The organism is Agromyces hippuratus, assembly GCF_013410355.1.
Lineage (GTDB): Bacteria > Actinomycetota > Actinomycetes > Actinomycetales > Microbacteriaceae > Agromyces > Agromyces hippuratus.
This window is the reverse complement of the sequence record NZ_JACCFI010000001.1, coordinates 3,181,029-3,293,840: the sequence shown is the minus strand read 5'-3', so window position 1 is coordinate 3,293,840 and position 112,812 is coordinate 3,181,029. Positions and strand designations below refer to the sequence as shown.

Genomic DNA, 112,812 nt, shown 5'->3' with positions numbered 1-112,812 from the left:
GCGCCGCCGACGACGTCGGAGTGGCCGCCGAGGTACTTCGTCGTCGAGTGCACGACGACGTCGGCGCCGAGGGCGAGCGGCTGCTGCAGCGCGGGCGAGGCGAAGGTGTTGTCGACGACCACGAGCACGCCCGCGGCGCGGCCGAGTTCGGCGAGCGCCGCGACATCCGAGATCTTCATGAGGGGGTTCGACGGCGTCTCGATCCAGAGCACCTTCGTCGACGGCTCGATCGCCGCGCGCACCGCGTCGAGGTCGCTCGTGTCGACGGTCGTGTGACGCACGCCCCAGGCGCCGTGCACGCGGCGGATGAGCCGATGCGTGCCGCCGTAGACGTCGTTGCCGATGACGACGTGATCGCCCGGCGCGAGCACGGTGCGCAGCAGCGCGTCTTCGGCGGCGAGGCCCGAGGCGAACGACAGGCCGAGCTCGCCGCCCTCGAGCGCGGCGAGCTGCGTCTCGAGCGCCGTGCGCGTGGGGTTGCCGCCGCGCGAGTACTCGTAGCCGCCGCGGAGCCCGCCGATGCCGTCCTGCACGTAGGTCGAGGTCTGGTAGATCGGCGGGATGACGGCGCCGGTGGTGGGGTCGAACTCCTGCCCGGCGTGGATGGCGAGGGTGTCGAAGCGTGCGTGGTCGTGCATGGTCGGAACTCCTGAAGTGCGTGGTGGATGTGCGCGGGGCCGGTCAGGCCGAGAGGTAGGCGAGCAGGTCGGTGCGGGTGATCACGCCGAGCGCCTTGCCGCCGTCGGTGACGAGCACCGCGGGGGTCGTCGAGAAGGTCGAGCGAGCGGATGCCACGGGCTCGTTGACCCCGATGAGCGGCAGCGACTCCCCCACGACGCCCGAGACCTTGTCGGTGAGCTTGACCTGCCCCGAGAAGACCTGTTCGAGCAGGGCCTCTTCATGGAGCGCCCCGAGCACCTCGCCGAGCACGACGGGCGGCTCCGCGGTCAGCACGAGCAGCTGCGAGACGCCGGTCTCGGTCATGCGGTCGATCGCCTCGCGTACCGTGTCGTTCGGGTGCACGTAGACGATCGGCGCGGTGCGGTCGGCCTTCGCCGCGAGCAGCTCGGCGATCGTGTGACCGGCCGGGGCGTTCGAGAAGCCGTAGGCGCGCATCCACTTGTCGTTGAAGATCTTGCCGAGGTAGCCGCGTCCGCCGTCGGGCAGCAGCACCACGAACACGTCGTCGGGGCCTGCGGATGCCGCGGCCTTCAGCGCCGCCACCACGGCCATGCCGCTCGAGCCGCCGACCAGGATGCCCTCTTCACGGGCGAGCCGGCGGGTCATGTCGAACGACTCGGCGTCGGAGACGGCGATGATCTCGTGCGGCACGGCGGGGTCGTACGCCGTCGGCCAGAAGTCCTCGCCGACGCCTTCGACGAGGTAGGGGCGACCGGTGCCGCCCGAGTAGACCGAGCCCTCGGGGTCGGCGCCGATGATGCGCACGCGATCTTCGGACACCTCGCGCAGATACCGACCGGTGCCGGTGATCGTGCCGCCGGTGCCGACGCCCGCGACGAAGTGGGTGACCCCGCCCTCGGTGTCGCGCCAGATCTCGGGGCCCGTCGTCTCGTAGTGCGAGCGCGGCCCGTTGGGGTTGGAGTACTGGTCGGGCTTGAACGCGCCGGGGATCTCGCGGGCGAGCCGGTCGGAGACCCCGTAGTACGACTCGGGGCTGTCGGGCGCGACGGCGGTCGGCGTCACGACGACCTCGGCGCCGTAGGCGGTCAGCACATTGCGCTTGTCTTCGCCGACCTTGTCGGGGCAGACGAAGATGCACTTGTAGCCGCGCTGCTGCGCGATGAGCGCGAGGCCCACACCGGTGTTGCCCGAGGTCGGCTCCACGATCGTGCCGCCCGGCTTCAGCTTGCCCTCGCGCTCGGCGGCGTCGATGATGCGGCCGGCGATGCGGTCCTTCGAGGAGCCGCCCGGGTTCAGGTACTCGAGCTTCACGAGCACCGTCGCCGACGTCACGCCTTCGGTGACGTGGTGCAGCTTCACGAGCGGGGTGTCGCCGACGAGATCGACGATGGTGTCTGCGTACTTCATGGTGAGGTCCTTGCTGTCGGCTCGTTCAGCCCGGTCGGCGAACGGGAGCGGCGAACGATCGTGCGTGCGTGGGGTCGGTCGACGTCGGCGTCAGCGACAACACAGCGAGAGGATCACGAGGCCACTCTATCCGTTCGAGCGACGGTGACGAAGGGGCGAGCGGATGCCTCGACCCGGCGTTCTCCCAGCCTGATCGCTCGCGCCGTCAATATGATTGATGCGACAACCATGCGAGAGAGGCCTACGTGTGAGCGCGACCCCGCCCGTTCCCCCCAAGGTGAAGCAGCAGAACACCGTCAAGCAGCAGCGCGCGGCTGAACGCGAACGCAAGCTCGCCGAGTTCAAGAAGCGCGAGGCCAAGGCCAAGCGCAACCGGCGCATCGGCATCTGGTCTGCGGTCGTGGGCGGTGTCGCGGTGGTGGGCGTCATCGTCGCGGCGATCGTGCTGACCCCGCAGCCCGCCTCGTACGGCGCCGGCGGCGACGGCGCGAAGATCGACGGCGTCGAGACCTTCGACAACGGCGCCGGTCACGTCGAGGGCGTCGTCGAGTACGCGCAGACGCCGCCCGCCGGCGGCGAGCACAACCAGATGTGGCTGAACTGCGGCGTCTACGAGCAGCCGGTGCCGAACGAGAACGCCGTGCACTCGCTCGAGCACGGCGCGATCTGGGTCACCTACGACCCCGAGCTGCCCGCGGCCGAGCTCGAGGCGCTGAAGTCGCACCTGCCCTCGACCTACGTCGTGCTCTCGCCCTTCGAAGGGCTCGACTCCCCGATCGTGCTGAGCGGCTGGAACTCGCAGCTCGCCCTCGACAGCGCCGACGACGAGCGCATCCCCGCCTTCTTCGAGGAGTACTGGCAGAGCCAGAACGTGCCCGAGCCCGGCGCCCTCTGCACGGGCGCCTACGACGCCCCGGGCAAGGTGTCGTGACCCGAGCCCCCGAGCGTTCGACCGCCGACGTCGTGATCGACGCCGGCGACCCGACCGAGCCGATCGGGCCGCCCTCCCCCGGGCCCCGGCAGCGCCGGGGCGGCCGGGCGGCCGTCATCGCCGTGGCATCCGTCGCCCTCATCGTCGTCGCGGCCGTGGCGTTCTCGATCGGTCGCCTCTCGACGCTCGCCGAGCCGACACCCACGACGACGAGCGCCGAGGCCGGGTTCGCCCGCGACATGCAGGTGCACCACCTGCAGGGCGTCGAGCTCGCGATGATCGTGCGCGATGCGACCGACGACGACGAGGTGCGGCTGCTCGGCTACGACATCGCGACGACGCAGGCGCAGCAGGCCGGCCAGATGTACGGTTGGCTCGCCGAATGGGGCCTGTCGCAGGCCGGCTCCGAGCCGTCGATGACGTGGATGACGCGCCCCGCACTCGACGGCGCGGCAGGTCATGGCGACCATGCGACCTCCGACCCCGGTGCCCACGTGCCCGGCGCGCCGATGCCCGGCCTCGCGACACCGGCTCAGGTGGAAGAGCTGCGCGGCCTCACCGGCGTCGAGGCCGAACGCCGCTTCCTCGAGCTCATGATCGCCCACCACCAGGGCGCGGTCGAGATGGCCGATGCGGTGCTCGCCCGCTCGACGAACGACGTCGTCGTCGCGCTCGCGCAGTCGATCGTCGACAGCCAGACCTCCGAGATCGAGCTCATGACCGGAATGCTCGCCGAGCGCAGTTAGCGGATCGTCCGGGCTCTCGCCCTCACTCGGCCGAGTCGGCGGCGGATGCCTCGGGCGGCGCCCCTCGTTCGGTCGTCGACACGTCGCCCCTCTCGACCCCCCGGCAAGATGCTCCACACTCTAGCGGCGCAGGGTGCACCGATCGCAAGGGGTTCGAGCGAAGTCGTGTCCCCCGAAAACGCCGGATGAGGTGCTCAGGCCTCGAGCACCGGACGCTCCTCCTGCTGACGGTAGAGCGAGGCGTAGACCCCTTCGGCGCCCACGAGCTCGGCGTGCGTTCCCTGCTCGACGATGCGGCCGGCGACGACCACGAAGATCACGTCGGCGGACACGACGGTCGAGAGCCGGTGGGCGATCGCGATGGTCGTGCGGCCACGGGCGGCGTCGTCGAGCGCCTCCTGCACGACCCGCTCGGAGATCGTGTCGAGCGCGCTCGTCGCCTCGTCGAGCACGAGCACGGCCGGGTCCTTCAACAGCACCCGCGCGATCGCGATGCGCTGCTTCTCGCCCCCCGAAAGCCGGTAGCCGCGTTCGCCGACCACGGTGTCGTACCCCTCGGGGAACGACGCGATCGTCTCGTGGATGTTCGCGGCTCGCGCCGCCGCCTCGAGTTCGGCGTCGGTCGCGTCCGGCCGCGCGTAGCGGAGGTTCTCGCCGATCGAGGCGTGGAAGAGATAGGTCTCCTGGCTGACGATGCCGATGTGCGAGACGAGCGACTCCTGGTCGAGCTCCCGCACGTCGACCCCCGCGAAGCGCACCGCACCGCCCGAGGCCTCGTAGAGGCGCGGCACGAGGTACGACACCGTCGTCTTGCCCGCGCCCGACGGCCCGACGAACGCGGCGAACTGCCCCGGCTCGATCGTGAAGCTCACCGCGTCGAGCGTCGGCCGCGAGTCGCCGTCGGCATCGGGGTAACGGAAGGACACCTCGTCGAATTCCACCCTGCCGAGCGCCGGCCCGAGCGGCACCTCGCGGGCGTCGGGCCGGTCGACGATCGCCGGCTTCAGGTCGAGGTACTCGAAGATGCGGGCGAAGAGGGCGCTCGACGTCTGCAGGTCGAGCGCGACCCGCATGAGGCCCATCAGCGGGAACAGCAGGCGTGCCTGCACGGTCGTGAATGCGACGATCGTGCCCGCCGTGACATCCGCAGTGCCGCCGGCGATGAGCCAGCCGGCGACCAGGTAGACGATCGCGGGGATCGACGACATGAAGATGTTGACCATCGCGAAGAACCACTGGCCCGTCATCTGCTGCCTGACCTGCAGCTCGATCTGGTTCTTGTTCTCGTCGGCGTACCGCTCGATCTCGCTCTTCTGCCGGGTGAAGCTCTTCGAGAGCAGGATGCCGGAGACCGACAGCGTCTCCTGCGTGATCGCCGTCATCTCCGAGAGCGACTCCTGGGTCTTCCCGGCGATGCGCGCCCGCACCTGGCCGACGCGGCGCTGTGCGATGACCATGAACGGCATGAGCACGAGCGCGATGATCGTGAGCTGCCAGTTGAGGATGAGCATCGCGATGAACGCCGAGATCACCGTCACCGTGTTGCCGAGCACGCTCGACACCGTGTTCGTCAGCACCCCGGCGACGCCGCCCACGTCGTTCTGCAGGCGCGACTGGATGACGCCGGTCTTCGTGCGCGTGAAGAAGCTCAACTCCATGGCCTGCAGGTGCGTGAAGAGCCGCACGCGGAGGGTGCCCATGACGCTGTTGCCGATCGTCGCGGTGAGCCAGGTCTGCCAGACGCCGAGCAGGGCCGAGACGACGAACACGGCGATCATCGCGATCACGATCCACACGAGCACCGGCAGGTTCGGGCCGGACACCTCTCCGCTCGCGTCGACCGGGAAGAGCCCGTCGTCGAACGCGCGCTGGGTCAGCAGCGGCGGGATGATGGCGAGCGCCGCACCGATGAGCACGAGCACCACCGTGGTGATGAGGGCGGCCTTGTGCCCGGCGAAGAGTTCGGCGATGCGCCCGAGCAGGTTCGGGATCTTCGGCGCCTCGGCGTTCGCCGCCCGCTGCGCGTCCTCGTCGACGGCGAACCCTCGGCGGGGGCCGCCACCGCCGCCGGCTCCTCCGCCGCCGCGGCCGCCACCGCCGCCCCCGCCGCGTGGTGCTCCCCCGTGCATGCTCATGGCATCACCCTATTCCGGGCCCCGTTCACGTCACCCGCCGTTCGCCGGAAGCGGAGCAGGGCAGAGCGGATGCCGCGGGCCGAGGCCGAGCGGCATCCGGCCGTGCCCGCTGGCCTACCCCTTGGTGGAGCCTGCCAGCAGCCCGCGCACGAAGTAGCGCTGCAGCCCGAAGAAGACGCCGAGCGGAATCACGATCGAGATGAACGCGGCAGCGGTCAGTCGCTGCCAGTCCTGCCCTCTCGTGCCGACCATCTCGGCCAGCCGCTGGGTGAGCGGAGCGACGTCTTGCGTGCCGCCGGAGAAGATCAGGGCGACGAGCAGGTCGTTCCACACCCAGATGAACTGGAAGATCGCGAACGAGGCGAGCGCCGGCGTCGCGAGCGGCAGCACGATGCGGAAGAAGATCTGACCGTGCGTCGCGCCGTCGACCCGCGCCGCCTCGATGACGTCGGACGGGATCTCGGCGATGAAGTTGTGCAGCAGGAAGATCGCGAGCGGAAGCGCGAACATCGAGTGCGCGAGCCACAGCGGCAGGTAGTTCTGCTCGGGGATGATCGGCACCATGTCGTGCAACCAGGCCTGCATCGGGCGCAGCCACGTCGAGAAGATCTGCAGCAGCGGCACGAGCGCCATCTGCAGCGGGATGATCTGCAGCGCGAACACGAAGATGAAGAGCCAGTTGACCCACTTGAACCGGATCCACGCGAACGCGTATGCGGCCATCGATGCGAAGACGAGCGGGATCAGCGTGGCGATCAGCGCGATGGCGATCGAGTTGACGATGTACGAGCCGAGCTGCGGTGACGACGACGAGGTCGAGAACAGCACCTCTCGGTAGTTGTCGAGCGTGAAGCCCGGGTTCTGGAAGATCGTCCACCAGCCCGTGGTGCGGATCAGCTCGGCCGGCCGGAACGACGAGACGAGCAGGCCGAAGGTCGGGATGGTCCAGAGCACCGCGATGATGAGCGCGATGACCGTCGCGGTGCGCGAGGTCAGTCGTTTCTTCACCCGGGCCGTCTTGGTGCCGTACTCGGTGCGCTCGGCGGCCTCGATCGAGCCGAGGTTCTCACCGACCGGGAGGTCGGCTGGTGCGACGCTGCTCATCGGATCTCCCTCTGCTTGCGGAGCACATTGACGTTGTAGACGACGATCGGCAGCACGAGCACGAAGAGGATCAGGGCGAGGGCCGAGCCGCGCCCCACTTCGCTCGCTCGGAATGCCTGGGTGTACATCTCATTGGCGATGACGCTCGTGTTGAAGTTTCCGGCGGTCATCGTGCGGACGATGTCGAAGACCTTCAGCGTCGCGATCGAGATCGTCGTGAGCACCACGACGAGTGCGCCGCGGATGCCCGGCACCGTGACGTTCATGAAGCGCTGCCAGCCGTTCGTGCCGTCGAGCTGCGCGGCCTCGATCTGCTCGGTCGGCACGCCCTTGATCGCCGCGCTCAGGAGCACCATGGCGAATCCGGTCTGGATCCAGATCATGACGACGATCAGCAGGAAGGTGTTGATCGGGTCGGTCTGCAGCCACTGCACCGGTTCGCCGCCCGCTGCGACGACCAGTGCGTTCAACAGGCCGATCTGCTCGCCGACCCCGTTGTAGTCGTAGACGAAGCTCCAGATGACGCCCGCGCCGACGAATGAGATGGCGATCGGCATGAACAGGATCACCTTGTAGTACTTCTCGCCGCGCGACTTGTCGATGAACACGGCATAGGCGAGGCCGACGGCCGTCGAGATGGTCGGAACGAGCAGTACCCAGATGACCGTGTTGATCAGCGTGCGAATGGCGGCCGGCTGGGTGAAGGTCCAGACGAAGTTGTCGAGCGTCCAGTCACCGCTCGAGTCCTGGAACGCGAGGAGGCTCGTGCGGATCGCCGGGTACACGAGGCCGATGGCGATGAAGAGCATCGCCGGCAGGAGGAAGAGGCCCAGCTGCCAGTAATCGCGACCCTTCTTCGGAGCCTTGTCGATGAAGAAGATGAGGAGGCCGACCACGGCGGCGAACACCGCGAGCCCCATCACCACCTGCAGCAGCTTGCCGAGCAGATCGGCGGTGGTCATCGTGCCTCCCAATGTTCGTCATTGAAATCGGAGTGGTCGTCGAAGGCGGGTGACGGAGGGCGGGGATTTCGCATCCCCGCCCTCCGATCATGCCCTTCGGGCGTGAGTCGCGCCAGCTAGCCCTGCGGCCAGCTCGACTCGATGGTGTCGAGCACCTGAGCGGTGTCCTCACCCGTGACCCAGGCGACCATGCCCTTCCAGAAGGAATCGGCGCCGACGGCGCCCGGCATCAGGTCGGAACCGTCGAACCGGAACGTGGTCTCGGGGTCCTGGAGGATCTCGATCGACTGGGTCAGCAGTTCGCTCGAGGCCACCTGCGGGTCGAGTCCCTTGTTCGCGCTGATGACGCCGCCGAGGCTCACCCGGTTGTTGGCCCAGAGGTCGCTCGAGAGGTAGGTGCGGAACGCCTCGACCTCTTCGGCGTCGCGGAACGCGACCGGGAACTCGCCGCCGCCCGTGACGGACAGCGGGTCGTCGGCGTTGACCGGCGGGAGGAGGAACGCGAACACGCTGCCGTCGGACGCGACGGTGTTCTCGTCGCCGCCCTCGGGGTTCCAGAAGGTCTCGTAGAACGAGGCCTGGTGGTGCAGCGAGCACGCTCCGTCGAGGATCGGCAGGCCGGCGGTCTGGAACGCCTCGGTGACCTGCGTCGACACGTCACCGATGCCCCCGTTGACCATGTCGTCGTTCTTCAGGTAGCCGCCGACCGCGTCGAAGGCCTCTGCGACCTGCGGGTCGTTGAACGGGATGCCGTGCGTGACCCACTGGTCGTACACGTCGGCGCCGTGCAGGCGCAGCATGTAGTCCTCGACCCAGTCGGTGCCCGGCCAGCCCGTGGCGTCGCCCGACTCGAGGCCGACGCACCAGGGCTTGTGGTCGCCCTCGGCCGCGATCGTCTCGGAGAGTTCAGTCAGCTCGTCGAGGGTCTTGGGGATCTCGTACCCCTTCTCTTCGAACTCGGCCGGCGAGTACCAGACGTAGCCCTTGATGCTCGCCATGAGCGGAGCGGCGTAGAAGGTGTCCTCGTAGGTGCCGTACTTCTTCCAGTCCTCCGACCACCACTCGTCGACGTTGGCCTCGACGTCGGCGGAGGCGGGGATCAGCCAGCCGCCCGCGGCGAGTCGGCCGAGGAGACCGGGCTGCGGCACGATGCCGACATCGGGGGCGTTGCCACCCTCGGCGAGCACGGCGATCTGCGCCTCGAACTCACTCGAGCCCTGGTAGTCGACCGCGATGCCGGTGCAGGCCTCGAAGTCCGACCACGACTCGATGAGGCGGTCGGCCTCGAGGTCGAGGATGGTGCCGGCCACCGTGACCTCGGCGCCGTCGAAGGTGCCGTACTGCTCGTAGTCGGTGCAATCGACGTCGGCAGCGTCCTCTGGCGCGACGTCTCCGGTGCAGCCCGTGAGGGCGAGTCCAACCGCCGCGGCCGCCACCACGGGGGCCATCCAACGGCGATGCCGTCTGATTCTCATGTCATCTCCTCGTCGAGTGAATGTGGTGCAGGCGAAGCCGGGAACCGGTTCCAGCCTCAACGCTAGAACACCCGCCGCCCTCCTCACAAGGGATGGGAGGTCACGGTTCGGCCACTCCCTCGTTCCGCCGCATGAACTGGCGGAGAGCGCTCCCACCAGAACCGCGCCGAGGCGCACCTCACGCGCGCGCCAAGCAGGAAACGGTTCCATATTCGTCGACGCGAGCAGTACACTCTGGCTCGAGGCAGCCCGACGAGGGGAGGCGCGCATGGCCGCGATCGGCGATGTCGCACGCCTCGCCGGGGTCTCGAAGGCCACGGCCTCCCGGGCGCTCTCCGGCAACGGCTACGTCGCCGAGGAGACCCGCCGCCGCGTCGAGTCGGCCGCAGCCGAGATCGGCTACATCGCGTCCCCCGATGCGGCGAGCCTCGTCACCGGGCGCACCAAGAACGTCGGGGTGATCATCCCGTTCGTCAACCGCTGGTTCTTCGGCGAGGTACTCGAGGGCATCGAGCGCTCACTCCTCGCCGCCGGCTACGACCTGACGCTCTACAACCTCTCCGACAGCGGCCCCGATCGGGCGCGCGTGTTCGAGTTCTTCCTCGCTCGCAAGCGCGTCGACGCGGTCATCGCCGTGGGCGTCGACCTCGTCGAGCACGAGGTCGCTGCGCTCGACCGCCGAGAGAAGCCGCTCGTGTGCCTCGGCGGAACCGGCGGCACCGCGGCGCGGCTCTCGATCGACGATCGGGCGGTCGGCCAGCTCGCGACCGAGCACCTGCTGCACCTCGGTCACACTCGCATCGCGCACCTCGCCGGCATCGGAGCGAGCGGGCAGCCCGACACCGTGCAGGGACTCCGCCGACAGGGCTTCCTCGATGCGATGGACGCGGCGGGCCTCGCCCCGTCGCCGGCCGACGTCGTCGAGACCGAGATGACCATGCCCGGCGGCTACCGCGCTGCCTTGCAGTTGCTCGGGCACCCCGGCCCGCGGCCGACCTCGGTGTTCGCGGCATCCGACGAAGTCGCCTTCGGCGCCCTCCGCGCCGCCGAGCGGCTCGGCATCGCGGTGCCCAGCGAGCTCTCGGTCGTCGGCGTCGACGGACACGAGTACGCCGAGATGTTCGACCTCACGACCGTCGAGCAGTACCCGGGCGAGCAGGGACGCTCGGCTGTCGGCGTCGTGCTGCGCCTCCTCGGCGAGGGCGCCGTCGCCGACCCGCTCCCCGATTCCGGCGCGCCGATGCCGACCCGGCTGGTCGTGCGCGCGAGCTCGACCGCCGCCCCGCGCTGAGCGCGACGCGCCCGCCGATCAGGCGGCGTCGCCCATGCCGATCGCCTCGGCCTCGCCTGCCGCCGTCTCGGCCACCCCGTCGGCGGCCGCGAGCTTCGAGCGACCGAGCACGACGATCGCCGCGGCGATGAGCACCGCGATCGCCCCGGCGATGAACGGACTCGACGGCGACACCGTTGCGGCCAGCACCGCCGCTGCGGGCGGGGCGATCGCGCCCCCGAGGAAGCGCACGCCGGAGTAGGCGCTCGACGCGACGGAGCGGGGCAGGTCGGTCGCGTCCATCACGCACTCGGTGAGCACGGTGTTCAGGATGCCGAGCAGGAGTCCGCCGACGACGACGCCGACGATCACGGCGACCGCCGAGTCGATGAGCGCCGCGAGCGCGAGCAGGTCGAGGGCGAGCAGCGGCAGCACGAACCAGAGCACCCGGGTGCGGCGCATGCGTGCGGTCAGCAGCGGCGCGACCCAGACCGACGTGACGGCGACCGCGACCCCCCACCCGAAGAACACGAAGCCGAGCGCGATCGCGCTGTGGATGCCGAGCGGCACGAGCGCGAACGGCGTGTACGCGAGCAGCACGAAGAAGCCCATGTTGTAGAAGAGCGCGGCCGCGGCGAGGATGCCGAGGGCGGGCCGGGCGAGCGCCCGGAACGGCGCCGAGAGCTTCGTCGGCACGGGCCGCTCGACGCCGTCGGTGCGCAGCAGGGCGACGATCGCGACGAATCCGATCGCCATGAGCGCCGCGGTGCCGAAGAACGGGCCGCGCCAGCTCCACGAACCGAGCAGCCCGCCGACGAGCGGGCCGATCGCGAGGCCGAGACCGAGGGCCGCCTCGTAGAGGATGATCGCCGCGCTGCTGCCGCCTGCCGCCGCACCCACGATCGTCGCGAGCGCCGTCGAGATGAAGAGCGCGTTGCCGAGCCCCCAGCCCGCACGGAAGCCGATGATCGACTCGACGTCGCCCGAGAGCCCGGCGAGCGTGGCGAACACGACGATCACGCCGAGCCCGATGAGCAGGGTCCGCTTGGCGCCGATGCGGCTCGAGATCCAGCTCGTGAAGAACATCGCGATGCCGGTGATGACGAGGTAGCTCGTGAAGAGCAGCTCGGTCTCGGTCGGCGTCGCCTCGAGGTCGGCGGCGATCGCGGGAAGGATCGGATCGACGAGGCCGATGCCCATGAACGCGACGACGCACGAGAACGCGACCGCCCAGACGGCCTTGGGCTGCTTCAGTATCGAGGCACCGGATGCCGCGTGGCCGGCCTGCACCGGAACGGCCCGGGTGTCGACGCTCATGCGATCTCTCCGGTGCTCGCGTCGGTGCCGAGCAGCGCGGCGCGGGACCGCTCGAGCCGAGAGCGCACGATCTCGACGGCCGAGGCGAGGGTCTCGAGCTCGTCGTCGCCGAGGTCGGCGAACGTCGGGGCGAGGGCACGCACCAGCTCGCCCCGCCATGCGTCGAGCGCGGCGAGCCCGTGCGGGTCGACCGAGATGAGCATCGCCCGGGCGTCGCCGCTGTCGACGATGCGGCGGATCCATCCCCGTTCGTCGAGCGCGTGCACGAGCTTCGTCATGGTCGGCTGGGTGACGCGGCTGACCTTCGCGAGTTCGCCGAGGCGCATGGGTCCGAGGTCGCGCAGCACGCTGAGGGTGCGCCAGACGGCGGGCGATTCGGTGCTTCCCGTCACGGTCGCGGCGAGCCTGGTGAGGCGGTGGTTCACGGAGACGAGGTCTCCGATCACCGTGGGGAGGTCGAGCTGGGTCATGCCCCGATTATACATAGCTTGGCTATGAATGTTGCGGAGGGACCCCCGGCACCGGCGCGCCGGCGCGCCGCCTCGTCGGCCGACGCCATCGCGGCCATGATGTCATCGCACGGCACGGCACGGCACGCTGCCGCGCGCCAATCCTGCGCACCATCACGGCATCGCTCGACCGAAGGAGTCATCATGACCGACAGCACCGCAGCCGTTCCGCTCTCCGCCCCGCTGTACGGAGCGTCGTTCGGGCAGGCGATCAGCAGGTTCTTCAAGAAGTACGCCACATTCTCGGGCCGCGCGAGCCGCAGCGAGTTCTGGTGGTGGTTCCTCTTCAACCTCATCGTCGGGGGCGTGCTCTACGGCATCGCGGCGATCGGCGGCGCCCCGGGCGCCACGGTCTCCGAGAACGGGATGATGGTGCCCGGCCCCGGCTTCGCGGTCGCCGTGATCCCCTACGCCATCTGGGGGCTCGCGACGCTCATCCCCTGGTTCGCCCTCGCATGGCGCCGTCTGCACGACACGAACCGCTCGGGCGGCTGGTACTTCATCGGCCTCATCCCCCTCGTCGGCGGCATCATCCTGCTGGTGTTCTTCCTCTTGGACTCGGACCCGGCAGGCGCACGCTTCGACCGCTGATCGCGGCCCGCACCACCGACGACGGATGCCCCGTGGCTCATGTGAGCCACGGGGCATCCGTTTCGTTCAGGTGACGCGAGTCACCTCAAGGTGCGACCCTCTCGCGAGGGCGGCGACTACTTGAGGGTGACGGTTGCGCCGGCTTCCTCGAGGGCAGCCTTCGCCTTGTCGGCGGTCTCCTTGTTCGCGCCCTCGAGCACGGCCTTGGGAGCGCCGTCGACGACGGCCTTGGCCTCGCCGAGGCCGAGCGAGGTGAGCTCGCGGACGGTCTTGATGACCTGGATCTTCTTGTCGCCGGCAGCCTCGAGGATGACGTCGAAGGAGTCCTTCTCCTCAACCTCTTCAGCAGCGGCGCCAGCGCCACCGGCAGCAGCGACGGGAGCGGCCGCGGTGACCTCGAACTTCTCCTCGAACGCCTTCACGAACTCGCTGAGCTCGACAAGCGTCAGACCGGCAAACTGCTCGAGCAGCTCTTCAGTGGTGAGCTTCGCCATGATGTATCTCCTAGATTTCTTGGTGTTGTAGAACGAGAACGTCGGGCGCTTACGCGGCCGCGGTCTCCAGCTTTTCGCGAAGCGCGTCGATGGTGGCGGCAGCCTTGCCCATCGTCGCCTTCATCATTCCCGCTGCCTTCGCAAGCAGAACCTCACGGCTCTCGAGCGAGGCGTACTTGTTGACCTCGTCGGCGTTGAGGGCCTTGCCCTCGAAGACGCCGCCCTTGATCACAAGATTCGGGTTTGCCTTGGCGAAGTCACGAACGGCCTTGGCGGTGGCGACGAAGTCGCCGTGCACGAAGGCGACGGCGGACGGACCGACGAGGTCGGCGTCCAGCGTCGAGATACCCGCGTTGTTCGCGGCGATCTTGGTCAGCGTGTTCTTCACCACGGCGTAGTTCGCGTCCTGACGGATGTTGTTGCGCAGCTGCTTGAGCTGGGCAACCGTCAGGCCGCGGTATTCGGTCAGCAGAACGGCGGTCGAGCTCTCGAACAGGTTCGTGAGTTCGGCAACCGAGGCTTCCTTGTTCGCCATGGCCACTCCTTGTGTACTCAACGTGCATCGCGATGGCGGTGCACGGCTTCGGATCGCGGCTCAAGTGGCGAGGTCGTGCGGGCAACAAAAAAGCTCCGGCGCAGTTGCGCGGAGCTCGGCCGGATCACCCGGAAGTCTTCGTCACACCTGCGCGGGCCCTTGCTTTCGCAAGACTTCGGTCGCGTCCCACCGTGATGAACACATGTGGGCGCACGACAACCAGCGGTCTTCGGCTCCGTACAGGCTAACGGATGCCCCGGCCGCTCGCAAATCGCGGCCCGATCCGCTCGAACCCCTCGCCGATGTCGGCAGGCGGGGGCAGACTCGCGACCATGGAGATCACACACCTGAACCCAGAGACGCTGCACGCGAACCCGGCCTTCAGCCAGGGTGTGCTCGTGAGCGGTGCCCACCGCACCGTGCACGTCGGCGGCCAGAACGGCACCGACCCCTCGGGCGCGATCGTGCCCGGCGGCCTCGGCCCGCAGACCGAGCAGGCGATCAAGAACGTGCTGGCCGTGCTCGCCGAGGTCGGCGCCGATCAGACGAACGTGGTGCGGCTGGCCGTCTACCTCGTCGCCGGCCAGTCCGTCGACGACGGCTACGCGGCATCCGCTCGCGTGTGGGGCGCGCAGCCGACGGCCCTCACGGTGCTCATGGTCGCGGGCCTCGGCCGCCCCGACGCCCTCGTCGAGCTGGAGGCGACCGCCGTCATCGAGTGACGATCGTCGCCCGCGGCATCCGCTCGGCCGTTTCGCCACATCGGGAATAGTTGACCGAAGTCCAAAGTTGACTCAATGCAACCATTTATATATAGTTGTCGAATATCAACTTGTAGAGACTAAGGAACCACGTGACTTCTGTGGCAGACAAGCCCGCGACCGGCTCAGTTCCGGCCGCGCCGGCGCAACGCACCCCCCGCGAGGTGATCATCGCCATCTCCGGCCTCGTCGTGGCGATGTTCGTCGCCGTCATCTCCGGCACGGTCGTCTCGACCTCGATGCCGCTCATCATCGCCGACCTCGGCGGCGACCAGACCGCCTACACCTGGGTCATCACCGCGAGCCTGCTCGCCATGGCCGTCTCGACCCCGATCTGGGGCAAGCTCGCCGACCTCGTGAACCGCAAGGCGCTGCTCATGGCGGCCATCGGACTGTTCGTCGTCGGCACGGCGATCGCGGGCTTCGCTCAAGACACCACGACCCTCATCGCCGTGCGCGTGATCCAGGGCCTCGGCGCGGGCGGCCTCATGTCGCTCGTCATGATCCTCATCGCCGTCATCATCTCGCCGCGCGAACGCGGCAAGTACATGGGGTTCGTCGGCGGCATCATGGCCGTCGCGACCATCGGCGGCCCGCTGCTCGGCGGCGTCATCACCGACGCCTGGGGCTGGCGCGCCAACTTCTTCCTGCCGGTCCCGCTCGCGATCATCGCGCTCATCGTCATCTCGCGCACGCTGCACCTGCCGCCCATGCCGAAGCGCGCCGTCAAGATCGACTACCTCGGCATCGCGCTGCTCTCGATCGGCGTCTCGCTGCTGCTCATCTGGGTCTCGCTCGGCGGCAGCCAGTTCGAGTGGGACTCGATGACGAGCTTCGTCACGATCGGCATCTCGGCCGCGGCCATCGTCGGCTTCATCATCACCGAGTTCTTCGTGCCCGAGCCCATCGTGCCGATGACGCTCTTCAAGAACCGCACCTTCACGCTCTCGGTCGTCGCCTCGGTCTCGATCGGCGTCGCGATGTTCGCGACGAGCGTCTTCCTCGCGCAGTACTTCCAGCTCGCACGTGGCGCGACCCCGACCGAGTCGGGTCTCATGACGATCCCCATGATCGTCGGCCAGATGGGCGCCTCGATCCTCATCGGCGCACTCATCAGCAAGTTCGGCAAGTGGAAGCGCTTCATGCTCGTCGGCTCGCTGCTCGTCGTCGCCGGCAGCTACCTCATGACGACGCTCAGCTACGACACCGACTACTTCTGGGTCAGCGTCTACATGGTCGTGCTCGGCGCCGGCCTCGGCATGGTCATGCAGAACCTCACGCTCGTCGTGCAGAACGACACTCCCGCTTCGCAGCTGGGCGCCGCGAGCTCGAACGTGAACTTCTTCCGCACGATCGCGGGCACGATCGGCGTGACCATCATGGGGTCGCTGCTGGCCACGCAGGTCACCACGCACATCACGTCGGGCCTGAAGGGCTACACGCCCACCTCGCCCGAAGACGTCGAGGCGCTGAAGGGCCTCGCCGGCGGCGGCATCCCCCACGTCTCCGAGCTGCCCGACGGCATCCGCGTCATCATCGAGAACGCCTACGGCAACGGCATCGCCGACGTCTTCTGGATCGCCGTGCCCCTCGCGGTGCTGAGCGTGATCGCCATCGCCTTCCTGCCGAACAAGGCGCTCTCGACGAAGACCTCGGCCGAGCAGCTGAAAGAGGAGCTCGAGCAGGTCGCGATCGACCTGGCCGAAGCCGAGATCGGTGCACCCGTCACCTCGTCGATCCAGCTCGTCGAGGCGGATGCCGCGGCCGAGCGCTCCACCACGACGACCGCTCGTCCGCGCGACGCAGCGACCGACGGTCCCTCCGCAGGCGGCGGCCGCTAACATGACCAGCGTGACCGAGGCTCCCACCCCCCTCGACGAGGCCATCGCCGACGTCGAAGTACAGATGAGCGTGCTGTTCAGCAAGGCGCGTCTCGTCTGGAAGGAAGCGGCGCAGCAGGTGCACCCCGACCTGCAGCCCGCGGCGTACAAGCTGCTCTCGACCATCGTGCGACTCGGCTCCGCGAACGCGCACGTGCTCGCCGAGATGTTCGAGATGGACAAGTCGGTGGTCAGCCGCCAGGTGCGCCTGCTCGAAGAGCTCGGTCTCGTCGAGACCCGTGCCGACGAGCGCGACGGGCGAGTGCGGGTGCTCGTCGCGACCCCCGTCGCCGAGGAGCGGATCCGCGAGGTGCGCGCGCGCAACCAGCAGCGCCTGCACGCCGTGCTGCTCGACCACCCCGAAGCCGAACTGCGCGGCTTCGCCCAGTTGCTCCGGCGCATCGCCGAGGCCTGATTCGGTCACCGAACGCAAGGGAAGGCCCGCACCCCTCGGGGTGCGGGCCTTCGTTCGTGCGGGGCGCGAATGCTAGCCCGCCGCGCGGAGCGACGCCTGCAGCGCCTCCATCCCGCCGACGAGCGGCAGGTGCACCGTCGATGCCGACGGCTGGAGCGTGAGCTCGGTTCCCGGTGCCGGACGCACGGTGTACTCGAAGTCCGACGACATGATCACGACGCCGATCCGCGATCCGGCCGAGAACACGTAGTCCTTCGGTTCGAAGTCGAACTCGTAGCCGTACGCGGTGCCCGGCGTGATCGGCTCGGTCACGGCCGACGAGCTGCGGTTCTCGACGTCGGCCCAGCCGCGGGTGATGATCTTCGGGGCGCCGGTCGCCGGGTACTCCACGAGCAGCGCCGTGAGGTTGGCCTTGGTGCGGTCGACCGACAGCTTCAACGACACCGACGGCGTGCCCGAGAGGCGCAGGGGTTCACCGAGCGCTCCGGTGCGGTACGCGAGTCGGTTCGGCGACGTCTCCGCCGCAGCGAGGGCGGTCGCGCGGATGCTCGCGTCGTCGATCAGGTTCTCGGTCGCGCGGGAGCCGTCGCGCGAGACCGCGAGACCGCCGACCCCGTCGGCAGCGGCGGCGGGGCTGAACTTCAGCTTGACCTGCTCCATGGCAGGGTCGGGCCACTCCGGGTACTCGGTGAGCGTGCGGTCCTCGCGGACGATGTAGGCCTTCGGCAGTTGCTCGACACCGTTCTCGACGTCGTAGAGGTAGCGCGTGAACCAGCGGTTCAGCAGGGTGTCGTTCGGGTTGCCGCCGTGACCGCCCTGGTGCAGGTAGATCTGGTGCGGCACACCGTTCGCCTTCAGCGCCTCGTAGAGGTCGGAGGCGTTCTTCGTCATGACGTTCCAGTCGTTCAGCCCGTGCGCGACGAGCGTGGCGGCCGAGATCTTCTCGGCGTCGGCGAGGTAGTCGCGCTCGTCCCAGAACGGACTGGAGTCACCGGTCGCGCGGTCCTGGTTCGCACGGAGGTCGTCGATGACCGGCTGGCAGATCTCCTGGTCGAATCGCGTGTACACGTAGTCGGCCAGCACGTCGAGGTCTTCGCCCTGGTAGCCGCCGGGTGCCCGAACGGCGCCGTTCGAGCGGTAGTAGTTGTACCAGCTCGAGATCGCCGAGACCGGCACGATCGCCTCGAGGCCCTCGACTCCCGTGCTCGCCACGCCGATCGGCAACGTGCCGTTGTACGAGGTGCCGATCATGCCGACCCGACCCGTCGTCCAATCGGCGGTGACCTCGGTCGCGCGATCGACGCCCGTATACGCGGTGGCGCGTCCGTTGAGCCAGTCGACCACGGCCTTGCCCGCCAGCGACTCGTTCAGGCCGCCGGAGGTCGGGCAGCCCTCCGACCATCCACTGCCGAGGCCTTCAGCATGCACGACGGCGTATCCGCGCGGAACCCACGTGTTCTCGAGCGAGCCCGAGATGCGCGGGCTCGTGCGGTTCGTCGGCGTGTACGCGGGCCAGGCGTCCTTCTCGGTCGGCGGAACGCCGATCTCGTGGTCGACCCCCCAGTTCGTGACCTCGGTGCCGCCCGCGTAGTACGGACTCATCTCCATGAGCACCGGAACCTTCAGGCCGTCGGCGGTCTGCGGAACGCGGCTCACGTCGATGTGCACGAGGTCGGGCCGGCCGTCGCGGTCGGAGTCGACCTCGCTCTCGACCCATGCCTCCTCGTTGATCCACTCGGAGGCCACCTTCGTGAAGACGGCTTGCGAGAGGCCGTCCTGGAAGGTCGGTTCGATCTCGGGCGTCGAGGCCGCGTAGGCGGGCGTCGCCGCGACGACGAGGCCACCGGCGAGCACCGACGTCAGTGCCACCGCGATGGCGCGACTGCGCCGTCGCCGGTCTGGGTGGAGGGCAGCTGCGGTCATGTGGAGCTCCTTCGATCGTGATCGGGGGCCCATCGGCTCGCCGCTCCGTGCGGACGGAGCGAGCCCCCGCTGGCTCACAGGCTAGGCAGAGCCGCCGCTCGGGTCACGCGTCAGATGATGCGACGGAGCGGTGAGCCGATCGACAGATGTCGATGTCGGCCGCGAACGTTCACCCGGCGCGCCGGGTGCCGTCGCCGGCCGTCATCTCTCCCGCACGCAGCAGGAGGGAGATGTGCACCCCCAGGCGATCGAGGCCGTCGTCGAGGTCGATGCCGAGGATCCGCTGCGCCCGATTCAGCCGGTTGTAGAGGGACGTGCGGTGCACGCCGAGCCGCGCCGCAGCCGTCTGCACATGGCCGGCCGCCGCGAGATACGACTCGAGCGTCTCGATGAGCACGTCGCCGTCGCGTTCCGCCGCGAGTCGCTCGAGACCGGGCTCGAAGTCGCCGGAGCGCAGGCCCGCGGCCGATGCCGAGTCCAACCCCCGGTACACCCCGAGACGGTCCCAGTGCAGCACGCGCTCGTCGAGCCGGTACGTGGCGGCGATGCCGAGTGCCCGGCGCGCCTGCCGGTAGCCGTCCCTGGCCGCGGCGACGGATGCCTCTCCGCCGACGGCGACCCGCAGGGTGCCCGCGATCGCTTCGCCCGCCGACTCGGCGACCACCCGCGCGATGCGGTCGGTGTCGCCGAACCGCCCGGTCGACGACGGAACGATGACCGCCGCGTGGTCGCTCTTGGCGAACGCCAGCACACCGCGGCCGCCGAGCGCGCGACGCGCCTTGCGCGCCCCGCGTTCGAGCGACACGTCGGCCGGGCCGTCTCGCGGCCTCGGCGGTTCGGCGGCCGTCAGCACGTAGACGCGAAGCAGCCCGCTCTCGAACCGTCCGGACTCGACGAGCTCCTCCGCCGCACGGCGCCGCACGTCGGCGCGGCCGAACACGAGCTCCCGGGCGAGTTCGTCCTCACGCGCGGACTCCCCCTCCTCCGAGATCCTGACGCGCGCCCATTCGTCGGCGACCAGTTCGGCCGAGGCTCCGGCCCGCCGGAGGTCGAGCGGTTTCGCCCGCTCGTCGGGCTCGATGAACCAGAGGTGTCCGAACACGATGCCCGCTCGACCGATCGGCACGCAGACGCGCGGCAGCATGCCGAACTCGGGATTGCCCGGGACCCGCACCGCGGACGTCGCGGCGTAGACGCCGAGCCGGCTGATCCAGGTGTGGACGGCCGGATCGGCGCGATGCTCGAGGATCGAGCGGCGACGGACCTCGTCGATCCCGTCGGGATGCGGACTGTAGGCGACGACGGAGCGCCGATGGTCCTCGACGAGGGCCGGGCGCCCGAGCTCGGCGGCGATGCGGGTGATCGTCTGCTGCAGGCTCATGGGCGTCTCGGGGTCACGGCTCGTGCGGTGCGGGTGGGTCGCTCCCAGCCTATGCCGACGGGGCGAGCGGCAGTGCGACGACGAACGCCGTTCGCCCGGGCTCGCTCGACACCGACACGTCGCCGTGGTGCGCCTCGACCACGGCCTTCACGATGGCGAGCCCGAGCCCCGTGCTGCCCGCGATGCGCGAACGCGACGAGTCGCCCCTGGCGAAGCGCTCGAAGAGCGAGTCGGCGAGCGCGGGCGGAATGCCGGGGCCGTCGTCCTCCACCGTCAGCACCACCTGATCGCCGTCGCGTTCGAGCGAGGCCACGACCGCGGTGCCGTCGGGCGTGTGCACCCGGGCGTTCGCCAGCAGGTTCGTCACGACCTGGCGCAGGCGCGGCTCGTCGCCGACGACGATGGCCGGGGCATCCGGAAGCCGCACCTCCCAGTCGTGGCCGGGGCCGGCCGCCTGCGCGTCGCCGATCGCCTCGACGACGACGCGACCGAGGTCGACCGGCAGCGCCCCGAGTTCGCGCCCCTCGTCGAGCCGTGCGAGCAGCAGCAGGTCTTCGACGAGCTCGGTCATGCGCACCGACTCGGACTCGATGCGCCCGATCGCGTGCACGACGTCGGGCGGCAGTTCGCCGCCGTGCAGCCGGGTGAGTTCGGCGTAGCCGCGGATCGAGGCGAGCGGGGTGCGCAGCTCGTGCGACGCGTCGGCGACGAAGCGGCGCACCTTCTGCTCGCTCTCCTCGCGTGCGGAGAGCGCGGATGCCACGTGGCCGAGCATGCGGTTGAAGGCGCCGCCGAGGCGGCCGACCTCGGTGCGTTCGTCGTCGACGGGCACGCGTTCGGCGAGCGCGACGTCGCCGCGGTCGAGGGGCAGTTCGGAGACGTGCTGGGCCGTCTCGGTCATGCGCGAGAGGGGTGCCAGGGCGCGCCGGACGATGAGCGAGCCGAATCCGAGCGCCAGCACGAGACCAGCGAGCGCGACGACCGCGATCGTCACCCCGAGCTCCCGCGCGGAGGCGTTCACCTCGGCGAGCGGCAGGGCGATCACGACTCGGGTCTCGGGGGCGATGTCCTTGCGTTCCGACAGCGCACGGAACTCCCCGAGGGGGCGACCCATGTCGATCGTGTGCGGCTGCCCGTCATCGGGAACCGCGGCGAGTGTCTCCGTCGCGCGGGGTGGCAGCTTCAGGATGCCCTGGGTGTCCTCGGGGATGTAGGCCGCATCGGCCTGACCCGAATCGGGAACGACCGCGGCGAGCGTGCCCGCGGACTGGCCGGCCACATCGAGCAGCGGGGTGGCGGCCTCACCGCTGCCGGGGAACGGCATGGGCCCCTGGAGGTTCAGCTCCGCCCGGTCCATCGCCGAGCGCAGGTCCGCGTCGACCGCGGCCATCGATGACGTGTGGAAGACGCTCACGCTGACGACGCCGACCACCAGGCTGACCGCGGCGAGGAGCCCGGCGAGCACGAGGAGCAGGCGTCGCTGCAGGGTCCACTCGCGTCGGCGCGGCACCTCGGTCGCCGCGGGCAGTTCGGGAGCGTCGTGCTGGGACGGCGTCGCCGCAGTGGCGGTCGCCCGAGCCGACGCCGCGTAGCCGGGATCGCCCGGCCGCGTCATCCGGCGGCCTTCAGCATGTAACCGGCGCCCCGCACCGTGTGGATCATCGGCTCGCGGCCCGCATCGATCTTCTTGCGCAGGTACGAGATGTAGAGCTCGACGACCGACTCCTTGCCGCCGAAGTCGTAGCTCCAGACGCGGTCGAGGATCTGCGCCTTCGAGAGCACGCGGCGAGGGTTGCGCATGAGGAAGCGCAGCAGCTCGAACTCGGTGGCGGTCAGCTCGATCGGCGTGCCGTCGCGGAAGACCTCGTACGAGTCCTCGTCGAGGGTCAGGTCGCCGACGACGAGCACCGGGTCCTTCGCCTGGGCGAGGGTGAGGGTCGAGCGCCGGATGAGTCCGCGCAGGCGTGCGACGACCTCTTCGAGGCTGAACGGCTTCGTGACGTAGTCGTCGCCGCCGGCGGTGAGGCCCGCGATGCGGTCGTCGAGCGAGTCCTTCGCGGTGAGGAAGAGCACGGGCGTCTCGGTGCCGTCGGCCCGCACGCGCTGCAGCACCTCGAGGCCGTCGATGTCGGGCAGCATGATGTCGAGCACGATCGCGTCGGGCCGGAACTCCCGGGCGACCTTCACGGCGGTCTGCCCGTCGCCCGCGGTGCGCACGTCCCATCCCTCGTACTTCAGCGCCATCTTGAGCAACTCGGTGAGCGAGTGCTCGTCGTCGACCACGAGCACGCGCACCATCGAGCCGTCGGGCTTGGTGATGGCGGGGGCGCGGTGCGGGGTCGATGCGGCGTTCGTGCTCATGACTCCAGTATCCGCGCCGAGCTATGCGTTTCCTATGACCTGCGTGAGCGGATGCTGCGTGGCCGACGACGACGGACGCATCGGCCACGCACAGGCCGGCCATCGGCCTCCCACAGACCCCGCCCCTACCGTCTCGATCGGCGCTCGCTCCGAACGCCTCCCCTACCCCGAAGGATCGACATGTTCTTCACCTACCTCCGGCGCGAACTCGCCGGGCGCCGCAGGCAGACCGCGATCATCGCGATCGGCATGGCGCTCGCGATCGCGCTCGTCATGATCGTGAACTCGGTCTCCACCGGCGTGCGCGACGCCCAGGCCTCCGTGCTCGAATCCGTCTACGGCGTCGGCACCGACCTCACGGTGTCGCAGACGCCGACCCCGCCCGCGGAGGGCGAGGCCGGCGGCCCGCGGTTCGAGTTCGATGCCGACGCGGGCACCACGGCAGACGGCTCGACCGAGATCAGCCAGTCGCGGCTCTCGGCCGGGTTCGGCTCGAGCACCTTCGACGAGGCCGCTCTGGCGTCGGTCGAGGCGCTCGACGGCGTCGCCACGGCATCCGCCACCCTCTCGCTCACGAACACGACGTTCGACGGCGAGCTGCCCGATTTCGCGCAGACGGCGGAGGGCACCGAGCAGATGCCCGCCGACGGCGAGCAGCCCGCGGCACCGCCGCAGGGCGGCTTCGACGGCGCCGGCGGCAGCGCCTTCGACGTCGACAGCTTCACGGTGCTCGGCCTCGACCCGGCTTCGGCCGCCGTCGGGCCCCTCTCGGCGGTCGAGCTGGCCGACGGGCGCGGGCTCGAGGCATCCGACACCGGCGAGCCGGTCGCCGTGCTCGACGCCAGCTACGCCACGAGCGCAGAGCTCGCCGTGGGCGACACGATCGACGTCGGGGGTACGGAGTTCGAGGTCGTCGGCACCGTCTCGTCGACCTCCGCCGACGCCGCGACCGCCGCGAACGTCTACATCCCGCTCGACCTCGCCCAGTCGATCTCGGGCGAGGAGGGCATGATCTCGAGCATCTCGGTGCAGGCGGAGTCCGCCGACGGCATCGACGCCCTGCAGGCCGAGATCGAGGAGGCGCTGCCGGATGCCACGGTGTCGACGCAGTCCGACCTCGCCGCCTCCGTCTCCGGCTCGCTCGCGAGCGCGTCGAGCCTCATCTCGAACCTCGGGCTCTGGGTCTCGCTCGCGGTGCTCGTCGCCGCCTTCCTCATCGCCATCCTCTTCACGATCCAGGGCGTGACCCGGCGTACCCGCGAGTTCGGAACGCTGAAGGCGATCGGCTGGTCGAACGGCCGCATCGTCGGCCAGGTCACGGGCGAGTCGCTCGTGCAGGGCCTCATCGGCGGCGGCGCCGGGCTCATGCTCGGCCTCGCGGGCATCTGGGCAGTGAACCTCATCGCCCCGACGATCGGCGGCGGCTCCGGCTCCGAGGTGGTCGCCGGCGGCCCGGGCGGCCGAGAGATGGTCATGCAGGCCGGCGGCCCGGGCGGCGGGTTCGGCGGAGCGATGCCGTCGGCCGCGTCATCCGCCGAGGTCGTGCTGCAGGCCCCCGTGACCGTCGGCGTCATCGCGATCGCCATCGGACTCTCGATCGCCGGCGGCCTCGTCGCCGGCGCCTTCGGCGGATGGCGGGCCGCGAAGCTCCGCCCCGCCGAGGCCCTCCGCAGCGTCGCGTGACGCTCGCCATCCCCACGAAAGGAACCAGCATGTACACGCTCGAACACGTGTCGAAGACCTACGCGCAGTCGAAGCGCCGCATCACCGCGCTGCGGGACGTCTCCCTGACGATCCCGAGGGGCCAGCTCGTCGCGATCCAGGGGCCGACCGGAGGTGGCAAGTCGACGCTCCTGCAGATGCTCGGCGCACTCGACCGGCCCAGCACCGGCCGTGTCGCGCTCGGCGAGGCAGAGCTCTCGCACCTGCCGGATCGGAAGCTCGCCGGCATCCGCGCGAATGAGATCGGGTTCGTCTTCCAGGGCTTCAACCTGATCCCCACGCTCACCGCGCTCGAGAACGTCGAGACCGCCCTCGAACCGCTCGGGGTGCCGGCAGACGAGCGGCGGCGCCGGGCGACCGAGGCGCTCGCGTCGGTGGGGCTCGGCGACCGCGGCGGCCATGTTCCGAGCGAGCTGTCGGGCGGTCAGCAGCAGCGCGTGGCGATCGCACGGGCGCTCGTGAAGGAGCCCGATGTGCTGCTCGCCGACGAACCGACCGGCAACCTCGACGAGCAGACCCGCGACGACATCATGGACCTGCTCGAGGGGCTCTGGCGCGACCGCGGCCTCACGCTCATCGTCGTGACGCACGACTCCGCCGTGGCGAAGCGGGCCGAACGCCGCCTGCACATCAGGGACGGCGCCGTCACCGAGCGCTGACCGGATCGGCTGAGACGCAGAGCGGATGCCGCGACCGCTCCGGTCGCGGCATCCGCTCGCCTGTCGTGGTGCCGCCGGCGAACCCGGGTCAGCGCACCTCCGCCACGCCGTAGGGGCGGATCACGACCGGGCCGAGCAGCCCGTAGTCGGCCCGCTTCACGACGCCGTACACCGTCGGGTTCACGACCCGCAGTCGGTTGATGAGCGTCGAGGCCACCTCGACCTCGATCGTGTTGTTGCCGGGATGGGCGAACTCGCTGATGTCGACGGTCGAGTCGGTGAGGTCGCGGTCCTCGACGAGCTTGCCGTTGACCCGCACCCGGAAGGTGTCGACCACCCGGCCGAGCTCGAGGCGGATGCCGGCGCCCGACGTCTTCCAGTCGCTGCCGAGCTTGACGCGCGTCGTGTACCGCCCGATGCCCGAGGTGTCGGCGAGCCCGGGGATCGCGCTCCACGGCACGAGGCCCGACAGCGGCACCTCGACCACCGGCTTCGCCGTCTCGGTCGGGGAGGCTCCGGGCTGCCAGTCCTCGACGCTGAGCGTCCACGAGGTGAGTTCGATCGGCGCCGGCAGCGCCTTCACCGTCGCGGTCGCCGTGCGACCGTCGGCGAAGCGCACCGAGAAGCGGCCCGGGGCATCCGTCACGAGCTCGACGCCCCGTTTCGCGGCACGCACCGCCACGGCGTCGGTCTCGACGACCTGCTCGGACGGCGCCTGCCTGCCCGCCCAGTCGCGGGGCGCCAGCACGATCACCGTCGACTGCGCCGGCTGCAGGCGCACCCGCACGGTGACGCGCGCGCCGTCGCGGCGGTAGGCGACGAGCGGGCGCACCTCGCCCGACCAGGCGTCGAGCTCGTAGGGCACGCTGTCGGCGTGCTCCGCCGTGAGCACGACGTCGTGGTCGATGGGCACGAGCTTGTCCTTGGCTGGATTGTGCTTCGCGTTCACGAGGTAGTAGTAGTCGACTCCGCCGTCGACCCGTCGGATGTGCTTGAGGTTCGACGTCTCGTGGTCGACGTCGGGCGCGACGCCGAGGCTCGCGAGCGCGATCGGGATGTCGGCGTTCGCCGGGGCGAGCGCGACCGAGGGCGAGTTGCGCAGTGCCGCCACGACCTCGGCGACCCGGGCGTTCTGCTCGGCCGAGCGGAAGCCGATGGCTGCCGGCTTCGACCAGTCGCCGAAGAGCACGATCGGCAGGCCGGCGTCGGCGAAGTCCAGCAGGCGCTCCGCGGTCGCGACCGTGAGGGTCGCCTCGTTGCCGCGGAACCGGTCGATGTCGACGATCACCGCCTTGTACGCGCCGCCCTCGGGAGCGAGCCGGCCGCCCGCGAGCACCGCGCCCTCGCGCTCGAGGCTCGAGCCGGTGAGGAACCCGTGCGTCCAGCCGACGGGGATGCCGGAGGCGGTCGCCCACGGTGCGCCGATGCCGGTCTGCGCCCAGCCCTTCTGCCGCAGGAACACGAGGTCGTAGCGGGGGCGCCCGGCGCGGAGCACCCACTGCGTGCGGGCGAGGTACGCGGCCACGTCGGGCAGGTGCGCCCAGACCGGCATCCGCGGGCCCCAGGCCTCGGAGTAGCCCACCGAGTTGTTGTAGTACGGGCTGAAGGCCGCGAAGCCCGGCCAGCCGGCACCCGGTGCGCTCGCGTACGGGAACCCGTGCAGCACCGACTGGTTGACCCCGCCGGCGAACATCTCGCCGTGCGTCGTCAGCACCTCGGTGATCGTCGCCGAGTACGACTTGCCGAGGTACGCCGCCGACTCGCACGAGAGGATCGTGTGCCCCGCGATGTCGCGGCCGCTCGCGAGCACCCGGTAGTCGTCGACGTTCTTCGCGCCGAGCGATTCGGTCTCGGGGATGTCGACGATGCCGGCCTGGTCGATCGAGTCCTGCTCGAGGCCGTAGGCCTGCACCCGGTATTCGAGCCCGTGCGAGTGCGCCCAGTCGCGGAAGGGCACGAGGTGGTGCTCGGAGTAGAGGTCGCTCAGCACCTGATTGAAGTCGTCGCGCACCCGCGTCGTCACGATGTCGTCGAAGTCGTAGAGGTACTTCTCCTTCAGCTCGATGACGACCGGCAGGAACGGCGTGAGTTCGTAGCCCTGACGCGCCCTGAACTCCTCGGGAAGGCGCCGGGTCCAGATCGTCGCCTCGGTCTCGATCTCGAGCGAGTCCTCGAAGAAGGCTCCCCCGGCCTCGGAAAGCAGCTTCGACATGCGGGCCGAGATGATCTCCGACTCCCAGAAGTCGATGACGGCCTGCGCGCCCGCCGAACTGAAGTGGTCGACCACGTACGACGTCGGGTTCGTGTGCGCGCCGCCCTCGGCGAGCTGGCCCGAGCCGCGGCGCCAGAACGCGAGGAGCACCCAGCTCGCGGTGCCGGCCGGGGCGGTCCAGTCGACCGCGCCGTCGACGACGGCATCGGTGAGGTCGACCCCGCTCGCACGCTTCAGCACGATGTTGCCCTTCGCCGGCTTCGTGACGATCTCGAAGGCCTGCACCGAGAGCAGCAGCGTTTCGGTGACCCCGTGCTCTGCGCCGATGGCCGGCGCGGGCACCGCGCCGCGGTGCGCCTGGCCGGGCGCGAGTTCGACGACGCCGTGCACGAGTTCGGTGAGTGCCGCCTCGTGCTGCGGGGTGATGGTCGGCACGGCGGCCGGCCACGACGGGCCGAGCGTGATGTCAAGACGGATGTCGCGGCGCTTCGCCTGCGCGAGGGCGGCCTCGACCGCCTCGCACCATCGGTCGCCGCCCCAGGGGAAGCCGTCGACGTCGAGGTCGCCGGATGCCACGCTGTGGTGCACATCGGCGATCTCGAGACCGCCGAAGCCGGCATCGGCGACCTGGTCGACCTCGCGCACGATCTCGTCGACCTCGACCTGGCCGTTCGGCCACCACCAGCGGAACTTGGGCGCGACCGAGGTGCCCGGGTCGGCGAACTCGGAGATGCCGAAGGCGTTGCCCGTTCCTGCGGGGAGCACCGAGCCGACGGCGGCGCCGGCCGACTGCGGCGCAGCGTTCGCGACGAGCACTCCTGCCGCGGCCGCTGCCGAGTATCCGAGGAGCTGCCGTCTCGAGAGCGAGAGATCGTTGAACGTTGCCATGCCTGCCCTTTCGAGCACGGCGGGCGTCGATGCACAGCGCCGTGCGGGATGAATTGAATCGATTCAGAACGATCGACGATCCTCACCCTATGCGGGCGGGCGAATCGCGGTCAACTCCATGACGCGAGGCTCGGAGCGAGCCGTCGGGCGGTCGGCGCCAGCGCGTGGCGATCGCGTTCGCACGGGCGTCGACGCTTACGGTGGATGAAATGAGCACGCCACCCGAACGCCCCGCCCGCGCGACCTACGTGCGACGGCGCCTCGTCGTCGGCGGCGCGGCGGTCGTCGCCGTCGCGCTCATCGCCTGGCTCGTCATCGCGATCGTCACGGCGATCGTCGCCGCCTCGGCTCCCACCGGCCCCGGCACGCAGGGCGGCGGCGGCAGCCACCCGAACGAGGCCGCGCTCGAACTCGATCCCGAGCTGCCGGCACCCGTGCTGCGCCAGCTCGAGTACGTGCGCGACCACTGGGACGCGGACTCGAGCGAGCGCTACGGCGTGCTCGGCGTCGACGACTGCGTGAACTTCACCTCCCAGACGCTCATCGAGCGCGGCTGGCAGGTCGACGAGGAGTGGTGGTACTCGGAGGACGGCGACGCCTACGCCCACTCCCCCGCATGGCGCTCGTCGACGCTCTTCAACGACTACCTCGCCTCGCATCCTGAACGGGCGACCCCGCTGTCCGACGCCCAGCGCGCGAAGGTGGAACCCGGTGACATCGTGCAGTTCGACTGGGACGCCTCGGGCGACCGCGACCACACCGCCATCGTCACCGCGGTGCGCGAGGGCGACGACGGCGAGATCGACGTCTACTACGGCGGGCACACGGATGCCACGTGGGATCGCTCGGTCGACGACCATCCGAAGCATCCCGAGACGAAGGTGTACTACTGGAGCGTCGCGGACTGATTCGGCTGATCCTCAGGCGATGCTCCTACGCTGACGCCGATGCCGAGCACCGCCAAGACCCCTGAATCCCGCCGCCGCGGCCTCGTTCTCGTCGGCATCCTCGCCGTCGCGCTCGTCGCGGGCGGGGCGACCCTCGCGTGGTCGGCGCAGCAGGGAGCCGGCGAGGCCGCGGCGAACGGTTCCGCCGACACGATGGCCGGTGCAGCCGGAGCGGCAGGCGCAGCAGGAGCGCCCGGCGCGGGTCGCAAGGCTTCCGACGCCGATACCGAGGTCGCCGACTTCTCGGCCTACTCCGACGGCGTCGCCGCCCAGCTCTCGTACGCGTTCGAGCACTGGACCGACACCGAGAGCGAGACCTACGGCTACCTCGACGAGAACGACTGCGTGAACTTCACGAGCCAGACCCTGCTCGCGCGCGGCTGGATCGAAGACGACGAGTGGTGGTTCGACGAGTCGGGCGACGCCTTCAGCCATGCCGATGCCTGGATCAGCTCGACGGCCATGCGCGACTACCTCGAGGCGCACCCCGAGCGGGCCACGGCACTCACCGACGACGAGCGCGACGCGGTCGAGGTCGGCGACGTCGTGCAGTTCGACTGGGACGACTCGGGCGACCGCGACCACACCGGAATCGTGACCTCGGTCGAGACGGAGCTCGACGGGTCGATCACGATCCTCTACGCGGGGCACACCGACCCGACGTGGGATCGCTCGGTCGACTGGGCGATCACCGTGCTGCACCCGGGCGGCGTCGCGTACTACTGGAGCATTCCCGAGTAGTCGAGCTCGGGCATGCTCAGGCCCGACTGCAGCAGGCCGATGAACACGGCCAGCACGAGCGCGTTGACGACGACGGTGAGCCAGAAGGCCCGCCGGAAGCTGCGCTTGCGCGTCTTGTGACGGAAGAGCTGCTGGGCGACGACCGCGCCCGGCCAGCCGCCGACGAACCCCATCATGAGCAGCGCCGACTCCGAGGTGCGCGGCCCGCCGCGTTTCGCCGCGCGCTTGTCGAGTCCGTAGGCGACGAAGGCGACGAGGCTCACCGCGCCGTACCACGCCGGAACCCACCAGGGCAGCCACGCGGCCACGACGGCGACGGCGATCGCCGCGGCGAACACCACCAGCACCATCCAGCTGAGCGACGACGGCAGCGGCCGCGAGAGATCACGGTCGGGGCGGGTCGGCCGAGCGGCCGGCCGGGCCGCCGATCGAGGGCGCGGCGGCGGGTTCGGGTCGAGACGCATACGCCGATGCTACGGCGGGCGCACGACGCCCCGCCCGCCCCCGAGCGGGCTACTGGTTCGAGAAGGCCGCGTCGAACGAGGCCGTCGGCTTCGGCCAGAGCAGCGAGCGGATGAATCCGACCGCCTCCGCAGCACCGTGCAGCCGGTCCATGCCCGCGTCCTCCCACTCGACCGAGATCGGTCCGGCGTAGCCGATCGCGTCGAGCGCGCGGAACGAGTCCTCCCACGGCACGTCGCCGTGGCCGGTCGAGACGAAGTCCCAGCCACGCCGCGGATCGCCCCACGGCAGGTGCGAGCCGAGCACGCCGGCCCGCCCGTTCTGCGGGCGCATCCGCGTGTCCTTGCAGTCGACGTGGTAGATGCGGTCCTTGAAGTCCCAGATGAAGCCGACCGGGTCGATGTTCTGCCACATCATGTGCGACGGATCCCAGTTGAAGCCGAACGCCTCACGGTGCCCGATCGCCTCGAGCGTGCGCACCGAGCTCCAGTAGTCGTACGCGATCTCCGACGGGTGCACCTCGTGAGCGAACCGCACACCCTCGGCGTCGAAGACGTCGAGGATGGGGTTCCAGCGCGCCGCGAAGTCCTCGAACCCGGCATCGATCACCGAGGCGGGCACGGGCGGGAACATCGCGACGTAGGGCCAGATCGACGACCCGGTGAACCCGACGACGGTGTCGACCCCGAGCGCACGGGCGACGCGGGCCGAGCGCTTCATGTCCTCGGCGGCGCGCTGCCTGACGCCCTCGGCGTCGCCGTCGCCCCAGGTGTAGGGCCGCACGATCGCCTCATGGCGGAAGTCGATGGGGGCGTCGCACACGGCCTGGCCCGTGAGGTGGTTCGAGATCGCGAAGACCCGCAGCCCATGGCGGTCGAGGATCGCGCGGCGCTCGTCGAGGTAGCCCGGCTCCTCCTCGGCGCGCTTCAGGTCGAGGTGGTCGCCCGAGCACGCGATCTCGAGTCCGTCGTAGCCCCACTCCGCCGCGAGGCGCGCGACCTCGGCGAAGGGCAGGTCCGCCCACTGCCCCGTGAAGAGGGTGACGGGGCGGGCCGCGGGCGCCGCGGCATCCGCTGCTGAATGCTGGTCGGTCATCGTTGCTCCCGTTCGTCTTGGAGGGCGGTCAGGTAGCGGATGCTCCGTGCCGCGAGTTCGTCCTGCGATGCTGCGAGGGGCCGCCACACCGAAGCGGCGACCGCGATCGTGTCGTTGTCGCCCGTGAAGCTCTCGAGGCCGAGCGGGCCCGAGTAGCCGACATCGTCGAGGGCGTCGAGGAAGGCCGGCCAGTCGATGTGGTCGTCGCCCACCGCGCCGCGGTCGTTGCCGCAGACCTGCACGTAGGCGAGGTGCTCGCCGGCGAGGCGGATCGCGTCGCCGACGCGCTGCTCCTCGATGTTCAGGTGGTAGCTGTCGAGCGCGAGGCCGAGGCCCGGCCCGAGCAGCGGCCCGAGCGCCTCGAGTGCCTGCTCGACGGTGTTGACGAGGCTCGTCTCGTAGCGGTTCAGCGGCTCGATCGCGAGACGGATGCCGCTGCGCTCCGCCGCCCGGACGACCGGGCCGAGACTGCCCTGCAGCTCGCGGTACCGGGCAGCGCGCTCCTCGGCGTCCATGCGCCAGGTGCGGCCGGTGGCGGCCGTGAACGGGCCGGCGACCACGCGGGAGCCGAGCCGCTCGGCGACGCCGAGGCAGTGCACGAGGTAGTTCTGGGTGGCGACGATCTCGGAGCCGGGCGCCGCGATCAGGTTGCGCCCCGGGCCCATCGCCCCGATCACCACGGGGGCGAGGCGGTGCTCGCGCAGCACGTCGGCCGCGGCATCCGGCGACCAGTCGCCCGGTGTCTCGATCGGCAGTTCGATCGCGCCGAAGCCCATGCCGGCGGCCTTGGCCGCGAGCTCGGCGAGCGAGTCGTCGTCGAGCGGCGAGGTCCAGACCCAGGTGTTGACGCCGATGATGCGGCGCATGCTGCCTCCTTGCGAGCGTGCGGTCGAAACGTGCGATCGGGCGGCGGCGGGGTGACCCACCGCCGCCCGACCAGATTAGGCGGTCATGCGCTCACCCTTACGGAATCACCCGCTCCTGCCAGATCTGCGGGTAGCCCGGCAGGTCTTCGCCGCCGAACTTCGCGTAGTGGCCGTCGGGCATGCCGTCGTTCGCCTCGAGGTACTGATCGACCTCTTCAGCGGTGATCGGCGACTGCGGGAGCACCCACTCCTTCGGGATCTCCTCACCGGCGAAGATCTTCTGCGCGGCGAGCAGCGGCGTGCGCCACTGGAAGTTGGAGTACACCGGTGCAAGACCCGTGAGCCCCGTCTCCTTCCACTTGCGCAGGAAGCTCATCTCGTCTTCGCCCGTCATGACGGGGTAGTCGGCGCCGGCGTCCTCGAATGCCTCGATGGCGGCGACCGCGCCGTCACCGGCGTCCATCCAGATGCCGTCGACATCGCCCTTGGCGAGCTCATCGGAGATGATCTTCTTGATCTCGGCGGGGTCGGCGCCCGTGAAGTAGTCGACCGCCTCGATGTCGTTCTCGCCGAAGAGCTTCTCGGCCGCGGCCCAGCGCTGTTCGAGCACGTCGACGCCCGGGAGGATCCGGAGCGCGACGACCTTCGAGCCCGGTTCCAGCTCCTCGATGAGGAACTCGGCCGTGTCGATGCCCCACGCGAATCCGCCGATGGGGTGGATGAACGTGACGGGGCAGTCGGTCTGCACGCCGCGGTCGAAGACCACGACGGGCTTGCCGGTGTCGCACGCACGCTCGACGGCCGGGGTCATGGCCGCCGTGGAGTTCGGCGAGATGAGGAAGACGTCGCAGTTGCCCTCGTTGATGAAGTAGTCGATGTCGGCGATCTGCGTGTCATCCGAGTCCTTCGCGTCGCGGGTCTCCATCTCGGAGATGGCGCCCGACTCCTGCAGCACCTTCAGCTGCTCGTTCATCGTGATCCAGCCGGTCTGCCGCCAGGGGTTCGAGATCGAGGCGTTCGCGAAGCACGCCTTCTTCGCTCCGGTGGCCGCATAGGCCGACGTGTCGGTCATCTCGGCGTTGATGTACTGCAGCCACGGCTGCCCCTCAGGCCCTTCGGGCACGACGGATCGTTCGGCGTACTGCTTGTCGTAGAGCTCCTGGTCGAACCACTCGACCGCCTCCTCCGTGGCTCCGGCGTCATCCGACGGCGCGGCCACGTTGGGGTCGGTGGTACATCCGGCCAGTGCGAACAGCGCGAGAGCGCCGACCATGGCCGATGCCACTGAATACCTGCGTCGCATCACGAACCTCCCTTGGTTTCGTTGTCAGCCCTCTGCGTCGAGGGAATGGGTGCAGGGCGAGCGGATGCCGCGGCATCCTGCTCCTCCGCCGGTGCCGGCGAAGTCTCGGTCGCGGGCTCCGATGACGGAGTCGGCGAGATCTGGTGTGACGGCGCCTCGAGGGCGCGGCCCTTGCGTCGGGCGCGAACCGTGGTCGCGGCGTAGGCCACGGCGATGATGATGATCGCGCCCTGCACCGCGTCGCGGTAGGTCGAGGGCACGCCGGCGAAGTTCAGCAGTGTGAAGAGCGCCTCGAGTGCGAAGGCGCCTGCTGCCGCCGCGACGACCCAGCCGCGGCCGCCGCCGAGCACGACACCGCCGAGCACGACCGCGGTGATCGCGGTGAACTCGTAGCCCCGGCCCACGCTCGGGTGCACGCCGGCGTAGCCGACGAGCAGCACCCCCGCGACGGTCGCCGAGAGCGAGGAGATCATGAAGGTCGACGTCTTCACCCACCAGTTGCGCGCACCCGAGTACCGCGCGGTCGTGGGGTTGTCGCCGAGGGCGATGATCGTGCGGCCGAACGGTCGGCGGGCGAACCAGACGGCGAGGAGGAGCACGACGACGAGCACGACGACCGACCACGGCAGGATCTCGATGACGGGCAGGTCCCTGATGCCGCCGCGCCCGATCTCGCGGAAGCCGTCGGCGGGGTTGCCGGTCGCTGCGCCGCCGGTCCAGTAGAGCGTCGCGCCGAGCAGGGCGAGCATCATGCCGAGCGTGGCGATGAAGCTCGGCACCTTCAGCAGCGTGACGATGAGGCCGTTGACGAGCCCGATGAACGCGCCGAACGCGAGCATGAACAGCAGCACGGGGATCGACTTCGACTCGTCCTGACCGATGAGGTTGCCGGCGATCACGACCTGGGCCGTCACGACCGATCCCATGGAGAGGTCGAACTCGCCGCCGACGATCACGAAGTACTGGCCGATCGCCGCGATCGCGACGGGAGCGACGCGCTGCACGAAGCGGATGAACTGCGACGGCTCGGCGAACGCGGGGTTCAGCACCGTGATCGCGACGAGCAGCACGATGAGCAGCAGGAAGACGGCGCCGCGGGGGCTGATGAGCGTGCGCCCGAGGTCGGCGAGACGCTGGCCGACGGTGGGCTGCTGGGTGGTCGCGGCGCTCATGCCGAACCCTCCTTCTCGTGATCCTCGACCGGCGAGGCGGTATGGGCGTCTCGCGTGTTGTCGAGCGGATCGGGGCCGACGCGAGCGGAAGCGCCGCCCGCGGGATCCGCAGTCGCCGACCCTGCGGTGAATCGCGGACGGCGCCGGTCGAGCGAGCGGCTCGTGTAGACGGCGACGGCCGCGACGATGACGACGCCGCGCACGACGTCCTTCAGGAAGGGGTTGACCTGCATGACGCTCATCACGTTGTCGACCACGGCGAAGATCGCGACGCCGGCGATGGTGCCCCAGATCGAGCCGCGGCCGCCCATGAGCAGGGTGCCGCCGAGCACGACCGCGGCGATCGAGAGCAGGTCGTAGCCGCCCTGCGTGCCGACGGTGGGGCTGCCGACGCCGAGCCTGCTCGCGAGCAGGAGCCCGGCGAGCGCCGCCGTGATCGAGCACAGCATGTGCGCGACGATGACCGGTCGCGCGGTGCGGATGCCCGAGAGGCGCGCGACCTGTTCGTTGCCGCCGACGGCGAACATGTGATTGCCGGTGCGGGTGCGGGCGAGGAAGAACGCGCCGGCCACGGCGACCGCGAGCATGATGATCGTCGACACCGGCACGGGCCCGACGCCGGTCGCGCCGATCAGCTGGAACTCCCACGGCACCTCGCCGCTCGTGCCCTTGAAGTTCGTGTCGAGGTAGCCCTTGATGATGAGCCCCGTGCCGAGGGTCGCGATGAAGCCGTTGACCTTGAGCTTCGTGACGATGAGGCCGTTCGCGAGTCCGATGAGCGCCGCGACGACGAGCACCGCGAGCACGGCGATCGGGATGTTCGCCGGGTTGCCGGCCATCATGTCGGCGGCGATGAGGCTCGACAGGCTGATGACGTAGGGCACCGACAGGTCGAGCGACGCGCACAGGATCACGAGCGTCTGACCGATCGCGACGAAGCCGAGCACGCTCATGCCGGTGAGGATGTCGCGGATGTTGCCGGCGCTGAAGAAGTTGCGCCCGACGCTCGCGACGAGGATCGCGCCGATGATGATGACGCCGACGAGCGCGATGCCCACGATGAGGCTCGCGTCGAGGCGACGGCGACGGCCGCGGCGAACGGAGGTCGCGGTGGCGGCGCTCATCGGCCGACCCCCTCGTTCGTGTCATCCGATCCGGAGGCCTCGGCCGTGCCGACGACCTTCGCGCCGCCGACCCTGAGCGTTCCGGTGGCGGCCGAGAGGATCGTGGCCTCGTCGCTCCGAGCCGGGAGCTCGGCGGAGGCGCGGCCGTCGTGCATGACCACGATGCGGTCGGACATGCCGATGACCTCAGGCAGTTCCGAGGAGATCATGAGGATGGCGACCCCTTCCTTCGCAAGCCGTCGCATGAGCGTGTAGACGGCGACCTTCGCGCCGACGTCGATGCCGCGGGTCGGCTCGTCGAGCAGCACGACCTTCGGCTTCGTGGCGAGCCACTTCGCGAGCACGACCTTCTGCTGGTTGCCGCCCGAGAGGTACTGCACCTCTTGGTCGACGCCGCGTGAGGAGACCTCGAGCGAGGAGAGCACGCCGGGCAGTTCGCGGCGGGCCTCGCCGGTGCGGCGCGCGAACACCGAGCGGATGACGAGCAGGGCGTTGTCGCCGACCGACTGGTTCAGGGCGAGGCCCTGCGCCTTGCGGTCCTCGGTGATGAGCGCGATGCCCGCCTTCACGGCCTGCCGCGCCGAGGTCATGCGCAGCGGCCGACCGTCGAGCAGCAACTCGCCGCGGGTGAACGGGTCGATGCCGAAGAGCGCCTCGACGAGTTCGGTGCGCCCCGAACCCTGCAGGCCCGCGACACCGACGATCTCGCCGGCCCGCAGCTCGAGGTCGACGCCGTCGACGTAGGCGTTGCCGGCGCCCCGGAGCTGCAGCCGCGGCTCCCCGACGACCGTGCCCGCTTCGGCGGCAGGGAAGTAGGCGGAGATCGGCCGGCCGACCATGCGGCGCACGAGCTCGTCGGTGTCGAGTTCGGCGGCCGGGCCGCTCGAGACGAGCGCGCCGTCCTTCAGCACGGTGATCGTGTCGCAGAGGTCGAAGATCTCCTTCAGGCGGTGCGAGACGTAGACGATCGCGACCCCGCGCTCGGAGAGCCTGCGCACGATCGTGTAGAGCAGTTCGACCTCGTGGTCGGCGAGTGCCGCCGTCGGCTCGTCCATCTGGATGACCCGGGCGTCGACCGAGAGGGCCTTCACGATCTCCACGATCTGCTGCTCGGCGACGGTGAGCGTGCGCACCGGGGCATCCGCATCGATCGTGTCGATGCCGAGGTCGGCGAGGAGCGTGCGGGTCTCGGCGAGCATCCCCTTCCGGTCGACGAGACCGTGGCGCTTCGGCTCGCGGCCGAGGAAGACGTTCTGCGCGACGGTGCGCTCGGGCAGGAGGTTGAACTCCTGGAAGACCGTGGCGAGCCCGGCGTGCGCGGCCTGGACGGGATGCGTGAACGCCACCTCGCTGCCGCCGAGCGTGATGCTGCCGGCGTCGCGCTCGTAGACGCCCGCGAGGATCTTCATGAAGGTCGACTTGCCGGCGCCGTTCTCGCCGACGAGGCCGTGCACCTCGCCGGGGTGGAGCGTGAGCCCGACCCCGCGCAGCACCGTGACGCCGAAGAACGACTTCTCGAGGCCCGTGGCGACGAGCACGGGCTCGCCGTCGAGCACTGCGCTGCGACCGGCCCCCGCCTGCGGCTGTTCGGCGTTCATGCGGCCACCTCCACCCAACTGCCGCTCGCCGCGGAGGCGAGCACTGCTTCCGTCACGCGCACCGCGCGAAGTCCATCGTCAAACTGCGGCAGGCCTTCGGGCGTCTGCCCGCCGATCGCCGCGTAGGCATCGGCGACGAAGGCGTTGAAGGCGTCTTGATAGCCCATCGGATGCCCCGCGGGCACGAGCGACAGTCGGGCGGCATCGGGGGCGAGCCGCGCCGGGTCGCGTTCGATGATGCTCGAGGCGTCGGTGCGGCCGAGCCAGAGGGAGTCGGGGCGCTCCTGCTCGAAGCGCACGCTCGCCTCGGTGCCCGAGAGCTCGATCGAGAGGGCGTTCTTGCGGCCGGGTGCGACCTGCGAGACGAGGAGAGTGCCGACGGCGCCCGACGCCAGCTCGACGACGACGGCGACGAGGTCTTCGGTGGCGATGTCGTCGTGCGTCGCGCGGGCCTCGTAGACGGTGCGGGTCGAGGCGCTCAGGCGCCTGATGCGCTCGCCCGAGACGAACTCGAGCAGGTCGACGAGGTGCGAGCCGATGTCGGCGAACGCCCGTGATGGGCCGCCGAGCGCGGCGTCGACGCGCCAGTCGTCGTCGTGCGGCGCCGCGAGCCAGTCCTGCAGGTAGCTGCCCTGCACGCTGAGGAGGCGACCGGTCTCGCCGCGGGCGATGCGGGCCCTGGCCTCGCGTGCCATCGGGTGGAAGCGGTAGACGAACGGCACGGCGGCCACGAGGCCGCGTTCTGCGGCCAGTGCCGCGAGCGCCGCGGCATCCGTCGCGGTGGTCGCGAGCGGCTTCTCGCAGATCACGTGCTTGCCGGCCTCGAGTGCCGCCCGTGCGATCGCGGCATGCGTCGCGTTCGGCGTGCACACGTGCACCACGTCGATGTCGGGATCGGCGAGCAGTTCGTCGAGCGAGGCGTGGGCCGTGGCGAATCCGAGGCGCTGCGCCGCGTCGCGAGCGCGATCGGCGGAGGAGGATGCACCGCCGACCAGCTCGGCCCGGGCGGCGCGAGCGGCCCGGGAGTGCACGGTGGCCATGAACCCGCCACCGACGAAGCCGGCACGCATCGTGCGGGCTGGGGCGGTGACGTCCGTTGTCATGGTCGACATGCTGGCACACCTCGCCCACCTTTTGCTAGTCATTCGTCAAAAGTTGCCGGAGTCGTTACAGCTTCGAGATACACCAACAAGACAAGGTGGTGTGCTTTACTCAGTGCATGGTCGACATCAGCCGAGGCTCGGCACTCGGTTCTTCAGGAGCGAGCGAGCTCTTCCAGCTGCTCCGCGACGGGGCGCCGCGTACTCGCGCCTCGCTCGCCGCGAGCACCGGCCTCGCCCGTTCGACCATCGCGGCGCGCGTCGACGAGCTCATGGAACTCGGGCTGGTCTCCCCCGTGGCCGACGCCGCCTCCACCGGCGGCAGGCCGCCGTCGCAGTTCGCCCTGAACCCCGGCGCGAGGATCGTGCTCGCCGCCGACCTCGGCGCCTCGCACGCGAACGTCGCGGTGACCGACCTCGCCGGCACCGTGCTCGCCGAGCACGGCGAACCCCTCGACATCGCGAAGGGCCCCGAGGCCGTGCTCGGCTGGATGGTCGACGCGGGCCTCGCCCTCATCGACGGGCTCGGCCGCGACCGGCACGAACTCGCCGCCATCGGCGTCGGCGTGCCCGGTCCGGTCGAGCACTCCACGGGTCGACCGGTCAACCCGCCGATCATGCCCGGCTGGGACCGCTTCGACGTGCCGGGCTGGGTGCAGCAGCACCTCGAGGTGCCCGTGCTCGTCGACAACGACGTGAACATCATGGCCCTCGGCGAACGAGCGCTGGCCTGGCCGCAGGTCGAACACCTCATGTTCGTGAAGGTCGCGACGGGCATCGGCTCCGGCATCATCTCCGGCGGCCTGCTGCAGCGCGGCGCGCAGGGCATCGCCGGCGACATCGGCCACGTCCGGGTGGCGCGCGGCAGCGACGTGCCCTGCCACTGCGGCAATCGCGGATGCCTCGAGGCCCTGGCCTCCGGCCCCGCCATCGCCCGGGCTCTTCGCGAACAGGGCATCGAGGCCCACACCGGCAACGACGTCGTCGAACTCGTCAAGCACGGCGACATCGACGCCATCCAGGCCGTACGCCAGGCGGGCCGCGACATCGGCGAGGTGCTGACCGCCTGCGTCAGCCTCGTGAACCCCTCGGTCGTCGCGATCGGCGGCTCGATGGCGCGTGCCGGCGAGCACCTCATCGCCGGTGTGCGCGAGGTCGTCTACATGCGATCGATGCCGCTGGCCACCGAGCACCTCGTCATCGCGGCGTCCGCCGCCGGCGAGAACGCCGCCGTGCTCGGAGCGAGCATGCTCGCGATCCACCACGTGCTCTCCCCCGAGGGCATCGACGCGCTCGCGGCGCGCTGATCGACCGGGGGCGCACACGCGTGCCCGCCTCGCCTCGCTGACAGGGCGGAGCGGTACGCTCGGAGGGTGCCCGACACCCCCTTCGCCCTCTTCGATCTCGAGGGTGCGGCGACGGCGGTCGCGGTCGACGAGCGCCCGCGGCATCCGTGCCATTCGCGTGTCGTCGCCGATTCGAGCGATCGGGTGGCCTGGCTCAGGGCGCGCTCGCGGGGCATCACCGCGACGGATGCCGCCAAGCTCGCCTCCTTCGCCTCGGTGCGATCCGCGGCGTGGGAGAAGCGCAACGGCAGTTCCTTCGGCGGAAGCCGCTACACCGATCACGGTAAGGAGCGCGAGCCCGTCATCGCCGAGTGGGTGCGGCGCACGCACGGCATCGAGCCGTCGAGCCTGCTCTTCCACGCCGAGTCCGAGCGCCGTCACCTCGCCACGCCCGACGGGCTGCGGGTCACGCCCAGCGGCGCACTCGAGCTCTGCGAGATCAAGACCACCTCGCGCGCCTGGCGCGGCATCCCCCGCGGCTATCTCCGACAGGTCTGGTGGCAGCAGTACGTGCTCGGCGCCGAACGCACCCTCGTGGTGTGGGAGCAGCACGACGATTTCGTTCCCACTCGCGACGAGCCCGAGTACCGTTGGGTCGATCGCGACGACGACCAGATCGCGATCCTCGTGAGACTGGCCGACGAGCTCATCGCGGAGCTCGGCGGGCGTCGCACGTGAGACGCGTGATCGTTCGCACGCCGCTCCACCGCGCACGCGCCCTGCATCGCCCACTGCCGGGAGGTTCCCCCCGATGACGACCGTTCTGCTGCACGGCCTCGGCGCCGACCGGCGCCAGCCGCTCGACCTCTTCACGCCCGCGGTGCATGCGGTGGTCGGCCCCGACGAACTCGTCATCGCGCCCGACATCCGCGCCCACGGCGGGTTCCTCACGGTCGGCGAGCCGGCGGACTTCCGCCTCGACCGGCTGGCGGCCGAGGTCGCCGCGTCGGTGCGCGAGGCGATCGAGGACGCGGGCGAGCCCGCGCCAGAGGCATCCGCTCCCCTGACGATCATGGGCATCTCGCTCGGCGCCGCGCTCGCGCTGCGGATCGCCCTCGACGACCTCCTGCCCATCGAGCGCGCGGTGTTCGTGCGCCCGTCGTTCAGCGATCAGTCGCTGCCCGAACATCTGCGGGTGTTCCCGGTCATCGGTCAGATCCTCGCCGACGCCGGGCCCGCCGGCATCGACGAGTTCCGCGAGCGTGCGATCTTCCAGCACGTCGTGTCGGTGTCGCCGGCCGGCGGGCGCGGCCTGTTGTCGCAGTTCACCGCGCCCGACGCCGCACGCCGGGCGATGCGACTCGTCGAGATCCCGCGCAACCGCGCGTTCCGCGACGACGCGGAGCTGGCGGAGCTCGAGCCCCGGGGCATCCGCTCGCTCGTCATCGGCGCGCCGCGCGACCCCGTGCACCCGTACGCCCTCGCCGAGCGATGGGCCGCCGGCCTCCGGGCACCGCTCGTCGAACTGCCCGCCCGCGATGACGGCCTGCCAGTGCAGACGTCGCTGCTGCGCGAGGGCATCGCGCGCTGGCTGGCGCACACCCGCGCCTGACGCGGCGCGACCGCCCGGGTCAGCGAGCTGTCACTGCCTCCGCCGTCGCCTCGGGCTCCTCCGACGCGGCACGGTAGGGCCAGGCGGACCGGCTGATGCCGATGATGCCCGCGCCGACGAGGAGGATGAACGACGCGATCGCGATGACGTAGACCGTGACGCCGTCGTAGCCGACGCCCGGCGCGATGTTCGGGTCGAGGAACGGGTAGGGATACCACCCGACGATCGCGCCGCGGATCATCGTGTAGACCACCCAGATGATCGGGAAGATCGCGATGGTCCAGATGCGCTTCCACGCGATCGTGCGGCGGCCGGGGGCGAGCACCCAGTCGAGCACCACGTAGAGCGGCGCCCACACGTGCAGGATCTCGTTGGACCACGGCAGGGTCGTCGCCTGGTCGAGCGAGATGTCGCGCAGCAGCAGGTTGTAGACGACGAACGTCGTCGCCATGTAGGTCACGACCGAGGCGCGCGTGAGGTTGAACCAGACCGGATCGGCCGGCGCGCGGAAGGCGAACCAGGCGCCGATCAGCAGCACGATCGCCGAGAGCGCGTTCGAGAGGATCGTGAAGAAGCTCAGGAAGTTGATGACGAACAGACCGGGATTCGGCAGCATCGACAGACTCGTCACGAACTGCGCGACGATCGCGATGACGATGCCCGCCGCCGCCGCGACCCTGATGCCGCCCCAGACTGCTCGCATTCGTGCTCCCCGTGTTGCGTGACGCCACCGGCCACCCGACGGTCGGTGCGATCATAGCGAGGACGGATACGGTGCAAGGGCGATCTCGGGAGGGTGTGTCGATGCGGGCTTTGGTGATCGATCAGACGGGCGGACCGGAGGAGCTCCACATCGCCGAGGTGCCCGACCCGATTCGCATCAGCGACGAGGTCGTCGTCCGCGTCGTCGCGGCCGGCGTGAACCCGATCGATGCGAAGACCCGTGCGGGGCGCGGAGTCTCCCGCGCGATCCCCTCGTATCCCGCCGTGCTCGGCGGCGACTTCGCCGGCGTGGTCGAGACGGTGCCCTACTCCGCGCACCCGCTCCAGCCCGGCGACCGGGTCTACGGCATGGGTCGCGTGCCGAGGCTCGGCGGCAGCTACGCCGAACTCGTCTCGGTGAGCTCGATGAGCCTCACCCGCATGCCGGCCGCGCTCACGTTCGCCGAGGCGGCCGCGGTGCCGCTCGCCGCGCTCACCGCGTGGGGCGCGGTCGTCGACACGGCTCGCGTGCACGACGGGCAGCGCATGCTGATCCACGCGGGCGCCGGCGGCGTCGGCCACTTCGCGGTGCAGTTCGCGGCGTACTTCGGAGCGATCGTGACCGCCACGGGTTCCGCGCGCAACGCCGACTTCCTGCGCGACCTCGGCGCCCGGCGCGTCATCGACTACACCGCCGAGCGGTTCGAAGAGGTCGCCGCCGATCAGGACGTGGTCATCGACCTGATCGGCAACGTCGCGGATGACACGGGCACCCGCTCGCTCGATGCGCTCCGCCAGGGCGGGCTGATCGTGACGGTGCCCACGGGCTCCTGGCCGACCATGGCCGAGGAGGCCGCGGCACGGGGCATCCGCTCGACCGGCTACGTCGTGGCACCCGACGCGCGAACCCTCTCGGTGATCACCCGCCTGATCGACGACGGCGCCGTGCGGGTGCACGTCGAGCGCGAGTTCCCGCTCGAGGAGGGCGCGGCGGCGCACCGGCTGCTCGAGGCCGGGCACGTGCGCGGCAAGATCGTGCTGCGGGTCATCCCCGACCCGGCCTGAACCTGCGGCGAGTGCTCGCGCGGCGGCGACGGCTCAGCCGGCGCGCGCGTCGAGCAGGGCGCTGCCGAGCTCGCTCCTGAGGTAGAGCACGCTGTGCCCGTAGCGCGTGGAGACGAGGAGTCCGGCGTCGCGGAGCGCCCGCAGGTGCTGGTTGACGGCCGACGGCGTGACGCCGAAGCGCACGCCGAGCTCGGTCGACGAGGCGGGGTCGCCGAGGGCGGAGAGCAGGCTCGCGCGCGTCTCGCCGAGGATGGCGGCGACCGCGGCGGGGTTGGCCACGCGCTCGGTCTCCCAGAGCGCGCCCTGGCCGCGCGCCGGATACATGATCATCGGCGGCCCGTCGCCGACGGGCGCCGAACCGCGGCGCGTGAACATCGTCGGCACGAGGGTGAGCCCGAGACCGTCGATCGCCTGCACCCGGTCGGCCGGGTCGCGCAGCCGCACGGAGACGATGCCGCCCTCGTAGTCCACCGTCGACGAGATGCCGTTCAGCATCGTCGACAGCCCGCTCTGCGCGATCTGCCGGCCGCGATGCACGACGTCGGCCTCGAGCACCGCGCGCATCCGCGGCCAGTACGGAGCGAACGAGGCGTCCCAGAGCTCCTGGAGCGCGCGCACGATGCGCCGGATGGCGGCCCTCGGCGACCCCTCGAACACCGTCGGCACGTACCCGTGCACCGCGACGAGGTCGCCGAGGAACGTCTCCGCCGGGGTCGCCAGCAACCGCTCGAACTCGTCGTCGAGCCGCGTGAGCGGCGACTCGGGTCGGGGGTTCAGGAAGTCGGGGGTCCACAGACGGGCGTCGATGAGGCCGCGGAGCGCCTCGGTGTCGAGGTCGGCCCGCGCCGCCTCGGTGCGGCTCAGCCACGGCAGCTGCAGCGGGAACCGCGACGGGTCGTCGATCGCACGCAGCGACAGCCCGAGCTCGCAGAGCGGTGAGATGCCGAAGCGCACGGCCGCGACGTCGCCCTCGTTCAGCACGTATCGCAACATGTAGCGCAACGCTACATCAATTTCTCACGCCCGACGGATCTGCCAGAACTGTACGAGTGAGCCCTACCTCCCCCGCGACACCAGACACCGGAACCGTGCCGACGATCGACCCCGAGCGCTCGGGCAAGCCGTCGTTCATCGGCCGCCTCGCGGCGTCCGTCTCGGATCCCGTGCTGCGCATCCTCGTCGGCGCGACCCTGATCTCGCGCGTCGGGCGCGGCATCTTCCTGACCGTGACGGTGCTCTACTTCACCTTCATCGTCGGCCTCGCCCCGCACGAGGTCGCCATCGTGCTCTCGGCAGCGAGCGCAGCCGGCGTGATCGCGGCCTTCGGCGGCGGCTGGCTCGCCGACCGATCCAGCTCCAAGCGGCTGCTCATCGCCTTCACTGCGATCGAAGGCGTCGCGCTCATCACCTACGTCTTCGCGGGTGACTTCGTCACGGCACTCGTGATCGCCGTCGTCTGCGGTCTCTTCGAGCAGGGCGCGAACTCGACCCGCTCGGCGATCATCGCCCGAGCCTTCACCGGTGAGAGCCGGGTGCACGCACGTGCGGTGCTCCGCACCGTCACGAACGTCGCCATCGCCGCCGGCTCGGGGCTCGGCGCCCTCGCCCTCGCGATCGGCACCGCCGAGGCCTACCGAGCGCTCATCGTCGGGGCCGGCGTGCTCTACCTCCTCGGCCTCATCCAGCTGGTGCGCCTGCCGTCGCGGGTCGATGCGCCGGCCCGCAAGCCCGCGGCTCCCGTGACGACGGCGACCGGCTCGGTCGACTCCGAAGCGAGCGCCGAGGCGGCCGCAGCCGAACGGCGCGCGTGGCGCCGGCACTCGCCATGGCGCGACCCCCGCTACCTCGTGCTCACCGCGCTCAGCGCGATCTTCGGCATGCAGTTCGGCGTCGCAGAGCTCGGCGTGCCGCTCTGGATCGCCCGCGAGACCGCGGCACCCGAGGCCGTCGTGGCAGCGCTCCTCATCCTCAACACGATCATCGTCGTGATCTTCCAGGTGCCGCTCTCGCGCGGCACGCACGACCTGCGCGTCGCAGCTCGCGTGTCGGGCATCGCCGCCTGGCTCATGGCGGCCGCATGCATCGTGTACGCGTCGGCGGCGGGTCTGCCGATCGGCTTCGCGATCACCGTGCTCGTCTTCGCCGCGATCATCCACGCGTTCGCGGAGGTGCTCTCGCAGGCCGGCGGCTGGGGCCTCAGCTTCGAACTCGCCGACCCCGCGCAGGCCGGCAGCTACCAGGGCGTGTTCGGCATGGGCTACACGGTCGGCGCCCTCGCGGCACCGCTCGTCGTGAACGCGACGGCGATCTCGCACGGGTTCTCGGGGTGGGTCGTGCTCGCGGTGATCTTCCTCGCCTCGGGCCTCGGCACGTGGTGGCTCGCGCGACGCGCGGCCCGAACCGCAGATGCCGCCGCCACGAAGTTCGCGGCCTCGTAGGCGACGCACCGATGCGTCCGGTGCCGTCCCCGCCGGCTACGGCGCGACGAGCGGATGCTCCATGACCCAGTCGTCCTCGACTCGGCCGCCGACCACGAAGTGCTTGTGGCCGACCTTCGCGAACCCGTGGCGCTCGTAGAACGCGATCGCCCGCGCATTCTCCTCGTTGACGCCGAGCCACGTCGTCGCCGCCCCGGTCGCCCGTGCCGCGTCGAGCGATGCCCGCATGAGCGCGGCCCCGGCACCCGTGCCGTGCGACTCGGCGAGCACGTAGACCTTGCTGAGCTCGATGGCCGGCCGCGCCGTGACCGCACTCGCGGCGTCGGCGTCGCCCGGCTCGCCGCCGATGAGCATCGTGTAGCCGAGCAGGCGAGAGTGCCCGGATGCCTCGGCAGGGTCAACCGGCCCCTCCGCCACGAGCAGGATGCGCTCGGAGTCGGCGAGGTAGCCCTCGAAGTGCTCGACCCCGAAGTTGCGCGCGATGAAGTCGGCGACCGCCTCGGGCGTGGTGTGCGGCGGGCAGGCGAGCGGGAACGTCGCGGCGGCGAGCGCCGCGAGCGCAGCGGCATCCGTCATCGCTGCGGGTCGGATGCGAACGGCGGAGGCGGTCGTCTGGGTCACGAGCACCGATTCTGGCAGAAGCACCGGGCGCGACGAAGGGGCCGCCCCGACCGCGGCACCTCCGGGATCGCCGGATGCGGTCGGGGCGGCCCCTTCGGGCCTGATCTCAGAGGAAGCGCGCGTAGGCGCCGACGGTGAGGAAGGTCGGGAACTCGGGCTCGAGCGCGACGCTGCGGAACACCGAGATCGCGTCGTCGAACCGGTCGCCCTCGAAGCGCGGCAGCGCGGCGACGGCTTCGGCCATGAGCCGCACGATCGAGGTCTGGTCGATGCGCGTCCCCTCGGCCGTGACCGTGTTCTCGTTCAGCCACTGCCAGATCTGCGAGCGCGAGATCTCGGCCGTCGCGGCATCCTCCATGAGGTTGTCGATCGCCGCGGCGCCCGTGCCGCGCAGCCACGACTCGATGTAGCGGATGGCGATCGAGACGTTGTCGCGCACGCCGCCCTCGGTGACCTCGCCGCCGATCGACGGGATGTCGAGCAGCTCGGCCGCCGTCACGTGCACGTCGTCGCGCAGGCGGTCGACCTGGTTCGGCCGGTCGCCGAGCACGGCGTCGAACTCCGCCCGCGCCGTGGGGATCAGGTCGGGATGCGCCACCCAAGTGCCGTCGAAGCCGTCGCCGGCCTCGCGCCGCTTGTCGGCCTTGACCGCGGCGAGCGCGCGCTCGGTCACCTCGGGGTCGCGGCGGTTCGGGATGAATGCGCTCATGCCGCCGATGGCATGCGCCCCGCGCTTGTGGCACGTGGCGACGAGCAACTCGGTGTACGCCCGCATGAAGGGCACCGTCATCGTGATCGCCTTGCGGTCGGGCATGACCCAGCGGCGACCGCGCGAGCGGAAGGTCTTCACGATCGAGAAGATGTAGTCCCAGCGTCCGGCGTTCAGCCCGGCGCAGTGGTCGCGCAGCTCGTAGAGGATCTCGTCCATCTGGAACGCGGCCTGGATCGTCTCGATGAGCACCGTCGCGCGAACCGTGCCCTGCGGGATGCCGAGCCGGTTCTGCGCGTAGACGAAGATGTCGTTCCAGAGCTTCGCCTCGCGGTGCGACTCGAGCTTCGGCAGGTAGAAGTACGGCCCCCGGCCTGCGGCGATGAGCGCCTGCGCGTTGTGGAAGAAGTAGAGCCCGAAGTCGACGAGCGAGCCCGAGGCGTGCATCGCGCGCCCTGCACGGTCGTGGAACTTCAGGTGCTTCTCGACGAGGTGCCAGCCGCGCGGGCGCATCACGATCGTCGGCGTCTGCTCGGCCGTGACGCGGTACTGCTTGCCCTCGGGGCTCGTGTACTCGAGACGGTCGCGCAGCGCGTCGAAGAGGCTCAGCTGACCCTCGATGACGTTCGCCCAGGTCGGGCTCGTGGCGTCCTCCTGGTCGGCGAGCCACACCTTCGCGCCCGAGTTCAGCGCGTTGATGGCCATCTTGCGGTCGGTCGGGCCCGTGATCTCGACCCGGCGGTCCTCGAGGCCCGGGCCGGCGCCTGCGACGCGCCAGCCGGCGTTGTTCCGGATCGACTCGGTCTCGGGCAGGAACTTCGGGTCGCGGCCGTTCGCCGCGTCGACCCGGGTCTGCAGGCGCACGGCGAGCAGCTCGTGCCGGGTGCCGGCGAAGCGGTCGTGCAGCTCAGCCAGGAAGGCGAGCGCGTCGGGCGTCAGGATCTCGTCGTACCGCTCGCCGAGCGGCGCGGTGACCTCGATGCGCGGTTCGACGGTCTGGAAGCTGCCGGTGGCACGCTTGGGTTCGGGGCGGCGAGCGGATGCGGCATCCGTTCGCTCTCGTTCGAGCGTCATGCTGGGTGTGGTGTTCATGGTCGTTGCTCCTCTGAGTTCGTAAGCCGCGAGCGGGTCAGTAAGCCCGTGAGCGGGTCAGTGGTTGAACTGTTCTTCCTCGGTCGATCCGACGAGGGCGAGGGTTGCGCTGTTGGGGTTCAGCGCGGTGGCGATCTGGTCGAAGTAGCCGGTGCCCACCTCGCGCTGGTGGCGCGTGGCGGTGTAGCCGGATGCCTCCGAGGCGAATTCCGCCTCCTGGAGCTCGACGTAGGCCGACATGTGGCGCTCGTTGTAGTCCTTGGCGAGCGTGAACATGCCGTGGTTCAGGGAGTGGAAGCCCGCGAGCGTGATGAACTGGAACGCGTAGCCCATCGACGCGAGCTCGCGCTGGAACTTCGCGATCTGGTCGTCGTCGAGGTGGCGCTTCCAGTTGAACGAGGGCGAGCAGTTGTAGCTCAGGCGCTTGCCCGGGAACTTCGCGTGCACGGCCTCGGCGAAGCGGCGCGCGAGGTCGAGGTCGGGCTCGGCCGACTCGACCCAGAGCAGGTCGGCGTACTCGGCGTAGGCGAGGCCGCGAGCGATGACCGGCTCGATGCCGTTCTGCACCTCGTAGAAGCCCTCTGCGGTGCGCTCGCCCGTGACGAACTGCCGGTCGCGCTCGTCGTGGTCGCTCGTGAGCAGCGTGGCCGCGAGGGCGTCGGTGCGGGCGATGATGATCGACGGCACGCCGGCGACATCCGACGCCAGGCGTGCGGCGTTGATCGTGCGGATGTGCTGCGACGTCGGCACGAGCACCTTGCCGCCCATGTGGCCGCACTTCTTCTCGCTCGCGAGCTGGTCCTCCCAGTGCACGCCCGCCGCGCCGGCCTCGATCATCTGGTGCATGAGCTCGTAGGCGTTCAGCGGGCCGCCGAAGCCGGCCTCGGCGTCGGCGACGATGGGGGCCATCCAGTCGCGGTCGTCGGTACCCTGCTCGATCTGGCCGGCGCGCAGCAGCGCGTTGTTGATGCGGCGCACGACGGCCGGCACCGAGTTGGCGGGGTAGAGCGACTGGTCGGGGTAGGTCTGGCCGCTGAGGTTCGCGTCGGCCGCGACCTGCCAGCCGCTCAGGTAGATCGCCTTCAGGCCGGCGCGCACCTGCTGCACCGCCTGGTTGCCGGTGAGGGCGCCGAGCGCGGCCGACCACTCGGGCTGCTCCATGGGAGCGAACGCCGTGCCCGTGTTCTGCTGGATGTCCTGCCAGAGCTTCTCGGCGCCGCGCTTGGCGAGCGTGCGCTCCTCGCGGACCGGGCCGCGGAGGGCGATGACGTCTTCGGCCGTGTAGTCGCGGCTGATGTCGTCCCACCGCGGGTTCGCGTCCCACTCGAGCTGCAGCTCGGCCGCGGTCTGGGTCTGGTCGCCGGGGCGGTTCGTGCTCATGGTGTTGCTCCTTCGGTGCAGCGGGCGGATGTCTCGTGGTGCTCCGTTCGGCGTCTGCTTCGGCGCCGTCGGGGTGGCTGTGCATCCACTCTGCGCTCGGCCGGAGGGGCCCACCCGACGATTCGGGGGGTGAACTTTCGGTGTTCTTCTGCGCGCCAGAAGTTCCCGCGCTCGCGCGGGCCGACATGACCCCTCGCCCCACACTCTGCCCCGTGCGCCTGTTCCCCGCGTCCCGCACCCAATCCCCACCCCACCCCACCCCACCCCACCCCACCCCGAGATGACACATTTCGTCGGTTCAGCGGGGCGACCACCGACGAGAAGTGTCATCTCGATACCGGCAGCGTGCCGGTCCACCCTCGTTCCACGAGCGCGCGAGCGGTGCGCGCGATGAGCTCGGCGCGGGGCGTCGCCTTGGTGATGCGGATGACCCACCACCCGTCGTCGACGAGGTCGTTGAACCTCGCGACATCCGTTGCCCACTGGTCGACATCGAACAAGTGCTGCTCGCCGTCGTACTCGACGAGCACCTTGTATTCGCGGAACACCAGATCGCCCCGGGTGCGTCGCCCAGAACGCAGCATGATCGGGCCGTTCGGCTCGGGTTCGGGGAGCCCCGCACGCGTGAGCCCGAGGCGTGCGAACGTCTCGCGGCGCGAGTACACGTTCGCCTGCATCGCGCCCCGTGCTTCGGCGAGCTTTCCCGCGCCCCTCCTCGAGCCGTGGCGCCGGATCGCCTCATCGATCGTGCGTTCGTCGGCGAGCGGAGCGGGAAGCCCGATCAGCCGCTCCCCCGCCGCGATGAGATCATCGAGCCCCAGATACACGGCCAGCGAGCACCAGGTATCGGCCGGTGCCGTCAGTCGAGCACCCCTGACCCCCGCAACGCCGACGAGCCTCGGCCTCGCCGAACTCCGGCTCGCGACCACCCCGCGGCGGCGAGGCGCCCGCCTGCCATCGAGCGCGACGACGTGCAGGAGCGGGTCCCGCTCGAGCCGGAGCGGCAATGGCAGACCGAGCAGGATGGCCGCAGTCGGGCCCGTGAACGCCTGCCCGTCGGTCATGACGACCGCGAGTGCCGAACAGCGCTCGCGCAGCGTGTGCAGGTGCCTCGCATCGACGCGAACGCCGCGGTGCGGGGCCGCCAGAGTGACCGATCGGAGACGACGCGGCGTCACTCCTGCGGCGAGAGCGTCTGCGGTGGCGAACGGAACGGCCTCGAAGCGGCGCGGAAGCGGGGACGGTCGACTCATCGATCGATCGTCGGCGGCCGTCGGCACCGGGCACGGGGGCGCCGCCCGAATCGACAGGCGTCGACCATGACCGCCGATGTGGAGGATGAGTCGAGCGGACGCCTCGAGGTGACATCATTCGTCGCCACTGCGGCGCCGGACCGGCAAGGAGTGCCATCTCGACGCCGGGGCGAGGTGGGTGAGGGTGGCGAGGTGGGTGAGGGTGGTGAGGGTGGTGCGGGTGGTGAGGGTGGTGCGGGTGGTGAGGTGAGGTGGTGCGGGTGAGGTGGGCGAGAGGGAGGTGGGCGAGGTGCGTGCAGGCGAGGTGGGTGGGGGTGCGGCGTTTGCGCGGCGCGTCAGCGCGGGAAGCGCACCACCGCGCGCAGGCCCCCGCCGGCCCGCGGCGCGAGGTCGAGCCCGCCGTCGTGGCGGGCGACGATCGCCGCCACGATCGAGAGGCCGAGTCCGCGACCCCGGTCGGATGCATCTCGCGTGCGACCGCCGCCCCGGGCGAACGGCGCCGTCAGGGTCGCGACCGTCGCGGCGTCGAGTTCGGCCCCGCTGTTCTCGACCTCGAGGCTCGGCAGCGACCCCGCGGCATCCGTCGTCACCGTCACGAAGCCGCCGGGCTCGTTGTGGCGGATCGCGTTCTGCACGAGGTTCACGACGAGCTGGCGCAGCAGCACCTCGTCGCCCTCGACGCTCGCGGGCTCGAGCGACGAGTCCAGCCGCACGCCCGCCTCCTCGGCCTCGACACGCGACTCGTCGACGACGGATGCCGCGACCGCGGCCAGATCCACGGGCGCGAAGGTGCCGGACTCCGTCGACTCGAGCTCGGAGAGGTCGAGCAGCGCCTCGACGGTCTCGATGCTGCGCTCGTTCATCTCCCGCAGCCGTTCGAGCAACTGCACGTCGCCGGCGGCCTGCGAGCTCAGGGCCACGTCGAGCATCGTGCGCGTCGTGGCGAGCGGGGTGCGCAACTCGTGCGAGGCGTTCGCGGCGAAGCGGCGGTCGGCGTTGGCCGAGCGCTCGAGCGAGTCGAGCATGCCGTCGAAGGTGTCGGCGAGGTCGGTGATCTCGTCGCGAGGCCCGGCGAGTGCGATGCGGTGGTCGAGGTGACCGCGCGCGGCGCGGTGGGCGGCCTCGTTGACCTCCTGCAGCGGCCGGAGCATGCGGCCGGCGACGAACCAGCCCGCCCAGGCGCCGCCTGCGGCGAGGAGCGCGAGTGCCCCCACCGACACCCAGAGCAGCAGCTGCAGGATGTCGGATCGCGAGCTCACGACGACGGCCGCCTCGCTCGCCGTCGAGGCGAGCAGCCCGGGGTCGTAGGCGACCTCCGGCGAGTCGGACGGGAGCGTCGACTGGGCGGGGATCGCATCAGTGGGGGTCGCCTCGATCGCCGTCGTCGTCGTGGCGGCCGGCTCGGCGAACTCGTAGCTCGGCACGAGGCCGATGACGAACGCGACGATCGCGAGCAGCACGGCGCCGGCGATCGTCAGCAGCACCGCATACGTCAGGGCGAGACGCGCTCGCACGGTGAGCCGGTAGGTGCGGGGCACGGATGCCGCGGGCTCAGTCATTCGCCGCATCGATCGCGTATCCCGCGCCGGGCACCGTGCGGATCATCCACGGCTCGCCGAGCTTGCGGCGCAGCGTCGAGATCGTCACCTTCACCGAGTTCGTGAAGGGGTTCGCGTTCTCGTCCCATGCCTTCTCGAGCAGCGTCTCGGCGCTCACGACTCCCCCATTCGCGCGCATGAGCACCTCGAGCACCGAGAACTCCTTGCGGGTGAGGTGCACGAACCGCCCGTCGCGCACGACCTCGCGCCGGAACGGGTCGAGCACGACGCCGGCGGCCTCGAGCTGCGGCGGCAATGCGGTGAACCGGCGGCGGCCGAGCGCCCGCACCCGTGCGACGAGCTCGGGGAACTCGAACGGCTTCGCGAGGTAGTCGTCGGCACCGAGTTCGAAGCCGCCGACCTTGTCGCCGAGCCGGCGGGCGGCGGTGAGCATGAGGATGGCGGGCCGCTCCTCGCGAGCGACGAGGGTGCGGCAGACCTCGTCCCCGTGCATGCCGGGAAGGTCGCGGTCGAGCAGCACGACGTCGTAGTCGTTGACGTCGATGCTGAAGAGGGCGGCTTCGCCGTCGGCGGCGACATCCGCTGCGATCGCCTCGAGTGCGAGCCCGGCCCGCACGGCCTCGGCGAGGTACGGCTCGTCCTCAACGATCAGCACGCGCATGTCCCACTCCGTTCGATTGCAGCATCCGAGTCTCCCAGTCAATCCCGTCGACCGTAAGGAAATCGTCAACTCTCCGCTTTACCCCACAGCAACCGCGCTGGGAGTGAGCTGGGTCCTGCGCCCATCACGGCGCGATCGAAAGGACTCACCCATGACCTCACGAACCTCTCGCGGCGCCCGCACCGGGCTCGCCCTCGCCGGCATCGGCCTGCTCCTGGCATTGACCGCCTGCGCCCCGAACGGAGGAGACTCCGCCGAACTGAAGTCGGGCGACTCGGATGCCGCTTACGAGGAGTGGTCGACCGAATTCACCTCCTGCATGAAGGACGAGGGCATCGACATCGGGATGGCGACCGGCGCCGACGGCTCCTCGAGCAGCGGCGGGACGAGCGACTCGAGCGCAGCCGTCGACCCCGACGAGATCGACCTCGATGCGATGGCGGCGGCGGAACGCACCTGCTTCGACAAGGTGGGCGATCCGCCCCCGGTGCCGGGCCAGCCCGACCAGGAGGAGATGAACGAGGCCTCGCTGCGCTTCTCCGCGTGCCTGCGCGAACGCGGCTACGACTTCGACGACCCGGAGATCTCGCCCGATGGCGCGGCCGGCATGACGGAGGCGATGTCGGCTGACGAGATCGACCCGGTCGACGCCGACGAGTGCGGCAAGCAGGCCGACTTCCCGACGATGGACGAGGAATGACCGAGCAGCACGCGCTGGCGGAGGACCAGATGACGGATGCCGCGGCGGCCCAGCCCGCCCGTCGGCGCCGCCGCACCCCGTGGCTGATCGCCGGTGCCTGCGTCGCCGTGCTCGGCATCGCCGGTGGGGTGCTCGCGGTGACGCTGCCGGCCTCATCGAAGGAGGACGGTGACGGGGCCGCGGCCGCCGACGTCGCGACGACCCCCGTCGACCGCGGCGACCTCACCGAACGGGTGCGCCTGAACGGGCGACTCGGCTACGGCTCCGTGCAGGAGCTCGGCACGAGCCTCGGCGGCACGATCACGTGGCTCCCCGACACCGGTGCCGTGCTCGACCGCGGCGCGACGCTGTTCCGGCTCGACGACGACCCGGTCGTGCTCCTCATCGGTGCGCTGCCGATGTGGCGCGGGTTCGCCGAGGGCATGGACGACGGCCCCGACGTGCTGCAGCTCGAGCAGAACCTCGCCGCGCTCGGCTTCTTCGAGCGGGAGCCCGACGAGGAGTTCGCCGGTTCGACGGCAGCGGCGATCGAGCGCTGGCAGGACTCGCTCGGCCTCGAGGAGACCGGCGCGATCGAGCCCGGTCGCATCGTGTTCGCGCCCGCTGCGGTGCGCGTCGCGCAGCACAAGGCGCAGATCGGCGGCGGCGCCGGGGCATCCGTCATCGCGGTCTCGGACACGGTGAAGCGCGTGACCGCGTTCATCGCACCGAACCTCGAGCCGATCGCCCCGGTCGGCACGCCGGTGCAGCTGACGCTGCCCGGCGGCGCCACGGTGCCGGGAAAGGTGAGTGCCGTCGGAGCACCGGTCGAGCAGGACGACGATCAGGGAGGGAAGAAGCTGAAGCTCCCCCTGACGATCACGCTCGACGACCCGGCGGCGGCCGATGGACTCGACGACGTCGCCGTGAACGGCGAGCTCACCGCCGTGCGTCGCGAGGATGCACTGCTCGTGCCGGTCACCGCACTGCTTGCACGCACGGGCGGTGGATTCGCCGTCGAGGTCGTGGCGAAGGGCGTCGTGGAGACCGTTCCGGTCGAGCTCGGCCTGTTCGCCGACGGACTCGTCGAGGTCACGGGCGGCGAGCTCGAGGCCGGCGACGAGGTCGTGGTGCCCGAGTGAGCGCCCCGCTGATCCGGATGCGCGGAGTGTCGCGCACCTACGGCTCGCCGCCCACCGTCGCCCTCTCGCACGCAGACCTCGACGTCGACCGCGGCGAGATGCTCGCGATCGTCGGGCCGAGCGGCTCGGGCAAGTCGACGCTCTTGAACCTCATGGGCACGCTCGACCGGCCGAGCTCGGGCGAGATCGAGATCGACGGATACGACACCGGTGCGATGGACGACGCCGAGCTCTCGGGGCTCCGCGCGCACACCATCGGGTTCGTGTTCCAGCAGTACCACCTCGCCGAGGGGGTCACCGCGCTCGACAACGTCGCCACCGGCCTGCTCTACGCGGGGGTGCCGAAGGCCGAGCGCCGGGCGCGAGCCGCGGTGGCGCTCGAACGCGTGGGTCTCGCCGCCCGCACCCGCCACCGCCCGAACGAGCTGTCGGGCGGCGAACGCCAGCGAGTCGCGATCGCACGTGCCGTCGTGGGCGAGCCGGCGCTGCTCCTCGCCGACGAGCCGACGGGCGCGCTCGATACGCGCTCGGGCGAGGCGATCGTCTCGATCCTCGCCGAGCTCAACGCCGCGGGCACCACGGTCGTCGTGATCACCCACGACCCGCAGGTGGCCGAGCGGATGCCTCGGCGCGTCGGCATCCGCGACGGCGTGCTGTCGAGCGGGACCGGAGGCGCTTCGAGCGCCGCGTCCGGTGTCATGGCCGGAGCCCGCTCGTGAACGGCCTGCGCTCCCGTCTCCGCGCCACGGACCTGCTCGGGCTCGGCCTGCACGGCCTTCGCGCCAGGCCGATGCGGGCCGTGCTCTCCGCCCTCGGCATCGCGATCGGCATCGCCGCGATGATCGCCGTCGTCGGCATCTCGACGTCGAGCGAGGCGCTCGTCAAGCAGAAGCTCGCGGCGCTCGGCACGAACCTGCTCACCGCGTCGGCGGGCTCGGACTTCTTCGGCGAGGAATCGGAGCTGCCCGCCGATGCGATCGATCGTGTGCGGCGCATCGACGGCGTCGAGCAGGCGAGCTGGCACGCGACGCTCACCGACCTGAACGTGTATCGCAACGCCCTCATCGATCCGGGCGCCACGGCCGGGCTGTCCGTGGTCGCCGCAGACCTCGACCTGCTGACCACGACGGGCACCGAACTCGCCTCCGGCGTGTGGATCAACGGCGCCACCGAGCAGTTCCCGGTCGTCGTGCTCGGCGACAAGGCCGCCGAGCGGCTCGGCATCGTCACGATCGGCAGCACCGTCGAGATCGGCGGCACGCCGTTCACGGTCGCCGGGATCCTCGAGCGTTCGCCGCTCGCCCCCGAACTCGATTCCGTCGCCATGATGGGCGGGCCGATCGCGGCCGAGCTCTTCGGGTTCACCGGGGCGCCGACGGTGATCTACGAGCGCTCGGCCGACGACCTCGTCGGGCAGGTGCGCGATCTCCTGCCGGCCACGATCAACCCGGAGTCGCCGAGCCAGGTGAAGATCAGCCGTCCCTCCGACGCGCTCGCGGCGAAGAACACGATCGACCAGGCGTTCACGGGCCTCCTCGTGGGCGTCGGCTCCATCGCCCTGCTCGTCGGCGGCATCGGAGTGGCGAACACGATGGTGATCTCGGTACTCGAACGACGTCAGGAGATCGGCCTGCGCCGGTCGCTCGGCGCGACGCGCGGGCACATCCGCTCGCAGTTCCTCGTCGAGGCGATCCTGCTCGCGCTCTGCGGCGGCATCGCGGGCACGGCCATCGGCTGGGTGATCACGGCGATCGTCGCGGGAGCGAACGGATGGCTCGTGACCGTGCCGGCCGCGGTGCTCGCCGCCGGCGTGGTGGCGACGGTCGTCGTCGGCGCCGTGGCCGGGGCCCTCCCGGCAGCACGGGCCGCGCGCACCTCGCCGACGGCCGCGCTGAACGCCTGACGCCGCCGAGCCGAAACTCCAGACGGACTGTCGGGCGGGCGCCGCCCGCCCGATGGTTTGTCGTGTTCGGAGCGGCTCGCATTGCGCGCACCGTGGCGCCCGGATTGAATGGCACTTCTGCGCGAGGACGCGCGGGCGAACAGGAGGTGCCACCAAGTGACCACGGCAACGACGACCGAGGCGAGAGCGACCACCGCGTCGCCCGGCGCAGAGGCACCCGGAACGGTCGTCATCGACGCCGTCACCAAGCACTACGGCGATGCGACCGCCGTCGACCGGCTCTCGCTCACGATCGAGGCGGGCGAGTTCATCTCGCTGCTCGGCCCCTCGGGCTGCGGCAAGACCACGACCCTGCGCATGATCGCGGGCTTCGAGGAGCCCGACGCCGGCGACATCCGCGTCTCGGGCGATTCGGTGCTCGGCGTGCCGCCGTACCGTCGCGACGTCAACACCGTGTTCCAGGCGTACGCGCTCTTCCCGCACATGTCGGTGGCCGAGAACGTCGCCTACGGGCTGCAGCAGAAGCGCACCCCGAAGTCGGAGATCCGCGAGCGGGTCGTCGACGCGCTCGACCTGGCGCAGATGCGCGGCTTCGCCGACCGTAAGCCCACCCAGCTCTCGGGCGGCCAGCAGCAGCGCGTCGCCCTCGCACGCGCCCTCGTCAACCGCCCCTCGGTGCTGCTCCTCGATGAGCCGCTCGGGGCGCTCGACCGGCAACTGCGCGAAGAGATGCAGCTCGAGCTGAAGCTCCTGCAGTCGCGTCTCGGCATCACCTTCGTCTTCGTCACGCACGATCAGGGCGAGGCGCTGTCGATGAGCGACCGCATCGCGATCATGCGCAGCGGCCGCATCGAGCAGCTCGCCGACGCCGACACGGTCTACGCCCGGCCCGCATCGGCCTACGTCGCGGCGTTCGTGGGGCAGCAGAACTTCTTCCGGGGCACGGTCGTCGAGGGCGGCGCCGTCGACTCGGCGCATTCCCTCGTGTACGACATGACCGCCGAGCTGCCCGTGGGCAGCACGGGCCTCGCAGCTGTGCGCCCCGAGTTCGTCAGCATCGACGCGGATGTCGCAGCCCGGGCATCCGATGCGTCGAACACCGCACGGGGCACCCTGATCGGCGTCTCGCACCTCGGCGAGACGATGCAGTACCTCGTGCAGCTCGGCGACGATCAGAGCCTCATCGTGCGCCGCCCCACGCCCGATGCGCCGCAGCTCGCCATCGGCGACGCGGTCGTGTGCTCGTGGCGCGCCGAGAGCGTGCTCCTCTTCCCGGCCGACGATGCGGCGAGCGCGAGCGGCTACGTCGCTCCGCCGACCGTCTGAGCGCCCGGGAGTCACGATGTCTTCCGAAGAGATCCGCATCCTCGCGCCCGCCGGCGCGGCCAAGACCATCCGTCGCGAACTCTCGCGGCGCCGTTTCCTGAGCTTCGCCGCCGCCGCGAGCTCGGCCGGGTTGCTCGCCGCCTGCGCGCCGACCGGTTCGCCCACCACCGCCCAGGCCTCCGGCGGCCCGCTCGAGAGCAGGCTGTCGATCTACACCTGGGGCGACTACGACGCTCCCGACGTGCTCGACGCCTTCACCGCCGACCTCGGTCCGAAGATCTCGCTCAGCGCCTTCAACTCGAACGAGGAGATGGTCGCCAAGCTCGTCGGGGCGCGCGGCACGAGCGGCTACGACATCGTCGTGCCGACCGGCACCTTCGTCGCCCAGATGGCCGAGCACGGACTGCTGGCCAAGCTGAACCACGATCTGATCCCGAACCTGAAGCACGTCGACCCGACGTTCCTCGGCCGGGCCTGGGATCCCGACAACGAGTACTCGATCTGCAAGGCGTGGGGCACGACCGGCTTCATCTACGACGTCACGGCGATCGACCGCGACCTGAAGGACTGGAACGACTTCATCGACGCCGCGAGGAACGAGGCGAGCGGCAAGACCTCCCTGCTCGACGACCCGTCGGAGCTCACCGGGCTGTACTTCTGGGCGAACGGCATCCCGTGGACCACGACCGACCCCGATCACCTCGACGCCGCTGAGGAGTTCCTCGTCGACCTCGCACCGCACATCTCGGCGTTCGACTCGTACCCCGGCGGCAGCGCCATCCCCCAGGCCACTCACATGCTCATGCAGGTCTACAACGGGGACGCCCGCCTCGGCATGCTCGAGAGCCCCGACCCCGATCGGTGGAAGTTCGTACTCGGCTCGCCGGCGACCGAGATCTGGATGGACAACTGGGCGATCGCCGCCGGCGCACCGAACCCCGAGGCCGCGCACGCGTTCATCGACTACGTGCTCTCGCCCGAGAACGCGCTCTCCGAGCTCGACTACATCGGCTACGACACGGGCGCGAAGGGCATCGCCGAGGCGGCGGCCGAGGCGGGCCTGCCGATGCTCGACCTCGTCTTCTTCCCACCCGAGCAGCTCGCGACCATGCACGAGGGCGAACTGACCGAGGCGCAGGAGCGCGTCGTGCAGATCTGGAACACGACGAAGGCGGCCGCAGGTGCGTAGACGACTCCCCGGATTCCTGCTCGCGGCGCCCGCCTGGGCGTGGCTCGTGATCTTCTTCGTCGCCCCCGTGGCGTTGGTCGTGTGGTTCAGCTTCGGCTACAAGCCGAGCATCTTCGCGACCCAGGCCACCGACAAGCTCTCGTTCGACCGCTACGCCGAGGTGTTCAGCCCGACGTTCTTCGCGACGTTCCAGAACACGCTGTGGGTCGGCGTCGCCGGCACCGTGCTGTGCTTCCTGATCGGACTCCCGGTCGCCTATTGGATGGCGGTGAAGGCTCCGCCGTCGCGGCGGGGTCTCCTCGTCGCGCTCGTGATGGTTCCGTTCTGGACGAACTTCCTCGTGCGCACCATCGGCTGGCAGGTCATCCTCTCTCCCGAGGGCTGGCTCTCGACGGCACTGCAGACGGTGGGCTTCGAGCCGCTCGCGATCCTGAACACGCGCGGCGCGGTGCTCCTCGGCGTCGTGTACAACTACCTGCCGCTCATGATCCTGCCGCTGTTCGTCGCGTTCGACCGGGTCAACGGGCCGCTCCGCGAGGCGTCGAAAGACCTCGGTGCCGGCAAGTGGACGACCTTCTTCCGCATCACCCTGCCGCTCGCGCAGCCCGGCATCATCGCGGGCGTGCTGCTCGTCTACATCCCGCTCATGGGCGACTACATCACCGCGACGGTGCTCGGCGGGGCGAAGGGCAACATGGTCGGCCAGCTCGTCGCGAGCCAGTTCCAGACCGCGCAGAACTGGGCGCTCGGCTCCGCGATGGCCGTCGTGCTGATCTTCGTGATCCTCGCCACCGTCGCCATCGGCGCCGCCATCGTGTGGCTCGTCACCCTGCCGATCCGGGCGAGCCACCGGCTCGTGATCGGCGCGCCGGCCGCTGCGCCGGCATCCGTCTCGATCCGTGAGGAGGTCGCGGCATGAGCGTTCGAGCAGCGCAGCGACAGGTGCGGCGGCCGCGCAGGGCGTGGTCGGATGTCGCGTTCAACGTGTGGGGCATCCTGGTGATGGTCTTCCTGTTCGCGCCCATCGCGGTCATCATCGTCTCCTCGTTCAACGTCGGGCGGCTGCTCGTCTCGTGGGACCACTTCGGGTTCGACTCGTTCCTCGCGCTGCTCGCGAAGCCGACGATCCGCGACGCGGTCTGGATCTCGGTGCAGACGGGCTTCATCGCCGCCCTCGTCGCCACGGCGCTCGGCACCCTCGCGGGCATCGCGATGGCGCGGCATCCGGGCAAGTGGGTGTGGTGGTTCATGGGACTGCTGCTGCTCGTCTCGGTCACGCCCGAGATCGTCGACGCGGTCGCCCTGCTGCCGTGGATGGTCTTCCTCGGGCAGGACCTCGGCATGGCGGTCTTCAACGACGGCATCGTGCGCCTCGTGATCGGCCACTCGCTGTTCTCGATCACGGTGGTCTCGTACCTGGTGCGTGCGCGGCTCGTGGGCCAGGAGGCGCAACTCGAGGAGGCCTCGGCCGACCTGTACGCGACGCCGACCCGCACGTTCCGCAAGGTCACCCTGCCGCTCGCGATGCCGGCGGTCTTCGCCGGATTCATGCTGTCGTTCACGTTCAGCCTCGACAACACGGTCATCGCGGCATTCGTCTCGGTCTCGGGGTCGACGCCGTGGCCGGTCTACGTGCTGAGTGCGCTGCGCAGCGGCCTGAAGCCCGAGATCGCAGCGGTCTCGACGATCATGCTCGTGCTCACGCTCATCGCACTCGCGCTCGTCGCGCTCGTGCTGAAACGCTCGGGAGACTCGGCGGCCGACATCGCCCGCACGATGGGCGGCGGCTGAATCGTCCGCATCGTCGCGCACGCGCAGCACACGCGACAGGGGCGGGAGCAGATGCTCCCGCCCCTGTCGTGTCAGTGGCGCCGTGCGCGACTAGCCGATCGTCGAGCAGACGCCGACCAGGTCCGTCATGGACGTCTGCAGCGTCGCGGCCTGCTCGCTGATCTTCGTCATGTCGACGCTGGCCGGGTCGGTGGTGATGGCCGAGATCAGCTCGGAGTACGCGGTCACGGCGTCGGCCGCCCCGGTTGCGACGACGGAGACCTCTTCGTTCGAGATCTGGCCGGAGGCCTCCGTGAGCGACGTCTTGACCGTCTCGAACGCGGCGAGCGCGGCTGCCGCGTCGGACATGTCCACGGTCGTCAGGCCCGTGAGCTCCTCCATGCTGGACTTGACGATCTCGCAGGCCTCGTCCTTGGTCTGGCCGGCTTCCGCCTTCGGCTCGGGCTTGGAGGCCTCGGCCGATGCCTCGCCCTTGGTGGTGTCCGCAGCGGTGCCGGCGGCGCAACCCGTGAAGAGCAGGGCGAGCGCGGCGAGCGAGCCGGCGGCGATCAGGCGTGTAGACGTCATGTGTCTGGTTCCCCTTCGGATGCGGGCCGATCCGACCCCCGGACATCCAACCAGTCGCCGCAACCGCTCGCGATGGGGAGCACTCCCCATCGGTCGCCGTGCGGGCGATCAGCGATCGACCGCCGATGCGTCAGGCAGGGGCGTCGGACGCCTCCGCCGGCGCGAGCCGCGCGCGGAGGAACTCGATCATGCGTCCGCGCTCCTTGAACGCCCGATTCGGCGGGTCCTCGCGCACGGCACCGGTGAGCACGGAGTGCGCGCCCTTGGGCGTTCCGTCCGAACTGTCCGCGCCCGACGGGAGACGCACGAGCGTGGCCGCGCGCCCGAGGTGGCGCTCGAGGGCGACCATCCTCGCATCGCCCGACCTGGCGTCCTGCGTGAATCGGAGGCCGAGCACGCATGGTGCCGAGTCGGGGCGGGATGCCGCGTACCGCTCGAGCGCCTCACCGGGCACGCCGACGCTCCGCGCACGTGACCGGCTCACCGGGAACGGGGCCGCAGGCTGACTCACGACGGCGGCCCGGATCTCGTCGGTCGTCACCGCCGTCGCGATCGCGAATCCCCCGGTGAAGCACATGCCGATGATGCCGACGCCACGACCGGGGGTCCGCTCGGCGAGGTCGCCCGCCACGAGCCGGAGGAAATCGGTGACCTGCCCCCTGAGATCGAGCGAGAAGGCGCGGAACTCGGCCATGATGCAGAGCCTGGCCACTGCGGCGACCTGACCGACGACGCCCGGCCGACGGCCCGGCACGCCGAAGAGCGACGGCATGACCACGGTGAACCCGTGGTCGACGAGGAGGTCGCCGAGTGCGATCGTGCTCGGAACGATGCCGGGGATCTCGGGCAGCAGGATGACCCCCGGACCGTCGCCGCGCTCGAGGCATTCGACCGCGAGCGTTCCATCGGAGACCATGGTGCGCTGCCATCGACCGAGTTCGGGCAGTGCGTCGGCGTCGGTCATCGGGTGCTCCGCTCGCTCGGGATGCGGCCAGCCTAGAACCGCGACGCCCGGCACCGACAGGGGTCCCCGCTGGGACACCCCATGGGCTAGCGTGGCTCGCGTGACCCGGACGCTTGTCATCATCGACATCCAGAACGACTACTTCGAGGGCGGCGCGCACCCGCTGGTCGGCCCCGAAGCCGCCGCCGTCAACGCCGCGCGCCTGTTGGCATCGCACCGCCAGGACGGCCAGCCCGTCGTGCACGTGCAGCACGTGTGGGATGCCCCCGACGCCGAGTTCTTCGCCCCCGGCACGCACGGCGTCGAGATCCACCCGCTCGTCGCCCCCGCCGACGGCGAGCCCGTCGTCGTCAAGGCGAACCCCAACTCCTTCCTCGGCACCGACCTCGACGCACGCCTCCGCGAGGCCCGCGCCGATGTCGACGGCGTCGTGATCGTCGGCATGATGTCGAGCATGTGCGTCGACGCGACCGTGCGCGCGGCCGCCGACGCGGGCTATTCCGTGACGGTCGCCCACGACGCGTGCGCCGCTCCCGACCTGGCGTTCGGCGGTTCGGTGGTGCCCGCCGCGCAGGTGCACGGCGCGTTCATGGCGGCGCTCGGCGACAGCTACGCCGAGGTCGTTTCGACCGACCAACTGCTCGCGGGCCGGTAGCTCGCGAGCTGCGGCCGCGCGCGGGCGAGCAGAACAGCAAGATTTCACGCGCGACATCCGCTGGTCACCGCAGTTTCGTCACAATGCGCGGCTCGAATGCGGAACTCTCGCTGTTCTTCCGTTTGTGGCTTCCGGCCGCTCGTGTCACCATCGAAGACATGATCACCGCGGATCGCAGCGCGAACCCCTCCCCCGACCTCGCAGAGACGAGCGCCGACGAGGTCGACGCGCTCACGCTCGGCCGCCGCATCCGCGATCGTCGAACGGCCCGCAACATGACCCTCGGCGAGCTGGCCGCCGCGATCGACCGGGCACCGAGCCAGGTCTCGGCGATCGAGAACGGCAAGCGCGAACCGCGGCTCTCGATGCTGCGGACGATCGCCCTCGCGCTCGGCACGAGCGTCGACGAACTGCTGCGAGCGGATGCCCCATCGGAACGCGCCGCCCTCGAGATCGCCGTCGAGCGCGCCCAGCGCGGTCCGGTCTTCGCGGCGCTCGGGCTGCCCTCGTTCCGCGTCGCGAAGGGCATGAACGACCAGACTCTGCAGACGATCCTGAGCCTGCACAACGAGATCGACCGCCTGCACCGCGAGCGCGCCGCGACGCCTGAAGAGGCGCGTCGGGCCAACGCGCAACTGCGCGCCGAGATGCGCGCCCGAGACAACTTCTACCCCGAACTCGAGGCGAAGGCGGCCGAGCTGCTCGAGGCCGTCGGCCACACCGGGGGCCCGGTCTCGCACCAGCTCGTGGCCGACATGGCGAGCCATCTCGGCTACTCCCTGCACTACGTGGGCGACCTGCCCCACTCGACCCGATCGGTGACCGACAAGCGCAACGGCCGCATCTACCTGCCGACGCAGCAGTCGCCGTCACGCGACTCCCGCTCACCGATCCTGCAGGCGCTCGCGAGCCACCTGCTCGGGCACGAGGAGCCGAGCGGCTACGCCGACTTCCTGCGCCAGCGCATCGAGACGAACTACCTGACGGCGGCGATCCTGCTGCCCGAGCAGGCGGCGGTGCGCTTCCTCACCGAGGCGAAGAACCTGCGCCGCATCTCGATGGAGGACCTGCGCGACGCCTTCGCCGTCTCCTACGAGACGGCCGCGCACCGGTTCACGAACCTCGCCACGGCCAGGCTGGGCATCCCCGTGCACTTCACGAAGGTGCACGAGTCGGGCACGATCATCAAGGCCTACGAGAACGACCGCGTGCGGTTCCCCTCCGACGCGCTCGGCGCGATCGAGGGCACGACGATGTGCCGCAACTGGACGGCACGCACGGTCTTCGACGTCGAGGACCGCTTCAGCCCCTGGTACCAGTACACCGACACCCCGTCGGGCACGTTCTGGTGCACCTCGCGCATCGAGAAGGCGAAGGAGGGCGAGTACTCGGTCTCGGTCGGCGTGCCGTTCGAGCACGTGAAGTGGTTCCGCGGACGAGAGACACCGCATCGTGCGGTGTCACGATGCCCCGACCCCGCCTGCTGCCAGGCGCCGACCGGGCTCGCCGATCGATGGGCGGATGCCTCGTGGCCCGCAGCCCGTACTCCGACGAGCCTGCTCGCGGCCCTGCCGACGGGCACCTTCCCCGGCGTCGACCAGACCGAGGTCTACCAGTTCCTCGAGACGCACTCACCGAGCTGAGCGGCGACGCGGCGACGCGGCGATGCGAGCCGCGCCTCGTGTCCGGCCGCCGTGTCCGGCCACCGTGTCCGGCCGCGAGGAGATGTCGAGACACGACGAACTGGCGCGCGTGCATCCCCCGCGAAAGGATGGAAGCACCACAACCGCATCGGAGTGATACCCGTGGGCACCACCGTCTTCGAACGACACCAGCCGCCGGCATCCGTCATCGCCCATTCGCTCGAGCACACCGCTCGTTCGGTGTTCTGGCTCGACGACCTGCCCGAGGGGGCTGTGGGCGGTCGCCCGAAGCTCACCGGCGACCGCGTCGCCGACCTGGCCATCGTCGGCGGCGGCTACACCGGCCTCTGGACGGCAGTGCTCGCCAAGCGCCGCAACCCCGACGCGCGCATCGTGCTCGTCGAGGCGAAGAGCATCGGCTGGGCGGCATCCGGTCGCAACGGCGGCTTCTGCGAAGCGAGCCTCACGCACGGTGACGAGAACGGCAAGGCCCGCTGGCCGAAGGAGATGCCGACGCTGCACCGCCTCGGCATGCAGAACCTCGACGCGATCGAGGCCGCAGAGGCCGAGTACGGCATGGACTTCCACTTCGAGCGCACGGGCATGCTCGCGCCGGCGATCGAGGAGCACCAGGTCGAGTGGCTGCGCGACTGGCACGCCGAAGCCGTCGAACACGGCGAAGAGGGCGTCGTCTTCCTCGACCAGGAGGCCGTGCGGGCCTCGGTCGCATCGCCGACCTACCTGGCAGGCGTCTGGGAGCAGCGCACGAACGCCATGGTGCACCCCGCACGGCTCGTCTCCGAGCTCGCCCGCGTCGCCGAAGAGCTCGGCGTCGAGATCTTCGAGCACTCCCCCGTCAAGCGCCTCGACACCCCCGGCTCGACCGGCGCGGTGTCGGTCATCACCGACGAGGGTCGTGTCGACGCCGCGCACGCCGTGCTCGCGACCAACGTGTTCCCGTCGCTTCTGAAGCGCAACCGCCTCATGACCGTGCCGGTCTACGACTACGTGCTCATGACCGAGCCCCTGTCGCAGCAGCAGCTCGCCGACATCGGGTGGAACGACCGCCAGGGCATCGGCGACATGGCCAACCAGTTCCACTACTATCGCCTGTCGAAGGACAACCGCATCCTCTTCGGCGGCTACGACGCGATCTACAACTACGGCCGCAAGGTGCGCTCGGAGTACGAGAACCGTCCCGAGAGCTGGCAGAAGCTCGCGAGCCACTTCTTCACCACGTTCCCGCAGCTCGAGGGCCTCCAGTTCAGCCATCAGTGGGCGGGCGCGATCGACACGAGCACCCAGTTCACGGCGTTCTTCGGCACCGCGCGCGACAACCGCGTCGCCTACGCCGCCGGCTTCACGGGCCTCGGCGTCGGCTCGACCCGGTTCGCGGCCGAGGTCATGCTCGACCTGCTCGAGGGCCGCGACAACGAGCGCACGCAGCTCGAGATGGTGCGGAAGCGCCCCTTGCCCTTCCCTCCCGAGCCCGCCGCGTCGATGGGCATCAACGCGACCCGCTGGTCGCTGAACCGCGCCGACCACAACCGGGGCAAGCGCAACGTCCTGCTGAAGACCCTCGACGCACTCGGATTGGGGTTCGACTCATGAGCGACGACCTCCGCCTCATCGCCGGCGCGCTGACGGATGCCCCGGGGCTCGTGCTCGAGCACGAGCCGGTGCCGGCCGACCAGGTCGTCGCGGGCGCGCCCGCCACCGGCTACCAGGCACTCGACTCGTCGGAGGCCGGCGAGATCGGCGTCTGGGAGATGACGCCCGGCGCGATGCGCGACGTCGAGGTCGACGAGGTCTTCGTCGTGCTCGCGGGCGCCGCGACGGTCGAGTTCGAACATCCCATCGCCGACCCGATCATCCTCGCCCCGGGCGCGGTCGTTCGACTGGAGGCCGGCATGAAGACGATCTGGACGGTGCGCGAGACGCTCCGCAAGGTGTTCATCTCGCGCTGAGGCGCGACCGAGGAGGATCACAGAATGGCGAAGTACCGAGTACAGAACCCCGCGACCGGCGAGATCGTCGAGACCTTCGAGTCGGCGACCGACGAGCAGATCGAGCAGACCCTCGCGGCCGCCGACGGCGCGTACCGCGAGTGGCGCGAGCGCAGCGTTCAGGAGCGCGCCGCAGCGGTGAAGCGCGTGGCCGAGCTGTTCGAGGAGCGCAAGGAGGAGCTCGCCCGGCTCATCGCCCTCGAGATGGGCAAGTCGCTGGCCGAGTCGATCGACGAGGTCGAGTTCGCGACCGCGATCATCGACTACTACGCCGTGTACGGGCCGGGCCTGATCACCGACCAGGAGATCCCGAGCACGATCCCCGGCAAGGCGATCATCGAGCAACTGCCCGTGGGTGCGCTGCTCGGCGTGATGCCGTGGAACTTCCCCTACTACCAGGTCGCCCGTTTCGCGGCGCCGAACCTCGTGCTCGGCAACACGATCATCCTGAAGCACGCCGACATCTGCGCGCGCTCCGCCCTGACGATCCAGGAGATCATGGAGGAGGCCGGGGTCCCGGTCGGCGGGTACCAGAACGTGTTCGCCTCGCACGACCAGATCGCGACGATGATCGCCGACCCCCGGGTCCAGGGCGTCTCGCTCACGGGCTCCGAGCGGGCGGGCGCCATCATCGGCGCGCAGGCCGGCCAGCACCTCAAGAAGTGCGTGCTCGAACTCGGCGGCATCGACCCGATGGTCGTGCTCGACGCCGACGACGTGGCGGGTGTCGCGAAGGCGGCCTGGGACTTCCGCGTCTACAACGGCGGCCAGGTGTGCAACTCGAACAAGCGGATGATCGTGATGGACGACATCTACGACGAATTCGTCGCGGAGCTCCGCCGTCTCGCCGACGGGCTCGAGCCCGGCGACCAGCTGGACCTCGGCGAGGGGCAGTACGCGCCGATGTCGACCCGCGTCGCGGCCGAGACCGTGAACGCCCAGGTGCAGAAGGCCGTCGCCGCGGGTGCGACCCTCGAGGCCGGCGGCGTGCTGTCCGACGGACCCGGCGCGTACTACTCGCCCGCCGTGCTGACGGGCGTGCCCCGCGACTCCGAGTCCTACCGCGAGGAGATCTTCGGGCCGGTCGCGACCGTCTACCGGGTGCACAGCGACGAAGAGGCGCTCGAGCTCGCCAACGACTGCGACCTCGGACTCGGCGGCTCCGTGTTCTCGACCGACGAGGCACGCGCTGCCCGGGTCGCATCGCGACTCGAGGTCGGCATGACGCACGTGAACACCATCGCGGCCGAGGCCGCCGAGCTGCCCTTCGGCGGTGTGAAGCGCTCCGGCTTCGGGCGCGAGATGGGCCCGGTCGGCATCGGCGAGTTCGCCAACCGCCGCCTCTCGTTCGTCGCGAAGTAGTCCTCCGACTGAGCCCCGATCGGGTGCGGCGCGTGACGCCGCACCCGATCGTCGTATCCCGGAGTCGATGCTCTCGACGGGTTCACCGGGTGCAGGGCGCACTACGCCGCCGCGGCGACGACCTCGGTCGGCGGCCCCACCGGCTCGATGCGGAAGGTCAGCCCGAACCGCTCGACCAGCTCGTCGCCGCCCGCGAGCACCGTCGCACCGGCCGAGTCGCCGGCCAGCACCCCGCGGAGCGCCACCGGGTCGAACTGCAGTTCGAGCACGGCCGACGGCACCGGCTCGAACACCGAGCGCCGCTGCGGCTGCGGAAGCGCCCCGGCGCCGACCGGCACGACATCGAGCGTGCCGCCGACGACGATCGCCGACACCGAGACATCCGCGACATGCAGCACGTACTCGGTAGGCGGCAGCGAGGCCGCGGCATCCGCTCGGAATGCGGCGCGGAGCGCGACGGCGAGCGCGTCGTGGGTGACCGTTTCGCCTTCTGCTGGCTCGCCGAGCACCGACCAGCCCCACCGCTCGAGCGCGATGACGACGGGTTCGAGCCCGCGGCCGAGCGGCGTGAGCTCGTAGCCGCCGCGCACCGTCGGCACGCGGCGCACGACGCCCGAGTCCTGCAACTCCTTGAGCCGGTCGCTCAGGATGTTGGTCGGGATGCGCGGGAGCCCCGCCTTCAGGTCGCCGTACCGGCGCGGGCCGACGAGCAGGTCGCGGACGATGAGCAGTGCCCATCGGTCCCCGACCCGCTCGAGCGCTCGGGCCACTCCCCCGTACTGGCCGAAGCCGCGCGCGCCTCGTGTCGCCATGCGGTGCGCGTCAGGCCGTGGCCGACGGGGCAGCGGCGCCCTGCCCGGCCATGTAGGCGTCGGGGCCCTGCTCGGCCGCCGTCGGCTCCATGAAGAGGAACCCGAGGATGTTGCCGTCGGGGTCTTCGAGGTCGCGCGAGTACATGAAGCCGTAGTCCTGCGCCTCGCGCGGCTCGCTGCCACCGGCGGCGAGTCCCTTGACGAGCACCGCGTCGACCTCGTCGCGCGAGTCGCGGGTGAACGAGATGCTCGTCTGGGCGTGCGTCTTCGTGTCGATGATCTGCTTGTCGGTGAACGTGGCGAGGTAGTCGCGAGTGAGCACCATGAAGTAGATGTTCTCGTCGAGCACGACGCACGCCGCGTTCTCATCGGTGAAGAGCGGGTTGATGCTGAAGCCCAGGGCCTCGTAGAAGCTCTTCGAGCGCTCGAGGTCGGTGGTGGGCAGGTTCACGAAAATACTGGTCGCGGTCATGATCGCCTCCAAGGGATCGTCAGTGACTACCGGATGATTCGCGTCTAGCTTGCTCTTTGCAAGTGCACTTGTCAATAGCAAGTAGAAGAGATTCCGGTACGCGACGACGATCCAGGCCGCCTCCTCCAGGCGAGGTCAGCCGCAGAGCTCCTTCGGGGGGAACTGGCTCGCAGTCGCCCCGATCTGCGTCACCACGTCGTCGCGCAGGCTGAACACGAGCCACGACCCGTCGGCATCGGCGACGGCGTACGCGGTCGTGTCGGACGGATACGGGATCACGGACTCGACGATGCCCGGGTACGCGGCCTGCAGATCGGCGAGCGTCGCTCCGAGGCTGATTCCCGCCGCCGTGGCCGGCGACTTCGCATCGGTCGCGTCACCCGCCGCCCAGACCTGGCGGATCGTGTCGCCGTCCTGCTCCAGGCCGACGTAGACCGTGGCCGAGGCATCGGCGGTGAAGTACACGGCGCCCGAGCACATGGTCTCGACGGCCATCCCCGCGAGCTGTGCTTCGACGGCTCCCCAGCTCGCGCCCCGCTCGATCGCACCGATGCCGGCCGAACCCGCGACCCACGTCGACATGTCCCCGGGATCCAGCGGTGCGGCGCTCGGGGTGGCGACCGGCTCCTCCGATGCCGGAGCCTCGGCCGACGGGGCCGGCGACGGCGACACGGGCGACGCGGCCTCCGACGACGGGCTGCATCCCGAGAGCGCCACGAGGCCCCCGACGATGATCACCAGCACTGCACTGCGCACGATGTTCAATTCCACTCCTCGTGTGAGAAGCCGACCCGATCGGCCGGCGGCCGAACGGCCGAACGTCGGCAGTGGCGCAACACTACCGGCGAAGGCGGGCTCAGCGCACGACACTCCGCCGCACGAGCAGCGCGAGGTGCAGCGCCGTCAGGGTCTCGCCGTCATCGAGGTCGACGCCCAGCAGATCTCCGATGAGCGCGAGCCGCTGATAGAACACCGAACGCGACAGGTGCGAAGCGGATGCCGCGGCCGTGCGGTTGCCCGGATGCGCGAGCACCGCGCCGAGCACGTCGAGCAGATCTCCTTTGCGAGCCAGGTCGTAGTCGATGAGCGGTTCGAGCATGCGCTCGCCGTGCTCGAGCAGCCGGTGGTCGTCGCGGAGCGCGGTCACGAGCCGCATCAACGGCCGGTCATCGGACCGCCGCAGCACCGGGCCGCGAGCCGAGCGGCGGGCCGGCCCCCTGGCCAGGTCGATCGCCTCCTGCACCGACCCGAGCAGGGCGTCGAGATCGCTCGCCTCGGAGCCGATCGAGAGCACGAGCCGGTCGAGCATCGCCGAGTCGCCCGCGGCGAGCGCTGCGGCGAAGGTGTTCAGCGATGCGTCGTCGAGCGTGCGCGAGGCCGGCAGCGAGAGCACGACGATCGTGGCCGTCGGCGCACCGGCGCTCTCGGGGGCCGCCCCGGCGAGCGCCCGCCCGCCGAGCTCGCGCGCCGCGGCATCCGCCGTCGCCGCGACCGCGCCGCCGGTGACCACGACGCCGAAGAGGCGCGCGCCCTCGAGCGGCAGGCCCGCGGCCTCGATGCGCGCCGAGGCCGCAGGCAGACCTGCGAACCTGCCGTCGAGCAGTCCGTCGACGAGGCGCTGGCGCCCGATGCGCACCCACTCGTCGGCCGCACCGTCGGCGAGTCGGCCGAGGGCGAGTGCGATCGCGCCCTGCTCGAGCACGCTCGTGCGTCCCGCAGGATGCGCCGGCCCCGGCAGGGCGATGAGGTGGCCCCAGCGGATGCCCCGCGCCTCGACCGGCACGATCAGCCACTCGTCGGCCGCGACACCGTTGCCGAGGCGACGCTGCTCGTCGTGCCGTCGATGCGCAGCCCTCGACCGGCTCTCCCAACGGGTGAAGAGCTCGACCTCGGCGGCGAGCGGCACCTCGGCGGCCACGACCTCGTGGGCGAGGTTCTCGAGCACCACCGCGGCGCCGAGCGTCTGGGCGAGCTGCTGCACGATGAAGTCGGGCGGCGAACCGCGCAGCGCGAGGGCGGTGAAGCGCTCGCGCACCTCGTCGCGAGCGCGAAGGGCCGCCGTCTGCACCGAGATGATGCGGCTGTGCACCGCCTCGGTCAGCGCGACGAACTTGACCTCGCGGTGCAGGGCGACGAGGGCGAGACCGTGCTCGCGTGCCGCCGACTCGACGACGGCCGGCACGTAGCGGTAGTGCACGCCGAGTTCGAGCACGAGGCCCGCGACGCCCACGTCGACGAGGCCGCCGATGAACGCGGCGAGCTCAGCCGGCTCGGTCGGCCAGCCCGATCCCGTGGTGAGCAGCAGCTCGCCGCCGTTCAACAGCCGCGCGACTCCCGCGCTGTCGGAGACGTGCGCCCAGCGCACGTGCGCGTCGAGCGCCTCACCGCCCGAGAGCACCTCGGGGATGCCCTGCGCGACCGCGGGGATCGTGAGGATCTCGCGCACGGTCGGGAGCCCGTCATCGGCCGGCTCGAGCACCGGACGGTTCGTCTGAATCGCCTCATCTTCGCGACGATCTGCCACCGGAGTCGCCTTTCTTCCTCTGTCACACTGAGATTACGAAGCCTAGTCGACGTCGGCCATTCTGTCCGATGCCGGCCCGACGACCGCCGCACATCAGTGAAGGAACTGCCAATGAGCATCACCGAGACCGCTTCCTCGCCCGCATCGGCCCCTGAGGTGCCAGTGATCGGACACTGGGTCGACGGCGCACTGCGCGCCTCGACCTCGGGCCGCACCGCCCCGGTGTACAACCCGGCGACGGGTGCCGTGCAGGCGGAGGTCGCACTGGCCGACCAGGCCGAGATCGACGCGGCGATCGCGTCGGCGCAGGCCGGGTTCGAGGTGTGGAGCGGCTACTCGATCGCGAAGCGGCAGAACGTGCTGTTCTCGTTCCGCGAGCTGCTGAACTCGCGCAAGGGCGAGCTCGCGGCCATCATCACCGCCGAGCACGGCAAGGTCCTCTCCGACGCGATGGGCGAGATCCTGCGCGGCCAGGAGGTCGTCGAACTCGCCACCGGGTTCCCCAACCTGATCAAGGGCGCCTTCTCCGAGAACGTCTCGACCGGCATCGACGTCTACTCGCTGAAGCAGGCGCTCGGCGTGGTCGGCATCATCAGCCCGTTCAACTTCCCGGCCATGGTTCCCATGTGGTTCTTCCCCATCGCGATCGCCGCGGGCAACGCCGTCATCCTGAAGCCCAGCGAGAAGGACCCGTCGGCCGCGCTCTGGATGGCACAGCTCTGGACCGAGGCCGGTCTTCCCGACGGCGTGTTCACCGTGCTGCAGGGCGACAAGCTCGCCGTCGACGGCCTCCTCACCTCGCCCGTCGTGCAGTCGATCTCGTTCGTCGGCTCGACGCCGATCGCCCAGTACATCTACGAGACCGCGTCGAAGCACGGCAAGCGCGTCCAGGCGCTCGGCGGCGCCAAGAACCACATGCTCGTGCTGCCCGACGCCGACCTCGACCTCGTCGCCGACCAGGCGGTGAACGCCGGGTACGGCGCCGCCGGCGAGCGCTGCATGGCGATCTCGGTCGTGCTGGCCGTCGAGCCCGTCGCCGACGAGCTGATCACCAAGATCAGCGAGCGCATCGCGAAGCTGAAGATCGGCAACGGCGCAGGCGTCGAGGGCGTCGAGCCCGACATGGGGCCGCTCATCACCGACGTGCACCGCGACAAGGTCTCCTCCTACGTCGACATCGCCGAGAGCGACGGGGCGACGATCGTGGTCGACGGCCGCGGGTTCACCGTCGACGGCCACGAGGACGGCTTCTTCTTCGGCCCGACCCTGATCGACAACGTGCCCACCACCTCTCGCGCCTACACCGAGGAGATCTTCGGCCCGGTGCTCTCGATCGTTCGCGTGGCGAGCTACGACGAGGGCCTCGACCTGATCAACTCGGGCCAGTTCGGCAACGGCACCGCCATCTTCACCAACGACGGCGGCGCAGCACGCCGCTTCCAGAACGAGGTGCAGGTCGGCATGATCGGCATCAACGTGCCGATCCCGGTGCCCGTCGCCTACCACTCGTTCGGCGGCTGGAAGCAGTCGCTGTTCGGTGACGCGAAGGCCTACGGCACCCACGGCTTCGACTTCTTCACCCGCGAGAAGGCCGTGACCAGCCGCTGGATCGACCCGGCCACGCGCAACGACTCGACGCACGGCGGCATCAACCTGGGCTTCCCCCAGAACCACTGATCGGAGCCACGCCATGACCGACACCATCACCACCGAGACCGAAGCCGTCTACACCGACCGGTTCGGCACCGTGCACCCGTTGCCCGACGCCGCCGCCGAGGCGCAGGTGCGCGCGGAGGACCGCGCGCACGTGTTCCACTCGTGGAGCGCGCAGGCGCTCATCGACCCGCTTCCCATCGCCGCGGGCGAGGGCTCGACGTTCTGGGACTACCAGGGCAACGCGTACCTCGACTTCTCGTCGCAGCTCGTGAACCTGAACCTCGGGCACCAGCACCCCGACCTCGTCGCCGCGATCCAGCAGCAGGCGGGTCGTCTCGCGACCATCCAGCCGTCGATGGCATCGGATGTCCGCAGCGAACTCGCGCGTCGCATCGCCGAGGTCGCCCCGGGCGACCTCGACAAGGTGTTCTTCACCAACGGCGGCGCCGACGCCAACGAGTACGCCGTGCGCATGGCGCGCGCCGTCACGGGTCGCCGCAAGGTGCTCTCGATGTACCGCAGCTACCACGGCGGCACCGCGACCGCGATCTCGCTCACGGGCGACCCGCGCCGCTGGGCGAACGAGCCGTCCGACGGTTCGGTCGCGCACTTCATGGGCCCGTACGCGTACCGTTCGCCGTTCCACTCGGAGACTCCCGAGCAGGAGGCCGAGCGCGCGCTCGCCCACCTCGAGCAGCTCATCGTGCTCGAGGGCGCGAACACGATCGCCGCCATCATCATCGAGACGATCGTCGGCACGAACGGCGTGCTCGTGCCGCCGCCCGGCTACCTGCAGGGCGTTCGCGCGCTGTGCGACAAGTACGGCATCGTCTACATCGCCGACGAGGTCATGGTCGGCTTCGGCCGAATCGGCGAGTGGTTCGCGGTGAACGCGTTCGACGTCGTGCCCGACCTCATCACCTTCGCGAAGGGCGTGAACTCGGGCTACGTGCCGCTCGGCGGGGTGGTGATCTCGCAGCGGATCGCCGCGCACTTCGACACGGTCTCGTTCCAGGGCGGTCTCACGTACTCGGGCCACCCGCTCGCGTGCGCCGCCGGTGTCGCGACGTTCGAGGTCTTCGAGCGCGACGGCATCCTCGAGCGCGTGCGCGACCTCGGGTCGCGAGTGGTCGAGCCGCGACTCCGCGAGATCGCGGTGAAGCACCCGTCGGTCGGCGAGATCCGCGGTGCAGGACTGTTCTGGGCGATCGAACTCGTGCGCGACCCTGCGACGCACGAACCGCTCGTTCCGTTCAACGCAGGCGGAGCGGATGCCGCGCCGATGGCGGCCGTCGCCGCCGCCTGCAAGCAGGCCGGCCTGTGGCCGTTCATCCACTTCAACCGGATGCACGTCGCACCGCCGCTCGTCATCACCGAGGAAGAGCTCGTGCGCGGGCTCGACATCATCGACGAGGCGCTGACGATCGCCGACGGCTACGTCGTCTGACGCGCTCACTGACGCGTTCTCGCTGACGCGCCCTGCCTGATGCAGGGGATTCCGCGGACATGGGGCTCTCGAGCCCGGTCGCGGGATCCCCTGCATTTCGTCGTTGCGGGGCTGCCGACCGGCGCGGGGCCGTCGACTAGCCTGAATCCCATGGACTCACGGGCGACGCCCGGCGGCATCGGCCGGCGGACCTTCATCGCCGCCTCGCTCTCGGGGTTCGCGACCCTCGCGCTCGCGAGCTGCACCTGGCCCGAGCCGAGCCCGAGCCCGCTGCCCTCGACGGCGCCTCCGACGACCGCGCCGCCCGCACCGACGAACGGCGTGCCCGTGCCGACGGCGATGCGGCGCTCGCGCTGGGGCGTCGACCCGTTCTCGCGCGGGGCGTTCAGCTTCGACTCGGTCGGCAGCACCCCTCAGCTCCGCCGAGCCCTCGCCGAGCCGGTCGAGGGGCGACTCGTGTTCGCCGGCGAGGCGACCGACCCCGACCGACCCGGCACGCTCGAGGGCGCCCGCGCCTCCGGCATCCGCGCCGCCGCCGACCTCGCGAGGCTCGGCACCGCCGGCGAGCGCGTGGCCGTCATCGGGGCCGGCCTCGCCGGGCTCACGGCGGCACGCGAGCTCGTCGACGCGGGCTTCGAGGTCGTCGTGCTCGAGGCGCGCGACCGCTTGGGCGGGCGCATCCACAGCACGGACGCCCCGGGCTTCGACACAACCGTCGAACTCGGCGGCGTGTTCACCGGCGACGACGACGCACTGCTCGACATGCTGCACGAGGCATCCGTCGACACCGTGCCGTTCACGGCAGAGGTCTCGGCCACGACGACGACCGGACTCCGGGTGCCGATTCCGCCGACGGGGCCCGACGCCGTCGCGACCGCCCAGGAGTGGGCGGCGACCCAGCCCCACGACGTGTCGCTCGCGACGGCGCTGACCGGCTCGGGCGCGACGCCGCTCTCGGCGGTGCCCGATGACGCCGGAGTGAGCCCCGCCGACTGGCTCGCGCACACGATCAACAGCGGAGTCGCACCGTCGACCGGCGCCATCACCTCGGCGATCTCCGCCACCCAGTACGACGCGGACCGCATCGACCAGCTCGGCGACCTGGTGACCGGCCGCCTCTCCGACCTCGTCGACGCCCTCGCCGGGCCGCTCGAGATCGCCGTGTCGAGCGTCGTCACGAGCATCGCCTACACCGATCGACGGGTCAGCCTCCGCCTCGACTCCGGGGAGTCGCTCACGGCCGACCGCGCCGTCGTCACCATCCCGCTCGGGGTACTGAAGACCGACACGGTGGAGTTCAGCCCGACGCTGCCGCTCATGCACCAGCGGGCGATCTCGCTGCTCGGCATGGGCGTGGTCGACACGGTCTGGCTGCGCTTCGACGAGGCGTTCTGGCGAGCGGATGTCGCGGTGCCGCCCGATGCCCCGGACGACGATGCCCCCGGCGACGACGATGCCGACTCCCCCGGACTCACGACCCCGAACGTGCTCACCGTCGTCGGCGAGCTCTCCCCGGTCGCCACGTGGATCGACGTCGGCCTCGCGAGCGGCGAGCCGATCCTGCTCGGTCTCATCGCTGCGGTACAGGCGACCCGACTCGAGACGCTCGACGATCCGTCGTTCCAGGCCGAGGTGCTCGAGGCGCTCGCGCCCTTCGCCACAACCACCGGTTGACCGCGACGAGGCCCGCCGTGAGCGAGACGAAGATCACGAGCACGAGCAGGCAGTAGAGCGCGACGCCCGCCGGCCCGCCGACCTGCGCCTCGTCGAGGAAGAAGTACGGGTACCACCCGACGTCAGCCCCGCGGAACAGCGTGTAGACGAGCCAGATCGACGGGAAGACGAGCACCCAGCCGACCGTCGACCACGGCACGCGCGGGTTCACGGCCATGATCGCGTCCGTCGTCCACGCGACGAGGGCGAGCGCCGGCACGATGAAGTGCAGCACGGTGTCCGACCACGGCACCTCCATGCGGTAGTCGCGGGTCGAGGCCTGGGCGACGATGACGGCGAACACGATGCCCGAGACCAGCACGTAGACCGTGACCATCGTGCGGAGGATGCCGAGCCACTCGGGGTCGCGCGGGGTGAGCAGGGCGAAGGCGGCACCGATCGCGAGGGTCACGACCGCGGCGAAGGCCGACTGCACGGTGAAGTAGCTGAAGAAGTTCGCGGTCGCGAAGAGCCGGAACCCGAGCACGTACTGGAAGTTGCCGATGAGCGCCACGACCTCGAGCGCCGCGATCGTGAGCCGGAAGACGCCGAGCCACCGCCTGGCCCGCTGCACCCGCTGCGCCTCGTCAGCGCTGGAGCGTCGCGAGCGGGCCATGCTCCAACGCTAGCCGTCTCGCCTCGGCGAACCCGGTCAACCCGGAGCGCGCCGGTGCGCTCGCCGACGAGACGGCCTCGGCGCCGTCAGCTCGCAGCGGGCATGGTTCGTGCGACCGGCGCCGGACGGTGCGTGCGAAGCCACTGCTCGGTCTGCGCGACGTGCGCCGCGGCGGCGGCCTCCGCAGACGCCGGGTCGCGGTTCACGAGCGCGCTGAGGATCTCGCGGTGGCCGCGATCGCTGACCTGTTTCATGTCGGGCCCGGAGGGGAGATCGAAGACCTGGTAGGCGCGGGAGCGCGACCGGAACGTGCGAAGGAGCTCGACGAGGGCCGCATTGCCCGCGAGCTTCGCGATCGTCTCGTGGAAGAGCGCGTCGAGCTCGGTGCCCTGCTCCCCTTCGCGTGCCTCGAGCTCGTCGAGGATGTCGCGGAGCTCCGTCGCACCGGCATCCGTCATGCGTGCTGCGGCTTGGGCGGCGGCATGGGACTCGAGGACCCGGCGCACCTCGTAGAGCTCGATGAACGCGTCGAACGGCATGAGTTCCACGGTGAGGCTCAGCGCGCCGATGATGTTCGCGGGTTCGAGTGCGGAGACGTAGGTTCCCGATCCATGGCGCGATTCGATCACACCGAGCGCGTCGAGCATGCGCACCGCTTCCCGGAGCGACCCTCGCGAGACGCCCAGCCGCTCGCAGAGCTCGGCTTCGGGCGGGAATCGCTGGCCGGGCGCGAGTTCGCCCGACGCGATGATGTGCCGCAGTCCGTGGAAGGCGTCGTCGATCGCGCTCATGCTGTTCGTCTCCTGGTCGGCGTCGGGCCGTGCTGATCAGCTTAGAGGGCAGGCCTTTGGCACTAGTCATCTTATGACTTTGTGGTTATAGTCGCCGTTGTCGGCTCTCGAACATCGAAGTACACAGAGTCATCTAATGTCTTCACGCGAAGCGTCCGACCTCACACCTGATGACGACAAGGACGACCGCACCAGTGACCACCGCAGCGCCCACCGCCCTCGCCTTCGCCGACGGCTCGCCCGCCTCGACCGGCTGGACTCTCAGCGACTCCGCGCTGCACACGAATCACGGGTCGTTCGGCGCCGTGCCGCGGCGCGTGCAGGAGGAGCAGAACCGCCTCAGGGCCGTCATGGACGCCGGGCCGGTCGACTGGTTCTCGACGCTGCCCGCACGCATCGGCGACGCCCGCCGCGCGATCGCCGGGATCGTCGGTACCGCCCCGGAGCACACGGCTCTCGTGCCGAACGCGAGCGGCGGCGCGAGCGTGGTCTACAACAGCCTCACCGCGGAGTCCGGCGCCGAGATCGTCGTCACCGACCACGGGTACGGCGCGGTCACGATGGGTGCCGAACGTGCCGCTCGGCGCTGGGGCGGCCGGGTCGTGACGGCACACGTGCCGCTCGACGCGTCCCCCGCCGAGGCGCACGAGCGCATCATGGCCGCCTGCACCGACGCGACCCGACTGATCGTCATCGACCACATCACCTCGGCGACCGCGCGATTCCTGCCGGTGCGCGAGGTCGCGGCATCCGCTCGCCGGCGAGGGATCACCACGCTCGTCGACGGCGCCCACGTGCCCGGGCTCTACGACGCCCCGCTCGACGGCCTCGACTGCGACGTCTGGATCGGGAACCTCCACAAGTTCGCGTGCGCGCCCCGGGGAGCCGCCGTGCTCGTCGCCCCCGGGGAGCTACGGCACGAGCTGTTCCCCCTGATCGACTCGTGGGGCGCCCCGCACCCCTTCCCCGAGCGATTCGACACCCAGGGCACACTCGACCAGACGAGCTACCTCACCGCACCCGCCTCGTACGCGTTCATCGACGAGCACTGGGGATGGCCGGCCGTGCGCGCGTACATGACCGAACTCGCCGACTACGCCGAAACGCTGATCGCCGACGCGTTCGCCGAACGCACGGGTGAGGACCACCGCGTCGACGTCGGCGCGCCCGTGAACGCCCTGCGCCTCGTGCGCCTGCCTGCCGGACTCGCCACGACCCACCCCGAGGCGGATGCGCTGCGCGACCGGGTGGTGCGGGAGTTCGGCGTCGAAGCGGCCTTCACGAGCTTCAACGGCATCGGCTACTACCGCCTCTCCACTCACGCCTACAACACGGCGCGCGACTTCGAGGCGTTCGTCGACCGCTTGGTCCCGACGCTCTGCGAACTCGCCGTTGCTGCGCCTCGCTGAACCGAACACTCCACCCCCGAAGAAGAACTGCACCCACCAGAAATGAGGAGACGAATGGCCAACGGAAAGGTCCTGACCGGGCTCGGCATCGGCTTGGCGGCAACCCTCGCCTTCAGCGGATGCTCCGGCGCCGCTGACGACGGCACGGTCACGCTGCAGATGGTCGAGAGCTTGACCAACCCGGCACGCACCGAACTGCTCGAGACGCTCATCGACGAGTTCGAGCAGGAGAACCCCGGCATCGAGGTGGAGTTGGTCTCACCGCCCACCGATCAGGCCGACCAGAAGATCCAGCAGATGCTCCAGTCGGGCACGGGCGTCGACGTCCTCGAAGTGCGCGACCTCACCGTCGGTCCGTTCTCGACGAACGGATGGCTCGCCGACATGGGTCCCGAGTTCGAGGGCTGGAAGGGCTGGGACGCCCTGACCGACAACGCGAAGAACGTCGCCACGGCCGGTGGCAAGACCTACTTCATCCCGTACGGCTTCTACGGCATCAGCCTCTTCTACCGCACCGATCTGGTGGAGGAGGCCGGGTTCGACGGCGCACCGGTGAGCTGGGAGGACCTGCTCGAGCAGGCGTCGGCGATCCAGGACCCCGAGGCGAACACCTACGGGTACGCGTTCCGCGGCGGCAAGAACGGCTACTCGAACGCCGCCCTCGTGATCGAGGCCTACGTCGCCGACGACCTCGACCTCGAGAACGCGTACCGGTTGCAGAACGGCGACTCGATGTTCGCGGCTCCAGAGGCGCTCGACGCGATGGAGCTCTACATCGACCTGTTCGAGCAGGCATCGCCGCCGTCGTCGGTGGCATGGGGCTACCCCGAGATGGTGGAGGGCTTCTCGAACGGCTCGACCGCGTTCCTGCTGCAGGATCCCGAGGTCATCGCGGCGGTCGAGCAGTCGACGTCCATCACCGCCGACCAGTGGACGACCGCCCCCATGCTCGTCGGCCCGAGCGGCACGGCGATCCAGCCGCTCGCCACCGCGGGCTGGGGCGTCGCCGAGGCGAGCGAGCACCGGGCGGAGTCGGCGAAGCTCATCCAGTTCCTCTCCGAGGGCGACGCCTCGATCCGCTTCACCGAGGGCAACAGCCTCGTCCCGATCCTGAACGGCGCCGACGAGGCGGAGTTCTACAAGACCGGAGCGTGGGAGAGCTACCTCACCATGAACGAGCAGCCCGAGACGTACATCACCGCCGTGCAGCCGCGCGGTGTCGCCTGGTGGACCGAGTGGGCCGACAAGGCCGACGCCGAACTGCAGCAGGTGCTCATCGGCCAGCTCACGACCGAGGAGCTCCTCGCCAGCTGGGATGCCTACTGGACCGAGAAGTGGGCCGCCGAGTAGGCCGCCGAACCGACGACAACGGATGTCCCCCCAGATGACGACCGTCGAGGAGCGCCCGCCCACACGGGCGGGCGCTCCCGCCCCGGCGACCCCTGCCCCCGCGCCTCGGCGCCGCCGCGCCTTCACGACGCGCCGCGGACTCGTCGTCGCCGCGTTCATGCTTCCCGCCGCGATCTTCGTCGGCGTGTTCATCTACTACCCCATGCTCGCCGGCAGCCAGATGGCGTTCCGCCACTGGAACCTGAGCAACCTCACCGACACCTCGTGGATCGGGCTCCAGAACTTCGCCACGATCTTCGCCGATCCCGCGTTCGGCGTGATCCTCGGCAACTCGGTACTCTGGGTCGTGGCTTCGATCGTGCCGCAACTGGTGATCGGCTTCGCGCTCGCGCTCTGGCTGCGCCGGAAGTTCCGCTTCCGCGGCCTCTACCAGGCGCTCATCTTCTTCCCGTGGGCGATCTCGGGTTTCCTCATCGGCATCCTCTTCCGCTGGATGTTCAACGGAGAGTTCGGGGTCGTCAACGACCTCCTGATGAAGACCGGACTCATCGACCAGGGCATTCCGTGGCTGGCGCAACCCGACACCGCGATGTTCGCGGTGATCATCGCGAACATCTGGTACGGCGTGACGTTCTTCGCGATCATGATCCTCGCCGCGCTGCAATCCGTTCCGGATGAGCTCTTCGAAGCCGCCGCGCTCGACGGCGCAGGCAAGGTGCGCACGCTCTTCCAGATCACGATCCCGTACATCTCGACGACACTCGCCCTGACCGTGCTGCTCCGCGTCATCTGGATCTTCAACTTCCCCGACATCATCTGGGCGATGACCGGCGGCGGCCCCGCCAACCAGACCCACATCATCACCACGTGGATGATCACGTTCACCCAGAAGGGCGACTACGGCGTGGCCTCGGCGCTCGGACTCATCGTCGTCGGCCTGCTGCTCGTCTTCTCGGCCTTCTACCTGATGGCCCTTCGCGGCAAGAAGGAGGTGTCGTCGTGATCGTCACCGAGACCACGCCCGCACGCATCGCACGCATCGGCTTCCTCGGGCTCTGGCTCGTGATCACGATCTTCCCGCTGTACTGGATCATCGTGACGTCGTTCAAGGCGCCCGGCGACATCTTCAGCTACCCGCTGCAGTACTGGCCGGCCGAGTTCTCGTTCGAGAACTACGTGCAGCTGTTCGAGAAGGCCGACTTCGGCACCTACGTCGTCAACAGTCTCGTCGTCTCGACCGCGGCGGCGACCGTCGCGACGCTCATCTCGCTGCTCTCGGCCTACGTGCTGGCCCGGTTCGAGTTCCGCAGCAAGTCCGCGATCCTCATGGCGTTCCTCGTGACCCAGATGATCCCCACGTTCATCGCGCTGGGGCCGCTCTACCTGCTCATGGTGGACCTGGGGCTCGTCGACGATCGCTTCGGCCTGATGCTCGTCTACGTGGCGGTGTGCATCCCGTTCTGCACGATCATGCTGCGCGGCTTCTTCGCGAACATCCCCGACGCCCTCGAGGAGGCGGCGATGATCGACGGATGCTCCCGGATCGGCGCACTGTTCCGGGTCATCGTCCCGGTGATGAAGCCGGGCATCGTTGCCGCGTTCATCTTCAACTTCGTCAACTGCTGGAACGAGCTGTTCCTGTCGGTGACGCTCATGAACAAGGACGAGAACAAGACGATCCCGACCGCGCTCAACGGCTTCATCACGAGCTTCAACATCGATTGGGGCTCGATGTCGGCGGCCGCCGTGCTGACGATCCTGCCGACGATGCTCCTGTTCGCGTTCGCGAGCCGCTACATCGTGCAGGGCCTGACGGCGGGCGCGGTCAAGGGCTGACGTCGCCCTGACCGCCGTCCTCGAGCGGCCGCAGGATCCGGTCGAGGAACCGCCGGGTGCGCTCGTGCGTCGGGTTCGTGAAGATCGTGCCGGGGGCACCCCGTTCGACCACGACGCCGCCGTCCATGAAGAGCACCTCGTCGGCCGCCTGCCGCGCGAAGCTCAGCTCGTGGGTGACGACGACCATGGTCCATCCCTCGTCGGCGAGCTCCTTGATGACCTGCAGCACCTCGCCCACGAGTTCGGGGTCGAGCGCGCTCGTCGGCTCGTCGAAGAGCAGCAGCTGCGGTTTCAGCGCGAGCGCACGCACGATGCCGACGCGCTGCTGCTGCCCGCCCGAGAGTTCGAAGGGGTAGGCGTCGCGCTTCTCCGCGAGGCCGACGCGATCGAGCAGGGCGGATGCCTCGGCCACGGCCCGCGCCTTCGGCACCTTCTGCACGCGCACCGGGCCCTCGACGACGTTCTGCAGCACCGTCATGTGCGGGAAGAGGTTGTGCTGCTGGAACACCATCGCCGAGCGGTCGCGCAGGGCATAGCGCTGGGCCTTCGGCACCGGAGCGGCGAAGTCGATGACCGGGCCGCCGGCGAAGTCGATCGTGCCGGCGCCCGGCGTCTCGAGGCCGTTGAGCGCGCGCAGCACGGTCGTCTTGCCCGAGCCGCTCGGGCCGATGAGCACGACGACCTCGCCGCGCCGCACCTCGAGGTCGATCGAGCGCAGCACCTCGTTGTCGCCGAACGACTTGCGGATGCCGCGGGCCGAGAGCAGCACGCTGTCGTCGGGTCGCTCGACCGGGGCGAGCGGGTCAGTGGGCGACATAGCGGTCCAATCGCTTCTCGAGCAGGTTCTGCCCGCTCGAGAGCACGAGGCAGAACAACCAGTAGATGAGCGCCGCCTCGATGTAGATGAGCAGGAACTCGCGGCTGAACGCCGCGATCTCCTGCGCCACCCGGAACATCTCGGTCACGAGGATGAGCGAGGCGAGCGAGGTGTCCTTCACCAGCGAGATGAACGTGTTCGACAGCGGCGGCACCGAGACGCGGGCAGCCTGCGGCAGGATCAGCCGGGTGAGCGTCGTGCCGGGCGACATGCCGATCGTGTACCCGGCCTCCCACTGCCCCTTCGGCACCGAGAGGATGGCCGCCCTGATCACCTCGGCGGCGTACCCGCCGACGTTGAGCGAGAACGCGATGATCGCGCTCGGCCACGGGTCGATCGTGATGCCGATCGACGGCATGCCGTAGAAGATCACGAACAGCTGCACGAGCAGCGGGGTGCCGCGGATCACCGAGATGTAGAACCTCGCGATGCCGCTCAGCACCCGATTGCGGCTGAGGCGCATGAGCGCGACGCCGAGCGCCAGCACGAGGCCGAGCGCGAAGGAGGCCACTGCAAGCGGAATGGTGCCGCTGATGCCGCCCCAGAGCAATGGCCAGAACGAGTCGAGCGCGAGCTGCCACTCGGTCATCGCCTCACCGCCTTCCGGAATACGGCGGATGCCGCGTCCCCCATGATTCCACTCGGGCACTGCGGCCCGTGCGATTCAGGGGCGGTACGCGGCATCCGCCGGTGTGATGCGGGCGAGCGCTACTGCGAGACGTCCTCGCCGAAGTACTTCTCACCGAGCTCGGCGAGCACGCCCTCGTCGCGGAGTTCGGCGAGCGCCTCGTCGACGGCCTTCACGAGCGCCGTCTTGTCCTTCGTGAAGGTGAGGGCGCTCTCGCTCGGGTCGGTCTCAGCCACGACGGCGAGCTTCGCATCGGGCGTCTGCTTGAGGTAGTCGAGGTAGGTGAGCTTGTCGTTGACGGTCGCGTCGACGCGGCCCTGCTCGAGGAGTGCGACGGCCTGCGCCCAGCCCTCGACGGCCTCGACGTTCGCGCCCGCGTCGACGGCGAGCTGGTAGAAGTTGCTCGTCAGCGACTGCGCCGTGGTCTTGCCCTCGAGGTCTTCGAAGCTCGAGATCGAGTCGTCGCCCTCGTTGACGACGACGACGCTCGGCGACACCGTGTACGGCGTCGAGAAGAGGTAGTCCTCTTCGCGGTCGGGGTTGATCGAGACCTGGTTCGCGATCACGTCGAAGCGGCCCGCGTCGAGGCCCGCGAAGATCGCGTCCCACTGGGTCTCCTCGAACTGGATCTCGAGGCCGAGCTTGTCGGCGACGGCCTCGGCCACCTCGACGTCGTAGCCGACGAGGTCGCCCGCGCCGCCCTCGTGGTACGTGAAGGGCGGGTAGGTGCCCTCGGTCGCGACGGTCAGCGTTCCGGCCTTCACCAGTCCGTACTCGTCGTCACCGGCCGCTTCGCTCGACGCCGGCGCTCCGCTCGAGCAGGCGGCGAGGGCGACGACGGCGACGGATGCTGCGGCGAGGCCGAGCAGGGTGCGAACGCGGGGTGCGCGGGACATGTGGAGCTCCGTTCGTGGGGAGTGCTGTGCGGCGACGGGTGCCATCGCCATGCGGACGAGTCCATCACGGCATCGCCGGTGAGGAAAACGGCGTTACCCCGCGTTTCATTTCCGAATCCGCTCGATTCGCGGCATCCGATCACATTCCGTTCGGGGCATACCGTGTCGGCGACCTGTCGCGCAAGCCCTTCCGCCGCAGGATCGCCGGTGGATACGCTTGCCGCGGCGATGGAGTCCCCTCCGTCGCCGTGGTGACCCCCGCACCAACCGGAAGGAACCTTCACCCGTGATCACCCTGTCATGGCTCCTCATCATCGCGCTCGTCGGCGGCGCACTCGCCCTCGTCGACGGGATCCGACGCCTCCGCGGGCGCGGCGGCTCCGTCGTCGGCATCATCGAGGTCGTCGTCGCCGCACTGTTCGTGCTGTCGCTCTTCGTCCCGGGGATCCCGTTCGGATCGCTCGTGCTCGGCATCGCGACACTCGTCGTGCTCGTCGTCGCGCTCATCGTGCGCGGCCGCACCAGCGTGGCGGTCACGATCGCCGCGATCGTGTTCGTCGCGCTCTGGCTCGTGCTCGTGAACCGCTGGCTCGTCATCCCCGGCATCAACTGAAGGCGACGACGGAGGGGGCGGCCGATCCAGGCCGCCCCCTCCGTCGTGCTATCCGGTCGCGCCTGCCACGAGCACGCCGTCCTCGCGGCGCGGGATGCCGAGCGGGTTGCCGTCGGCGAGCTCGGGCGGGAGCACGGCGGCGGGTGCGTCCTGGTAGGCGATGGGCGTGAGCCAGCGGCGGATCGCGGTGGCGCCGACGGAGGTGTGCACCGATGCGGTCGTCGCGGGCCAGCCGCCGCCATGGTGCTGCGCCCAGGCGATCGCGACGCCCGTCGGCCAGCCGTTGTAGACGATGCGGCCCGCGACCCGGGCGAGGGCCTCGGTGAGTGCCGTGACGTCTTCGCCCGGGGCGTGGTGGATCGTGCCCGTGAGCGAGCCGTCGAGCACCGCGAGCGCACCGCCCAGCGAGGCCTCGTCGGCGTAGCGCACGAGCACCGTGAGCGGGCCGAAGCACTCCTCGAGGAAGGTCTCGTGGGCGGCGACGAACGCGCCCGTCGTCGTCGCGATCACGACGGGCGCCGCGGCATCCGTCGCCTGGTCGCCGGCGATGACGAGCTCGACGTCGTCGCGCGCGGCGAGCGCCGCCGACCCCGAGTCGAACGCGCTCGCGATGCCCTCGGTGAGCAGGGTCTGCGACGGGGCCTCGGCGAGTGCGGCGACGAGCGCGGCCTCGAACCCCGACCCCTCGGGCACGAAGACGAGCCCGGGCTTCGTGCAGTACTGGCCGCCGTCGCGGGTGAACGAGCCGGCGAGGCCGGCAGCGATGCCCGCGACATCCCCGGCAGCGGCGGCCGCCGTGACGACGACGGGATTGATCGAGCCGAGCTCGCCGTAGAACGGGATCGGCGCGGGCCGGGCGGAGGCGAGGTCGAAGAGCGCGCGCCCGCCGCGGGTCGAGCCGGTGAACCCCACCGCCGAGACGAGCGGATGCCGCACGAGCGCGGTGCCCGCGTCGAAGCCGTCGACGAGGGCGAGCGCCGTCGTGGGCGCGCCTGCCTCGACGAGCGCGACGTGTGCGATCTGCACGACCCGACGCGAGAGCCGTGGATGCCCTGGATGCGCCTTCACGACGACGGGGCAGCCTGCGGCGAGCGCCGACGCGGTGTCGTTGCCGAGCACCGAGAACGCGAACGGGAAGTTCGAGGCGGCGAAGACTGCGACGACTCCGAGCGGGCGCAGCATCCGCCGCAGGTCGGGGCGAGGCGGGGTGAGCGATGGGTCGGGAGCGTCGAGTGTCGCCTCGAGGTACGACCCCTCGCGAACGACACCTGCGAAGAAGCGCAGCTGGGTCGCCGTGCGAGTCACCTCGCCCGAGAGTCGCCCCGGGCTGAGGTGGGTCTCCTCCGCGCCGAGCGCGACGAGTTCGTCGCGGTGCGCTTCGAGCGCCTCGGCGAGTGCGGTGAGCCACCGGGCGCGGTCGGCGCGGGGCGACCGGTCGAGGCCGGATGCCGCGGCGAACCGCACCGCGATCTCGACTTCGGCCCCGGTATCGGCGACGACCGCGTCATCGTCACGACGCTGCTCGTCGCGCGGTGCGATGCCCGCGGCATCCGCTGTGCTCTTCACCTCAGGCATGTCGTCCTCCTGCTCTCGGGATCAGAACGCGTTCAGCCCGGTGAGCTCGCGCCCCAGGATCAACTGGTGGATCTCGTCGGTGCCCTCGTAGGTGCGCACGGACTCGAGGTTCGCCGCGTGGCGCATGACGGGCCAGGCGTTGGTGATGCCGTCTCCGGCGAGGATCGCCCGCGCCTCGTGCGCGATCGTGAGCGCCTCGCGCACGCTGTTGAGCTTGCCGACCGAGATCTGCGCGGGCGTGAGGGTGCCGCGCTCCTTCAGCCTCCCGAGGTGCAGGGCGAGGAGGATCCCCTTCTCGACCTCGAGGAACATGTCGGCGAGCTTCGCCTGGATGAGCTGGTTCGCGCCGATCGGCTTGCCGAACACCTCGCGGGAGGTCGACCGCTCGATGGCCGCCTCGAGGCACGAGCGGGCCGCCCCCATCGCGCCCCACACGATGCCGTAGCGCGCTTCGTTCAGGCAGCCGAACGGGCCGGAGAGCCCCTTCGCGCCCGGCAGGATCGCGTCGCCGTCGACGCGCACGCCGTCGAGTGCGATGTCGCACTGAACCGAGGCGCGCATCGAGAGCTTGCCGTCGATCGGCGTCGCCGTGAAGCCCGGCGTCGAGGTCGGCACGAGGAACCCGCGAACCGCGCGCCCGCCGTCGCCGCCGCCGAACTCGGGGTCGTCGACCTTCGCCCAGACCACGGCGACGTCGGCGAGCGAGGCGAGGCCGATCCAGCGCTTGGCGCCGTCGAGCACCCAGCCGTCGCCGTCGCGGCGCGCGGTCGTCGTCATGCCCGCGGGGTCCGAGCCGCCCTGCGGCTCGGTGAGCGCGAAGCATCCGATGAGGTCGCCGGCGGCCATGCCCGGCAGCCACTGCTGCTTCTGCTCCTCGGAGCCGTACTTGTGGATCGCGCTCATCGCGAGCGAGCCCTGCACCGAGACGAAGGTGCGCCAGCCGCTGTCGGCGGCCTCGAGCTCGAGGCACACGAGGCCGTACGAGACGGCGCCCGCCCCGGCGCATCCGTAGCCCTGCAGGTGCATGCCGAGGAAGCCGGCGTCACCGAGCTCCTTCACGAACTCACGGCGGAAGTGCTTGGCCTCGAAATCCTCCTCGATGACCGGCAGCAGGCGGTCCTGCGCGAAGGCGCGGGCCTTCTGCTGCCACTCGCGCTCCTCGGAGCTGAGCAGGGAGTCGAGGTCGAACACGGCGTCGATCGAGGGTGCGGTGGTCATCGGTGCGGTCCTTTCGCGGGGGTCTGGTGCCAGTCGGCGCCGCCGTGCTCGTCGAGCGTCGGCGGCGGAGTGCGGTACGCGGCGGGGCTCGCCGAGAGGCCGATCGGGTTCGCGACCGTGCGGCTCGTGAACGCACCGGCGGCGATCTCGGCGACGGGCTCGAGGCCGAGCGCCTCGCCGAAGGCGATCGCCTCGGCGACGTCGTTCACGAGACCGGCCGGCACGCCGGCCGAGCTCAGCACCTCGACCCAGTGCCCAGCGGATGCCGCGGCCAGCCGCTCCTCGATCGCCGCCGTGAGCTCGACGCGATGCGCGACGCGGTCGACGTTGCCCGCGAACCGCGGGTCGTCGGCCAGCGCGGGAACGCCGAGCACCGCGGCGAGCGCCCGGAACTGCTTGTCGTTGCCGACGGCGATCACGAGCTCGCGATCGGCCGCGTGGAACACGGCGTAGGGCGCGATGCTCGGGTGCGCGTTGCCGAGCCGCCGCGGCGGCGTCCCCGTGGCGAGCGTGGAGGCCGCCTGGTTCGTGAGGGCGGAGAGCAGTCCCTGCAGGAGGTTGACCTCGACGCGCTGCCCGAGCCCGGTGCGGTCGCGATCGCGCAGGGCGAGCAGGATGCCGGCGACGGCGTTCTGCCCGGTGAGCACGTCGACGAGGGCGACGCCGGCCTTCGCGGGCTCGCCGTCGGCCGCACCGGTGATCGACATGAGCCCGCCGACGGCCTGCACGAGCAGGTCGTAGCCCGCGAGCGCGGCGCCCTCCCCTGCTCCGAAGCCCGTGATCGAGCAGTAGACGACGCCGGGGTTCGACTCTCGCACCTCGTCGTAGGAGAGCCCGAAGCGGTCCATCACGCCCGGCCGGAAGTTCTCGATGACGACGTCGGCCGTGGCCGCCAGCCGCTGCGCCTCGGCGAGGCCCGCGGCATCCGTCAGGTCGAGCGCGACCGAGCGCTTGTTGCGGTTGACGCTGCCGAAGTAGGTGGCCTGGCCGCTCGCGTCGACGGGCGGGCGCCAGTGCCGGGTGTCGTCGCCGGCCGGTGACTCGATCTTCACGACGTCGGCGCCGAAGTCGGCGAGCAGCATCGTGGCGTACGGGCCGGCGAGCACGCGTGAGAAGTCGGCGACGCGCACGCCCGCGAGCACACCCGCGGACTCCCCCGCAGGCTCTTCGTCGGCCCGTCGCTCGCGCATCCCATCCGCCTTCGCATGTCGGCGGCCCAGCGGCCGCTCAATCATCCTATATCGCTTCTTTTCGTGCCGCTCGCCCCGTCCCGACCGACGCCGACGCCGTTCCGAGGATCGTCGCAGCATCGCCTGACAAGCCGTGGTGAGATTCCGGGCGAGTCGCTCGACTAGCCTGAACGCATGGAATCGAGGGTGGGGCCGGGCGCGCGCGAAGCCGTGTTCGCCCAGCTCGCCGACACGGGCCGCGCCGAACAGGTCGCGCAGCGCCTCACCGACGGCATCGTGCTCGGGGTGCTCGGCGCCGGCGAACGCCTGCCGAGCGAGCCCGAGCTCGCCCGCCGCTTCGGCGTCGCGCTCATCACCGTGCGCGAGGGCCTCGGCATCCTGCGCGAGGCCGGGCTCGTCGAGACCCGTCGCGGGCGAGAGGGCGGCAGCTTCGTCGTCGCCGACGACGCCGACCACCGTTCGCTCATCACCGCGCGCCTGCGCGGCCTCGCCCAGGTCGAGCTCAGCGACATGGCGGTGTATTTCGGTGCGATCCTCGCCGGCATCGCCGAGCGCGCCGCCGAGCGCGCGTCCGCCGGCGATGCCGAGCGTCTCGCGGCGTGGCTCGCCGCGGCCGACTTCGGCACCGCGGCATCCGCTCGCACGAACCAGGGCGGCTTCTTCCTCGAGGTCGCCGTGCTCAGCCAGTCGGCCCGGCTCGTGCGCGAGCAGATCCGGCTGCAGGCCGAGTTCGGTCCCCTCCTGCTGCTCGGCCTCGACGACGACGGGCAGCGAGCGGATGCCTCGGCGCACGACCGCCGCATCGTCCGCGCCGTCGCGGCGCACCGCCCGGCGGAGGCCCGCGAGTCCGCAGGCGACCTCGTGCGCGGCCTCTCGGTGCCGCTCCTCGCGGCGAAGGCCAGGATCGAGCGGGGAGGTGCGCTCGATGAGCCGGTCAGCGCGTGACGTCGCCGCCTCGGTCGGCTCGGTGTTCGCGAGCGTCTTCGACCAGCTCGCCGCATGGCGCACCCCGGTCGAGCAGCTCATCGACGGCGCGCCCGAAGTGCGCCCGGCCGCGCTCGACGCCCTCGTCGCCGAGCTCGTGCTCCCCCGCCTCACCGACTCGGAACCGCTGCTCGTCGGCGCCGGGTTCATCGCCGACGGCGAGATCGTGCGCGGACGGGACGTGCACTTCGCGTGGTGGCTCGGGCCGCTCGACGCGAACCCCGTGCTCGGCTCGACGACCGAGCCGACGCGCCTGGACCTCACGACCCGCGGGTACACCGAGTACCTGCGCGACTTCCGCGCCCTCGAGTGGTATCGCATCCCCGCGACGACCCGGCACGCGCACGTGACCGGACCCTATGTCGACCACCTCTGCACCTGCGACTACATCCTGACGATGACGATGCCGGTGCACGCGGACGACTCGCGCATGGTCGGCGTCATCGGCGCCGACGTCTCGGTGCGCCGACTCGAGCGCGAGCTGCTCGCCGCGTTCCTCGACGTGCCCGCACCGCTCGCCCTCGTGAACGACGAGGGCCGCGTCGTGCTCTCGACCGAGCCGTCCCTGCAGGTGGGGCAGCTGGCCGACCTCGCCGGCTCCGGCGAGCCCTGCCCCGGCACGCCGCTGCGAGTACTCGTCGACCCCGCGTCATCCGGGTCGATCTGAATCATCCGCTGATATATCTTTGAAGTCGAGCGTATGCACGGCGGCAGACGAGCTCTGGCGTGTGTGCAGTGTGTGCACCCCGAGAAGGAGAAACCCATGCCCTATGCCGTGACCAACCCCGCCACCGGCGAGACGGTCGAGTCCTACGACACCATCACCGACGAGGGCCTGCAGGCCGCCATCGCCGCGGCCACCGAGGCGCACCGCACCTGGTCGAAGAACACCACGGTCGCCGAGCGCGCCGCCCTCGTGCGTCGCGTCGCCGAACTGCACAACGAGCGCGCCCAGGAGCTCGGCGAGATCATCGTGCGCGAGATGGGCAAGCCGATCGAGCAGGCCGTCGGCGAGGTCGAGTTCTCGGCCGCGATCTACGAGTACTACGCCGACAACGCCGAGTCGCTGCTCGCCGACGAGAAGATCGACCTGCTGGCCGGTGAGGGTTCGGCCCTCATCCGCCGCTCGTCGCTCGGCCCGCTCCTCGGCATCATGCCGTGGAACTTCCCGTACTACCAGGTCGCCCGCTTCGCCGGCCCGAACCTCATCATCGGCAACACGATCCTGCTCAAGCACGCCGAGCAGTGCCCCGAGTCGGCCGCCGCGATCGAGCAGATCTTCCTCGACGCCGGCTTCCCGGTCGGCGCCTACGTCAACATCTACGCCTCGCACGAGCAGATCGAGACCGTCATCGCCGACCCGCGTGTGCAGGGCATCTCGCTCACCGGTTCCGAGCGGGCCGGCGCGATCGTCGCCGAGATCGCCGGTCGCCACCTGAAGAAGGTCGTGCTCGAGCTCGGCGGCTCCGACCCCTTCATCCTGCTCTCGACCGACGACCTCGACGCCACGGTCGGCGCCGCCGTCTTCGCCCGCGTCGACAACAACGGCCAGGCCTGCAACGCGGCCAAGCGGTTCATCGTCGTCGAAGACCTCTACGAGCCGTTCCTCGAGAAGTTCACCGCGGCGATGAGCGAGGTCGAGCAGGGCGACCCCGCCCAGGCCGGCACCGCACTCGGCCCGCTGTCGTCGGCCAAGGCCGCCGAGGGCCTCGCCGAGCAGGTCGAGCGGGCCGTCGCACAGGGCGCAACGCTCCACCACGGCGGCGCGCGCGACGGCAACTACTACTCGGCCACGATCCTCACCGACGTGCAGCCCGGCTCCGACGCCTTCCACGAGGAGTTCTTCGGCCCGGTCGCGCAGGTCTTCAAGGTCGCCGACGAAGCCGCGGCGGTCGAGCTCGCGAACAACACCCCGTTCGGCCTCGGCTCCTACGTCTTCACGACGGACTCCGAGCAGGCCCTCCGCGTCGCCGACAAGATCGAGGCCGGCATGGTCTTCGTGAACCTGGTCGGCGCCGACGGCGCAGAGCTGCCCTTCGGCGGCGTCAAGCGCTCGGGCTCGGGCCGCGAGCTCGGCCGCTTCGGCGCCGACGAGTTCGTCAACAAGAAGATGATCCGCATCGGCTGATCACCGCGAACGCGCACTGAACGGATGCCCCGGGGCCCTGGCCCCGGGGCATCCGTCGTCTGAGCCTCAGCGCTGGAAGCGCACCTCGCCGCCGACCACCGTGGTGGCGACCTGCAGGTCGCGGAGCTCGGTCGGCTCCACCTCGAACGGGTCCCGCTCGAGCGCGACGAAGTCCGCGAGCCTGCCGACGGCGAGCGTTCCCTGCCGGTGGTCGCGGTGGGCGGCGTAGGCGCTGCCCGCAGAATGGGCCGCGAGGGCCTCGGCGACGGTCACTCGCTGCTCGGGTTCCCAGCCTCCGGCCGGCTCCCCTGCGGCGTTCTCCCGAGTGACGGCGGCGTGCACCGCGTGCATCGGATTCGGGCTCTCCACCGGGGCATCCGAGCCGAAGGCCACGTGCGCACCGGAATCGGCGAGGGCACGCCACGCGTAGTTCGCGAGGTCGCGTCCGGCGAGCAGGGTCGACGCGAGCGCGATGTCCGAGGTGCAGTGCGTCGGTTGCAGGGACGGGATCACGCCGAGCTCCGCGAATCGGGGAAGGTCGTCCCAGCGGATGTGCTGGGCGTGCTCGATGCGATGCCTGAGGCCTGCGGCGCGACTGAGCTCGACGATCTCGGCGTAGGCGTTCAGCACGAGATGGTTCGCCTCGTCGCCGATCGCGTGCGTGGCGACCGCGATGCCCGCGCGGGCCGCCGTGCGCACGAGCTCGCGCAGCCGGGCGTACGGGATCACCTCGATGCCGCGATTGCCGGACTCCCCGACGAACGCCTCGCCCATGTGCGAGGTGTGCGAGCCGAGCGCGCCGTCGGAGAAGAGCTTGACCGGGCCGGTCTGGAACCAGTCGTCGCCCTGGCCCGTGTACCGGCCCTCGGCGATCGCCGCATCGAGGTGGACGGCGGGGATGGCCTTGTGGACGCGGAGCCTCAGGCGACCGCTCCGATGCAGCTCGAGGTAGGCGGCGCGGGCGTCTTCGCCGTCGATGTCGTGCACGCCCGTGAGACCGACGGCGAGCAGGTGCTCCTGCTCGACCGCGAGCTGTTCGACGAGGTCGGCGACCGACGGCGCGCCGATCACGGCATCGAGCGGGCGCTGCGCCTCCTCTCGGAGGATGCCGGTGGGCTCGCCCCGCGCATCCCGCACGATCTCGCCTCCGACCGGATCGGGCGTCGCCGCCGTGATCCCGGCTGCGGCGAGGGCGAAGCTGTTGGCCCAGACGGTGTGCCCGTCGATGCTCGGAAGCACGACTGGTCGGTCGGGGCAGATGCGGTCGAGGCTGTGGCGATCGGGCTGCACGGGCACGGCCCACGTGTTGGAGTCCCAGCTGCCCCAAAAGATGCCGCGACCCCCCGGCAGGCCCGCCGCATGGGACCGGATCGCCGCCAGCGCCTCGTCGAGGCTTCGGACGCCCCGCAGATCGAGCTGTCCTCGCTCGCCGGCGAGCAGTGCGGTGTGGATGTGCGCATCGATGAACCCCGGCACGACCGCGAGACCGCCGAGATCGACCTCGATCGTGCCCGGGCCGGCGAGTGCGCCGACCTCGGGGTCTTCGCCGATCGCCACGATCTCGCCATCGACGGCGAGCAGCGCCTCGGCGGGCTTCTTCTCGCCGGTCAGCGTGTGGATGCGGGCATTGCGGAAGAGCTTCGACGGCAACGGCGTTCCTCGGGTCGGGGGCGGATCGCGCAGTGCGCGCGGAGAACGAGACGGCTAGCGCTTCTTCTTCTCGTCGATCTCGTCGCGGCGCAGCAGGATGATGCGGTCGACGAGCGAGTCGGGCAGCGGATGCTCGGGGGTGAACCGGATCGTCCCCTTCGCCCACGAGTACCCGTCGAGCTCCGACGAGATCGCCTCGATCACGGGAGGGCTGTACGGATAGAGCCCGATGTGGGCCTTCGCCTTCATGATGCTGAGCAGCGGCGAATCGCGATACCGCAGTGCCGGCATGCCGTAGCTCACCCCCTCGACCGCATCGGGCACGAGCGAGACCGCCCTGGCCCTGATGCGTTCGATGATGTCGCGCTCGGGCTCCTCGAGACCGGCGATGTAGTCGCTGACTTCCCCCATGGCGGCCATGCTACGCCGAGCGGATGCCGCGGCATCCGCTCACTCGCGAATCCGCGCCGCAATAAATCATCCGGAACTATAGCTTTACGACCGGATGTCTGGCTATGCTGGCGCGACACCACGACGATGTGGTGTCGCCGGTTGGGGGCGGCCGGCGCAGCGATGACAGTGGAAGGCAGTGATGTCTGAAGATCGCGGGCCCGCAGCGGGCCTCTCCGACGGCGAACACCTGAGCGTGCTCGGCTACGAGGACACGTTCAATCGATCCATGAGCCTCTGGGCGAACTTCGCCCTCGGCTTCACCTACCTCTCGCCCCTCGTCGGCGTCTACTCGCTCTTCGCAGTGGCGCTCTCGATCGGCGGCCCGCCCTCGATCTGGTGGATCGTGATCGTCGGCGCCGGCCAGTTGCTGGTCTCGTTCGTGTTCGGCGAGGTCGTCTCGCAGTACCCGATCCACGGCGGCATCTACCCCTGGGCCCGACGCCTCTGGGGCCGGCGCTACGCCTGGATGGCGGCGTGGGTCTACATCTGGGCGATGATCGTGACCATCACCGCGGTCGCCGAATTCGGCTCGGGGTTCGCGGCGAGCCTGTTCGGCATCGAGATCACGAATGCGTCGACGCTGTGGATCACGCTCGCGTTCCTCCTCATCGCCCTCGCCATCAACTTCACCGGCACGAAGTGGCTCGCCCGCGTGGCTCGCATCGGCCTCGCGGCCGAGCTCATCGGTGTCATCGGCCTCGGCCTCTACCTGCTGATCTTCCAGCGCAAGCAGGAGTTCAGCGTCTTCTTCGACACCATGGGCGTCGAGGGCGACGGCAGCTACACGGCGGCCTTCATGGGCGCCGCCCTCGCCGGCCTCTTCCTCTTCTACGGCTTCGAGGCCTGCGGCGACGTCGCCGAAGAGGTCGCGAACCCCGCGCGTCGCATCCCCAAGGCCATGATGATGACGATCCTCGTCGGCGGCGTCTCCGCGCTCTTCTCGTTCGGCGGCTACGTGCTCGCGGCGCCCGACCTCGCGTCGATCGTCAACGGTGAGGACGCGGACCCCATCCCCGGCATCCTCGAGGCGACCCTCGGGCCGGTGGGCGCGAAGCTGTTCCTCGTGATCGCGATCACGGCGTTCCTCTCGTGCGTGCTGAGCCTGCAGGCCGCGGCAAGCCGCCTGTTGTTCTCCTTCGCCCGCGACGGCATGATCCCGGGCCACCGCTGGCTCTCGAAGGTCTCGCCGACCACGAAGGTGCCGACGAACGCCCTCATCGTGGCGTGCACCGTGCCCGCGCTCATCGCCGTGCTCATCTGGGCGAACAACGACCTCCTGGTGCCGGTCACCTCCTTCGCGGTGCTCGGCATCTACGTCGCGTTCCAGATGGTCGTGCTGGCCTCGCTCCGGCAGCGCCTCAAGGGCTGGCGGCCTGCCGGTCCGTTCTCGCTCGGCTCGTGGGGGTTCCTCGTGAACGTCCTCGCGCTCGCCTACGGCGTCTTCGCGATGGTGCTGCTCTCGCTGCCGGGTTCGACGGGCGACTTCCTCACCGACTACGTCGTGCTGATCGGCCTCGGTGTCGTCGTCGTGACGGGCCTCGCCTACCTGTTCATCGCACGCCCCGACCGCAAGTCGGATGCCCCGTCGGGTGACGCGATCGCCGTCGCCGACGAGATCCGCCTGCGCACCGGCGCGACGAGCGTGGTCGACGTGCACTGACGACGTCACGCTCCATCCGGCGGCGGGCAGGCGAGCGGAGGCTCCCCTGCCCGCCGCTCGGATGCCCGGGCTCGCTCACCGGCGCCGGCATGACCGGAGCACGACGCTCACGGCGACCATTCGAAGCCGTGGTGCCGATCCCCGTCGTCCTCCGCGTCGCGGTCCTCCGGTTGATGCCGTTCGTGGCGCACGAGCAGCCAGACGACGACGCCCGCCAACACGACCGTGAAGGCGACGAGCCCCCATGCGCCGAGACGCGCCAGCCAGATGCCGACGCCGATCGCGACGACGACGACCCCGCCGCCGGCGATGACGGCCGTCATCCGCTCGCTCATGACTGGATGCTACCGCCGCTGCCGACGCGGCGGTGCGTTCGAACGCCTTCCGGCGGCGCGCAGCGGAGGCCTACGCTGGTCGGGTGATCCGCCGACACGTCATCGTGCACGGCTCCGTGCAGGGCGTCGGGTTCCGTTACTCGGCCGCCCTCGAAGCTCGGCGCCTGGGCGTCGCCGGCTGGGCGCGCAACCGCCCCGAGGGCACGGTCGAACTCGAGATCGAGGGCGCTGAGGCATCCGTCGACGCGATGCTCGACTGGCTCACGACCGGCCCGCAGGGCGCGGTCGTCGAGCGCACGGATGTCTCGGCGCGCGAGCCGGACGGCGAGAGCGGGTTCGGCATCACCGGGTGAGCAGGTCGCCTCCAGAACGACCTCGAGCAAGTCGCCCGAGAACGACGAAGGGCCCGCCGGCGAACCGGCGAGCCCTTCGTGCAGTCTGCGGTGAGACTAGATGGCGTTGACGTCCAGCGGGATGCCGGGGCCGAACGTGGTCGACACGGCGCCCTTCTGGATGTAGCGGCCCTTCGAGCTCGACGGCTTCAGACGCAGGACCTCTTCGAGAGCCGCCTTGGCGTTCTCTTCGAGCTGCTCCTGCGAGAACGAGGCCTTGCCGACGACGAAGTGCACGTTGGCGTGCTTGTCGACGCGGAACTCGATCTTGCCGCCCTTGATGTCGGAGACGGCCTGGCCGACGTTCGGCGTGACGGTGCCGGTCTTCGGGTTGGGCATGAGGCCACGCGGGCCGAGCACCTTGCCGAGACGGCCGACCTGGCCCATGAGCTCGGGGGTCGAGACCGCCGAGTCGAACGCGGTGTAGCCACCGGCGACCTTCTCGATGAGCTCGGCGCCGCCGACCTCGTCAGCGCCGGCTGCGATTGCGGCTTCGGCAGCAGGGCCGGTCGCGAACACGATGACGCGAGCGGTCTTGCCGGTGCCGTGCGGGAGGATGACGGTGCCGCGCACCATCTGGTCGGCCTTGCGGGGGTCGACGCCGAGCTTCAGCGCGACCTCGACGGTCGAGTCGAACTTCGCGGAGCCGGTCTCCTTCGCGAGGGCCACTGCCTCGGTGGGGGTGTAGAACTTGCCGTCTTCGATCTTGTCGGCCGCGGCGCGGTAGGCCTTGGACTTCTTTGCCATGTTGCTTCTCCTTGAGAGAGTGTGGTCATCTGCGCCTGGCGGGCGCTGCCACTGAATGCTGAGTTCTGGTGAACGGATGCCGCGTGGCATCCGTCGGTCTCGGGGTCTCGATGCGCGCTTCGCGCTCCTCGACCGACGAGAGGGGGCCTATTCGACCGTGATGCCCATCGAGCGAGCGGTGCCAGCGATGATCTTCGACGCTGCGTCGAGGTCGTTCGCGTTGAGGTCGACCATCTTCGACTCGGCGATCTCGCGCACCTGTGCCTGGGTCAGCTTGCCGACCTTGGTGGTGTGGGGAACGCCGGAGCCCTTTGCGACGCCGGCAGCCTTCTTGATGAGCTCTGCGGCGGGCGGGGTCTTCAGGATGAAGGTGAACGAACGGTCTTCGTAGACCGTGATCTCAACGGGGATGACGTTGCCGCGCTGGGCTTCGGTCGCCGCGTTGTAGGCCTTGCAGAACTCCATGATGTTCACGCCGTGCTGACCCAGGGCCGGGCCGATGGGCGGGGCCGGGTTCGCGGCGCCGGCCTTGATCTGAAGCTTGATCAGACCGGTGACCTTCTTCTTCGGTGCCATGATTTCTCTCTTTCTGTTCGAACGCCCCGTTCGCCGGGGCACTCTCCCGCAACCCGGCCGTTCCGGGATGCGGTGATCTGTTGTGCTTGAAACAAGCGCGTGCCTGACGCAGCACAACCCTCCGATTGTACCGGAGGGCCGCTGCGTGCTGTCTGGGAGGTGTTAGAGCTTGGTGACCTGGTCGAAGCTGAGCTCGACCGGGGTCTCGCGCTCGAACAGCGAGACGAGCACGATGAGCTTGCCGCTCTCGGGCTTGATCTCGCTGATCGTGCCGGGCAGGCCCGCGAACGAGCCGTCCTTGATCGTGATGGTCTCGCCGACCTCGAAGTCGACCTCGGCGGGGATCGCGCGGGCGGCACCGGTTGCGGCGCCGGCCTTCGCACCCTTGACGGGGGCGACGTCCTTGATCTCGACGAGGCTCTTCAGCATGCCGAAGGCCTCTTCGAAGCGGAGGGGGGTCGGGTTGTGCGCGTTGCCGACGAAGCCGGTGACACCGGGCGTGTGGCGGATGACCGACCACGAGTCCTCGTTGAGGTCCATGCGCACGAGCACGTAGCCGGGGATGCGGACGCGCGTGACCATCTTGCGCTGGCCGTTCTTGATCTCGACGACGTCTTCCATCGGCACTTCGACCTGGTAGATGTAGTCGGCCATGGCCATGGACTCGCGGCGCTGCTCGATGTTCGCCTTCACGCGGCGCTCGAAGCCCGCGTACGAGTGGATGACGTACCACTTGCCGGGGAGGAAGCGGAGCTCGGCGCGGAACTCCGCGTACGGGTCTGCCTGCTCTTCGTCTTCTTCGATGACGGCTTCGACGGCGGCCTCGGCCTCTTCGACCGAGTCGATGTCGAGTGCGTCGTCGACCACGGCGTCGGCCTCGGGGTCGCTCGACTCGGCGATCGCGTCGAGAACGGCGTCGAGGTCGACCTCGTTGCCCTCGTCGTCGACGACGTGCACGGCACGCTGTTCGGCCGGCTCGACCGACTCCTCTTCGTGCTCGAGGGTGTTGCCCGTCTGCGCCTCGTCGTCTTCGGCCGACTGCTCGGCAGCCGTGGCCCAGTCGACGTCGTCGCGCTCAGTCCTTGACACTTCTCTCAATCCTTTTCTCCGGTGCGCCAGCGGCGAACCGGATCCGTCGAACCCGAAGGTCCGATCAGACCCCCGGTGTTCCGAAGACGTACAGCACCAGCCAGCCGAACACCTGATCGAACGCCCACACGATCGCCATCATGATGATGACGAACACGAGCACCACAGCCGTGAAGCTGACGAGCTCCTTGCGGGTCGGCGTGACGACCTTCTTCAGCTCGGCGATGACCTGCCGGATGAACAGGGCGACGCGCGAAAAGGGGTTCCGACGCGCGGCGCGATCGCGCTTCGCGTTGGCGACGACGTCTTCACTCGGTTCGTCGATTACTTTTCGTGCCACCTCGTACACCTTTCGTGGGCCGGCAATCACTGCCGGCTCGCAGGGCGGACAGGACTCGAACCTGCAACCTGCGGTTTTGGAGACCGCTGCTCTACCAATTGAGCCACCGCCCTATGGAACGACCGGGTGACCGGGGCTGTTCCACTGGTTGCCGAGCGCCACGATTCACTGCGTTTCTCACCAGGTGAATGCCCGAAAATAGGCGCAATGAATCTTGGCTGACTTCAACAACCTCACCAAGTGTATGCGACGCCGCAGGCAGAGTAAAGCCGAGCGGATGCCCCGCCCTCGGCGACCGCTCCGAGGCATCCGAGTCGGGCGCCTCGACGGGGGCTTCAGCATGCTGGTTCTCCGCATCGACGGGGCGCTCGGCCTAGATTGGGCGCATGACGATCGACCGCGCATCGCGCCTCGTACCGGAGCCGCGCAGCAGCGCCGAGGTCACCGGCGAGCACTCGCAGTTCCGACTCGACCTCGAGCGCATCCGGTTCTCGCCGTACTTCTCGCGGCTCTCCGCCGTCACCCAGGTCATCGCGCAGCCGGGCGCCGGGCCCCTCATCCACAACCGGCTCACGCACTCCATCAAGGTCACCGCGGTCGCCAGGGCGATCGCGGTCAAGCTGACGGATGCCGCGTCGCCGGCCCGCGACTTCGCGCTCGAGCACGGCTGCGACGCCGTCGTCGTGCAGGCCGCGGCGAGCGCCCACGACCTCGGGCACCCGCCGTTCGGCCACCTCGGCGAACGCGTGCTCGACCGGCTCGCGCGCGAGACGCTCGGACTCGTCGACGGCTTCGAGGGCAACGCGCAGAGCTACCGCATCCTCACCGCGCTCGACGTCAGCGAGGCCGCCCCCCGCGGGCTGAATCTCACCGCGGCGGTGCGCACTGCCGTCGCGAAGTACCCGTGGACCCGGTACATCGACGCCTCCTCCTTCGGCGACGGGCCGCTGCCGCGCGGCCTTCGCCGCACCGCGCAGGGCGTCGAGGTGCCCAAGTACTCGGCATACGGCATCGACGCGCTCGACCTCGAGCAGGCCCGAGCCGGGCTGCCGCCGATGCAGCAGTCGCTCGAGTGCTCGATCATGGACATCGCCGACGACGTCGCCTACTCGATCCACGACGTCGACGACTTCTACCGGGCGGGCGTGCTCAGCCAGGGCGCCGTGGCGCGGGAGTTCCGCGGCTGGGTCGAGGGCGGATCGGAGCTGCGGCAGCTCGATGAAGCCCAGATCGGCGCCCGCACCGCCCCTGCGGGCAGCGCCCTCGAGGCGCTCCGCCGCAAGTTCGCGCGCGACGACCCGTGGGTGGCCGACGACGACGCGTTCGCCGACGCCGTCGACGTCGTGGCCGACGACCTCGTCGACGGCCTGCTGGCGACGCCGTTCGACGGGTCGATCGCCTCCGAGCGCGCCCTGTCGTCGTTCACCAACCGCTGGATCAGCCACCTGCAGTCATCGGTGGTGCCCGCGCCGCGCGACGTCGTGCGATCGGGCCTCGTGACCCTCGATCGACAGGCCTGGCACGAGGTCGAGATCCTGAAGTTCGTGCATCGCCACTTCATCCTCGACCGCGCCGACATCGTCATGTACCAGCGCGGACTCAGCCGGGTGCTCGCCCGCGCCGTCAAGGGGCTCACCGCATGGGCGACCGACGAGCACGACCGCGACCGGGTGCCGCAACGGCTGAAGGAGCTCGTGGAGATCGCGACCGACGGGTACGCGGCCGTGCGCCATGAGCGCCCCGCCGATGTCCCGATCCCCGCAGCGGGCGATGTGCGCCGCCTCGGGGTCGGTCGCGGCGTGATCGACTACGTCGCCTCGCTCTCCGACGATCAGGCGCTCGCGGTGTCGGAGGCGCTCGACGGCCGCCCCGACCGGCTCTGGGACATCGGCCAGAACCTCTGACCCAGCGCGATGCAGGTCGCACCCGCCGCGACGAGCACGCCGCCGGCGATCGCGACCCACCAGGCGGTGTCGGCCGGGATGTCGAGGTAGACGCTGATGCCGAGGATGCGAGAGAGCCCCCACGGCAGCAGGGCCATCTCGTCGTTCCACACGGTGAGCGCCGCCTCGAGGTCGATCAGGCCGATCAGCGAGCCGAAGACGGCGAGCACGGCGCCGATGCCGGCGACGGCCGCCCCGGTGGCCAGGAGCGCGCCCCGCTCGACGGCGAGCGCCCACGCGGCGGCCACGACGACCCATCCGAACGCGGCGAACGCGAACGCGATGTACACCGAGCGTCCGACGGGGTTCGTCCAGAACTCGAACCAGTAGCCGCCCGGGCCGGTCGGGGTGAGCACTGCCAGGAGCAGCGCCACCCGGAGCATCGCGGCGCCGCCGACGGCGGCGACCACCGGCCACGCCGACCGGCGACCGAGCGCGAGCCAGAGCACACCGACGAACACCGCCCAGCCGCCGAGGGTCACGATCAGGTGCGACGGCGCCAGGAACCAGGTCTGGATGCCGCGGCTCGCCACGAGGAAGGCGGCGGGCACGGCGGCGAGCAGCACCCGGTCGAGGCGGCCGAGCCCCTCGACGACCTCGCGGGCGCGCCACGGCCGGGTGCCGGCGATCCACAGCGCACGTGCGGCCCGGGCCCCGGGCCATCCGGTGCTCCTCCGGCCGCCGATGATGCCGTAGGCGAGCCAGAGCACGAGGAGCCCGAGCACGATCCTGGCCGCCCACGCCATGGGCAGGTCTCGCACCGCCCGCTCGACGCCGAGCTCGGCCGCCGTGAGGTTGTACGCGGGCAGGTACGGGTCGCCGGCGTACGCGGCCTCGTGGGCGGCGGCCGATGCCTCGAACGCCCGCCGCGCGGCATCCCACCGCTCGTAGGCGACGGGGTCGCCCGTGTCGTGCCACTCGGCCTGCCGGAGGAACATCTCGCGGTAGTCGCCGAGCATGGCGTAGGTGTTGGCCTGGTAGTCGAGCGTGTCGAGGAACGCCGTACGCCCTGCGGGGTCGCGCCAGCTCGCGGCATCCGTCGCCTCGATCGCCGCCTGCATGCGCTCGACCGCGGCGATCGCGCGGTCGCCGCCCGCGATCGCCTCGTCGAGCTCGTCGCGGCTGATCTCGTAGATGACGTTCAGCACGGCGCTGTCGCCGGTGAGGATGTCCCACTCGAAGATCCACATCATGGGCGGCGGCTCGAGGCCGATCGCGAAGACCCTGCGGTCGGCGAAGGGGCCGATGTAGAGCCCGTCGGCGATGGCCTCGCGCGACTGGGACATCGCCTCGCCGATCGCCGCGACGGTCGCCGGGTCGCCCGAGAACCAGCGCCTGGCCCAGTCGGCCGTGATCGCGGCGGGGTCGGCTTCGGGGTCGCGTGCGAGGCGCACCGTGAGCTCGGTGTTGAGCTCGTAGAGCTGCCAGAACCCGGCCTTCAGCTCGAGCGAGAGCGGCCCGGCGCGCCAGGGGCCGCCGTCCTGCGTCCACGTCCAGATGCCCTCGACGTGCGGGTTCGCCGCGATGAAGCGCTGCACGGCCTCCTGCGAGAGCACCCCGAGATCGTTCGGGAACGCGCCGAAGTTCTCGAACTCCCGCCGGCTCTGGAACTCGACGATGCGGCGCTGCTCGCCGATCTCGAGGGTGTGGTTCAGCGGCAGGTGGCTGTAGAAGTCGCCGAGCGTGTACTTCGTCGAGACGATGAGCGCCTCGGAGTCGATGCCGCCGAGCACCGCCTCGTACGAGGCGTCGTTCGTGTGCATGTCGCCGACGGCGCCGACGCCGACGCTCCACGAGCGGAAGATCACCTCGCGGTCGACGCGCTCGGCCTGCTCGGTGAACGCCGTGAGCATGGCGCGAACCGAGTCGACCGTCGTGACGGCGAGCTTCGAGTAGTAGTCCCACCCGGGCAGGTCGTAGACGCGGCCCGCCTCGCCGATGCGGATGAGCACGCCGTCGAGGTAGGGCATCTCGGCGTAGAGCTCGTCGAGGCCCGCCGAGTAGACGTCCCAGAACTCGGGGTCCTCGGTCGCGAGGCCGCCGAAGCGGTCGACGAGGTACTCCTCGAGCGGCGTCGTGAGGGTGAGCATGTCGGTGCGGAAGTACACATCGAGCCCCGCGTCGTGGGCGTACTCCCACATCGGCCCGAACGCCTCGCGCATGGCGTGCGCGCGGGCGACGTGCGTGTCGTCGGCGCCGTAGACCTCGGTGCCGTCGCCGACGCCCGAGAAGGTGAGGTACTCGACGAACCCCGGGATGGCGATCGCGTTGTAGCCCTCGGCGAGCGCGTGGCGCACGTACGCCTCGAAGTCGGTACGGGCGACCGCGAGCGCGGCGTCGTCGATGTACGGCGCCTCGGCGAGGATGACGTCGGCGAACGCCTTCGAGTTGTGCGAATAGTCGTCGCCGGCCGCCCACTCCGACTCGTCGACCGTCACTCCGACGGCGCCGAGGTCGACCATGCGGAACCCGAGTCGCGATTCGACGGTCTCACCCAGGTGCTCGGCCACGCTCCGGCGGTCGCGCACCGCGGCGGCGAGGTCGTAGACGCCGAGCACCGCACCGGCTTCGGATGCCGCGACCACGCGCAGCGCGTCGGGAGCACCCTCGAGCCGGTACGACTCGTCATCGTCGCTCCCCTCGCCGACGACGACCTCGAGGGCGGCGGAACCGTCGGTGGTCTCCGCCTCGGCGACGGCGGCGCGCAGTTCGTCGACCGCGAGATCCATGCGGAGCGAGGGCGGCGCGGTGATCGCCGTGAACTCGGGCGGAGCGATCGACGCCGTCTCGGGGGCGGCCGTCAGCGCCTCGGCAGGGATGTCGGACGACTCGCTGCGGATGCCGAGCTCGTCGGCGAGCACGACGGCGATGCCGGCGCCGAGCGCCACGAGCACCGTGAGCGCGACTCCGGCGAGGAGACCCCGTCGGGTTCGCGCCATCACGAGGGCAGCGTAGCAAGAGTGGGACGCGCGTCCCAGAGAAATCTTCAACCGGACGGATTGCCCGTGGTTCGCGTCGATTTCGGGTCACCCTGCGTCTGTCACACGGCATACCCCACGCCGTAGGCTTGGGGCGTGACCGAACACCCTCGCCTCTCCGCCCGCATCGCCGCCATCGCCGAGTCCGCGACCCTCAAGGTCGATGCGAAGGCGAAGGCCCTCCAGGCCGAGGGGCGCCCGGTCATCTCGTACGCGGCGGGCGAGCCCGACTTCGCGACGCCCGAGTACATCGTCGAGGCGGCGCTCGCGGCCACGCACGACCCGAAGAACTACCGGTACACGCCCGCCGCCGGTCTGCCCGAGCTGCGCGAGGCCGTCGCGGCGAAGACGCTGCGCGACTCGGGCCTCGAGGTCTCGCCCGGCCAGGTCGTCGTCACCAACGGCGGCAAGCAGGCGGTCTACCAGGCGTTCCAGACGCTGCTCGACCCGGGCGACGAGGTGCTCGTGCCGACGCCGTACTGGACCACGTACCCCGAGGCGATCAAGCTCGCCGGCGGCCGCCAGGTCGACGTCTTCGCCGGCTCCGACCAGGGCTACCTCGTGACCGTCGAACAGCTCGAGGCCGCCCGCACCGACCGCACCAAGGTGCTGCTCTTCGTCTCGCCGTCGAACCCGACCGGCGCCGTGTACTCCCCCGAGCAGACCCGCGAGATCGGCGAGTGGGCGCTCGAGCACGGCATCTGGGTCGTCGCCGACGAGATCTATCAGAACCTCACCTACGCCGAGGACCCCGACGGCGTGCCGCCGCGCGCCGTCTCGATCGTCGAGGCCGTGCCCGAGCTCGCGAACCAGACGATCCTCGTCAACGGCGTCGCGAAGACGTACGCGATGACGGGTTGGCGCCTCGGTTGGATGGTCGGTCCCGCCGACGTCATCAAGGGCGCCGCGAACCTGCAGTCGCACCTCTCGTCCAACGTGTCGAACATCTCGCAGCGTGCCGCGATCGCCGCGCTCAACGGCCCGCAGGACGCCGTGGAAGAGATGCGCCGAGCGTTCGACCGCCGCCGCCGCACGATCGTCGCCGAACTCTCGAAGATCGACGGCATGACCGTGCCGGTGCCGCAGGGCGCGTTCTACGTGTACCCCGACGTCACGGGCCTGCTCGGCCGCGAGTGGGGCGGTGTCACGCCGACCACCTCGCTCGAGCTCGCCGACCTGATCCTCGACCAGGCCGAGGTCGCCGCGGTACCGGGTGAGGCGTTCGGCCCGTCGGGCTACCTGCGCCTCAGCTACGCCCTCGGCGACGCCCCGCTGCTCGAGGGTGTGCAGCGGCTGCAGCGCCTCTTCGCCTGAGCGAGCGGTCGCGGAGTAACCTCGGCATCAGCGGGTACAACGGCGTCCCCCGCCAGAGGAGCGCACCATGACCAATCACACCTACCGCGTCACTGAGATCGTCGGCACGTCACCCGACGGCATCGACGCGGCCATCAAGAACGGCATCGCCCGCGCATCGGCGACGATACGCAACATGGACTGGTTCGAGGTGGTCTCGGTGCGCGGAGAGATCGAAGATGGCGCCGTCGCGCACTTCCAGGTCACGATCAAGGTCGGGTTCAAGATCGAAGATCCCACGTAGCACCGACGGTCACGTGCGCAGCTCGCGCCGCGCCTCGGCGATCACCGCCTCGGCGATCGCGTCGAGCAGCGGGGAGCGCAGGTTCCACTGCTGCCAGTAGAGCGGCACGTCGACGGGTGTTCCACCGAGCCGCACGAGTCCACCGTGCTCGAGTTCGACCGACGACTGGAACGCGGGCAGCAGGCCCCAGCCGAGGCCGAGCTTGATCGCCGTTGCGAAGTCGTTCGACGCCGGCACGTAGTGCCGCGGCGGGCGATGCGGGTCGACGCCGCGGCCGCTGAGGTACTCGCGCTGCAGGTCGTCGCGGCGATCGAAGTCGACGACGGGCGCAGCGGCGAGCGCGACGAGGACGGAACCGTCGGCCGCGCCCGGTACGAGACCCCAGCGTTCGGCGAAGGCGGGCGTCGCCACGGCCTCGTAGCGCATGACGCCCAGGGGGCGCACGAGGCATCCGGCCACCGGCGCGGACTGCGAGGTCACCGCACCCAGCACCGTGCCCGACTCGAGCAGCCCCGCGGTGAAGTCCTGATCGTCGCGGTGCAGGTCGAAGACGACCGGGTGGCGCTCCCCCACGCGAGCGAGCGCGGGCAGGAACCAGGTCGCGAGCGAGTCGGCATTGACGGCGAGGGCGAGCGAGATCGGCCGAGCGGATGCCTCGTCGAGCCCGAACTCCGCGAGGGCGTCGTGTTCGAGCAGCGCGACCTGGCGTGCGAGTCGCACGATCGGCGCCCCGGCCTCGGTGGCCCTGACCGGCTTCGATCGCACGACGAGCACCCGCCCGAGCTGCTGCTCGAGCGCCTTGACGCGCTGCGAGACCGCCGAGGGCGTGATGCGCAGTCGCCTGGCCGCCGCATCGAACGTGCCCTCGTCGATGACGACGGCGAGCGTGCGAGCGAGGTCGAGCGGAATCTCCATCTGAAGTCATGCTAATGCCGATGAAGAATCTTGAGCTGGAGTAAGGCCGGTTCGCCGCCTACGGTCGATCCGTGCCCCTCTCCTCCGTGCTCGCCGGCTTCGGCCTCGGCCTCTCGCTCATCGTCGCGATCGGCGCGCAGAACGTCTTCGTGCTTCGGCAGGGCATCCGGCGAGAGCACGTCTTCGCGGTTGCCGCGATCTGCGCGCTGAGCGACCTCGCGCTCATCATGGTCGGCGTCTCGGGCATCGGCGTCGTTCTGACGGCCGTGCCGTGGCTCGTCGACGTCATCCGCTGGGCGGGCGCGGCGTTCCTCGTCGCCTACGGGCTGCTCGCCGCGCGCCGCGCGATCCGGCCGAGCGGCGCGACGCTCGAGGCGGCATCGGCCGAGCGCGAGGTGGACTCGGCCGAGGCGGATGCCGCGGGGCTCGTGGACGCCGGGGCCGGGACACCCGCGGCACCCGCGGACCCCGCGGCATCCGTCTCGACGTCGCTGGCCCGACGGAGCACCGGCCTCGCCGCAGCCGTGCTGACCTGCCTCGCCCTCACCTGGCTGAACCCGCACGTGTACCTCGACACGGTGTTCCTGCTCGGCTCGGTCGCGAATACCCACGGCGACGCCCGCTGGGCGTTCGCGGCGGGTGCCGGCATTGCGAGCATCGTCTGGTTCTTCGGCCTCGCCTACGGCGCACGGCTCCTCGGCGGCGTGCTCTCGAGCCCCCGCGCGTGGCGCGTGCTCGACGCCGTCATCGCCGTCGTCATGGTCGGCCTCGGCGTCATGCTCGTGCTGCCGCACTGAGCGGCTTCCGCACCGGATCCCGCCGATCACCGCACCGGTGTCGAGAACGGCTATCGCCGTTCGTCGTACTTGCGTAGCGTGACCGAGAGAGAGGATTCCACCATGGAATACGCACTGTTCTACGCCGAGGGCGACGACCCCGTCGCCTATGTTCCGGCGGCCGACGACATCGGCGACTGGGTCGACGACCTCGAGGCCAGGGGCGCGTCCGAGTACGGCGAGCGACTGCGGCCCGACCGGGATGCCACGACCGTGCGGGTCCGCGAGGGGCAGCTGCTCGTCACCGACGGCCCGTTCACCGAGTCGAAGGAATCGATCGGCGGCTTCGACATCATCGACGTCGCCGACCTCGACGAGGCGATCGAGATCGCGTCGCGGCATCCTGCCGCCGCCTTCGGGCGTGTCGAGGTGCGCCCGTTCATGCAGTGGCCGGGTGCCGACCCCGCGGCGCGCGTCGTTCCGGCCGGTTTCCGTGAGCGAGTGGCGAACGGCCGTCGGTACCTCATGCTCGTGGTCGCCGATCAGCATGCCGAGCTCGCGGTCATCGGCGACATCGGCGACGGCGAGGCGGCTCCGAGCGAAGACGGGGCGACCGACGATCCCGACGCCTGGGTCGACGAGATGGACGGCCGCGGAACCCGCCTCTTCGGCGAGGTGCTGCGCGGTCCCGACGATGCGACGTTCGTGCGTCGACGCGCAGGCGAGGTGCTCGTCAGCGACGGCCCGTTCTCCGAGTCGAAGGAGTGGGTCGCGGGCTTCGACGTGCTCGAGGTGCGCGACCTCTCCGAGGCGATCGAGGTGGCGTCGAAGCATCCGATGGCCAGGGGCGGCACGCTCGAGCTGCGCCCGCTCTGGCCGTTCGACGTGCACGACGACCACGTCGCCCGCCACGAACGGGAGGCCGCCGAGCACGGCATCCGGGTCGAACCGACTGCCGCCGAAGCGCTCGACGCGGTGGGGGCGGGCCGCTGAGCCCCGAAGGCATGGCGGCCGCGGGGCCGGCGCGCGGGGAGGGAGCCGACGGGCTCGCGCCCGAGGTCGCGTCGGCCCTCCGGTCCGCGTTCGACGCGGACTGGGCGAGGGTCGTCGCGACGCTCATCCGCACGACGGGCGACTGGGATGTCGCCGAAGACGCGGCATCGGGGGCGTTCGAACGCGCGGCGGCCACGTGGCCCCGCGACGGCGTGCCGTCGAATCCGGGCGCGTGGCTCACGACCGCCGCCCGCAATCTCGCACTCGACCGGCTCCGGCGTCGCGGCGTCGAGTCGGGCAAGGTCAGGGAGTGGATCTCGATGGAGGCATTCGCGGGACGCACCGGCGGGCCGCCGGACCCGGCCGACGTCGCGGTCGCCCACGACGAACCCGAGTGGGATGATCGCCTGCGCCTCATCTTCACGTGCGCGCACCCGGCGCTGCCGATCGAGTCCCGAGTCGCGCTCACCCTGCGCACGGTGGGCGGTCTCGAGACAGGCGAGATCGCACGCGCGTTCTTCGTGCCCGAGCCGACGATGGCGCAACGCCTCGTGCGTGCGAAGCGGAAGATCCGGCATGCGGGCATCCCCTACCGCGTGCCGCCGCCCGAAGCCCTGCCCGCTCGGCTCGACGGGGTGCTCGCGGTGCTCTACCTCGTCGCCAACGAGGGCTACGTCGCGTCGTCGGGCGACCGCCTGCAACGCGTCGATCTTTCCGTCGAGGCGATCCGGCTCACGCGACTCGTCGTCGACCTGCTCCCCGATGCCTCGGAACCGCGCGCACTGCTGGCGATCATGCTGCTGCAGCACGCGCGGGCGGCGACGCGCGTCGATGCCGACGGGGAGCTCGTGCCCCTCGAGGAGCAGGATCGCGAACGATGGAACCGAGCGCTCATCACCGAAGGACTCGCCCTGCTCGGCCCGATCCAGCCGGGCGGGCGCGGCCCGTACCGGCTTCAGGCGGAGATACAGGCCGTGCACGTTCGCGCACGCACAGCCGAGGAGACGGACTGGGCAGCGATCGTGCGCCGCTACGACGAGTTCGCGATGCTCACGAACGGCGCATCCCCGTTCGTCGAACTCGCCCGCGCGATCGCGATCGGCATGGCGGACGGCGCCGATGCCGGTCTCGCGGCACTCGCGGCACTCGAATCGACCGGCCGCCTCGACGGGTACCACCTGCTGCCGGCCGCGCAGGCCGACTTCCTGCGCCGCTCCGGGAGAACAGCGTCGGCAGCCGCCCGATATCGCGAGGCGATCCCCCTCGCGCCGACGGCACCGGAGCGACGCTTCCTCGAACGCCGTCTCGCCGAGTTGGAGGCCTCAGGCTCCGTTCCGCCCGATCGCTGATCCCCGCCATCCACCGATCGGTGGAGGCCGGAATCGAACCGACGGGGGCTGCCGGCCACCGTGCAGCCGCGAGATGCTCTTGGTATGAACACGACACGCACGGATGCCGCGGTGCGAATCCGCGGGCTCCGCAAGGTCTACGGCGAAGTGACCGCCGTCGACGACCTCGACCTCGACATCGCCCACGGCGAGACGTTCGCCCTGCTCGGCCCCAACGGCGCCGGCAAGTCGACCACGGTCGAGATCCTCGAGGGCTACCGGCTCCGCACCTCGGGCGAGGTGAGCGTGCTCGGCGTCGACCCCGCGCGCGGCGGCCTCGACTGGAAGTCGCGCATCGGCATCGTGCTGCAGTCGAGCGGCGAGACCGGACTCCTCACCGTGACCGAGATACTGCGGCACTTCGCCTCGCTCTACCCGAACCCCCGCGACGTCGACGAGGTCATCGCCGCCGTCGGCCTCGAGGCGAAGGCGAAGACCCGCATCGCGAAGCTCTCGGGCGGCCAGCAGCGCCGCGTCGACGTCGCGCTGGGCATCGTGGGCCGACCCGAGCTGCTCTTCCTCGACGAGCCGACCACGGGCTTCGACCCCGAGGCGCGGCGTCAGTTCTGGGGGCTCATCCGCTCGCTGAAGGCCGAGGGCACGACGATCCTGCTCACGACCCACTATCTCGACGAGGCGGCGCAGCTGGCCGATCGCGCCGGCATCATCGCGGGCGGCCGACTCGTCGACGTCGGCGCCATCGATGAGATCGGCGGGGCCGACGCTCGCCGGCCCATCGTGCGCTGGCGCGACGCGGCCGGCACCACTCGTGAGGTGCGCACCGACGAGCCGGGGTTGCACGTGGCATCCGTCGTCGCCGAACTCGGCCGCGAACCGGCCGGCCTCGAAGTGATCCGCCCGACGCTCGAAGACATCTACCTCGGGCTCGTGCACGACGCTTCGACAGGCGCTGCGAACGAAATCGACGACACCGAGGAGGCCCTCGCATGAGCACCAACCTGATGACCCAGGGCGCGTCCCGCGTCGGCGTCGAGACGAAGACCTACTTCCGGGCCGCCGACACCCTGTTCTTCACCTTCCTCTTCCCGTTCGTGATGCTCGCCATCTTCTCGGCCGCATTCAGCGCCTCGGGCGAGGTCGGTCCCCCCGGGGCCGAGATCTCGATCGCGGCGCTCTACCTGCCGGCGATGATCGCCTCCGGCATCTTCCTGTCGGGCGTGCAGAACCTCGCCATCGACATCGCCCTGGAGAAGTCGAACGGCACGCTGAAGCGACTGGGCGGCACTCCCCTCTCACCCATCGGGTACTTCGCCGGCAAGATCGGCCAGGTCTTCGTCACCGGCACGCTGCAGGCGGGCCTGCTGATCCTCGCCGGATGGCTCGTGCTCGGCATCGACCTGCCGACCGATCCGGCGAAGTGGGTCACGTTCGCCTGGGTGTTCGTGCTCGGCCTCACGACCTGCGCACTGCTCGGCATCGCCCTCTCGGCGCTGCCGCGCTCGGGCAAGAGCGCCGCCGCGGTCGTGATCCCGGTCGGGCTGATCCTCCAGTTCATCTCGGGCGTGTACCTGCAGTGGAACATGCTGCCCGACTGGCTGCAGAACTTCGCGAGCCTGTTCCCGCTCAAGTGGATCGCCCAGGGCATGCGCTCGGTGTTCCTGCCCGAGGGGTGGGAGTCGCTCGAACAGAACGGCTCGTGGAACCTCCCCGGCGTCGCGATCGCCCTCGGCATCTGGCTCGTCGTGGGCTTCGTGCTCTCGCGCATCACCTTCCGGTGGATCCGGCGCGACGCCTAGGGCGCGTGCCAGACTCGCAACATGCTGAACCGACGATGGTGGGATGTCGCGGCGATCGCCGTGGCATCCATCCTCGTGCTCTTCACCCTGTTCGACCCGCCGCCGTACGGACCGAACGACTGGGGCGTCTGGGCCACGACCGGCGCGTTCCTCGT

Annotated in this window: 105 protein-coding genes and 1 tRNA gene (2 of these 106 running past the window's edge); 51 read left to right on the top strand and 55 right to left on the bottom strand. The window is 70.4% G+C overall.

Annotation, left to right across the window (positions count from 1 at the left end):
- Both BJY17_RS15390 and BJY17_RS15385 read right to left on the bottom strand, forming a co-directional pair.
- Positions 1–638, bottom strand: the 5' portion of a protein-coding gene (locus BJY17_RS15390; RefSeq protein ID WP_179552137.1) for a cystathionine gamma-synthase. 544 nt of this gene lie to the left of the window's left edge; the window shows 638 of its 1,182 coding nt (coding positions 1–638); its start codon is at positions 636–638; the stop codon falls past the left edge of the window.
- A gap of 43 nt (positions 639–681) precedes the next feature.
- Entirely contained in the window at positions 682–2,049 is a 1,368-nt protein-coding gene (locus BJY17_RS15385; protein WP_179552136.1) for a cystathionine beta-synthase, read from the bottom strand.
- Positions 2,050–2,296: 247 nt separating this feature from the next.
- Here BJY17_RS15385 and BJY17_RS18805 point away from each other — a divergent pair, with 247 nt between their 5' ends.
- Both BJY17_RS18805 and BJY17_RS18800 read left to right on the top strand, forming a co-directional pair.
- Positions 2,297–2,980, top strand: coding sequence for a DUF3105 domain-containing protein (locus BJY17_RS18805; protein WP_322789868.1), 684 nt, complete (start codon positions 2,297–2,299; stop codon positions 2,978–2,980).
- Positions 2,977–3,726, top strand: coding sequence for a DUF305 domain-containing protein (locus BJY17_RS18800; RefSeq protein ID WP_322789867.1), 750 nt, complete (start codon positions 2,977–2,979; stop codon positions 3,724–3,726). The genes BJY17_RS18805 and BJY17_RS18800 overlap by 4 nt, the downstream gene beginning before the upstream one ends.
- A gap of 194 nt (positions 3,727–3,920) precedes the next feature.
- Here the strand turns inward: BJY17_RS18800 and BJY17_RS15370 are convergent, their stop codons facing one another.
- The 4 genes from BJY17_RS15370 to BJY17_RS15355 all read right to left on the bottom strand — a co-directional run bounded on the left by BJY17_RS15370 (position 3,921) and on the right by BJY17_RS15355 (position 9,402).
- Positions 3,921–5,855 carry an ABC transporter ATP-binding protein gene (locus BJY17_RS15370; RefSeq protein WP_179552910.1) on the bottom strand — a complete coding sequence of 645 codons (1,935 nt, stop codon included), beginning with the start codon at positions 5,853–5,855 and terminating at the stop codon, positions 3,921–3,923.
- Positions 5,856–5,975: 120 nt separating this feature from the next.
- A complete protein-coding gene (locus BJY17_RS15365; RefSeq protein ID WP_179552134.1) occupies positions 5,976–6,965 on the bottom strand; it encodes a carbohydrate ABC transporter permease in 990 nt (329 codons plus the stop codon).
- Complete coding sequence (locus BJY17_RS15360; protein ID WP_179552133.1) at positions 6,962–7,927, bottom strand: carbohydrate ABC transporter permease; 966 nt, start codon at positions 7,925–7,927, stop codon at positions 6,962–6,964. Before BJY17_RS15360 ends, BJY17_RS15365 begins: the two co-directional genes overlap by 4 nt.
- Positions 7,928–8,043: 116 nt before the next feature.
- On the bottom strand, positions 8,044–9,402 hold the full coding sequence (locus tag BJY17_RS15355) for an ABC transporter substrate-binding protein (protein WP_179552132.1): 1,359 nt from the start codon (positions 9,400–9,402) through the stop codon (positions 8,044–8,046).
- 268 nt (positions 9,403–9,670) lie between these two features.
- On the opposite strand from BJY17_RS15355, the gene BJY17_RS15350 reads away from it, so the two are divergent.
- Positions 9,671–10,693 carry a LacI family DNA-binding transcriptional regulator gene (locus BJY17_RS15350; protein WP_179552131.1) on the top strand — a complete coding sequence of 341 codons (1,023 nt, stop codon included), beginning with the start codon at positions 9,671–9,673 and terminating at the stop codon, positions 10,691–10,693.
- Between the two features lie 18 nt (positions 10,694–10,711).
- On the opposite strand, the gene BJY17_RS15345 is transcribed toward BJY17_RS15350, so the two are convergent.
- Both BJY17_RS15345 and BJY17_RS15340 read right to left on the bottom strand, forming a co-directional pair.
- Positions 10,712–11,989 carry an MFS transporter gene (locus BJY17_RS15345; protein ID WP_179552130.1) on the bottom strand — a complete coding sequence of 426 codons (1,278 nt, stop codon included), beginning with the start codon at positions 11,987–11,989 and terminating at the stop codon, positions 10,712–10,714.
- Positions 11,986–12,459 carry a MarR family winged helix-turn-helix transcriptional regulator gene (locus tag BJY17_RS15340; RefSeq protein ID WP_179552129.1) on the bottom strand — a complete coding sequence of 158 codons (474 nt, stop codon included), beginning with the start codon at positions 12,457–12,459 and terminating at the stop codon, positions 11,986–11,988. Before BJY17_RS15340 ends, BJY17_RS15345 begins: the two co-directional genes overlap by 4 nt.
- 183 nt (positions 12,460–12,642) lie before the next feature.
- Between BJY17_RS15340 and BJY17_RS15335 the strand changes: the two genes are divergently transcribed.
- Complete coding sequence (locus tag BJY17_RS15335) at positions 12,643–13,089, top strand: DUF805 domain-containing protein (RefSeq protein ID WP_179552128.1); 447 nt, start codon at positions 12,643–12,645, stop codon at positions 13,087–13,089.
- A gap of 116 nt (positions 13,090–13,205) precedes the next feature.
- On the opposite strand, the gene rplL is transcribed toward BJY17_RS15335, so the two are convergent.
- Both rplL and rplJ read right to left on the bottom strand, forming a co-directional pair.
- Positions 13,206–13,583 carry a 50S ribosomal protein L7/L12 gene (rplL, locus tag BJY17_RS15330; protein WP_179552127.1) on the bottom strand — a complete coding sequence of 126 codons (378 nt, stop codon included), beginning with the start codon at positions 13,581–13,583 and terminating at the stop codon, positions 13,206–13,208.
- Between the two features lie 49 nt (positions 13,584–13,632).
- Positions 13,633–14,118, bottom strand: coding sequence for a 50S ribosomal protein L10 (gene rplJ, locus BJY17_RS15325; RefSeq protein ID WP_179552126.1), 486 nt, complete (start codon positions 14,116–14,118; stop codon positions 13,633–13,635).
- Between the two features lie 332 nt (positions 14,119–14,450).
- Here rplJ and BJY17_RS15320 point away from each other — a divergent pair, with 332 nt between their 5' ends.
- The 3 genes from BJY17_RS15320 (at position 14,451) to BJY17_RS15310 (ending at position 17,174) form a co-directional block, all read left to right on the top strand.
- The gene (locus BJY17_RS15320) at positions 14,451–14,840 is read left to right on the top strand and encodes a RidA family protein (RefSeq protein WP_074262031.1); all 390 of its coding nucleotides are present in this window, start codon (positions 14,451–14,453) and stop codon (positions 14,838–14,840) included.
- A gap of 131 nt (positions 14,841–14,971) precedes the next feature.
- Positions 14,972–16,720 (top strand): MDR family MFS transporter, encoded by a 1,749-nt coding sequence (locus tag BJY17_RS15315; RefSeq protein WP_322789866.1) that lies wholly within the window; start codon positions 14,972–14,974, stop codon positions 16,718–16,720.
- A gap of 10 nt (positions 16,721–16,730) precedes the next feature.
- Complete coding sequence (locus BJY17_RS15310; protein ID WP_322789865.1) at positions 16,731–17,174, top strand: MarR family winged helix-turn-helix transcriptional regulator; 444 nt, start codon at positions 16,731–16,733, stop codon at positions 17,172–17,174.
- Between the two features lie 72 nt (positions 17,175–17,246).
- On the opposite strand, the gene BJY17_RS15305 is transcribed toward BJY17_RS15310, so the two are convergent.
- From BJY17_RS15305 to BJY17_RS15290, 4 genes are all read right to left on the bottom strand, one after another.
- Positions 17,247–19,097 (bottom strand): Xaa-Pro dipeptidyl-peptidase, encoded by a 1,851-nt coding sequence (locus tag BJY17_RS15305; RefSeq protein WP_179552124.1) that lies wholly within the window; start codon positions 19,095–19,097, stop codon positions 17,247–17,249.
- A 169-nt stretch (positions 19,098–19,266) separates the two neighbouring features.
- Positions 19,267–20,478, bottom strand: coding sequence for a PucR family transcriptional regulator (locus BJY17_RS15300; RefSeq protein WP_179552123.1), 1,212 nt, complete (start codon positions 20,476–20,478; stop codon positions 19,267–19,269).
- A 49-nt stretch (positions 20,479–20,527) separates the two neighbouring features.
- Complete coding sequence (locus BJY17_RS15295; RefSeq protein ID WP_179552122.1) at positions 20,528–22,093, bottom strand: sensor histidine kinase; 1,566 nt, start codon at positions 22,091–22,093, stop codon at positions 20,528–20,530.
- Positions 22,090–22,839 carry a response regulator transcription factor gene (locus tag BJY17_RS15290; RefSeq protein WP_179552121.1) on the bottom strand — a complete coding sequence of 250 codons (750 nt, stop codon included), beginning with the start codon at positions 22,837–22,839 and terminating at the stop codon, positions 22,090–22,092. The genes BJY17_RS15295 and BJY17_RS15290 overlap by 4 nt, the downstream gene beginning before the upstream one ends.
- Positions 22,840–23,019: 180 nt before the next feature.
- Between BJY17_RS15290 and BJY17_RS15285 the strand changes: the two genes are divergently transcribed.
- Both BJY17_RS15285 and BJY17_RS15280 read left to right on the top strand, forming a co-directional pair.
- On the top strand, positions 23,020–24,522 hold the full coding sequence (locus tag BJY17_RS15285) for an ABC transporter permease (protein WP_179552120.1): 1,503 nt from the start codon (positions 23,020–23,022) through the stop codon (positions 24,520–24,522).
- A gap of 29 nt (positions 24,523–24,551) precedes the next feature.
- A complete protein-coding gene (locus BJY17_RS15280) occupies positions 24,552–25,220 on the top strand; it encodes an ABC transporter ATP-binding protein (RefSeq protein ID WP_179552119.1) in 669 nt (222 codons plus the stop codon).
- Positions 25,221–25,308: 88 nt separating this feature from the next.
- Here BJY17_RS15280 and BJY17_RS15275 read toward each other — a convergent pair whose 3' ends face one another.
- A complete protein-coding gene (locus BJY17_RS15275; RefSeq protein ID WP_179552118.1) occupies positions 25,309–28,320 on the bottom strand; it encodes a glycosyl hydrolase in 3,012 nt (1,003 codons plus the stop codon).
- A 209-nt stretch (positions 28,321–28,529) separates the two neighbouring features.
- Here BJY17_RS15275 and BJY17_RS15270 point away from each other — a divergent pair, with 209 nt between their 5' ends.
- Positions 28,530–29,228 carry an amidase domain-containing protein gene (locus tag BJY17_RS15270; protein ID WP_179552117.1) on the top strand — a complete coding sequence of 233 codons (699 nt, stop codon included), beginning with the start codon at positions 28,530–28,532 and terminating at the stop codon, positions 29,226–29,228.
- A gap of 39 nt (positions 29,229–29,267) precedes the next feature.
- On the top strand, positions 29,268–30,008 hold the full coding sequence (locus BJY17_RS15265; RefSeq protein ID WP_179552116.1) for an amidase domain-containing protein: 741 nt from the start codon (positions 29,268–29,270) through the stop codon (positions 30,006–30,008).
- Here the strand turns inward: BJY17_RS15265 and BJY17_RS15260 are convergent.
- The 8 genes from BJY17_RS15260 to BJY17_RS15225 form a co-directional block, all read right to left on the bottom strand.
- On the bottom strand, positions 29,987–30,472 hold the full coding sequence (locus tag BJY17_RS15260; protein ID WP_179552115.1) for a DUF1294 domain-containing protein: 486 nt from the start codon (positions 30,470–30,472) through the stop codon (positions 29,987–29,989). The genes BJY17_RS15265 and BJY17_RS15260 overlap by 22 nt on opposite strands.
- Before the next feature lie 49 nt (positions 30,473–30,521).
- The gene (locus BJY17_RS15255) at positions 30,522–31,565 is read right to left on the bottom strand and encodes a sugar phosphate isomerase/epimerase family protein (RefSeq protein WP_179552114.1); all 1,044 of its coding nucleotides are present in this window, start codon (positions 31,563–31,565) and stop codon (positions 30,522–30,524) included.
- On the bottom strand, positions 31,562–32,431 hold the full coding sequence (locus BJY17_RS15250) for a sugar phosphate isomerase/epimerase family protein (protein WP_179552113.1): 870 nt from the start codon (positions 32,429–32,431) through the stop codon (positions 31,562–31,564). Before BJY17_RS15250 ends, BJY17_RS15255 begins: the two co-directional genes overlap by 4 nt.
- 97 nt (positions 32,432–32,528) lie before the next feature.
- A complete protein-coding gene (locus tag BJY17_RS15245; RefSeq protein WP_407647822.1) occupies positions 32,529–33,704 on the bottom strand; it encodes a substrate-binding domain-containing protein in 1,176 nt (391 codons plus the stop codon).
- A 29-nt stretch (positions 33,705–33,733) separates the two neighbouring features.
- Positions 33,734–34,906: an ABC transporter permease gene (locus BJY17_RS15240; RefSeq protein WP_179552111.1), complete on the bottom strand. Its 1,173-nt coding sequence runs from the start codon at positions 34,904–34,906 to the stop codon at positions 33,734–33,736.
- Entirely contained in the window at positions 34,903–36,030 is a 1,128-nt protein-coding gene (locus BJY17_RS15235; protein ID WP_179552110.1) for an ABC transporter permease, read from the bottom strand. Before BJY17_RS15235 ends, BJY17_RS15240 begins: the two co-directional genes overlap by 4 nt.
- Positions 36,027–37,628 (bottom strand): sugar ABC transporter ATP-binding protein, encoded by a 1,602-nt coding sequence (locus tag BJY17_RS15230; RefSeq protein WP_179552109.1) that lies wholly within the window; start codon positions 37,626–37,628, stop codon positions 36,027–36,029. Before BJY17_RS15230 ends, BJY17_RS15235 begins: the two co-directional genes overlap by 4 nt.
- Positions 37,625–38,731 (bottom strand): Gfo/Idh/MocA family protein, encoded by a 1,107-nt coding sequence (locus BJY17_RS15225; RefSeq protein WP_179552108.1) that lies wholly within the window; start codon positions 38,729–38,731, stop codon positions 37,625–37,627. Before BJY17_RS15225 ends, BJY17_RS15230 begins: the two co-directional genes overlap by 4 nt.
- Positions 38,732–38,847: 116 nt before the next feature.
- Here BJY17_RS15225 and BJY17_RS15220 point away from each other — a divergent pair, with 116 nt between their 5' ends.
- From BJY17_RS15220 to BJY17_RS15210, 3 genes are all read left to right on the top strand, one after another.
- Positions 38,848–40,035 carry an ROK family transcriptional regulator gene (locus BJY17_RS15220; RefSeq protein ID WP_179552107.1) on the top strand — a complete coding sequence of 396 codons (1,188 nt, stop codon included), beginning with the start codon at positions 38,848–38,850 and terminating at the stop codon, positions 40,033–40,035.
- A gap of 66 nt (positions 40,036–40,101) precedes the next feature.
- The gene (locus tag BJY17_RS15215; RefSeq protein WP_179552106.1) at positions 40,102–40,752 is read left to right on the top strand and encodes a YqaJ viral recombinase family protein; all 651 of its coding nucleotides are present in this window, start codon (positions 40,102–40,104) and stop codon (positions 40,750–40,752) included.
- A gap of 73 nt (positions 40,753–40,825) precedes the next feature.
- Positions 40,826–41,626, top strand: coding sequence for an alpha/beta fold hydrolase (locus BJY17_RS15210; RefSeq protein WP_179552105.1), 801 nt, complete (start codon positions 40,826–40,828; stop codon positions 41,624–41,626).
- Positions 41,627–41,645: 19 nt separating this feature from the next.
- On the opposite strand, the gene BJY17_RS15205 is transcribed toward BJY17_RS15210, so the two are convergent.
- The gene (locus BJY17_RS15205) at positions 41,646–42,329 is read right to left on the bottom strand and encodes a Pr6Pr family membrane protein (protein ID WP_179552104.1); all 684 of its coding nucleotides are present in this window, start codon (positions 42,327–42,329) and stop codon (positions 41,646–41,648) included.
- 113 nt (positions 42,330–42,442) lie between these two features.
- Here BJY17_RS15205 and BJY17_RS15200 point away from each other — a divergent pair, with 113 nt between their 5' ends.
- Complete coding sequence (locus BJY17_RS15200) at positions 42,443–43,393, top strand: NADP-dependent oxidoreductase (RefSeq protein ID WP_322789864.1); 951 nt, start codon at positions 42,443–42,445, stop codon at positions 43,391–43,393.
- A 33-nt stretch (positions 43,394–43,426) separates the two neighbouring features.
- On the opposite strand, the gene BJY17_RS15195 is transcribed toward BJY17_RS15200, so the two are convergent.
- Positions 43,427–44,386 (bottom strand): ArsR/SmtB family transcription factor, encoded by a 960-nt coding sequence (locus BJY17_RS15195; protein WP_179552102.1) that lies wholly within the window; start codon positions 44,384–44,386, stop codon positions 43,427–43,429.
- A gap of 95 nt (positions 44,387–44,481) precedes the next feature.
- On the opposite strand from BJY17_RS15195, the gene BJY17_RS15190 reads away from it, so the two are divergent.
- Positions 44,482–45,831, top strand: coding sequence for an MFS transporter (locus BJY17_RS15190; protein WP_322789863.1), 1,350 nt, complete (start codon positions 44,482–44,484; stop codon positions 45,829–45,831).
- Between the two features lie 36 nt (positions 45,832–45,867).
- Here BJY17_RS15190 and BJY17_RS15185 read toward each other — a convergent pair whose 3' ends face one another.
- From BJY17_RS15185 to BJY17_RS15160, 6 genes are all read right to left on the bottom strand, one after another.
- A complete protein-coding gene (locus BJY17_RS15185) occupies positions 45,868–46,452 on the bottom strand; it encodes a GNAT family N-acetyltransferase (RefSeq protein WP_322789862.1) in 585 nt (194 codons plus the stop codon).
- A 106-nt stretch (positions 46,453–46,558) separates the two neighbouring features.
- On the bottom strand, positions 46,559–48,253 hold the full coding sequence (gene aceB, locus BJY17_RS15180) for a malate synthase A (protein ID WP_246303743.1): 1,695 nt from the start codon (positions 48,251–48,253) through the stop codon (positions 46,559–46,561).
- Positions 48,254–48,310: 57 nt separating this feature from the next.
- Positions 48,311–49,633 (bottom strand): isocitrate lyase, encoded by a 1,323-nt coding sequence (aceA, locus tag BJY17_RS15175; protein WP_179552101.1) that lies wholly within the window; start codon positions 49,631–49,633, stop codon positions 48,311–48,313.
- A 326-nt stretch (positions 49,634–49,959) separates the two neighbouring features.
- Positions 49,960–50,886 (bottom strand): PDDEXK family nuclease, encoded by a 927-nt coding sequence (locus BJY17_RS15170; protein ID WP_179552100.1) that lies wholly within the window; start codon positions 50,884–50,886, stop codon positions 49,960–49,962.
- 335 nt (positions 50,887–51,221) lie between these two features.
- Complete coding sequence (locus BJY17_RS15165; protein ID WP_179552099.1) at positions 51,222–52,445, bottom strand: sensor histidine kinase; 1,224 nt, start codon at positions 52,443–52,445, stop codon at positions 51,222–51,224.
- Entirely contained in the window at positions 52,438–53,106 is a 669-nt protein-coding gene (locus tag BJY17_RS15160; protein WP_179552098.1) for a response regulator transcription factor, read from the bottom strand. Before BJY17_RS15160 ends, BJY17_RS15165 begins: the two co-directional genes overlap by 8 nt.
- A 151-nt stretch (positions 53,107–53,257) precedes the next feature.
- Here BJY17_RS15160 and BJY17_RS15155 point away from each other — a divergent pair, with 151 nt between their 5' ends.
- The 8 genes from BJY17_RS15155 to BJY17_RS15120 all read left to right on the top strand — a co-directional run bounded on the left by BJY17_RS15155 (position 53,258) and on the right by BJY17_RS15120 (position 61,136).
- Entirely contained in the window at positions 53,258–53,806 is a 549-nt protein-coding gene (locus BJY17_RS15155; RefSeq protein WP_179552097.1) for a hypothetical protein, read from the top strand.
- Entirely contained in the window at positions 53,803–54,927 is a 1,125-nt protein-coding gene (locus tag BJY17_RS15150; RefSeq protein ID WP_179552096.1) for an efflux RND transporter periplasmic adaptor subunit, read from the top strand. Before BJY17_RS15155 ends, BJY17_RS15150 begins: the two co-directional genes overlap by 4 nt.
- A 17-nt stretch (positions 54,928–54,944) precedes the next feature.
- Positions 54,945–55,646 (top strand): ABC transporter ATP-binding protein, encoded by a 702-nt coding sequence (locus BJY17_RS15145; RefSeq protein ID WP_179552905.1) that lies wholly within the window; start codon positions 54,945–54,947, stop codon positions 55,644–55,646.
- Complete coding sequence (locus tag BJY17_RS15140) at positions 55,643–56,830, top strand: ABC transporter permease (RefSeq protein ID WP_322789861.1); 1,188 nt, start codon at positions 55,643–55,645, stop codon at positions 56,828–56,830. The genes BJY17_RS15145 and BJY17_RS15140 overlap by 4 nt, the downstream gene beginning before the upstream one ends.
- Positions 56,831–56,986: 156 nt before the next feature.
- Positions 56,987–58,156, top strand: a complete 1,170-nt coding sequence (locus tag BJY17_RS15135) for an ABC transporter ATP-binding protein (RefSeq protein WP_322789860.1) — start codon at positions 56,987–56,989, stop codon at positions 58,154–58,156.
- Positions 58,157–58,172: 16 nt separating this feature from the next.
- Positions 58,173–59,345 (top strand): polyamine ABC transporter substrate-binding protein, encoded by a 1,173-nt coding sequence (locus BJY17_RS15130; protein WP_179552094.1) that lies wholly within the window; start codon positions 58,173–58,175, stop codon positions 59,343–59,345.
- Positions 59,338–60,264 carry an ABC transporter permease gene (locus BJY17_RS15125; RefSeq protein ID WP_179552093.1) on the top strand — a complete coding sequence of 309 codons (927 nt, stop codon included), beginning with the start codon at positions 59,338–59,340 and terminating at the stop codon, positions 60,262–60,264. The genes BJY17_RS15130 and BJY17_RS15125 overlap by 8 nt, the downstream gene beginning before the upstream one ends.
- Complete coding sequence (locus tag BJY17_RS15120) at positions 60,261–61,136, top strand: ABC transporter permease (RefSeq protein ID WP_179552092.1); 876 nt, start codon at positions 60,261–60,263, stop codon at positions 61,134–61,136. The genes BJY17_RS15125 and BJY17_RS15120 overlap by 4 nt, the downstream gene beginning before the upstream one ends.
- Before the next feature lie 90 nt (positions 61,137–61,226).
- Here the strand turns inward: BJY17_RS15120 and BJY17_RS15115 are convergent, their stop codons facing one another.
- Positions 61,227–61,703, bottom strand: coding sequence for a hypothetical protein (locus BJY17_RS15115; protein WP_179552091.1), 477 nt, complete (start codon positions 61,701–61,703; stop codon positions 61,227–61,229).
- Positions 61,704–61,833: 130 nt separating this feature from the next.
- Entirely contained in the window at positions 61,834–62,667 is an 834-nt protein-coding gene (locus BJY17_RS15110; protein ID WP_179552090.1) for a dienelactone hydrolase family protein, read from the bottom strand.
- A 100-nt stretch (positions 62,668–62,767) separates the two neighbouring features.
- Here BJY17_RS15110 and BJY17_RS15105 point away from each other — a divergent pair, with 100 nt between their 5' ends.
- From BJY17_RS15105 to BJY17_RS15085, 5 genes are all read left to right on the top strand, one after another.
- Positions 62,768–63,322 (top strand): cysteine hydrolase family protein, encoded by a 555-nt coding sequence (locus BJY17_RS15105; protein WP_322789859.1) that lies wholly within the window; start codon positions 62,768–62,770, stop codon positions 63,320–63,322.
- 158 nt (positions 63,323–63,480) lie between these two features.
- Entirely contained in the window at positions 63,481–64,965 is a 1,485-nt protein-coding gene (locus BJY17_RS15100; protein ID WP_179552088.1) for an XRE family transcriptional regulator, read from the top strand.
- A gap of 162 nt (positions 64,966–65,127) precedes the next feature.
- Complete coding sequence (locus BJY17_RS15095) at positions 65,128–66,576, top strand: NAD(P)/FAD-dependent oxidoreductase (protein WP_179552087.1); 1,449 nt, start codon at positions 65,128–65,130, stop codon at positions 66,574–66,576.
- Entirely contained in the window at positions 66,573–66,932 is a 360-nt protein-coding gene (locus BJY17_RS15090) for a cupin domain-containing protein (RefSeq protein WP_179552086.1), read from the top strand. Before BJY17_RS15095 ends, BJY17_RS15090 begins: the two co-directional genes overlap by 4 nt.
- Positions 66,933–66,956: 24 nt before the next feature.
- Positions 66,957–68,333: an NAD-dependent succinate-semialdehyde dehydrogenase gene (locus BJY17_RS15085; protein ID WP_179552085.1), complete on the top strand. Its 1,377-nt coding sequence runs from the start codon at positions 66,957–66,959 to the stop codon at positions 68,331–68,333.
- A 101-nt stretch (positions 68,334–68,434) separates the two neighbouring features.
- Here BJY17_RS15085 and BJY17_RS15080 read toward each other — a convergent pair whose 3' ends face one another.
- The 4 genes from BJY17_RS15080 to BJY17_RS15065 form a co-directional block, all read right to left on the bottom strand.
- Positions 68,435–69,145: a winged helix-turn-helix transcriptional regulator gene (locus tag BJY17_RS15080; RefSeq protein WP_179552084.1), complete on the bottom strand. Its 711-nt coding sequence runs from the start codon at positions 69,143–69,145 to the stop codon at positions 68,435–68,437.
- Positions 69,146–69,155: 10 nt separating this feature from the next.
- On the bottom strand, positions 69,156–69,617 hold the full coding sequence (locus BJY17_RS15075) for a VOC family protein (protein ID WP_179552083.1): 462 nt from the start codon (positions 69,615–69,617) through the stop codon (positions 69,156–69,158).
- A gap of 135 nt (positions 69,618–69,752) precedes the next feature.
- Positions 69,753–70,382 (bottom strand): hypothetical protein, encoded by a 630-nt coding sequence (locus BJY17_RS15070; RefSeq protein ID WP_179552082.1) that lies wholly within the window; start codon positions 70,380–70,382, stop codon positions 69,753–69,755.
- A 91-nt stretch (positions 70,383–70,473) separates the two neighbouring features.
- Positions 70,474–72,141 carry a PucR family transcriptional regulator gene (locus BJY17_RS15065; protein ID WP_322789858.1) on the bottom strand — a complete coding sequence of 556 codons (1,668 nt, stop codon included), beginning with the start codon at positions 72,139–72,141 and terminating at the stop codon, positions 70,474–70,476.
- Positions 72,142–72,252: 111 nt separating this feature from the next.
- Between BJY17_RS15065 and BJY17_RS15060 the strand changes: the two genes are divergently transcribed.
- The 3 genes from BJY17_RS15060 (at position 72,253) to BJY17_RS15050 (ending at position 76,918) form a co-directional block, all read left to right on the top strand.
- Complete coding sequence (locus BJY17_RS15060) at positions 72,253–73,818, top strand: CoA-acylating methylmalonate-semialdehyde dehydrogenase (RefSeq protein WP_179552081.1); 1,566 nt, start codon at positions 72,253–72,255, stop codon at positions 73,816–73,818.
- Positions 73,819–73,831: 13 nt separating this feature from the next.
- Entirely contained in the window at positions 73,832–75,244 is a 1,413-nt protein-coding gene (locus BJY17_RS15055) for an aspartate aminotransferase family protein (RefSeq protein ID WP_179552080.1), read from the top strand.
- A gap of 150 nt (positions 75,245–75,394) precedes the next feature.
- Positions 75,395–76,918 carry a flavin monoamine oxidase family protein gene (locus tag BJY17_RS15050; RefSeq protein WP_179552079.1) on the top strand — a complete coding sequence of 508 codons (1,524 nt, stop codon included), beginning with the start codon at positions 75,395–75,397 and terminating at the stop codon, positions 76,916–76,918.
- On the opposite strand, the gene BJY17_RS15045 is transcribed toward BJY17_RS15050, so the two are convergent.
- Positions 76,815–77,573 (bottom strand): Pr6Pr family membrane protein, encoded by a 759-nt coding sequence (locus tag BJY17_RS15045; protein ID WP_179552078.1) that lies wholly within the window; start codon positions 77,571–77,573, stop codon positions 76,815–76,817. The two genes, BJY17_RS15050 and BJY17_RS15045, sit on opposite strands and share 104 nt — an antisense overlap.
- An 86-nt stretch (positions 77,574–77,659) precedes the next feature.
- The gene (locus BJY17_RS15040; protein WP_179552077.1) at positions 77,660–78,364 is read right to left on the bottom strand and encodes a FadR/GntR family transcriptional regulator; all 705 of its coding nucleotides are present in this window, start codon (positions 78,362–78,364) and stop codon (positions 77,660–77,662) included.
- Between the two features lie 194 nt (positions 78,365–78,558).
- Between BJY17_RS15040 and BJY17_RS15035 the strand changes: the two genes are divergently transcribed.
- From BJY17_RS15035 to BJY17_RS15020, 4 genes are read left to right on the top strand one after another with little or no spacing between them, the layout of a single operon-like run.
- Positions 78,559–79,773, top strand: coding sequence for an aminotransferase class V-fold PLP-dependent enzyme (locus BJY17_RS15035; protein WP_322789857.1), 1,215 nt, complete (start codon positions 78,559–78,561; stop codon positions 79,771–79,773).
- 54 nt (positions 79,774–79,827) lie between these two features.
- Positions 79,828–81,123, top strand: coding sequence for an ABC transporter substrate-binding protein (locus BJY17_RS15030; protein WP_179552075.1), 1,296 nt, complete (start codon positions 79,828–79,830; stop codon positions 81,121–81,123).
- 34 nt (positions 81,124–81,157) lie between these two features.
- A complete protein-coding gene (locus BJY17_RS15025; protein ID WP_218889927.1) occupies positions 81,158–82,126 on the top strand; it encodes a carbohydrate ABC transporter permease in 969 nt (322 codons plus the stop codon).
- Entirely contained in the window at positions 82,123–82,959 is an 837-nt protein-coding gene (locus BJY17_RS15020) for a carbohydrate ABC transporter permease (protein ID WP_179552073.1), read from the top strand. Before BJY17_RS15025 ends, BJY17_RS15020 begins: the two co-directional genes overlap by 4 nt.
- Here the strand turns inward: BJY17_RS15020 and BJY17_RS15015 are convergent.
- The 3 genes from BJY17_RS15015 to BJY17_RS15005 all read right to left on the bottom strand — a co-directional run bounded on the left by BJY17_RS15015 (position 82,949) and on the right by BJY17_RS15005 (position 85,360).
- A complete protein-coding gene (locus BJY17_RS15015) occupies positions 82,949–83,776 on the bottom strand; it encodes an amino acid ABC transporter ATP-binding protein (protein ID WP_179552072.1) in 828 nt (275 codons plus the stop codon). The two genes, BJY17_RS15020 and BJY17_RS15015, sit on opposite strands and share 11 nt — an antisense overlap.
- On the bottom strand, positions 83,763–84,425 hold the full coding sequence (locus BJY17_RS15010; RefSeq protein ID WP_179552071.1) for an amino acid ABC transporter permease: 663 nt from the start codon (positions 84,423–84,425) through the stop codon (positions 83,763–83,765). Before BJY17_RS15010 ends, BJY17_RS15015 begins: the two co-directional genes overlap by 14 nt.
- 119 nt (positions 84,426–84,544) lie before the next feature.
- Positions 84,545–85,360: an amino acid ABC transporter substrate-binding protein gene (locus BJY17_RS15005; protein ID WP_179552070.1), complete on the bottom strand. Its 816-nt coding sequence runs from the start codon at positions 85,358–85,360 to the stop codon at positions 84,545–84,547.
- A gap of 286 nt (positions 85,361–85,646) precedes the next feature.
- On the opposite strand from BJY17_RS15005, the gene BJY17_RS15000 reads away from it, so the two are divergent.
- Positions 85,647–85,973, top strand: coding sequence for a hypothetical protein (locus BJY17_RS15000; RefSeq protein WP_179552069.1), 327 nt, complete (start codon positions 85,647–85,649; stop codon positions 85,971–85,973).
- A 48-nt stretch (positions 85,974–86,021) separates the two neighbouring features.
- Here BJY17_RS15000 and BJY17_RS14995 read toward each other — a convergent pair whose 3' ends face one another.
- The 3 genes from BJY17_RS14995 to BJY17_RS14985 are packed head-to-tail and all read right to left on the bottom strand — an operon-like array spanning position 86,022 to position 89,956.
- On the bottom strand, positions 86,022–87,548 hold the full coding sequence (locus BJY17_RS14995) for an aldehyde dehydrogenase (NADP(+)) (RefSeq protein WP_179552068.1): 1,527 nt from the start codon (positions 87,546–87,548) through the stop codon (positions 86,022–86,024).
- Positions 87,549–87,569: 21 nt separating this feature from the next.
- Positions 87,570–88,766 carry an acyl-CoA dehydrogenase family protein gene (locus BJY17_RS14990; RefSeq protein ID WP_179552067.1) on the bottom strand — a complete coding sequence of 399 codons (1,197 nt, stop codon included), beginning with the start codon at positions 88,764–88,766 and terminating at the stop codon, positions 87,570–87,572.
- Positions 88,763–89,956 (bottom strand): CaiB/BaiF CoA transferase family protein, encoded by a 1,194-nt coding sequence (locus tag BJY17_RS14985; protein WP_179552066.1) that lies wholly within the window; start codon positions 89,954–89,956, stop codon positions 88,763–88,765. The genes BJY17_RS14990 and BJY17_RS14985 overlap by 4 nt, the downstream gene beginning before the upstream one ends.
- Before the next feature lie 174 nt (positions 89,957–90,130).
- Here BJY17_RS14985 and BJY17_RS14980 point away from each other — a divergent pair, with 174 nt between their 5' ends.
- From BJY17_RS14980 to BJY17_RS14970, 3 genes are all read left to right on the top strand, one after another.
- Positions 90,131–90,901, top strand: coding sequence for a FadR/GntR family transcriptional regulator (locus BJY17_RS14980; RefSeq protein ID WP_179552065.1), 771 nt, complete (start codon positions 90,131–90,133; stop codon positions 90,899–90,901).
- Entirely contained in the window at positions 90,882–91,607 is a 726-nt protein-coding gene (locus BJY17_RS14975; protein ID WP_179552064.1) for a cache domain-containing protein, read from the top strand. Before BJY17_RS14980 ends, BJY17_RS14975 begins: the two co-directional genes overlap by 20 nt.
- A 96-nt stretch (positions 91,608–91,703) precedes the next feature.
- Positions 91,704–93,068 (top strand): NAD-dependent succinate-semialdehyde dehydrogenase, encoded by a 1,365-nt coding sequence (locus BJY17_RS14970; protein WP_179552063.1) that lies wholly within the window; start codon positions 91,704–91,706, stop codon positions 93,066–93,068.
- Between the two features lie 66 nt (positions 93,069–93,134).
- Here BJY17_RS14970 and BJY17_RS14965 read toward each other — a convergent pair whose 3' ends face one another.
- The gene (locus BJY17_RS14965) at positions 93,135–94,718 is read right to left on the bottom strand and encodes an amidohydrolase (RefSeq protein ID WP_179552062.1); all 1,584 of its coding nucleotides are present in this window, start codon (positions 94,716–94,718) and stop codon (positions 93,135–93,137) included.
- Positions 94,719–94,772: 54 nt separating this feature from the next.
- Complete coding sequence (locus BJY17_RS14960; RefSeq protein ID WP_179552061.1) at positions 94,773–95,129, bottom strand: iron chaperone; 357 nt, start codon at positions 95,127–95,129, stop codon at positions 94,773–94,775.
- Positions 95,130–95,310: 181 nt separating this feature from the next.
- Between BJY17_RS14960 and BJY17_RS14955 the strand changes: the two genes are divergently transcribed.
- Positions 95,311–96,831 (top strand): APC family permease, encoded by a 1,521-nt coding sequence (locus tag BJY17_RS14955; protein ID WP_179552060.1) that lies wholly within the window; start codon positions 95,311–95,313, stop codon positions 96,829–96,831.
- 107 nt (positions 96,832–96,938) lie between these two features.
- Here BJY17_RS14955 and BJY17_RS14950 read toward each other — a convergent pair whose 3' ends face one another.
- Positions 96,939–97,166 (bottom strand): hypothetical protein, encoded by a 228-nt coding sequence (locus BJY17_RS14950; protein WP_179552059.1) that lies wholly within the window; start codon positions 97,164–97,166, stop codon positions 96,939–96,941.
- Positions 97,167–97,249: 83 nt separating this feature from the next.
- On the opposite strand from BJY17_RS14950, the gene BJY17_RS14945 reads away from it, so the two are divergent.
- Positions 97,250–97,519 carry an acylphosphatase gene (locus BJY17_RS14945; protein ID WP_179552058.1) on the top strand — a complete coding sequence of 90 codons (270 nt, stop codon included), beginning with the start codon at positions 97,250–97,252 and terminating at the stop codon, positions 97,517–97,519.
- Positions 97,520–97,615: 96 nt separating this feature from the next.
- Here the strand turns inward: BJY17_RS14945 and rplA are convergent, their stop codons facing one another.
- The 5 genes from rplA to BJY17_RS14920 form a co-directional block, all read right to left on the bottom strand.
- Complete coding sequence (gene rplA / locus BJY17_RS14940) at positions 97,616–98,305, bottom strand: 50S ribosomal protein L1 (protein ID WP_179552057.1); 690 nt, start codon at positions 98,303–98,305, stop codon at positions 97,616–97,618.
- A gap of 147 nt (positions 98,306–98,452) precedes the next feature.
- On the bottom strand, positions 98,453–98,881 hold the full coding sequence (gene rplK, locus BJY17_RS14935) for a 50S ribosomal protein L11 (protein WP_022891467.1): 429 nt from the start codon (positions 98,879–98,881) through the stop codon (positions 98,453–98,455).
- 162 nt (positions 98,882–99,043) lie between these two features.
- Complete coding sequence (nusG, locus tag BJY17_RS14930) at positions 99,044–99,970, bottom strand: transcription termination/antitermination protein NusG (protein WP_074260907.1); 927 nt, start codon at positions 99,968–99,970, stop codon at positions 99,044–99,046.
- 64 nt (positions 99,971–100,034) lie between these two features.
- Positions 100,035–100,310: a preprotein translocase subunit SecE gene (gene secE / locus BJY17_RS14925; protein ID WP_179552056.1), complete on the bottom strand. Its 276-nt coding sequence runs from the start codon at positions 100,308–100,310 to the stop codon at positions 100,035–100,037.
- A gap of 40 nt (positions 100,311–100,350) precedes the next feature.
- Positions 100,351–100,423 (bottom strand) — tRNA-Trp (locus BJY17_RS14920).
- Between the two features lie 273 nt (positions 100,424–100,696).
- Between BJY17_RS14920 and BJY17_RS14915 the strand changes: the two genes are divergently transcribed.
- Positions 100,697–102,214, top strand: a complete 1,518-nt coding sequence (locus BJY17_RS14915) for a deoxyguanosinetriphosphate triphosphohydrolase family protein (protein WP_179552055.1) — start codon at positions 100,697–100,699, stop codon at positions 102,212–102,214.
- On the opposite strand, the gene BJY17_RS14910 is transcribed toward BJY17_RS14915, so the two are convergent.
- Positions 102,142–105,192: a hypothetical protein gene (locus BJY17_RS14910; protein WP_179552054.1), complete on the bottom strand. Its 3,051-nt coding sequence runs from the start codon at positions 105,190–105,192 to the stop codon at positions 102,142–102,144. The two genes, BJY17_RS14915 and BJY17_RS14910, sit on opposite strands and share 73 nt — an antisense overlap.
- A gap of 135 nt (positions 105,193–105,327) precedes the next feature.
- Here BJY17_RS14910 and BJY17_RS14905 point away from each other — a divergent pair, with 135 nt between their 5' ends.
- Both BJY17_RS14905 and BJY17_RS14900 read left to right on the top strand, forming a co-directional pair.
- Positions 105,328–106,545, top strand: coding sequence for a pyridoxal phosphate-dependent aminotransferase (locus BJY17_RS14905; protein ID WP_179552053.1), 1,218 nt, complete (start codon positions 105,328–105,330; stop codon positions 106,543–106,545).
- A 67-nt stretch (positions 106,546–106,612) separates the two neighbouring features.
- Positions 106,613–106,828, top strand: a complete 216-nt coding sequence (locus BJY17_RS14900) for a dodecin (protein WP_179552052.1) — start codon at positions 106,613–106,615, stop codon at positions 106,826–106,828.
- A 9-nt stretch (positions 106,829–106,837) separates the two neighbouring features.
- On the opposite strand, the gene BJY17_RS14895 is transcribed toward BJY17_RS14900, so the two are convergent.
- Positions 106,838–107,743 carry a LysR family transcriptional regulator ArgP gene (locus tag BJY17_RS14895; protein WP_179552051.1) on the bottom strand — a complete coding sequence of 302 codons (906 nt, stop codon included), beginning with the start codon at positions 107,741–107,743 and terminating at the stop codon, positions 106,838–106,840.
- A 71-nt stretch (positions 107,744–107,814) separates the two neighbouring features.
- On the opposite strand from BJY17_RS14895, the gene BJY17_RS14890 reads away from it, so the two are divergent.
- The 6 genes from BJY17_RS14890 to BJY17_RS14860 all read left to right on the top strand — a co-directional run.
- The gene (locus tag BJY17_RS14890) at positions 107,815–108,540 is read left to right on the top strand and encodes a LysE/ArgO family amino acid transporter (RefSeq protein ID WP_179552050.1); all 726 of its coding nucleotides are present in this window, start codon (positions 107,815–107,817) and stop codon (positions 108,538–108,540) included.
- A 102-nt stretch (positions 108,541–108,642) separates the two neighbouring features.
- Entirely contained in the window at positions 108,643–109,512 is an 870-nt protein-coding gene (locus BJY17_RS18985) for a YciI family protein (RefSeq protein ID WP_322789856.1), read from the top strand.
- 11 nt (positions 109,513–109,523) lie between these two features.
- Positions 109,524–110,861 (top strand): RNA polymerase sigma factor, encoded by a 1,338-nt coding sequence (locus BJY17_RS14875; RefSeq protein WP_179552049.1) that lies wholly within the window; start codon positions 109,524–109,526, stop codon positions 110,859–110,861.
- A gap of 84 nt (positions 110,862–110,945) precedes the next feature.
- Positions 110,946–111,851, top strand: coding sequence for an ABC transporter ATP-binding protein (locus BJY17_RS14870; protein WP_179552048.1), 906 nt, complete (start codon positions 110,946–110,948; stop codon positions 111,849–111,851).
- Positions 111,848–112,657 (top strand): ABC transporter permease, encoded by an 810-nt coding sequence (locus tag BJY17_RS14865; RefSeq protein WP_179552047.1) that lies wholly within the window; start codon positions 111,848–111,850, stop codon positions 112,655–112,657. Before BJY17_RS14870 ends, BJY17_RS14865 begins: the two co-directional genes overlap by 4 nt.
- A 21-nt stretch (positions 112,658–112,678) precedes the next feature.
- Positions 112,679–112,812: the 5' end (the start) of a sensor histidine kinase gene (locus BJY17_RS14860; RefSeq protein WP_179552046.1), read on the top strand. It continues 1,066 nt past the right edge of the window; the window shows 134 of its 1,200 coding nt (coding positions 1–134); it begins with the start codon at positions 112,679–112,681; the stop codon falls past the right edge of the window.

Excerpts from the sequence above, each read along its gene's own strand:
- BJY17_RS15155 (WP_179552097.1), top strand. The coding sequence starts at position 53,258 with ATGACCTCACGAACCTCTCGCGGCGCCCGCACCGGGCTCGCCCTCGCC.
- BJY17_RS14985 (WP_179552066.1), bottom strand. The coding sequence starts at position 89,956 with ATGCGCGAGCGACGGGCCGACGAAGAGCCTGCGGGGGAGTCCGCGGGT.
- BJY17_RS14870 (WP_179552048.1), top strand. The coding sequence starts at position 110,946 with ATGAACACGACACGCACGGATGCCGCGGTGCGAATCCGCGGGCTCCGC.
- BJY17_RS15295 (WP_179552122.1), bottom strand. The coding sequence starts at position 22,093 with ATGACGCGGCCGGGCGATCCCGGCTACGCGGCGTCGGCTCGGGCGACC.
- BJY17_RS14895 (WP_179552051.1), bottom strand. The coding sequence starts at position 107,743 with ATGGAGATTCCGCTCGACCTCGCTCGCACGCTCGCCGTCGTCATCGAC.
- BJY17_RS18985 (WP_322789856.1), top strand. The coding sequence starts at position 108,643 with ATGGAATACGCACTGTTCTACGCCGAGGGCGACGACCCCGTCGCCTAT.
- BJY17_RS15205 (WP_179552104.1), bottom strand. The coding sequence starts at position 42,329 with ATGCGAGCAGTCTGGGGCGGCATCAGGGTCGCGGCGGCGGCGGGCATC.
- BJY17_RS14970 (WP_179552063.1), top strand. The coding sequence starts at position 91,704 with ATGCCCTATGCCGTGACCAACCCCGCCACCGGCGAGACGGTCGAGTCC.
- BJY17_RS15085 (WP_179552085.1), top strand. The coding sequence starts at position 66,957 with ATGGCGAAGTACCGAGTACAGAACCCCGCGACCGGCGAGATCGTCGAG.
- BJY17_RS15115 (WP_179552091.1), bottom strand. The coding sequence starts at position 61,703 with ATGACGTCTACACGCCTGATCGCCGCCGGCTCGCTCGCCGCGCTCGCC.
- BJY17_RS15240 (WP_179552111.1), bottom strand. The coding sequence starts at position 34,906 with ATGAGCGCCGCGACCACCCAGCAGCCCACCGTCGGCCAGCGTCTCGCC.
- BJY17_RS15320 (WP_074262031.1), top strand. The coding sequence starts at position 14,451 with ATGGAGATCACACACCTGAACCCAGAGACGCTGCACGCGAACCCGGCC.
- rplA (WP_179552057.1), bottom strand. The coding sequence starts at position 98,305 with ATGGCAAAGAAGTCCAAGGCCTACCGCGCCGCGGCCGACAAGATCGAA.
- BJY17_RS14875 (WP_179552049.1), top strand. The coding sequence starts at position 109,524 with ATGGCGGCCGCGGGGCCGGCGCGCGGGGAGGGAGCCGACGGGCTCGCG.
- BJY17_RS15305 (WP_179552124.1), bottom strand. The coding sequence starts at position 19,097 with ATGACCGCAGCTGCCCTCCACCCAGACCGGCGACGGCGCAGTCGCGCC.
- BJY17_RS15340 (WP_179552129.1), bottom strand. The coding sequence starts at position 12,459 with ATGACCCAGCTCGACCTCCCCACGGTGATCGGAGACCTCGTCTCCGTG.
- BJY17_RS15225 (WP_179552108.1), bottom strand. The coding sequence starts at position 38,731 with ATGACAACGGACGTCACCGCCCCAGCCCGCACGATGCGTGCCGGCTTC.
- BJY17_RS15275 (WP_179552118.1), bottom strand. The coding sequence starts at position 28,320 with ATGGCAACGTTCAACGATCTCTCGCTCTCGAGACGGCAGCTCCTCGGA.
- BJY17_RS15045 (WP_179552078.1), bottom strand. The coding sequence starts at position 77,573 with ATGGCCCGCTCGCGACGCTCCAGCGCTGACGAGGCGCAGCGGGTGCAG.
- BJY17_RS14995 (WP_179552068.1), bottom strand. The coding sequence starts at position 87,548 with ATGCCTGAGGTGAAGAGCACAGCGGATGCCGCGGGCATCGCACCGCGC.
- aceA (WP_179552101.1), bottom strand. The coding sequence starts at position 49,633 with ATGAGCACGAACCGCCCCGGCGACCAGACCCAGACCGCGGCCGAGCTG.
- rplK (WP_022891467.1), bottom strand. The coding sequence starts at position 98,881 with ATGGCACCGAAGAAGAAGGTCACCGGTCTGATCAAGCTTCAGATCAAG.
- BJY17_RS15100 (WP_179552088.1), top strand. The coding sequence starts at position 63,481 with ATGATCACCGCGGATCGCAGCGCGAACCCCTCCCCCGACCTCGCAGAG.
- rplJ (WP_179552126.1), bottom strand. The coding sequence starts at position 14,118 with ATGGCGAACAAGGAAGCCTCGGTTGCCGAACTCACGAACCTGTTCGAG.
- BJY17_RS14910 (WP_179552054.1), bottom strand. The coding sequence starts at position 105,192 with ATGGCGCGAACCCGACGGGGTCTCCTCGCCGGAGTCGCGCTCACGGTG.
- BJY17_RS15365 (WP_179552134.1), bottom strand. The coding sequence starts at position 6,965 with ATGAGCAGCGTCGCACCAGCCGACCTCCCGGTCGGTGAGAACCTCGGC.
- BJY17_RS14915 (WP_179552055.1), top strand. The coding sequence starts at position 100,697 with ATGACGATCGACCGCGCATCGCGCCTCGTACCGGAGCCGCGCAGCAGC.
- rplL (WP_179552127.1), bottom strand. The coding sequence starts at position 13,583 with ATGGCGAAGCTCACCACTGAAGAGCTGCTCGAGCAGTTTGCCGGTCTG.
- BJY17_RS14950 (WP_179552059.1), bottom strand. The coding sequence starts at position 97,166 with ATGAGCGAGCGGATGACGGCCGTCATCGCCGGCGGCGGGGTCGTCGTC.
- BJY17_RS15370 (WP_179552910.1), bottom strand. The coding sequence starts at position 5,855 with ATGCACGGGGGAGCACCACGCGGCGGGGGCGGCGGTGGCGGCCGCGGC.
- BJY17_RS15130 (WP_179552094.1), top strand. The coding sequence starts at position 58,173 with ATGTCTTCCGAAGAGATCCGCATCCTCGCGCCCGCCGGCGCGGCCAAG.
- BJY17_RS15090 (WP_179552086.1), top strand. The coding sequence starts at position 66,573 with ATGAGCGACGACCTCCGCCTCATCGCCGGCGCGCTGACGGATGCCCCG.
- BJY17_RS15040 (WP_179552077.1), bottom strand. The coding sequence starts at position 78,364 with ATGAGCGCGATCGACGACGCCTTCCACGGACTGCGGCACATCATCGCG.
- BJY17_RS15335 (WP_179552128.1), top strand. The coding sequence starts at position 12,643 with ATGACCGACAGCACCGCAGCCGTTCCGCTCTCCGCCCCGCTGTACGGA.
- BJY17_RS15050 (WP_179552079.1), top strand. The coding sequence starts at position 75,395 with ATGGACTCACGGGCGACGCCCGGCGGCATCGGCCGGCGGACCTTCATC.
- BJY17_RS15170 (WP_179552100.1), bottom strand. The coding sequence starts at position 50,886 with ATGAGTCGACCGTCCCCGCTTCCGCGCCGCTTCGAGGCCGTTCCGTTC.
- BJY17_RS14975 (WP_179552064.1), top strand. The coding sequence starts at position 90,882 with ATGAGCCGGTCAGCGCGTGACGTCGCCGCCTCGGTCGGCTCGGTGTTC.
- BJY17_RS15250 (WP_179552113.1), bottom strand. The coding sequence starts at position 32,431 with ATGCGCCGCATCATCGGCGTCAACACCTGGGTCTGGACCTCGCCGCTC.
- BJY17_RS15145 (WP_179552905.1), top strand. The coding sequence starts at position 54,945 with ATGCGCGGAGTGTCGCGCACCTACGGCTCGCCGCCCACCGTCGCCCTC.
- BJY17_RS15220 (WP_179552107.1), top strand. The coding sequence starts at position 38,848 with ATGGTCGACATCAGCCGAGGCTCGGCACTCGGTTCTTCAGGAGCGAGC.
- BJY17_RS15280 (WP_179552119.1), top strand. The coding sequence starts at position 24,552 with ATGTACACGCTCGAACACGTGTCGAAGACCTACGCGCAGTCGAAGCGC.
- BJY17_RS15150 (WP_179552096.1), top strand. The coding sequence starts at position 53,803 with ATGACCGAGCAGCACGCGCTGGCGGAGGACCAGATGACGGATGCCGCG.
- BJY17_RS15270 (WP_179552117.1), top strand. The coding sequence starts at position 28,530 with ATGAGCACGCCACCCGAACGCCCCGCCCGCGCGACCTACGTGCGACGG.
- BJY17_RS15245 (WP_407647822.1), bottom strand. The coding sequence starts at position 33,704 with ATGGTCGGCGCTCTCGCGCTGTTCGCACTGGCCGGATGTACCACCGAC.
- BJY17_RS15230 (WP_179552109.1), bottom strand. The coding sequence starts at position 37,628 with ATGAACGCCGAACAGCCGCAGGCGGGGGCCGGTCGCAGCGCAGTGCTC.
- BJY17_RS14955 (WP_179552060.1), top strand. The coding sequence starts at position 95,311 with ATGTCTGAAGATCGCGGGCCCGCAGCGGGCCTCTCCGACGGCGAACAC.
- BJY17_RS15055 (WP_179552080.1), top strand. The coding sequence starts at position 73,832 with ATGACCGACACCATCACCACCGAGACCGAAGCCGTCTACACCGACCGG.
- BJY17_RS15300 (WP_179552123.1), bottom strand. The coding sequence starts at position 20,478 with ATGAGCCTGCAGCAGACGATCACCCGCATCGCCGCCGAGCTCGGGCGC.
- BJY17_RS14990 (WP_179552067.1), bottom strand. The coding sequence starts at position 88,766 with ATGACCACCGCACCCTCGATCGACGCCGTGTTCGACCTCGACTCCCTG.
- BJY17_RS15160 (WP_179552098.1), bottom strand. The coding sequence starts at position 53,106 with ATGCGCGTGCTGATCGTTGAGGACGAGCCGTACCTCGCCGAGGCCGTG.
- BJY17_RS15355 (WP_179552132.1), bottom strand. The coding sequence starts at position 9,402 with ATGAGAATCAGACGGCATCGCCGTTGGATGGCCCCCGTGGTGGCGGCC.
- BJY17_RS15075 (WP_179552083.1), bottom strand. The coding sequence starts at position 69,617 with ATGACCGCGACCAGTATTTTCGTGAACCTGCCCACCACCGACCTCGAG.
- BJY17_RS14980 (WP_179552065.1), top strand. The coding sequence starts at position 90,131 with ATGGAATCGAGGGTGGGGCCGGGCGCGCGCGAAGCCGTGTTCGCCCAG.
- BJY17_RS15120 (WP_179552092.1), top strand. The coding sequence starts at position 60,261 with ATGAGCGTTCGAGCAGCGCAGCGACAGGTGCGGCGGCCGCGCAGGGCG.
- BJY17_RS15025 (WP_218889927.1), top strand. The coding sequence starts at position 81,158 with ATGACGACCGTCGAGGAGCGCCCGCCCACACGGGCGGGCGCTCCCGCC.
- BJY17_RS15110 (WP_179552090.1), bottom strand. The coding sequence starts at position 62,667 with ATGACCGACGCCGACGCACTGCCCGAACTCGGTCGATGGCAGCGCACC.
- BJY17_RS15265 (WP_179552116.1), top strand. The coding sequence starts at position 29,268 with ATGCCGAGCACCGCCAAGACCCCTGAATCCCGCCGCCGCGGCCTCGTT.
- BJY17_RS15080 (WP_179552084.1), bottom strand. The coding sequence starts at position 69,145 with ATGGCGACACGAGGCGCGCGCGGCTTCGGCCAGTACGGGGGAGTGGCC.
- BJY17_RS15290 (WP_179552121.1), bottom strand. The coding sequence starts at position 22,839 with ATGAGCACGAACGCCGCATCGACCCCGCACCGCGCCCCCGCCATCACC.
- BJY17_RS15015 (WP_179552072.1), bottom strand. The coding sequence starts at position 83,776 with ATGTCGCCCACTGACCCGCTCGCCCCGGTCGAGCGACCCGACGACAGC.
- BJY17_RS15260 (WP_179552115.1), bottom strand. The coding sequence starts at position 30,472 with ATGCGTCTCGACCCGAACCCGCCGCCGCGCCCTCGATCGGCGGCCCGG.
- BJY17_RS14865 (WP_179552047.1), top strand. The coding sequence starts at position 111,848 with ATGAGCACCAACCTGATGACCCAGGGCGCGTCCCGCGTCGGCGTCGAG.
- BJY17_RS15385 (WP_179552136.1), bottom strand. The coding sequence starts at position 2,049 with ATGAAGTACGCAGACACCATCGTCGATCTCGTCGGCGACACCCCGCTC.
- BJY17_RS14960 (WP_179552061.1), bottom strand. The coding sequence starts at position 95,129 with ATGGGGGAAGTCAGCGACTACATCGCCGGTCTCGAGGAGCCCGAGCGC.
- aceB (WP_246303743.1), bottom strand. The coding sequence starts at position 48,253 with ATGAACACCACACCCAGCATGACGCTCGAACGAGAGCGAACGGATGCC.
- BJY17_RS15350 (WP_179552131.1), top strand. The coding sequence starts at position 9,671 with ATGGCCGCGATCGGCGATGTCGCACGCCTCGCCGGGGTCTCGAAGGCC.
- BJY17_RS15345 (WP_179552130.1), bottom strand. The coding sequence starts at position 11,989 with ATGAGCGTCGACACCCGGGCCGTTCCGGTGCAGGCCGGCCACGCGGCA.
- BJY17_RS15195 (WP_179552102.1), bottom strand. The coding sequence starts at position 44,386 with ATGTTGCGATACGTGCTGAACGAGGGCGACGTCGCGGCCGTGCGCTTC.
- BJY17_RS15210 (WP_179552105.1), top strand. The coding sequence starts at position 40,826 with ATGACGACCGTTCTGCTGCACGGCCTCGGCGCCGACCGGCGCCAGCCG.
- BJY17_RS15285 (WP_179552120.1), top strand. The coding sequence starts at position 23,020 with ATGTTCTTCACCTACCTCCGGCGCGAACTCGCCGGGCGCCGCAGGCAG.
- BJY17_RS15255 (WP_179552114.1), bottom strand. The coding sequence starts at position 31,565 with ATGACCGACCAGCATTCAGCAGCGGATGCCGCGGCGCCCGCGGCCCGC.
- BJY17_RS15235 (WP_179552110.1), bottom strand. The coding sequence starts at position 36,030 with ATGAGCGCCGCCACCGCGACCTCCGTTCGCCGCGGCCGTCGCCGTCGC.
- BJY17_RS15030 (WP_179552075.1), top strand. The coding sequence starts at position 79,828 with ATGGCCAACGGAAAGGTCCTGACCGGGCTCGGCATCGGCTTGGCGGCA.
- BJY17_RS15360 (WP_179552133.1), bottom strand. The coding sequence starts at position 7,927 with ATGACCACCGCCGATCTGCTCGGCAAGCTGCTGCAGGTGGTGATGGGG.
- BJY17_RS15005 (WP_179552070.1), bottom strand. The coding sequence starts at position 85,360 with ATGTCCCGCGCACCCCGCGTTCGCACCCTGCTCGGCCTCGCCGCAGCA.
- BJY17_RS14900 (WP_179552052.1), top strand. The coding sequence starts at position 106,613 with ATGACCAATCACACCTACCGCGTCACTGAGATCGTCGGCACGTCACCC.
- BJY17_RS15010 (WP_179552071.1), bottom strand. The coding sequence starts at position 84,425 with ATGACCGAGTGGCAGCTCGCGCTCGACTCGTTCTGGCCATTGCTCTGG.
- BJY17_RS15165 (WP_179552099.1), bottom strand. The coding sequence starts at position 52,445 with ATGACTGAGCCCGCGGCATCCGTGCCCCGCACCTACCGGCTCACCGTG.
- BJY17_RS15060 (WP_179552081.1), top strand. The coding sequence starts at position 72,253 with ATGAGCATCACCGAGACCGCTTCCTCGCCCGCATCGGCCCCTGAGGTG.